This is a genomic window from Pseudomonas sp. zfem001 (assembly GCF_032621725.1).
Classification (GTDB): domain Bacteria; phylum Pseudomonadota; class Gammaproteobacteria; order Pseudomonadales; family Pseudomonadaceae; genus Aquipseudomonas; species Aquipseudomonas sediminis.
In genome coordinates this window covers 284,640-374,843 of record NZ_JAVYJI010000007.1, presented here as the reverse complement: position 1 = coordinate 374,843, position 90,204 = coordinate 284,640, and the positions used below count along the sequence as shown (strand labels likewise).

The following is a 90,204-nucleotide window of genomic DNA, read 5'->3' as shown; positions in this document are numbered from 1 at the left end:
GCTGGACATATCGATCTCACGCCATCCTGCCGTGTTCCCTCGCCCATTTATGGGAGAGGGCTGGGGAGAAGGTGGAGCGTTTCGCGGGGGAAGTGGGAGAGGGGAGACAAGCGCGCAATATGGCATTCAGGCCACCGCCACCACGTCGAGGATGCGCTGGATCACGCGATCCTGATCGACCCCCGAGGCTTCCGCCTCGAAAGACAGGATGATGCGGTGGCGCAGCACGTCGAACAGCACTGCCTGGATATCTTCCGGGCTGACGAAGTCGCGCCCGGCCAACCAGGCATGAGCGCGTGCGCAACGGTCGAGGGCGATGGAGCCGCGCGGGCTGGCGCCGTAAGCGATCCAGTCCGCCAGCTCGGCGTCGAACTTGGCCGGGGTGCGGCTGGCCATGACCAGTTGCACCAGGTATTCCTCCACGGCATCGGCCATGTACAGGCCAAGAATTTCCTTGCGTGCGGCGAACACGGCCTGCTGGCTGACCCGATGCTCGGGCTTGGCCTCACCGTTGAGCGCATCGCCACGGGCCTGGGCGAGGATCTTGCGCTCCACGGCCGCGTCGGGAAAACCGATCTTCACATGCATAAGGAAGCGGTCGAGTTGCGCTTCGGGCAGCGGGTAGGTGCCTTCCTGCTCAATGGGGTTCTGCGTGGCCATGACCAGAAACAGCGGCGACAGATCGTAGGTCGAGCGTCCGACCGAGACCTGGCGCTCGGCCATGGCTTCGAGCAGCGCCGACTGCACCTTGGCCGGGGCGCGGTTGATCTCGTCGGCCAGCACCAAGTTGTGGAAGATCGGCCCCTGCTGGAACACGAAGCTGCCAGTTTCCGGGCGGTAGATCTCGGTGCCGGTGATGTCTGCTGGCAGCAGGTCCGGGGTGAACTGGATGCGATGGAACTCGCCCTCGATACCCTCGGCCAGCTCCTTGATCGCTTTGGTCTTGGCCAGACCAGGGGCGCCTTCGACCAGCAGATGGCCATCAGCGAGCAGGGCGATCAGCAAACGCTCGATGAGCTTTTCCTGGCCGAGGATCTGAGTGGAGAGAAATTGGCGTAACGCGACCAGCGCTTCACGGTGTTCCATCGTAGGGCTCTTCTGGCGGATGGGCGGGGCTTTGATTGCCGCGCGTGCAGACCGCCGACTTTAATGCATTTGCGGCTTCAGCCGCTATCTGCGGCGCTGTTCATGAACAGTCTGGCAACAGAAATGAGAGGCTGATCGCCAGCGCCGCAATGACCCGCCATTGCCGCAGGTGGGCCATTGCTACGCAGCGCTATTGCCACTGCGCCAGGAGTTGACGCTGGGTTAGCAGGGCGCTGTCCTGCGTGGTGGGGACAAGGTGTACGGTCTGCCCTGGCAGGCATTGCGCCAGCCGAGCCACGGCCTGTGGCGTCAGCGCACCCAGGCGCGGGTAGCCACCGATGGTCTGACGATCGTTGAGCAGGATGATCGGCTGGCCGTCCGGCGGCACCTGTACGGCGCCCAGGGGGATGCCTTCGGAGATCATTGAGCCCCGCTGGCATTGCAGTTGCGGGCCATTCAGGCGAATGCCCATGCGGTCGGCGCGTTGGTCGATCAGCCATTCACTGTTGAAGGCGTCGAACAGGCTCTGCCCGCGAAAGTCGCCAATTTGCGCGCCCAGTACCAGTTGCAGGCGAGGCGCGGCCTGGTATTCGGGAATGAATTCGGCGGGCATCTGCCGCGTTGCGCCAGCGGCATTGGTCCAGCCCAGCGAGTCGCCGACAGCAATGGCACGGCCATCGCCGTGCAGTCCTCCTAGGCCTTCACGCAGCATGCTGGCGCAGCTGCCGAGCACCACTGGCGCCTGGAATCCACCCGGTGCTGCCAGGTAGGCACGCGCGCCTTGGCGCGGCTGGGCGAAGCTCAGGCGCTGGCCTTTGCGGACTGCGAAGTTGCGCCACGGTGTTAGCGGCTGGTCGTCCAGCCGTGCACCGAGGTCGGCACCGGTCAGCGCCAGGGTGGCGTCGCGGCTGCATTCGAACTCGGCGTTACCCAGAGTGATCTCCACCACGGCGGCAGTCAGCGGATTGCCCAGCAACCAGTTGGCCCAGCGATGGGCGATCCAGTCGAGGGCCCCGCACTGGGTCACACCAAGGTGGCGTACGCCGAAACGTCCACCATCTTGCAACTGAACGAAAGGGCTGCTGCGCAATGCACGCAAGCCGCCATCAAGGGCGCTCATTGGCTGGCCTCCAGCGGACTGTCGTCGCCGCCCAGACGGATGAACTCGGCGCGGTCGATGGCTGCGAAGCGCACGCGATCACCGGGTTGCAGCAGGCTATAGCCCTCGATATCGCTGTCGAACAGGCGACTGGGCGTGCGTCCGATCAGGTTCCAGCCTCCGGGCGAAACCACCGGATAGGCGGCTGTTTGCCGTTCGGCGATACCGACGCTACCGGCAGCGATGCGTTTGCGCGGTGTGCTCAGGCGCGGCGCGGCGAGGATTTCCTCGACCAGGCCCATAAAGGCGAAGCCGGGCGCGAAACCCAGGGCGAACACCTGATAGGCGTGGCCGCTGTGCCGGGTGATCACTTCGGCTTCGCTGAGCCCGCTACGGCGGGCCAGCAGTTGCAGCTCCGGACCGACGCTGCGGTCGTACCAGGTGGGCAACTGGTGTTCGCGGCCGCCTTGCAGGTCGGCAGGTTGCAAACCGTCGAATGCTTCAGCGACCTTTGCCCGCGCCTGGTTGCTGTCGAGTTGGCACAGGTCGTAGTGCAACAACAGGGTGGTGTAGGAGGGCACCAGGTCGATCAGTGCGCCGCCGAACACTTCCTGAAGGCGTGTGCGGGCTGCCAGCATCCAAGGCATGTTGGCTTCATCGATAAAGTCGAACAGGCGCAGGATCAGGCTGTCTATGCCGGCGACTTCCAGCCGGACGTTGGGCGCCTTCATGCCTGTCCCAGGCCGTCGAAGGCCTGCCGGATACGTTGCACGGCAGCCACCGAGCTGGCGTTGTCGCCATGCACGCACAGGGTCTGCGCGTTCAACTGCAGAGCGCTGCCGTCGCTGGCCTGCAGTGCCTCGCCACGCGCCAGGGTGATCGCCTGGCTGACGATCACTTCGCTGTCATGGTGCACGGCACCAGGCAGGCTGCGGCTGACCAGGAAACCGGCGGCATCGTAGGCGCGGTCGGCGAAGGCCTCGAACCACAGGGTAAGGCCGAACTCGTCGCCGAGGACCTGCGCCGCGCTGTTGTCACGGGTGCACATCAGCATCAGTGGCAGGTGGCGGTTGTACTTGGCCACGGCACTCATCACCGCACGCAGGGTGGCAGGCTTGCGCATCATGTCCTGATACAGCGCGCCGTGCGGTTTGACGTAGCTGACGTGGGTACCCTGGCTGCGGCAGATGCCTTCCAGCGCACCGATCTGATAGAGCATCAGGTCTTCGACTTCCTGCGGCGTGCAGTCCATCGAACGACGGCCGAAACCGACCAGATCCTGATAGGCGGTGTGCGCACCGATACGTACGTCGTGAGCCACGGCCAGGGCCACGGTCTTGCGCATCACGCTGGGGTCGGAGGCGTGGAAGCCGCAGGCGATGTTGGCGCAGTCGATGTAGGGCATGACCTCGGCGTCCAGGCCCATGGTCCAGGCGCCGAAGCTTTCGCCGATGTCGCAATTCAAAAGCAGGCTGTTCAAGTGAGCATCCTAATCATGGCGTGCATGGATGTGGTCCGACAGCTTTGAGCTGTTCTGGGCGTTGGCTTCATTTTTCCGGCGCCGCCGAGAAGCGTCCAACTAATTAAAACATCCGCCGGAGATAGGAAAAGCTGATGGTGCACGCATCGGATTTTCTGATCGCCAGGCGCCGGTTTTTCCGGTTGGACAGCATTGTCTCGGCCCTCGACAGTGACTGGGTGAGACGCTCCTTGGCGCCGTTCTGGCGCAACCCCCGGTGTCTCCCGTACCCGGGGGCTTTTGCGTTTCTTTCCAATCGACTCATGTACCTGGTCTACCAGTCTACGGGGGCAACCCAATGAAGACCGTACCTTGCATGTCCGTGTTTTGCGCATTACTTGTCGCTCTACCTCTGGCGTTACCCCTGTACGGCGCTGAACGTTGGTCCATGTCCGTGGAACAGCCTGCCGGCAACTTCATCAGCCGCGTGGCGGTGGACTTCGCCAAGAATGTTCGTCAGGCCACCAAAGGCCAGCTGGATATTCGCGTTCACCCGAACTCCACCCTGTATCGCCGTCCCGAGGTCAAGCCGGCGGTAAGCCGTGGCGATATTCAGATCGGCGATGTGTTCATGTCTGCGCTGGGCAATGAAGATCCGATCTACGAGCTGGACAGTCTGCCGTTTCTCGCCACCGACTACGAGCAGGCGCGCAAGCTCTGGGCGGTAAGCCGTGAGGCGGTGGAGCGCCGCCTGTTAGCCGATGGCGTGCGCCTGATTTACGCCGTGCCGTGGCCGGCGCAGAGCCTGTTCAGCAATCGCCCGCTGCAGACTGTGGAGGACGTTCGCGATCTGCGTTTTCGCAGTTACAACCCGACCATCTCGCGCCTGGCTCATTTGCTCCACGCTCAGCCGACGACCATCAATACCGAGGATGTACCGCAGGCCTTCCGTGCAGGGCAGGTGGACATCATGCTCACCTCCAGCGCCACCGGCATGGACCTGCGCGCCTGGGATTTCGCCTCGCACTTCTACGACGTGCGCGCCTTCATCCCGAAGAACATCGTCATCGTCAACGAGCGCGCTTTCCAGCGTCTGCCAGAGGCCCAGCGTCGCGCGTTACTGAATGCCGGTGAGCGCGCCGAGCGGGCAGGGTGGGAATTGTCCTGGGCCTTGACCGGTTATCAGACGCGGATGCTCGCCAGGCGCGGCATGACCGTGGTGCAGGACATCGACCCGCAACTGCACCGTGATCTGGCCGAGGTGGGTCAGCAGCTCACCGAAGAATGGTTGGCGCGTGCAGGTGAGGAGTACGCGCAGATCATCGAGGCGTATCTCGATGGGCTGCCACGCTAGTCCGTCGATGTGAACGCCCGGTCGTCATGGCGACCGGGCTCTGGCTGCATTCAGGCCAGTCGGAACTGGCTGGCGCTGCGTCCCAGTGCATCGACCTGGGACGACAGCCCCTCGGTATGGCCGCTCAGGGTATAGCGCAGATCCTTGCTTTGCCCGGTATGCACGTTGATGGTTTCCATCTTGTCGGCGATGTCTTCGGTGGTGGTGGACACTTCCTCGATGGCCACCACGACCTGGTTCATCTCGCCGGTCAGGCGCTCCATCGCCGAGGTGATGGAGCTGATGGCGTCGGCTACCTGAGCAGCATGTCGCTCGCTGTCGGCGGCCAGGTTCAGGCCGTTACTCATCAACTGGTGCATGTGACGGGTCTGCTGCTGGAACTCGCTGACGATGGCGCTGATGTCGGTGGTTGCCGAGACCGTCTTCTGCGCCAGGGAGCGCACCTCATCGGCCACCACCGAGAAGCCGCGGCCGGCGTCACCCGCTCTTGCCGCCTCGATGGCCGCATTGAGGGCGAGCAGGTTGGTCTGGTCGGCGAGGCTGTTGATCACATCGACGATGCCGTTGACCCGTGCGCTGCTTTGGCCGAGAGCATCGACCTGGCTGTGGGTGTCCTGAATCAACTGCGCCAGGCGACTCATGCTGTCGACGCTGGCAGCGATTACCTTGCCGCCATCGCGCGCGGCATCGTAAGCGCTGGTGGTGGCTGTGCCGACTTCGGCGGTGCGCTGCGCCATGTCGTTGAGGGTGGCGCTGATCTGATGCGAGGCCGATGCAGCCTGCTCGGTCTGCATTTCCACCTGGGTGCTGTTGTCACCCAATTGGCGCATGGCATCGCCCAGGTGATGGTGCAGACGGCTCAGCTCGCCGTTGGCGCGCACCACTTCGGCAACGATGCCGCCGATGCCCTGGATCATGCGGTTGGCGGATTCGGCCAACTGGTTGAATTCGTCACGCGGGTTGCTGCCTACCGGTAGCTTGCCGGTGAGATCGCCAGAAGCGACCTGAGTGAGCAACTGGGTAGCATTGCGCAGGCGGGTGACCAGCGTGCGCGACGCCTGCAGCAGGGTGAAGCAGAGCAGGGCAGCAACGGCAAGGAAGCTCAGCCCCATCATCCACAGTGCCGACAGGCGCGCCTGTTCGGCTTCCTGCGTGCGGCGCTGCAGCAGGCCGCTTTGCAGGGCTTGCGCCTGCTCTTCGATGCGCGTTTGCAACTGTTCGCCCAATTGGCGCAGGCGCTGATTGGTCGCGTTGATGCGCTCGATATTGCCATGGATATCGCCGAACGCCTGGGCATAACCCTGCACGTTCTTGCCGATCGGCGTGTCCTGCCATTCGAGCTCCGTGATCTGCTCCTGCAGTTTGCCGATCGCTGTCAGGGCAATCTGGGCGAAGGCTGGATCGAAGGTGGAAAGGTAGTCACGTTGGCTGCTCAGGGCGCCGCTGATGAACGGTTTGATCAGATCGAAGCTGATCGCCTCCAAGGCCTTGCCTCTCTCGGTCAGCGTTTTGCGCTGGCCCTCGAAGGGGGTCAGGCCCAGGGTCTGATTGAGGCTGAGCCATTGGCGTTGTTGGGCCAGTTCTTCCAGCAGCACGGTCTGAATCTGCTGGGCGTATTGCAAGGTGGCGTCGTCTTCCAGTGCCTGTGCCTGCGTCAACAGTTGTCCGATGAGTTCTTGCAGCTCATTGAGACCGCTGTCGAATTCTGCCTGCAGATCGGGAGTGATCTGTTGGCGCAGTGCGTTCTGTTGCCACCAGTTGTTCATCAGCTGGGTACTGGCGCTGGCATAGGCTGCCGCCTGTTCCCTCGCCTGTAATGCGCTACTGACGCGATGGTTGGCCCATAACGAAGCGGCCGCCATCAGGATCAGGCTGATCAGGGTGAGCGCGATAAGGGCTCGGAATTTTTGTTGCCAGGACAGTAAAAAGCTCACGATAACGCCTCGCCATCTTCTTCAGGATGATTCTCAGGAGTCGGCAAGTTGTCATACAACTTGATTAAAAGTCTATGACTATCCTGTTTCCCGAGAAACGCGAACGGGGCCGCAAGGGCCCCATCATGAGTTGAGTACTTACCAAAGTGGCAGGGTGTAGCTGAGAATCAGGCGGTTCTCGTCGAGATCGTTGCCGAAATTGGAGCGAACCGTGGCGTTACGCCATTTCAGCCCGAGATTCTTCAGCGGGCCGTTCTGCACCACGTAAGTGATATCGGTATTACGCTCCCATTCCTTGCCTTCACTGCTGCGACCGGCGACTTCGACGTTGTCACCGGAGATGTAGCGGGTCATGAAGGTCAGCCCGGGTATGCCGATGCTGGCGAAGTTGTAGTCGTAGCGCACCTGCCAGGAACGCTCCTCGACGTTGGCGAAGTCGTTGATCTGCACGAAGTTGACCAGAAACGGGTCGCTGCTGGCGATGTACGGGAACGGGTCGTCACCGCTCATGCGCTGGTAGCCGGCACCGAAGGCGTGGCCGCCCAGGCTGTAGGTGAACATGGCGCCGAAAGCCTTGTTGTCGAGGTCGCGAAAGTTGCCGTCCTCGCGGCTTTGCGAGTAGCGCAGGTCGGTCTTGAACGATTGGCCATCGCCCAGCGGCAGCACGTGCACCAGGGTGCCGTAGTACTGCTGGTAGATATCCTCGAGGGTGCCGTAGTGCAGGCCGGCGGTGAGCTGCGGGGTGATCTTGTACTCACCGCCACCGAACACGAAAGAGTCGCTGTTGCCGCCGATGCGGTTGCCGGTCATCTCGGTGTAGTCGGTGGAGCTGTTGGCCTTGATGCGGTTGATCTTGCCGCCCTGCAGGGTCAGGTTGTCGATTTCCTGCACATTCAGCAGTGCACCCTGGAAGGTCTGCGGCAGCAGGCGTGAGTCGTTGGCCGAGACGATCGGGCTGCGAAAGTGCAGGGCGCCGGCTTTCAGTGTGCTGTTGGAGACCTTCACCTTGGCGGTCAGGCCGAGCTTGGAATACTCATCCTGCGAGCCGCCGGAGCGGTCGGCCGGGAGCAGGCCGCTGCCGGCCGTGCCGTCACCGGAATCGAGCTTCAGACCGAGCATCCCCAATGCATCGATACCGAAACCGACGGTGCCCTCGGTGTAGCCCGACTCCATGCGCAGCAGAAAGCCCTGCGCCCATTCCTCCGCCTTTTCACGGGCGCCGCTCTGGCGGAAATCACGGTTGAAATAGAAGTTGCGCATCTCGACGCTGGCTTTGCTGTCAGCGATGAAATCGGCATGCGCGAGGGTTGGCAGGCCGCCGCCGAGCAGCAGCGCGGATGCCAATGGGTAATGAGGTTTCATGGTGCAGTGTCTCCTGTTGGGAGCGCGCAGCCGACGTGGGCGGCTGCTTGGCAGAGCGCGTTTTGAATGATGTTGTTTTGGTCTGCGCATAGCGCGGCGCCATTCTTCAAAGCGTTGTTCGGCGGCGTCCAACGAGAAAAAACAGGGGGCCAGCGATAGGAAAATTCATCGGCCGGGCGAAAAACCTCTGGCATACAACCTGCTACGCCTGAGGCAGCGTGGGCGCTGCCAATCAGCCCCTGAGAAGAACATTGCGAAGAGGCGTTGCGGCATGAACCTGAGATTTCTCGAGACCTTCGTTTGGGTGGCACGGCTCAAGAGTTTCCGCCTGACAGCCGAGAAGCTGTTCAGCACCCAGGCGTCCATTTCCAGCCGCATCGCCGCGCTCGAGGACGAGCTCGGCACGCGTCTTTTTCTGCGTGACTCCAAAGGCGTATCGCTGACTCCGGAAGGACAGAAGGTGCTCGAATACGCCGAGCGCATGATCGACACCATGCAGGCCTTGAAACAGTCGATCAGCGATACCGGAAAGATTCAGGGGCGTATTCGCGTCGGTGCCATGGATACCGTCATTCACACCTGGTTGAGTCCGTTCGTAACACGGGTGATGGAGCGCTACCCGGCAGTGGAGATCGAACTGACCGCCGACACTGCACGCAACCTCAACGAGCAACTGCTCAAGGGCTATCTGGATATCGTGTTCCAGACCGATATGGTCAACGGCGACAGTGTGCGCAACCTGGAACTGGCCGCATTTCCGGTGCGCTGGATCGTTCCGGCCGGTTCGCTGTACCACCGCTGCTATGCCTCGATGGAGGAATTGGCACGCGAGCGCATCATCACCTTCTCGAAGAATTCGCGACCGCATCAGGACATTCTCAACCTGCTGCATGCCGGCAGCGTCAGCGCGCCGCGCATCAACTGCGTCAACTCCATCGCCGCGATGACGCGCCTGGTGCGCGACGGTTTTGGTATCGGCGCGCTGCCGCCAGCGCTGGTGCATGACGAACTCAAGCAAGGCCTGCTGACCATTCTTGACGATGTACCCGAGCCGCCGCCTTTGCCGGTGGTCGCTACCTGGCGCACGGGCGTGGGGCTGGAACTCAGCGAAGACATCATCGCCCTGGCCTGTGAGGCGTTGGACGTTTACGCCGAGGAAATGGGCGAATCCTGCATGGCGCGAGTCGCGCCAGCGCCGGAACAGCAGAGCGCCTGATCGTCTTCATTTCACCCACTTGCGGGGCCTTCAAAGGCTGCCCGCTGCTGGTGCATTCGCTGCAGAAATGCCCCCTTTCATCCCATAACGATTTCCGATCATGCGCCTCCGGTTTTTCTAGTTGGACAGGGTAGGGCGATGCGCTGAGACTCGAAATCGTCTTCCAGCCGCGCCTTGCGGCGCACAAAAAACAATGAACAGGAGAGCACCATGAAAAGCATCGCATCGCGTTTCGCTATCACCGCTTTGGCTTGTGCACTGGGCTTCGGTGCCCAGGCCGCCGAGCGCTGGAACATGACCGCCGAGAACCCTGATGGCAACTTCATCACCACCGTGGCTAAAGAGTTTGCCCAGGATGTAGAGAAGGCCAGCGCTGGCGAACTGCAGATTCGTGTGCACGCCAACTCGGTGCTGTTCAAGCGTCCTGAGGTCAAGCGCGCCGTGCAGACCGGCCAGGTGCAGGTGGGGGACGTACTGATGTCGGTGCTGGGCAACGAAGATCCGATCTTCGAAATCGACAGCGTGCCCTTCCTGGTGCGCAACTACGAGCAGGCCCAGGCCCTGTGGGCGGCGAGCCGTCCGGCCGTGGAAGAGCGCTTGAACAAGCAGGGCATCAAGCTGTTGTACGCCATGCCCTGGTCGCCGCAGAGCATCTTCACCAAAACCCCGGTGACGAGCATGGATGACTTCAAGGGCATGAAATTCCGTGCCTATAACCCGGCCACTTCGCGCATGACCGAATTGATGGGCGCAGTGCCGACCGTGATCCAGACCGGCGAAATCCCGCAAGCCTTCAGTACCGGCATGATCAACGGCATGCTCACCTCGCCGACTACCGGTGTGGACTCCCAGGCCTGGGATTTCTCCTCCTACTACTATGACGTCAAGGCGTTCATTCCGAAGAACTTCGTCATCGTCAACGCGCGCGCCTTCGCCCGCCTGCCGGAAGCGACTCAGAATGCAGTGCTGGAGGCGGCCAAGCGTGCCGAAGAGCGCGGTTGGGCGATTGCTCAGGAGAAGACCGGCGAGTTGGTCAAGACCCTGGCCGACAACGGCATGCAGGTATCCGAGCAAGCCCCGGCAGCGGTGGAGAGCGGCTTCGAGCAGATCGGCCAGACCATGACCGAAGAGTGGCTCAAACGCGCCGGAGCCGATGGCAAGGCGATTCTCGATAGCTACCAGCGTTGATTCTGCTGCCCGCCGCGCTGATTGCGGCGGGCTTTTCTTGTGGCTTGCCCAGGGAGCCCGTAGTTCATGACCCCACTGCACAAGCTCTACACCCTGTCGGGATGGTTGTCCGGCGTGTTTCTCGTTCTGATCTGCCTGCTGGTCGTGGCGCAGATCGTCGCCCGCCAGCTGGGCACCATGGTGCCCGCCGCCGATGAGTTCGCCGCCTACGCGATGGCCGCATCGGGTTTTCTCGCCTTGCCCTACGCGCTGCAGCGTGGCGCACACATCCGTGTGGAACTGATGTTGCGGCTGCTGCCTGCTGGCGGCCGCCGTGTAGTCGATGTACTGGCCACGCTGGTCGGTTTGGGCATCGCTACCTATATGGCCTGGTATTGCGCGTTGTTCGTGCTGGAGTCCTACGAGTTCAAGGAAGTGTCGTCCGGCCTGTTGCCGATTCCCATGTGGCTGCCACAACTGCCGATGCTGCTGGGCACGCTGATTCTGGTGGTGGCGATGGCCGAGCGCCTGGTGCTGACCTGCCAGGGCAAGCGCTTCGAAGCTGTCGAAGCCGGCACGGCGATGAGCGAGTGAGCCTGCGGGCTCGACCTTTAATTGCGGCCATCACCGCACTGCATTCGTGAGTGAACCCGTGGACTACACAATCATTACAATCACCCTGCTGCTGGCGCTGTTCGTGCTGCTTGGCGGCGGCGTCTGGGTTGCCCTGTCGTTGCTCGGCGTCGGCATCATTGGCATGGAGCTGTTCGGCGGTGCGCCGGCTGGCTCGATTCTCGCCTCCACCAGTTGGGCTTCCAGCGCCAGCTGGACATTGACGGCACTGCCGCTGTTCATCTGGATGGGGGAGATTCTCTATCGCACCCGTCTTTCCGAAGACATGTTCAACGGCCTGGCGCCCTGGATGCGTGGCCTGCCGGGGCGGCTGTTGCACGTCAACGTGTTCGGCTGCGGCATGTTCGCGGCGGTCAGCGGCTCTTCTGCGGCCACCGCTGCCACCATCGGGCGTATCTCTCTGCCGGAGCTGAAGTCGCGTGGTTATCCGGAATCCATCGCCATGGGCTCGCTGGCCGGTGCCGGTACGCTCGGTCTGCTGATTCCGCCGTCGATCATGATGATCGTCTATGGCGTGGCGGCACAGGTATCGATCTCACGCCTGTTCATCGCCGGTATCCTGCCGGGCCTGTTGCTGCTGGCGATCTTCAGCGGCTACCTGATGCTCTGGGCCGCCTGCAATCGCAGCAAGCTGCCGGAGGAGGGTGAGCGCCTGCCGTTCATGGACAAACTGCGTCGGGCCAAGCTGCTGATTCCGGTGCTGGGCCTGATCGTCGCGGTGATCGGCTCGATCTACGGCGGCATCGCCACAGCCACCGAGGCAGCGGCTGTGGGTGTGGTCGGTGCGCTGCTGATCGCGTTGATCTCGGGAGCGCTGACCCGCGAAACCTTCATGGCCAGCCTGATGGGCGCGGTGTCCACCTCGTGCATGATCTTCTTCATTCTGCTCGGTGCGGCGTACCTGACCTCGGCCATGAGCTTCACGGGTTTGCCGGCGGCGCTGGCCGACTGGATCATCGCCAAACAGCTGTCGCCGTACTTGTTGCTGCTGGCGTTGACGTTGTTCTTCATCGCCCTGGGCTGCTTCCTCGACGGGATCTCGATCATCCTGCTGACCACTGCGGTGATTCTGCCGGCGGTGCAGGCTGCCGGGATTGATCTGCTGTGGTTCGGCATCTTCGTCATCCTGGTGGTGGAAATGGCGCAGATTACCCCGCCGGTGGGTTTCAACCTGTTCGTCATTCAGAACCTCACCGGGCGTAATCTCGGCGCGGTCGCACGCGCCAGTTTCCCGTTCTTCCTCCTGCTGGTGCTGGCGGCGATCCTCATCACCTTGTTCCCGCAGATCGTACTGGCGCTGCCCGAGGCGATGCGCGGCGCCTGACCTCCTGCCATGGCCCGTTCATTCTCCGGTGGCGGGCCGTGGCTTTTTCTCCCTTTGCACCGTGTCGGTGCAGCCTTGAAAGAAAATGTCGCAGCGCCGCAAGCGGTTGCAGGCCATCCCTCGTTAAGCTCGCTGGTTATGTGTGACCCGTCGGTCGCGCTCTTCACGCCGGTCCGCATGCGACTCGCAAGTGTCATTGTCGCTTCATGGACTAACGTTGAACTAACACCTCACGGCAGCGATCCAGACCTCCTGTCGAACCACTAGCCCAATGGAGCAAAACCATGGCGTTCTTTACGGCGGCCAGCAAAGCCGACTTCCAGCACCAACTGCAAGCGGCCCTGGCACAGCACGTGAGTGAGCAGGCGCTGCCACAAGTAGCCCTGTTCGCCGAACAGTTCTTCGGCATCATCGCCCTCGAGGAGTTGACCCAGCGGCGTCTGTCCGACCTGGTCGGCTGCACCCTGTCGGCCTGGCACATGCTGGAGCAGTTCGATCACGCCAAACCGCAGGTGCGTACCTTCAACCCCGATTACGAGAAACACGGCTGGCAGTCCACCCACACCGCGGTGGAAATTCTGCATGGCGACATCCCGTTCCTGGTCGACTCGGTGCGCATGGAACTGAACCGCCATGGCTACAGCATCCACACGCTGCAGAACAGCGTGTTCAGCGTGCGCCGCGACAATAATGGCCAGCTGCTGGAAATCCTGCCGCGCGGTACTCAGGGCGAAGGCGTGCTGCAGGAAGCGCTGATGTTCCTGGAGATCGACCGCTGCTCCAGTTCCGCCGAACTGAAAACCCTGGAGAGGGCCATTCACGAAGTCTTCAGTGACGTGCGCATGAGCGTCGCTGACTTCCAGCCAATGAAGGCCAAGGCACGCGAGCTGCTGGCCTGGCTCGATCGCGCCAAGCTCAAGGTGGACAAGGCCGAGCTGGATGAAATCAAGGTCTACCTGAACTGGTTGCTGGACAACCACTTCACCTTCCTCGGCTACGAGGAGTTCACCGTCGCCCCGACCGCCGATGGCGGCAGCATGGTCTACGACGAGAAATCCCTGCTCGGTCTATCCAAGCGCCTGCGCACCGGGCTGAGCGCCGAGGAGCTGCATATCGAGCCAGAGGCGGTGGCCTACCTGCGCGAGCCGCAGCTGCTGTCCTTCGCCAAGGCCGCGGTACCAAGCCGGGTGCACCGTCCGGCCTATCCGGATTTCGTCTCTATCCGCGAGCTCGATGCCAAGGGCAACGTGGTCAAGGAATGCCGCTTCATGGGCCTGTACACCTCGGCGGTGTACGCCGAGAGCGTGTGGAACATCCCCTACATCCGCCGCAAGGTGGACGTGATCAAGCAGCGTTCCGGCTTCGATAGCAGCGCCCACCTGGGCAAGGAACTGGCCCAGGTGCTAGAGGTGCTGCCGCGTGACGACCTGTTCCAGACCCCGGTGGACGATCTGTTCAGCACGGCGCTTTCCATCGTGCAGATTCAGGAGCGCAACAAGATTCGCGTGTTCCTGCGTCGCGATCCCTACGGCCGCTTCTGCTACTGCCTGGCCTACGTGCCGCGCGACGTGTACTCCACCGAAACCCGGATGAAGATCCAGCAGGTGCTGATGGAGCGCCTGCAGGCTACCGACTGCGAGTTCTGGACCTTCTTCTCCGAGTCGGTGCTGGCGCGTGTGCAATTCATCCTGCGCGTCGATCCGAAGAACAAGACCCAGATCGACCCCGTGCGTCTGGAGAAGGAAGTCATCCAGGCCTGCCGTTCGTGGAAGGACGACTACGCCAGCCTGATGGTGGAAAGCCTCGGTGAAGCCCAGGGCACCAGTGTGCTGGCCGAATTCCCCGGCGGCTTCCCGGCCGGTTACCGCGAGCGTTTCGCCCCGCACTCGGCGGTGGTGGACATGCAGCACCTGCTCAGCCTGAGCAACGACAAACCGTTGGTGATGAGCTTCTACCAGCCGCTGGCGCAGGGCGACCAGCAACTGCACTGCAAGCTGTATCACGCCGATACGCCGTTGCCGTTATCCGATGTCATGCCGATCCTGGAGAGTCTCGGGCTGCGTGTGCTCGGTGAGTTCCCCTACAAGCTGCGCCGTGCCGATGGCCGCGAGTTCTGGATTCACGACTTCGCCTTCACCTATGCCGAAGGTCTGGACGTCGACATCCAGCAGCTCAACGACACCCTGCAGGATGCCTTCATCAACATCGTCGGTGGCTCTGCTGAGAACGATGCCTTCAACCGCCTGGTGCTGACCGCCGCCATGCCCTGGCGCGACGTGGCGCTGCTGCGTGCCTATGCGCGTTACCTCAAACAGATCCGTCTGGGTTTCTCGCTGAGCTACATCGCCGCCACCCTGGTCAACCACGCCGATATCGCCAAGGAACTGGTGCGCCTGTTCCGCACCCGTTTCTACCTGGCGCGCAAGCTCACCGCCGATGATCTGGAAGACAAGCAGCAGAAGCTCGAGCAGGCCATCCTGGCTGCGCTGGACAACGTCGCCGTGCTCAACGAAGACCGCATCCTGCGTCGCTACCTGGACCTGATCAAAGCCACTCTGCGCACCAACTTCTTCCAGGCCGATGCCAGCGGCGCGGCCAAGTCCTATTTCAGCTTCAAACTCAGCCCGCGCCTGATTCCGGATATTCCGCGTCCGGTGCCGAAGTTCGAGATCTTCGTCTACAGTCCGCGCGTCGAGGGTGTGCACCTGCGCTTCGGCGACGTCGCCCGTGGCGGCCTGCGCTGGTCGGATCGCGAAGAGGACTTCCGTACCGAAGTGCTCGGCCTGGTTAAGGCGCAGCAGGTGAAGAACGCGGTGATCGTGCCGATGGGCGCCAAGGGCGGTTTCGTGCCGCGCAGGATGCCGGTCGGTGGTTCGCGTGACGAGGTGATGGCCGAGGGCATCGCCTGCTACCGTATCTTCATCAGCGGCCTGCTGGATATCACCGACAACCTCAAGGAAGGCGAGGTGGTGCCGCCGCAGAACGTGGTACGCCACGACGCCGACGACCCCTATCTGGTGGTGGCGGCGGACAAGGGCACCGCGACCTTCTCCGACATCGCCAACGGTATCGCCGCCGAATACGACTTCTGGCTCGGTGACGCCTTCGCCTCTGGCGGCTCGGCCGGCTACGACCATAAGGGCATGGGCATCACCGCCAAGGGCGGCTGGGTGTCGGTACAACGTCACTTCCGCGAGCGCGGTATCGACGTGCAGAAGGATGATGTCACCGTGATCGGTATCGGCGACATGGCCGGCGACGTGTTCGGCAACGGCCTGTTGTTGTCGGAAAGCCTGCAGCTGGTCGCGGCCTTCAACCACATGCACATCTTCATCGACCCGAACCCGAATGCGGCCAAGAGCTTCGTCGAGCGCAAACGCCTGTTCGAGCTGCCGCGTTCGAGCTGGGCTGATTACGACACCAAGCTGATTTCCGATGGCGGCGGCATCTTCCTGCGCAGCGCCAAGAGCATCGCCATCACCCCGCAGATGAAGGCGCGTTTTGATATCGCCGCCGACAAGCTGGCGCCCACCGAGCTGCTCAATGCGCTGCTCAAGGCCCCGGTCGATCTGCTGTGGAACGGCGGCATCGGCACCTACGTGAAATCCAGCAAGGAAAGCCACGGCGACGTCGGCGACAAGGCCAACGACGCCCTGCGCGTCGATGGTCGCGAACTGCGCGCCAAGGTGGTGGGCGAGGGCGGCAACCTGGGCATGACCCAACTCGGTCGCGTCGAGTTCGGCCTGCATGGCGGCGCCAGCAACACCGACTTCATCGACAACGCCGGTGGCGTGGACTGCTCCGACCACGAAGTGAACATCAAGATTCTGCTCGGCGAGATCGTCTCCGCTGGTGACATGACCGAGAAGCAGCGCAACAAGCTGTTGGCCGAGATGACCGATGATGTGTCCGAGCTGGTGCTGGGCAACAACTACAAGCAGACCCAGGCGCTGTCGCTGGCCGAGCGCCGCGCCCGCGAGCGTGTTGGCGAGTACAAGCGCCTGATGAATGCGCTGGAAGGCGCCGGCAAGCTCGACCGCGCCCTGGAGTTCCTGCCGTCGGACGAAGAACTGAACGAACGCGCCACCAATGGCCAGGGCCTGACCCGGCCGGAGCTGTCGGTGCTGATCTCCTACAGCAAGATCGACCTCAAGGAGTCGCTGCTCAAGTCCCTGGTGCCGGACGATGAGTACCTGGCGCGCGAGATGGAAACCGCCTTCCCGGCGATCCTCACCGAGAAGTTCGGCGACGCCATGCGCCGTCACCGCCTCAAGCGCGAAATCGTCAGCACGCAGATCGCCAACGACCTGGTCAACCACATGGGCATCACCTTCGTGCAGCGCCTGAAGGAGTCCACCGGCATGAGCGCGGCCAACGTCGCTGGCGCCTATGTCATCGTGCGTGATCTGTTCCGCCTGCCGCACTGGTGGGCGCAGATCGAGGCGCTGGACTACAAGGTATCGGCCGATCTGCAACTGCAGTTGATGGACGAGCTGATGCGCCTGGGCCGCCGCGCTACCCGCTGGTTCCTGCGTAGCCGCCGCAACGAGCTGGATGCCGCGCGCGACGTGGCGCATTTCGCGCCGCGCATCGAAGCGCTGGTTGGTCGTCTGGACGAACTGCTCGAAGGCCCGGCCCGCGAGCAGTGGCTGGCGCGTTACCAGAGCTTCGTCGAAGCCGGCACGCCAGAAGAGTTGGCGCGCGTGGTCGCTGGCACCAGCCATCTGTACACGCTGCTGCCGATCATTGAAGCGGCGGACGTCACCGGCAAGGACACCAGTGAGGTGGCGACGGCCTACTTCGCCGTCGGCGGTTCGCTGGAGCTGTCCTGGTACCTGCAACAGATCACCAACCTGCCGGTAGAGAACAACTGGCAAGCGTTGGCTCGCGAAGCCTTCCGTGACGACCTGGACTGGCAGCAGCGTGCGATCACCGTGTCGGTGCTGCAGATGGCCGATGGTCCGCAGGAGATCGAAGCGCGCGTGGCCTTGTGGCTCGACCAGCACCAACGCCTGGTTGACCGCTGGAAGGCGATGCTGGCAGAGCTGCGTTCGGCGACCGGCACCGACTACGCCATGTACGCGGTGGCCAACCGTGAGCTGATGGACCTGGCACAAAGCGCCTGAGCCGTCCGCTGAAATAAAAGAGCCCCGCCAAGTGCGGGGCTCTTTCTTTGCGTGGCGCTGTATTCACAGGCTGACGTAGCCCGGATGAAATCCGGGGAATTTTGCCGCTGTTGTCCCGGATTGTATCCGGGCTACCACGCTGCTTTCGGTGCGCGCAGCGCACCCTACGGTGCTGCCATGGGCGACGGGTAAGGTGCGCCGTGCGCACCACTATGCTCCGGATCAGCGCAGCATCTGCTCGACCAGGCGTTTTTCTTCGGAAAGCTCGCGTTGACGGGCATCGATGCGCGAAGCCAGCTGGAAGTTGTTGCTGGCGCGGCGCTTGGCGAAATCCAGCTGTTCGATGGCCTGGTTGTAATCGCCGACCAGGGCGAAGAACTCTGCGCGCGCCTGGTGCAGGCCGATGGTGTTGCCGCTCAGGCCACGCACCTCGGCGACCTGGTACCAGACGTCCGGGTCCTTGGCGCGAGTCTTGAGCAGATTGTCCAGCGCGCGCTCGGCATCGGGGATGCGTCGTTGCTTGAGCAGCAGGTCGACACGGGCCTGCTGCAACGGGTAATTGCTCGGGTAGAGGGCGAACATGCGCTCCTGACGAAGCTCGGCGGCGTCCAGCCGGTTGGCCGCCATATCCAGCTCGATCTGCGCCAGGTTGTAGGTGATGTCGTCCGGGCTCTTGCTCAGCAGCGGCGCCAGGGTTTCACCTGCTTCAGAGAGCTGACCGGTTTTCATCTGCGCCAGTACCAGGCCGTAGCGCGCGGCATCGATGCGCGGGTTCTCGTCGAGCATGGCGCGAAAGCGCTTGGCTGCAACGCCCGGCGTCTCTTCGTAGGTCAGCTGTACGCGGGCGCGCATCAACTGATAGCGCAGGCTGTCTTCGCGGCCTGTGGCCGGGTACTGCTCGGCACGGTTGCGGGTATCGGCGATACGCGATTCCGACACCGGGTGAGTCAGCAGGAATTCCGGTGGACGGGCGTCGTAACGGTACTGACGCATCAGACGTTCGAACATCAGCGGCATGGCGCGCGGGTCGTAGCCGGCCTTTTCCAGGTTGACCAGGCCGATACGGTCGGCCTCCTGTTCGTTCTGCCGGGAGAAACGGCGTTGTTCCTGAATGGCGGCGGCCTGGGTCGACATGATGGTGGCGATACCCGCATCACCGGCACCTGCAGCAGCGGCGACGATACCGGCAAGCATGGCGGCCATCAGTGGCAACTGCATGCGTTGCTGCGCTTCGACGCCACGAGCGAAGTGGCGCTGAGACAAGTGCGCCAATTCGTGGGCCATCACCGAGGCGTACTCGGCTTCGGTCTGAGCATAGAGGAACAGGCCACCGTTGACCCCGACGATCCCGCCGGGGGCGGCGAAGGCGTTGAGTTGCGGGCTGTTGAGCAACACGAATTCCAGACGGCGGTCCTGCAGCTGGCTGGTTTCCGAGAGACGATAGACGCTGGACTCGACGAAATCCTTGAGTTGCGGGTCGTCCAGTTGCGAAACCTGACCACGCAGCAGGCCGAGCCAGGCGCGGCCGAGCTGGTGTTCTTGCTGGGGCGAGACGATCGAGGAGCTGGCGTCGCCTAGCGACGGCAGATCACTGGCACCCGTATGGGCGGCGAACAGGCAGGCCAGCGTCAGCAGGGTGGGGCGCAGAAAAGTCATGCACTCAGGGCTCTCGGGAGGTAAAGGCGTTACTGTAGCCGGCCAGCTACCGCGCTGGCCAGGGTTGTGGCGGCTTGGGTATCCTAGCCGACCTATCAGGAGTAGATGATGACAGACGTACCGGCTTTCGATGCTGAACTCGATGCCTGCGGGCTGAACTGCCCGCTGCCTTTGCTCAAGGCCAAGCTCGAGCTCAATCGCCTGGCCAGTGGCGCGGTGCTCAAGGTCAGCGCCACTGACGCCGGCTCGCAGCGCGACTTTCGTGCCTTCGCCAGCCTGGCCGGGCACGCTCTGCTGCATGAAGAGCTCGAGGCAGGCGTTTACCGCTATTGGCTGCGCAAGGCCTGAACAGCTGTTGCAGCTTGAAACATATCCCAGTCGCCATTCATGCGCGGCGTGCGCCATTTTTCATATGGCGGGCGTAGTGAAAGAACCGGCATTTTTCTGCGTTAAGGAATTCTGATGGTCAAGGTTATTCGCGACTGGTTGCATCGCTATTTCTCCGATGAGCAGGCGGTGGTGCTTGCGGTACTGCTGGTGCTGGGTTTTGCACTGGTACTGACCCTGGGAGGGATGCTCGCGCCGGTGCTGACTGGCCTGGTGCTGGCCTTTCTCATGCAGGGGCTGGTCAACGGCCTGGAGCGTCTGAAGATGCCGCAGGTGCTGGCCGTCTGGCTGGTGTTCACCCTGTTCATGGGCGGCCTCACGGTGTTCCTGCTGGTGCTGATGCCGCTGCTCTGGCAACAGTTGAGCACGCTGTTCAATGAGTTGCCGCGTATGGCGGCCGAATGGCAATCGGTGTTCCTGCTGCTGCCGGAGCGTTATCCGAACCTGATTACTGACGCGCAGGTCGTGCAACTGATCGACAGCATGCGCGGCGAAGCTGGCAAGTTCGGCCAGTGGGCGCTGTCGTTCTCCCTGTCCAGCCTGCCGATGCTGGTCAGCGTGATGATCTACCTGGTGCTGGTGCCGATCCTGGTGTTCTTCTTCCTCAAGGACCGCGAGCAGATCGGCCAGTGGTTCCGCAGCTACCTGCCGCGTGAGCGCGCCCTGATCACGCAGGTGGCGCAGGAGATGAATCAGCAGATCGCCAACTACATCCGCGGCAAGTTCATCGAGATCATCATCTGCGGCGTGGCCACCTACATCGCCTTCGCTTACATGGGCCTCAACTACGCGGCGTTGCTGGCTTTGCTGGTTGGCCTGTCGGTGGTGGTGCCTTATATCGGCGCGGTGGTGGTGACCGTGCCGGTGGCGTTGATCGGCCTGTTCCAGTGGGGCTGGAGTGACCAGTTCCTCTACCTGATGGTGGTGTACGGCATCATCCAGGCGCTCGACGGCAACGTCTTGGTGCCGCTGCTGTTCTCCGAGGCGGTCAACCTGCATCCGGTGGCGATCATCTGTGCGGTGCTGCTGTTTGGCGGGCTGTGGGGCTTCTGGGGCGTGTTCTTCGCCATTCCGCTGGCCACCCTGTTCAAGGCTGTGATCAACGCCTGGCCGCGTACCGAGCCGGTATCTGCGTAAGCCTTACCAGGTTGTTAGGAGCGGCTTCGGCCGCGCAGCACAGCAAGCACGGATGCCCAGCCCAACGAAAAAGGCCGCCAATGCGGCCTTTTTCAGGTTTCAGGGCATCCAGCGATGCCGTAGGGTGCGCCGTTTAGCCCTTATGCAGCGCCTCGGCGGCTGCCAGCACCTTGTCGACATGGCCGGCGACCTTGAGGTTGCGCCACTCTTCACGCAGCACGCCGTCCTTGTCGATCAGGAAGGTGCTGCGCACGATGCCCATGTATTCCTTGCCATAGTTCTTCTTCAGTTGGTACACGCCGAACTGGTCGCACAGCTGATGTTCTTCGTCGCTGATCAGCTCGAAAGGGAACGCCTGCTTGCTCTTGAAGCTTTCGTGCTTCTTCAGGCTGTCCATCGACACGCCGAAGATCAGCGTGTTGGCCGCCTTGAACTGCTCGAAGCGAGCACTGAAGTCCATCCCCTCGGTGGTGCAGCCCGGGGTTGCGTCCTTCGGGTAAAAATACAACACGACCTGCTGGCCCTTGAGGGCGGACAGCTTTACCTGCTGGCCACTGGTGGCCTCGGCCTGGAAGTCGGCAACGGCTTTGTCGAGTTCTACGGGCATGGAAACTCCTTCATTCAGAGGTTGTCGGCGATCTCGCGAGCTAGAGCCATGCAATACCGATGGCGGCCCCGCAGAAACAGGTGAGGCCGGTCGGAATCACGCTCGACTCCACGAGTGGTAAATGAGCAGGCCGAACCTGTTTCTAACGCAGCAGGGCCGACGCGCAGCAGATCGTCATGGATTCTGTGGGCGCCAGGGTTCGATCAAGGCATCAAGATTCAGCGCATCGGCAAAATCCAGGAACTGATCGCGCAGCCAGCTGATCTGCGTGCCGGCCGGCAGCGTCACGGTCAGGGTGGCGTTGAGCATGGTGCCGCCGGTCTGCGGCGCCTGGTAGGTGTCGCAGGTCAGGGCTTCCAGCTCGACGCGGTGGTCGATGAAGAACTGGCACAGCTCGTTGAGAATGTCCGGGCGGTACACGGCGCTGACATAGGCCACATAAGGCAGCGCCTGAGGACGCACCTCGGCGGCGGCGCTGCGCGCCAGGTCCACGCTGAAATCATGCTTCTTGGCCAGCAGCGGCAGGCTCGACTCCAGGCGCGCCAGTGCATCCCAGCTACCGGACACCTGCAGCACCAGGGCGCTGAATTCACCGTGACGGCTCAGGCGAGTGCTGATCACCGCGCAACGGTTCTCATGGCTGGTGCGGCTGAGCAGATTGGTCAGGGCCATGGCATCGCGGCCGAGAGCGCTGATGACGAGGAATTGTTCGCGAACGGGGGGGGTGGACATGCAGCCTTCCTAAAGCGATGAACGGTCCGCGCGTGAGAAGCCGCAGACCAAAGACAGCAGGTTAGCGAAAAGCACCGCCGAGGGGAATGGCGAAGCCTTGTGCATCGGACGACGGCCTGCGCCGATAGCCGGTCGCGGAAAAACGCAGGTCATGTGCAAACGACCTGATAAGCCCGTGTCCGTTGCTTGTGCCGGATTGGTGGCACCAGTACCATTACGGCTCAAATTTTCCGGCAGGAGCGGTTGCATGATTGCGGGCAGTATGGTGGCACTGGTCACGCCCATGGATGCGCAGGGTGGTCTGGATTGGGAGGCCCTGAGCAAATTGGTGGATTTCCACCTGCAAGAGGGCACCAATGCCATCGTCGCGGTCGGTACCACCGGTGAGTCAGCCACGCTGGAAGTGCCCGAGCACATCGAAGTGATCAAACGTGTGGTCAAGCAGGTTGCCGGTCGTATCCCGGTGATCGCCGGCACCGGTGGCAACTCCACCCGTGAATCGGTCGAGCTGACCCGTGCCGCTCAGGAAGTCGGCGCCGACGCCGCCCTGCTGGTCACCCCGTACTACAACAAGCCGACCCAGGAAGGCCTGTACCTGCATTTCCGCCACATCGCCGAAGCCGTCTCGATCCCGCAGATCCTCTACAACGTGCCGGGCCGTACCGTGTGCGACATGCTGCCGGAGACCGTCGAGCGCCTGTCGAAGATCGACAACATCATCGGCATCAAGGAAGCCACCGGCGACCTGCAACGCGCCCAGGACGTACTGGATCGCGTCAGCAAGGATTTCCTCGTCTACTCCGGCGACGACGCCACCGCTGTCGAGCTGATGCTGCTGGGCGGCAAGGGCAACATCTCCGTCACCGCCAACGTTGCGCCGCGTGCCATGAGCGACTTGTGCGCCGCCGCCATGCGTGGCGAGGCTGCCATCGCCCGTGCCATCAACGACCGTCTGATGCCGCTGCACAAGGCACTGTTCCTCGAATCCAACCCGATTCCGGTGAAATGGGCGCTGCACGAAATGGGCCTGATGGGCGACGGTATTCGTCTGCCGCTGACCTGGCTCAGCCCGCGCTGTCACGAACCGCTGCGCCAGGCCATGCGCCAGTGCGGTGTATTGGCTTAACTCAAGGATTCTACGCATGAAGCGACTGGCCGGATTTTCCGCCCTTGCTCTGATCGTCTCCAGCACCAGCGGTTGTGGCTGGCTCTGGGGTGAAAATGGCTACTTCCGTGATCGCGGCAGCGACTACCTGGAAGCGCGCCAGACTGCACCGATGCAACTGCCGGCCGATGTCCAGGCCAAACGCCTCGACCCGCTGCTGCCGGTGCCCGCTCAGATTGCCAGCACCACCGCTACCCCCGCTGAATTCGAAGTGCCGCGCCCGCAAGGCCTGCAGGTACGTGCTGATGAACGTGAATTCACCCTGCAGCGCAGTGGTGATTCGCGTTGGGTCGTGGCCCAGCGCGTGCCGGCCGAAGTCTGGCCGCTGGCGCGTCAGTTCTTCGAAGACAACGGCTTCCGCATCGCCAGCGAGCGCCCGCAGGTCGGTGAGTTCACCACCGCCTGGCAGCGTTTCGATGATCTCTCCGCAGGCATGGCGCGCAGCCTCAGCAGCCGCGTAACCGGCGTTGCGGCGGATGCCGAAACCCGCGTGCGCGTGCGCATCGAGCCGGGCGTGCAGCGCAACACCAGCGAAGTCTTCGTCAGCAGCGCCGAGCGTCCTGCTGGCAGCACCGCCGATGTCGATTTCGCTGCCCGTAGCAGCAACGCCAGCAGCCTCGAAGCTGCACTGCTCGACGAAATGCTGGTGAGCATGGCTCGTGGCGTGGAGCAGGGCGGCTCGGTGTCGCTGCTTGCAGCACGCGACTACGACGCGCCCAGCCGCGTCAGCCTGAGTGAAGACGGCAACGGCAACCCGGTGCTCAACCTCGGCGCCGATTTCGATCGCGCCTGGTCCGGCGTCGGCCGTTCGCTGGAGCTCGGCAACGTGCGCGTCGACGACCTCAACCGCAGCCTTGGCCTGTACTACATCAACATGGCCGAAGGTGCTCAGATCAACGAAGAGAAGCCAGGCTTCTTCGGTCGCCTGTTCGGCAGCGCGCCGAGCAAGGAAGAGATCGAAGCCCGCGCCGAGCGCTATCAGGTGCGCCTGACCCCGGTTGGCGATGGCGTCCAGGTCACCGTGGAAAAAGACCTCAACACCATTGCCCCGGCCGACGTATCGCGCCGCGTGCTGAGCCTGATCCAGGATAATCTCGGCTGACCGGCGCCGGCAGGCCGTTGAAAAACGGCCTGCAGCGCGCTCCAGCCGTTAATCGATGGGCGAAACCCGCAAAGGTTTCGCCTGTTTTGTTTGCCAGAAACGGAAATGCCGACATGAGCACACCCACCACCCTGAGCCTGAAGAAGATCTACTCGGGCAAGGTCCGCGACCTCTACGAAATTGACGACAAGCGCATGCTGATGGTGGCCACCGATCGTCTGTCGGCATTCGACGTCATTCTCGAACAACCGATTCCGGAGAAGGGCAAGATCCTCACCGCCATCTCCAACTTCTGGTTCGACAAGCTGGCTGGCGTGGTGCCGAATCACTTCACTGGTGACAAGGTCGAAGACGTCGTCTCCGCCGCCGAGCTGCCACTGGTCGAAGGACGTGCGGTGGTCGCCAAGCGCCTCAAACCGGTCGCCGTGGAAGCCATCGTGCGTGGCTACATCGTCGGCTCCGGTTGGAAGGAATACCAGAAGAGCGGCACCGTCTGCGGCATCGCCCTGCCGGCAGGCCTGAAGGAAGCAGCCAAACTGCCGCAACCGATCTTCACCCCCTCGACCAAGGCCGCCGTGGGCGATCATGACGAGAACATCAGCTTCGCGCAGTGCGAAGCCATCATCGGTGCCGAACTGGCTGCCCAGGTGCGTGACACCGCGATCAAGCTGTACACCACGGCTGTCGAGTACGCCGCTACTCGCGGCATCATCATCGCTGACACCAAGTTCGAATTCGGCCTGGACGAAGACGGCACCCTGACCCTGATGGACGAAGTGCTGACCCCGGACTCCAGCCGCTTCTGGCCGGCCGACAGCTACGCCGAAGGCAGCAACCCGCCGAGCTTCGACAAGCAGTTCGTGCGCGACTGGCTGGAATCCACCGGCTGGAACAAGCAAGCCCCGGCCCCGGCCGTACCGGCAGACGTCGCGCAGAAAACCGCCGACAAGTACCGCGAGGCGCTGACCCGTTTGACCGCTTGAGCATTGCGAGAGAAGGCCGGGCAGCCCCCGGCTTTTTCACAAGCGCCTGATAGAACACGAAAATTTTTCAAAATAAGCTTCGCCAAAGCGCATTCAGCTGTTATGATTCGCGCCGCTTGGGAAGATGCCGGAGTGGTCGAACGGGACGGATTCGAAATCCGTTGTGTCAGCAATGGCACCTAGGGTTCAAATCCCTATCTTCCCGCCATATCCAAGCCAAAGCCCCTGAAGCTCCCAGAGCTTTGGGGGTTTTTGCTTTCTGCGGCATGCAAGGTGTCGAGAATCGAAGCGAAACGCGAGGGAGATAAGGATGTTCCTGAAAGCGCTGAAGCCAACCTGGCGAAAGCTGATTGTTGCGGTAGGTATCTACTTTATGGCCCTCATGAGCATGGTCGCCGATAAAGCTATCCGCGATGCCTCGCGTGAGCATCTAGCTGCATCTGCCGAAGTGCAGCTTTACCTCGCAGAAGTCAAACGCCTGTATGGCGACGCCGAAACAGACGAGAAGGTGAAGGGGTTAACCGTTCAACTTCTAGAAAACGCTTCGTATGCGGATGCAAAGGGAAACCTTGAGCTTAAGGTTTCGGTTATCAAATGGGCGCACGGCATCAGCATGGGAATTCTTTGCTATTTGCTGGCCTGTGTAGCTTGCACAGGTGCGCAAGCCCGTAAAAGTTGATGCTGCGAACTGCTGGCCCATCCCGCTGACATGCGCCAGGGCGAGAGTCCGGGCTGCGTCACGCTCAGTGTGATAGGGAAGGCGGTAATGCTCGTGAGGGGGCGGCTCACAAGGTGTCGGCAACCGTTCCGGGGAAGTCTGCGAGGGTTGTCATGAGATATCCAGTCGCCCCTCCAGAGTCTCGGCGGCCAGGTAACCTCCATTCCTAGCCCTTGGCACGGCGAGCGGCGAATTCGGCTTCGACGTCATCGTTAGATCGACCACGACCAGCCTCTACTGATGCTCTGGCAACAGCGACCTTTAGCTGCACGAACTCATCATGCTCTTTGGCCTGTTGCTGCTGGTGGATGAAATCGTACATAAGGTCAAGCATGATTTTAGAGACTGGCTGGTGTAAAGCTTTAGCGGCTGCCGTAAATTCTTCAAGCAGCTCGGGCTCCAGCTTCAAGTGGAAGATGGCTTCTTTGGCCATGTTGCGTCACCTCAGACAAGAAACGGGGCAGGTCTTTGCTGGAGCATAACTAACTTGAAAATAAATCTGTCCCCTTTTCGCAGTCCCCTTTTCGCATGTCCCCTTTTCGCAATGCGCACGGTAGTCCTATAACGCCTGTAGCTGCGGCAAATTTCGAGCGCAGCGAGTAATTTGTCCGGCAGCCTACATTTGTTAGGCCTCTTTTACATCTAAGATTACATTCGTCTGAATATTTGGATCCCACCATATACCGCCGCCGTACTTGTAGTGCTGAGTGATCTCCTTCAGCTGCTCCTCATGTGATTCAAACACCGTGAACCTGTAGTTCTTTAAAACATTTGCCTCATTTTTGTCCGTCGTCACATTGACTGCCAACTGGTATTCCCCAGCATGCCATATGAAGCGTTCAGCGAAGAATGTGTGGAATGGTTGAACGAGTTGTTCTTCGATCTCAAGTGGCGACTGGCGATCGTCAGCTACCGTATCCTTTTTCGCTCTAAAGTCAGCAAGCATATTTGCTTCGAGACGCCTATACGCATTCTCCTCGTCTCGATTGAAGAAGTTGAGCAGGTTGATGATATGCGCCCATTCTTCTCCAGGCTGTAAAGAAAAGGTAGTAAAAAGCAGAGTGTTCTTGTCATTCTGATTCTGTAAATAATTCTGTGCTGGCAGATCCACTAGCGGGCGACCGTCCCTAGTTATAGATACGGAAATATCCTTAATTCTTGCTTTGTAGTGGTCTACTGATCCCGGACACCCATTTAGGGCGAGAATGCTCGCCATAGAGAGGTGTCTGATGACCAAGCAACGTCGTTCCTTTACGCCCGAGTTCAAACGAGAGGCCGCTGGCCTGGTGCTCGATCAGGGCTACAGCCACGCTCGCTGGGGCTGGTTGAATCGGCGCTTCGTCGCTGGGTGAAACAGCTCCAAGAGGAGCGCCAGGGCGTTACCCCGAAGAGCAAAGCATTGACTCCCGAACAGCAGAAAATCCAAGAGCTGGAAGCCAGGATCGACCGACTGGAACGGGAGAAAGCGATCCTAAAAAAGGCTACCGCTCTCTTGATGTCGGACGAGTTCAATCGTACGCGCTGATAGACCAGTTGAGTGAGCGGGAGTCGGTGGAAGTGGTCTGTTCAGCCTTCGATGTGGTGCGGTCTTGCTACTACGCCCATCGTCTACGGCGCTGCCGTGTTGATGCACGCCGGGTTGCCCTGCGCAGTCAGGTCAATCAGCTGTTCAACCAGAGTCGAGGATCGGCTGGTAGCCGAAGCATTCTGGGCATGCTGCGTGAGGATGGCGTAAGCATTGGCCACTTTCGCGTGCGTCGGTTAATGCGCGAGTTGGGCCTGGTCAGCAAACAACCAGGCTCGCACGCGTACAAGCAGGCTACGGTTGAACGGCCAGATATCCCGAACCGGCTGAGCCGTGAGTTCACAACTGAGCGCCCCAATCAGGTGTGGTGCGGCGACATCACCTACATCTGGGCGCAAGGCCGCTGGAATTACTTAGCGGTGGTGCTGGATCTGCATGCACGACGAGTAATTGGCTGGGCATTCTCCGCCAAGCCGGATTGACAGCCCAGGAGGCACAACGGGACATCAGCCACTACCTGATGCATCGCTACAACTGGGTCAGGCCACATCAATTCAACGATGGGCTACCGCCTGCGGTGGCCGAGGAAAAACTTAACCCACTGTCCGGGATGGGTTGACCACTACACTTTACGTCCGCCGATGTTATTGATTATTAGGTGGAGCTGGAGATTTGGGTTTCCCACTTTATGAGTGATGATAATTTTTGAGTAGAGTTCGACATCCAACTTGGCTTTCTTGAACCAGATATGTACTGGGGGTAGCTGAGAGAGGACGACCGCCGCTAAGGCGACGATTACTGCCCAAAATGCCCAGTCGAGATAAAAAGGTGTAGCTACCTCTTCCAAAGTTCTCTCCTTTTCTGAATTTTTGGCCTAACAGTGATTAGATAGTCTTCTTCACTAACACATTAGTAGAGCCGGCGGTATAACTCCGCACTGCAGGGTGCAGCCATCCATAGCAAGCACTTAAAAATCAATAGCTTACACGGAAGGCTATACGACTGAGCGTATTCGCTTGACTTCCACATTTTGCGCTTTCATTACTACTGGACAGATATACACAAAAGCACTGCGACGGTGCAAGGACAGCGAGGGTGCGTGTCGAAATCAACGGGCGACAGAGTGCCGCAATGGGCAGGAGGGGAGGGCGAAAGCCCCAATTTTGCTAGCGTTGGGCAGGGAGGGGCAGCAACGGGCACCCGCCAGAACAGGTCCAAATTCCCCCTCATCTTCCCGCCATATCCAAGCCAAAGCCCCGAACCGCAATACGCTTCGGCGTGTTGTCATTTCCGGGTGTTTGCTTGTGCCAGTCGCGAATGCCTGAACGCCCTTGAAGCAACGCTCGCCGCGCTACAAAGCGCGAGCTGACGCACATTTCTGCAAAGTGCTTTTTGGCGCCAACTCCCTCAGTTCCGGTGCGCTGTTCGCCGTTTCGCTTGGGAAATTCCTTAGCGGTGAATGGGGGGATAGATTTTTCTGTTGGTCATGCTTTGTTTGGTCAAAAAAATAGCGCCAGCATGGTGACGGGTGGTCGTTAACGGCCGCTGAGTGTGCCGATATTCTCCGCCTCAACGCTCGAAGCGATGCCGGCACGGCCATGGATAGATCGGGCGTAGACCACCGTTTCACCCTCGGAGTACCGCCCCCATGATCGACCTGTCCACCTGGAACCTGACCATCCCTGTCGGCGTTCCCGCCGCCGTTATTTCCACCCCCGTTCTGGCTGGGGGGTATCAGGATCACTACTTTCAGTCCAAGGAGGGCAAGCTGTTTTTCTGGGCACCGGTCAACGGCACCACGACAGCCAACTCGACCTACCCGCGCAGCGAGTTGCGCGAGACTTTCGCTGACGGCGCTCTGCGCAACTGGCCCTATAGCGCTGCGGATAACGTGCTGACCGCCACGGCGAGAATCACCCAGGTGCCTTCGAACGGGCTGATCGCCTTTTCCCAGATCCATTCGAAGAACGGCACTTCGCCCCCCGTGATGCTGGGCTATCAATCCTTGTCGCCCACTGGCTATGGCAATGTGGTGATTTCGTTTCGCGGCAATCCGGCCAGCGCCAATGCAACCAAGATCGTGCTGTCGAGCAAGATCAAGCTGAATCAGGATTTCAGTTATGAGGTGTTTCTGGCGAAGAACGGCAGGCTGACGATTGGCCTGGTCGAGCCCGGTGGTGCGGTCAAGACCTGGAGCGGTGTACTCAACTCGTCCTGGGCCAGCCACAACCTGTATTTCAAGGCGGGTGTTTACACGCTCGACAACAACGGCAACGAAACCAGTGCCGGGGCTGCGGTGTTTTCAGCGTTGAAAGTCGAGCACCGTTAGGGTCTTGGCCTGCACTCGGATCAGAATGAGTGCAGGCTTTTTGACCACGTCTGGCGTAGGTCAGTTGGTGCAGGTGGGGGCGTCTGCGCTGCTGCTGGTGCCGGTCAGGGGCTGGGATATCTGCAGGTGGCAATTGCGCCGCACGGTGTTGTCGAGGATCTGGCTTTGCAGGGGCAGCAGGTCGCCGATCAGCAGGTTCTGCAACAGCGGGTTGGCGCGGTACTGGTTGCTGCCCAGCACGGTGTTCTGCATACCTTCCACGCGGATCATGGCTTTGCCGATGCTTTCCAGGGTGTTGCCGGTGATGACCAGTTGGCCGGCGGTGAGCTGCTCGTTGCGCAGGCTGATGGCGTATTCCGGGGTGGACTGGATGCGGTTGTCGATGATCAGGGCGCCGCTGAGCCCGCCGGCGTCGATGGCGCTGAGCCGGCTGTTGGCGATCAGGTTGTTCTCGATCAGCAGCCCGGCGCCGCCGTTGATCTGCCGCAGCATCAGGCCGTAGCCCTTGGACGCACCGAGGCGGTTGTTCTCGATCAGCAGGGCGCCGCTCTGCTCGCTGACCTCGATGGCGCTTTTGCCGGTGTGCAGGATCAGGTTGTTCTGAATGCGCCCGCTGCTGCTGCCGCCGATGCGGATGCCGCTGTTGTGCTTTACGTCGTCGATGCGGTTGTCTGCGATCAGGAAGCGGCTGTTGCCCAGGTCGATGCCGTACTGCTGCAGGTGGCTGAACTGGTTGTTGCGGATCAGGGCCTCGCTGTGGCGCAGCTCCAGGGCGCTGGCCATGCTGTCGAAGCGGCTGTTGTCGATCAGAATGCGCGCCGCCGGCCGGGTGGCCGATTGCTGCGCGCTGATGCCGCTGCTGATGCCGCGGGAGAAGTTGGCGTTGTAGCCGATCTTGACCAGGTGCGAGTCGGCAACCTTTAGACGGCTGCCGGCCCAGTTCATGATGAAGGGCCGGGTAGGGCGGTCGGTGGCCAGCGCGCGGCCGTCGCTCCAGCTTTCCAGGCGCGAGCCCTTTACCTGCAGCAAGCCCTGGTTGATCAGCGCGGTGCCTGACGGGCCGAAGAGGTAGAGCACCTGATCGTCGATGAGCAGGGCGGCGTCTTCGGCGATCATCAGCGGGTAGCTGAGCAGGTAACCGTCTTCATGCTTACGCAGCACCTGTGGGTCGTTCAGCTGTGCGTGCAGTTGCGCAAGGGTGACGCTGCCGCCGCGAATGACCACTGTACGTGGGTGTTGCGCCTGGTAGCCGGCGATGGCGCGGAACAGGCCGTTGTGCACGAACGGCTCGAAGGGCCAACTGCCTGCCTGTGCGGAGTACATCGGCTCCAGGCTGGCGTTGCCGCGCTGCGCCGGTGGCTGCAGGTCGAAGGCCGGTGGCTGGCTGTGCTGCATGATTTGCTGGCTGGTGCGCTGTTGCTGCTGCTGTTGCCATTGCGGGTCCAGCGTGTGCAACGCCGCGGGGCCGCCGAGGGCACTCAGGCTGCAGGCTGCGCAGGCCGTCAGCAGCAGCGCGCGGGAGAGGGTCAGTGCCTGGGACATGGTGGCATCCTGAGTCAGTTGAGCTGGGGGTACAGCGGTTTCAGATCGCCGCCCACCTGGCTGTAATGATTGATTGCTTTGCCGTGCGCCTGGTACAGGCGGGCGGCCCATTGATGCTGCGGATAGCGAGTAAGAAAGGGCAGCACCCAGACCATCTTGTGCGGGCCGACTTCCGTCTGGCGCTCGGTCAGTTCCGCCAGTGTCTTGGGCTCCAGCACGGCGCGCGCGGCAAAGTTGGCCAGGCCGGCGAGTTTCTCGCGCTCCTGCTCGGTGAGCGGGCGACCGTTATGCTCGGCGGCCTCCACCAGCAGCATCAGCGGTACCAGGGCGTAATGGCTGTAGTCGGCAGCCAGGCGGCCGCGGGCGATCTCCAGAGGCAGGTACTGGTAGTTGCCCTTGCCGGGTTCGAGCTGGGTGAAGGCGCGGCGCAGTGCGACATCGGCCCAGGCCAGGGCGCGGTCATCGTCGAGCAGCATGGCGGTGGCAGCCACGGCCCAGGCGGCCCAGTAGTCGTGGTTGTTGAAGTAGATACCACTGTCGTAGCGGCGTGGTTCGTACTCGGCGATCACCTTGGCCGACAGCTGGCCCAGCCAGCGCGTCTGAACCGCACTCAACTGATAACGCTGATCGCTCAAGGCCTGCACCTTGAGCAGTGTCGAGGCGATGGCGGCCAGTGCCCATTTGCGCGAGGCGACGCCGGTCTTGCTGGCGTCGTCGCTGAGCAGTGCCGACTTGCTGGCCCAGGCATCGAGCCACTGGTTCAGGCAGGCCAGGGCGGTGGTGGCTTCATTGGCCTTGCTGGTGCGCTGGAACACCTGAGTCGCTTTCACCAGGCCGCCGATGTACTGCTTGACCTGCTGGCGGATGCGTTCGGTGTCCTTGCTCTGGCGCGCTACCAGCCGTGATTTGCTGGCATCGCTCTGGTCGTACTTGCTGTCCAGTTGCAGGTGCCCGGTGTAGGCGGCAGGCGGTTTCTTTGGGCAGCTTTCGTTGCGGTAGTCGCCCGTCATCTGCGCCGCTATGTTCGGCGTGTGGTTGCTCCAGATCGACTGTGCGGCGCTGGCGCTCATGGGGCCGGCGAGCAGCACCAGCATGGCCGTCAGGCGGCCGGGCGAAATCCTCACAGACATAGCTTGGTCTCGATCTGGAAGGGCTGCTCCACGACCTGGGTCGGTTCGAGCAGCACGGACAGCAGGTTGGCGTCGCGAAATTCTGCGGCGCGGCTCAACTCCAGGTAGTACTGCCCGCCGGTGACGATGGCCTCGCGGCGGAACCACACCTTGTCGCGCGTGCCGTTGTCGTAGTAGGTGATGATGTAGAAATTCTTGATGTTGGGATCGCTGATGCGGATGTCGAGCACCGCGTCGCGACCCTTGAGGTCCTTGCGTTGCTCACCGGCGTTGCTGAGCAGCTCGAGACGGTCGTTGAGACCCATGGACGGGCGTTCGACGCGGTCTTCGAGCAGGCTGTCGCTGGCTTTGCAGCCGCCGTTGACGGCCGGGATCAGCTGGCGGTAGGTCAGGTCGCCATCGAGGCGGTAGTTGGCCGGCAGCTCCCAGATGATCAGCTTGGGCGCCTTGTCCGGGGCGTAGTTGGACGACAGCAGGTATTCCAGCAGCGAGCCGTCCTGGCCCGCACCGGGCATGGCGTAGTTGATCAGGTCGCTGCTCAGGTACTGCTTGAGAAAACCGTCGAAGTTGAACTGCTTGGTCTCGTCTTCACGGGCGGCGGAGTTACTGGTACCGACCAGAACGATTTCTGGGTCCGGCTGCTCTTCGAACAGCAGGGAGGCATCGTTGTCTTCCGGCACGGTCTGGTAGCCGGGCACGAACTGATAACCGAAGTGGTTGCCGCAGATCGCTGCCAGGCCCAGGTTGAGGGTGCCGTCCTTGTAAAGGGTCAGGGTTTGCTCGGTGGTGTAGCCCTTACGCGGCAATTGCGCGTAAACCGGGTGCTGGCGAATGGCGTCGGCCGTGACCCGGGCGGTGGCTTCTGCACCTACCGGGGTCCAGTGATGGTCGCGGCGGAAGAAGAAGTCCTTCGGTGGCTGTTCCACCAGGGTCATGATGTCCGGAACGATGGCGCCACCATCACGCATCTGCTGCAGAAACTTGCGCAGGTTAGCGCTGGCACGCGCGTAGTCGAAGCCATGCATCTGTCCTGGCTGCAACTGAGCGCGATGCATCAGGCCGCGAGTCGGCTGCACGGCCACTGCCACTTGAGTGCCATGGCTGGCGAACGCACGCATCAGGCGGGCGAATTCCGGCTGCATGGCTGGCGGAATGCCGAATTCGTTGGTCAGGTCGACCTCCGAACGGAACAGCCAGCGGTCGCTCCCCGGCACGATCTGCTTGAGCGACTTCATGTTGCCTTCGGCATATTCCTCGGGCGCACTGAGTTGCGGGCAGATCAGGCATTGCAAGTCTGTACATTCATCGGTCTTTTCGCTTTGCGACGCAGCGGAAGCGTTCTGTACGCCCGCTGCGATCAGGCTACCGATGGCCAGGAGAAAATAGTGCTTCATGCTCTTTGCGATCATCGTCCGCTCACTTGTTTGGCCAGCCGTTCAGGGTTCATTCGCTGGGGTCGATGCTGTTGGCCAGGGTTATCGCGCGGTAGCCATTGGCTGCGGGTAGCAGGGCGTAGGTGTAGGAGCGGCCCTTTTTCAGGAACAGCTCGTCGAAACCGATCAGCTGTTCGCTGTCGGCATAGGCGGCGAAGGCGATCTTCAGTTCGTTGACCATGCGGCTGCCGGTCTCGTCGCGCTTGATGGTGTCGACCACCACGTGCTGCCCGTCGACGGTCTTCAGCGCCGCCGGCTTATCGGTGAGGTTGTAGAAGGCGATCTGCGCCTTGCGCGGTTCGTTGAAGAATTGGTCGGCGATCAGCAGCAGTTGGCCGTCGCGGTAGATCACCGTGCTGGCGGTATTGGCCTTCAGCTCGTGCTCGATCGCCTGGTTGGCCACGGCGATACGCTGCTTGCCTGGCGTAACGAAGCGATAGCCCCCGAACTGGCCTCCGGTGACGACCTGAGGTTTGTTCTTGCCGCTGAGGGTGACCTCGATGTTGCGTTCACTGAGGTTGAGTACCCGTACGAAAGCCGAGTTGGCCGGGGCCACCGGGTCGTAAAGGTCGGCGTTGCCGTCCTGGGCCTGTGCGGCGGCGCTGGCGATCGTCAGCAGGATGATCAGGGCGCGGGAGATGAGGGCGGGCATATGACGTTACCTCGGTCAGTGTTGGGCAGTTTCTGGCATGGCCAGGGCGGAAGGAATCTGACGCTGGGCGAGCAGGGTGCGCAGGGGGAACTCCCAGATCACGGTCTGCAGGTCACCGCTTTTCGCGGCTGGGCCGGCGAGAAATTCGTTCATCGATTGGAACGGGCCGCGGGCTTCAAGTGCGACGCTTACCAGGTCACGCTGCAGGGCCTCTTTGAGAAAACCAACGAAATTCCAGTCATCGATGCGCGTGTAGCTGGTGCCTACCAGCGCCAGTGACACGGCCTCTTCGCCGAACAGGCTGTCGGCAAGGTCGTTATGGCTCTGCTGCAGGGTTTCGTAGAGCTGGATATGCACTGGCTCGAAATAGCTGGGCGCCAGCCTGGGGTCGAACTTGAGGTAGTTGAGCAGATCGCCGGTCACCTCTTTTTCACTGACGGCCTGGGTCAGGTAAGGGGTGTCGCCCAGTAGCTCGGGAAACTGCTTGGCCAGGGTTTGGGCTGCCAGTTCGGCGCCCCTTGGGCTCCAGTGGGTGTCGTTACGCAGGAACAGCTGCTCGGTGGCCGCCGCGCTCTGGTAGGCGCTGCGCAGGTCCACGGTGTCAATGCCGTGGTCGTGCAGGCGCTGGCTGAAGTGCTGGTACAGGCCGCTGATCTGCTGCGAGGGGGTATAAGTGGAGTGTTCGGCGTAGGTGTCCAGCTTCATCGGAATCGGCAGGACGATCAGTCGCGCGCCCTGTTGCGCCAGTTGCGCGCGCACCTTGTCGATCAGCACGATTTGCCGCTCCAGGTTGCCCTCGAGGTCACGGGGTTGCAGGTATTCCTGGTTGGTGAACAGCCAGCCGTCGCGGCCCAGTACCACGCCGCTGGCGCCTTCACGAAAGATCGCGTGCTGGATGTTGGCCCACAGCTCGACGGATGGGTCGCGCAGGAACAATTGCTTGTCGTAGAACTGCTCGAACTTGCGCACCAGTTTGCCATCGAGAAACAGCGACAGAGCCTGGGTCTGCGTGCCGGCGAAGGCGAACACCGTCGGCAGCGAGTACAGGAACATGGCGCACAGCATCACGCAGAAGAGAATCCCGTTGATCTTGCTGGCCGAGTTCATCACCGGAAACATGTGGGCATCCTCAGAACTGGAAATACAGGAAAGGTGAGAAGGAGTTCGCGGCCAGGCGGGTCAGCGTGAGCAGGAAACCGACCCACAGCAACAGGGCGCTGAAGCCGCTGACGTGCTGCATGAAGTACTGGTCCTTGTGCGTGCCGGCGTAGTAGCGAATGTTGATGCCGCCGGCAATGACGATCCACAGCAGGGCGATCAGGGTGAAGGTCATGCTCATGGCGGAGGTGCCGAACCAGTAAAGGTCCAGCGAGCCGATGCCGTTGAGGCCGATCAGCGCCTGGTAGACCTGCAGGGCGTGCGGCAGGTTGCCGGTGAAGAACAGTGGCATGCAGGAGGCCAGCACGAACATGCAGCGGGCATTGCGCCAGAAGTTGTAGGGCGTGTTGACCTTGGTGGCGATGCCCAGCTTGCGTTCGACCACCATGGCGATGCCGAAGAACAGCCCCCAGAAGATGAAGGCGAAGCTTGGCCCGTGCCAGAGCCCGGACAGCACCATGGTGATGACCAGCCCGACGAGCATGCCGGCCAGGCGTTTGCGTACCAGCGGCATGTACACGTAGTCACGCAGGAAGTCGGCCAGGGTCATGTGCCAGCGCTGCCAAAACTCGGTGATGCTCTGCGCGATATAGGGCTGGTTGAAGTTCTCGGCGAAGCGAAAGCCCATCATCATGCCCAGGCCGATGGCCATGTCGCTGTAGCCGGAGAAGTCGAAGTACAGCTGCAGGGCGGAGATCAGCAGGCCAAACCAGGCGTCAGCCATCTGCAGCTCATCACCGCCGCCAATGAACAGGGTATTCATCGGTGCCAGGGAGTCGGCGATCAGCACTTTCTTGATGAAGCCGAGCATGAAGCGGCAGGCACCGAGGGAAAACAGCTCCAGCGAGTGGGTGCGGTTCTTCAACTGCTTGTCGATCAGGCTGTAGCGCAGGATCGGCCCGGCGATCAGTTGCGGGAAGAGGGCGATATAGGCAGCGAAATCGACGAAGCGATTGGTGGGTTCGGCATTGCGTCGATAGATGTCGACGATGTAGCTCAGCGCCTGGAACACATAGAAGGAGATGCCCAGCGGCAGGATGATGTGTTCCAGGGTGAAGGTGTTGATGCCCAATGGCTCCAGCACCGCCACCAGCACATCGGCACCGAAGTTGGCGTACTTGAAGTAGCCGAGGGTGGCCAGGTTTCCGATCACGCCGACGGTCAGCAGGCGAAAGGCGATCTTCTTCTCGCCGGCATCGATCCGCGCCTTGATGCGCAGGCCGAACCAGTAGTTCCAGTACGAAATGGCAACGAACAGCAGCAGGAAGTCCGGACGCCACCAGGCGTAGAACAGGTAGCTGCCGAGCACGATCACGTACGAGCGCCAGTGGTCCTTGGCTATGTAGTAACAAAGCAGGAACACCGGCAGGAACAGGAACAGAAAGACGTTGGAGGCGAAGATCATGCTAGCGCTGCTCTCGGTCAGTAAGTCAGGGTTATGCCCAGCGTCAGTTGATAGTCATCACCGATTTCCAGCGCGCTACCGGCCTTGAAGTAGCTCAGGCTGGTAAGGGTGTTGAGCTGTACCCGTTTACCGTCGTAGGCCAGCGGGAACATGCGCCAGTAGTGGTTGATGTCGAGCACCTGGCCCAGGTGGGATGAGCTGGTATCGCGCACCACGCCTTCGTTGGTGGTACGCAGGGGCATCTGCGCCGAGCTGTTACGCAGGTGCAGGTCGCTGATGCGCAGATCCAGCGCGCTGCGGTCAGTGGGCTGGGTTTCCAGCACGATGCCGTAGAAGGCGAGGTTGCTCAGGTTGACGCTGACCAGGTTGCTGACCAGGCGATTGCTGTAGCTCAGCGGATCGTTGCGTCGGTCGGACTGAATGCGGTTGAGGGTGAACCCGTCGCTGCCGCTGTCGTCCGGGCGGTCGGTGATACCGCCGCTGATGCCTACGCGCGGTGTCCATGGCAGTGTCTCGAAGCGTTTGCCGACATCCGCCACGACTGCCCAGCCGGTCTTGTCGCCGCTGTCGCGCTGGCCATTGCTCTGCGTGGTCTCCAGCCTGCCGTCGAGTGCAGCGACTTCCAGATGGTAGTCGCTGACCAGCGACGTCAGGTGGCGGGTATCACCGTGCAAAAATAAGCCGTAGCGCAGGCCATCGAAGTCCTGGCGATCATCCGGCGAGCTGCCCGAGTAGTCGTCTTCGTGGAGCAAGCGCGCGCCGATCCAGTGATCGGCATGCCAGCGCCAAGCGTACTCGGCCATCAGGTAGCGGATCTTCTTGTCGCGCGGGTCGAGGCGGTTGTCGTCAGAGTTGTAGTAGTAGAATTTTTCGGCGATGGCGACGAAGCCTTTGGCGAAGCTGTCGTTGTAGTCCAGGCGCATTGCTTCGATGCTGTCGTCCCACCAGATGCCGAAACGATCACTGAAACGTTGGCGGCCGAAGGTCGCGGAGAAACGCGGGTCGTCGCCCAGCAGGTTGCGGCGTACATAGAACTCGCGGGCTTCGCTGTAGGCATGGCGCCGACTCGATACGTTCTCGTCATTGCCCTCATCGCTTTGCAGGGCATTCGGATCGGTGTCGTAGTTGAGCCACAGGCGGCCGAAGGCTTCCCACTTCGCCCAGCGTTGCTCGGGCGAATACCAGCGGTAGGACGGCTCGTAGCGCAAGCTGAAGAAGCTGCGACGGTCTTCGCCCAGGCGCGTTTCGTCCGGCCCATAGCCGGTACGCAGGAACAGCTTGTGCGTCAGCAGCGAGGTGACCGGCTCCAGCTCGGGCGAGGTGAGGCTGGGTTCTTCTGCGTGCAGCAGGCCGAGCGGCAGGCAGGCGAGCAGCAGGGCTGCGCGGCTAAGGGCGTTAGGAGCGCTCACAGTGTGGATTCCTCGATAAGACGGTTGCCTTCGGCGGTGGCTGTATCGCGCTGTTCAGGCGTGAGCCGGGTGCTGAGCGAGTGCATCAGATCGCTGGCGCGCAGGTCGCCCAGCTCATGGGCGGCATAGGCAAAGGCATAGGCCTTGCCGTTATCGCGGCAGATGGCGCGGCCGTAGGTATAGAGGCGGGCGATGCGCAGCAGGGCATTCACCGAGCCTTGGCGGGCCTCTTCCATGTACAGCGCCAGGGCGCGATCCTGATCGGGCTCGTCCAGCCCGCCCTGGCTGTACAGGTCGCCTTCGAGCAGCAATGCCTCGGGGTATTGCTCGGCCTGCAGTTCGGCGATCAGGCGTTGGCTCAAGCGTGGATCGAGGGTGCGCCACAGCACCATGTGCAGGCTGGCGCGCAGTGCCTTGATGCGCTGCGGAGTGATCGGGTTTTCGCGTTCGACCATGCTCAGGGTCGGGCTATTGTTCTGGCGTTGTTCCAGGCGTTGAATCAGGGCCAGCACCGGCTCCGGGCTGTAACGGTCCGGTGCGGTCATGAGAAAGCTGGCCTTGCTCAGCATGGCTGGGCCGAAATCACGCTCGATGGCGTTGTCCAGCCACTGCAGTACTTCGCGGTCGAGCTGTTCGACCAGGCTGGCATGGGCCTTTGCCTTGAGTTCGCGGGCTGCTTTTTCTTCGTCGTTCTGCGCGCGGGTTGTCGGGCGGTTGTTGTTGAAGGTGCTGATCTCGATGTTGCGAATGTTCGCCACCTGCTGGGCGATGCGGTGCACCAGGTCGATCGGCAGCGCGTTCATGCGCGGTGCCAGGCGTTCGGCGAAGGCGCGAAACAGCACGTTGCGCTGCTCGCCAAGAAAGTCGTAATAGCGCTGTACGGCGCGCGGGTCGCTCTCCACGGCCAGCTGGAACCACTTCTCGGCTTCGTTTCTGTCGCCATAGCGGGCTGCCGCCACCGCTCGGTACAGCGGCGCGTGGCAGTAGATCAGGCAGGCGCGATCATAGAGTTCGATCAGGCGGGTGACTTCGTCCTGCGTGAACAGCTCGGGGTAGACCAGAAACACTTCGAGGCGCGTGTCGACTGCGATGAAATCGCGTCCCGGTGTAAAGCGGCTGAGGGCCTGACGCATGTATGTGCGGTTGGCCTCGCGCCAGCGCGGCTTGTTGTCCAGCAATCTGGCCAGGGGAATCAGCGCACCGATGTCACCGCGGCCATCGGCGAAGGCCTGCTTGAACAGGTCGATGGCCTGTGTGGTGTTCGCCGGGCTGCGGCTGGCCAGCACCTCGCCAAGCAGGCGCGTGGCGGCCAGGTCGCCACGCGCGGCCAGATGGCGCAGGTCTTCCTCGACCTCCGCCTGGCCGTCCTGAAACAGCGCATAGCGGACCTGCTCGAGGCTGCGCGCCGCATGAGCCGAGCTGGCGAGAGCCAGCATCAGAGCGGTTGTGCAAAGAAGATATCTGACCGGCATGGCGACCTCAGAACGTCCAGCGCAGTGGCAGGCCGAGTTTGAAGTCGACGGCAGTGGGCAATTGATAGGCGCTGCGCGGCAACTCCTGATCCGGCTTGATGGTCAGCTCGACCATTTGTCGTTGATCGTCGACGCGGCTGGCGACGATCTCGCCGGTGTAGAGGGTGTCACTGCCCAGGACGCGCATCTCGACCGCTCGCACGCGCTCGATCTTGTCCATGCGCTCGAACGGCACGCTGGCCTTGACGTTCAGCGGCTGATCCTGCGGCAGCAGGTGCACCAGTTGTTCCTGCTTGTAGGCGAAGCCGTCCATACGCGGGCGGGGGAAGTACAGGCTGCAGTCGCAAGGGCTGGCGATCACCGTCTCGACGGTCACGCGGCCGAGCAGGGCGGCTGCATCCTGTTCGGAGAGGCTGGCCAGAGCGGCGATGTCGGTCGGGCTGGTCAGGCTGCTGGCCAGTTGCGTGGACACGCTGGCCAGCGGCTGGCCGGTGCTCACGCTGGTCTGCTCGGGGCCGATCAGGTACTTGAGGTTACCGTTCTCCGGCATGCTCAGCACATAGGCGTTGGCGCTGACCACTGCCTGTGCGGCCGGCATCTGGAAGAACAGCAGGTAGCTCTTGTAGACGATCAGGCTGACTGCCGCGAGGCCGGCGCCGAGAAACAGCATCGAACCCAATGCCGCCTTCAGGCGTTCCGTGGGCGTACGCGAGCTGGCCTGCTTGGTCTTGCGCTCCTTGATGTAGTTCTCGCGCTGCATCACGTTGAACAAGCCGTTGATGTCGGCGATGTCGCCGGACATGTAGGCCGAGATGATGTAGCGCAGGATGTCGCGCTTCTGCCGATCCAGCTCGACGAACTCGGCGCCGACTTCGTGACCGCGCTGGGAGACGATCTTCAGCTTGGTGTCGATGTTCAGATCGACCTTGTTCAGCTTCAGCTTTATCGAGCCCTGGAACAGGCTACCGAGCTTCAGTGGCTGCTCGTAGGACAGGCCGATGCCGCCCAGGGAGATGTCCAGGATCTCGCATTCCACGCCGTTCAGGCCGTGACCTTGCAGGCTGATGCGGGCGGGGATCTTGGCGCGCACGAACTGGCGCTCATCGATCGCTTCGTGAACAACGTTTACAGGTAAGACAGTGGTGCTACTCATAGCATTCGCGCCTTTACTTAAGATTGCGTGAGTTCTAGCAGGACCGAAATGACCCCGAAGAAGATGGCAATGGAGGACAACAACATCGTCTTCGACGTCCATCGATTAAGGGCTGCATCGAAACTGACGCTGCCGTTGCTGAGCGTGGTCTTTTGCCGGGTCCAGCTCTGCTGATCCATGTGGAACATGGTGTAAACCTTCATCACCGAGCCGACGATCTGGTTGTAATACAGAACGAAGGGGTACATCGGATGCACCGGGTGCTTGGCAAAGAAGAACAACAGCGTTACCAGGGTGCGCGACAACAGAACCCAGAACAGGTACAGCAGCAGGTACTGGATGCCGAACAGCAGGCCGGCCACCACCGAGGCGCTCAAACCCATCAGGCAGGTCCACATGGACACGCGCTGGTCGTACAGCACGTACATGGTGAACAGGCCCAGGCGATCGAGGCCCAGCAGTCGAGTGGCGCGGAAGTTCTGGCGCAGCGAGTTGCCATACCAGCGGTACATCAGTTGCCGGGTCGCGCGCAGGAAGCTGTTGTCTGGTGGATGCTCCACCGTCAGGGTGTGGCTGTCGGGCACGTAGAAGGTGTCCCAACCGGCGCGCATAAGGCTGAACCAGGAGGATTTGTCGTCGCCGGTGAGGAACTGGAAGCGCCCCAGCCGCCAGTGATCGAGGAAGTCGGCTTCCACGTCCTTGATGAATTCCGGGTTGGTCATCACGCTGGCGCGGAAGAACGACAGGCGCCCGGTCATGGTCAGCACGCGTTTGCTCAGTGCCATCGAGCACATGTTGATGTGCCGCTGGACGAAGCGCATGGTGTGCCATTCCTGCATCAGCTTGCTGCCTTCCACCTCGCAGAACTCGTTGGTGGTGATGCCGCCGACACTGGGCAGATAGGCGAACATGCTGACAGCGCGCTCGACGCAGCCGGGCAGCATCATGGTGTCGCCATCGACCACGCCGACCACGGCGTTCTCCAAGGGCATCTGCCGGGACAGTGCGCGGAAGGCATGCGCCAGGCCGTCGCGTTTACCGGTGCCACGGGCGCGCACGATGATCAGCTTGATATCGTCGCGGTCACGGACCTCCTGACGCATGATGTCCTTGATGAAGTTCTCGTCGCCTTTCTCCACGATCGAGGCGATGACGGTGCAGGGCACCGGCATCCGCTGCACTTCCTGAAACACCGACTGGTAGACCTTGAAGGTGGTGTGGGTCGGGATACGGAAACTGGTCACCACCATGAACATGTGCTCGGGCAGTGCCGCAGCCCCCATGCGCTCGACGGCCTTGCGCATGCGTGGGAAACGCCAGTGCAGGAAGTACATGCCGCGCAGGTAGTGAGTGGCCGCATTGCCATAACGCCACATGCCCAGCGCACCGATCAGAAAAATGAATTTCTGATGCGACGGGTCGAGGTAGCTTGGGTCGACCATTTCCGAGGCAAGCGCGAGCAGGGCGATCAGGCACGCCCAACCGCACAGCTTGCCGAAGCCGGATGAGGTATCGACCCCGTTGAATAACCTAGGCATGTGACGTGCTTCCTCCAGTGAAGCCGTGTACGAGCGTCAGCCGCTGTGACGCTGAAAGTCGCTAGTTGACCGTGGTGTCGGTGCGGCCGTAGACATCCTCGAAGCGCTCGATGTCGTCCTCACCCAGATAGCTGCCGGACTGGACCTCGATGATCTCCAGAGGAATCTTGCCGGGGTTGGCCAGACGGTGAACCGCGGCGATGGGGATGTAGGTCGACTGGTTTTCCCAGAGCAGGAAGGTCTTGTCGTCACAGGTCACCCGTGCGGTGCCGGAGACCACGATCCAGTGCTCGGCACGGTGGTGGTGCTTTTGCAGTGACAGGCTGGCGCCTGGCTTGACCACGATGCGCTTGACCTGAAAGCGGTTGCCGCTGTCGATCGAGTCGTAGCTGCCCCACGGGCGATAGACCTGGCAATGGTTCTGCGCCTCGGCGCGCCCATCGCAGGTGAGGGTGTTGACCAGTTGCTTGACGTCCTGCACGTGATCCTTGTGGGCGACCATCACGGCGTCCTTGGTCTCTACCACCACCACGTCCTTCAGTCCGACCAAGGTCACCAGCTTGCTCTGGCTATGGGCCAGGCAGTCCTGGCTGTTATGAATCACCACGTCGCCAGAGCGACTGTTGCCGTTGTCGTCCTTATCCTGAACGTCCCACAGCGCGGACCAGGAACCGACGTCGTTCCAGCCTGCTGCGAGCGGCACCACGCAGGCGCGCTCGGTCTTTTCCATCACCGCGTAGTCGATGGAGTTATCCGGGCAGCACTCGAAGGAACTGGGGTCGATGCGGATGAATTGCAGGTCGCTCTTGCTACGGCTGAGTGCCAGCTGGCAAGTGTCGTAGATGTCCGGGTCGTGACGCTGCAGTTCTTCCAGATAGCGGCTGCAGCGGAACAGGAACATGCCGCTGTTCCAGACGTAATCGCCTTGCGCCACGAACTCGCTGGCGGTGGCCAGGTCGGGCTTCTCGACGAACTGCTCGACTGACAGAACGCCACCCGGCAGCCCGGCTCGCTCGCCGGTCCTGATATAGCCGTAACCGGTCTCGGGTCGTTCGGCGGGGATGCCGAACAGCACCATTTCGCCCTGTTCTGCAGCCTTGCGAGCTACACCGAGGGCGCCGTGGAATACCTGCAGGTCTTCGATCACGTGATCGGCCGGCAGCACCAGAAGCAGTTCGTCACGCCCGGCCGCGAGCAGGTGCATGGCGGCGATGGCCACGGCCGGCGCGGTGTTGCGGCCGAACGGTTCCAGCAGAATGGTCTGCGCCTCGCTACCGATGGCGGCAAGTTGTTCGCTGACGATAAAGCGATGTTCTTCGTTGCATACCACGATGGGGCGGCTGATGCCTTCGATTGCCAGGCGGCCGAGCGTCTGCTGAAACAGGGTCTCGCTGCCGGTTAGGGCCAGGAACTGCTTGGGATAAAGCTTGCGTGAGAGCGGCCAGAGTCTGGAGCCACTGCCGCCGGACAAAATCAGAGGAATCATGCTGTCACTCCTGTAAACATCGATTCGGATCGTATGGGCAGTGAACTGGCGACACGCCATAACCAACCAAGCGGCACCTGACTGGTGCCGCCTCTGTTCTTGTTAGCTGTCTGCTACCAGCAGATGCCTTCCTTGTTGGCCTGGGTGGCATGCGCCATGAACCCCACGAGATCGACGATCTGTTTGTCGTCGCCGACGCTGTTCATGACCTCGGCGAAGCGCTGTTCGCCATTGCCGATGATCAGTACATCGGATTGCGAGACCACCTCATCGAGCTCCTTGCACAGCAGCGAGGAAACGTGGGGGATCTTCGATTCGATGTATTCCTTGTTCGCGCCGAAAACCCGGGCGTACTCGACGTTGCTGTCGAAAATACGCAGCTCATAGCCTTTACCGATCAGCATCTCAGCCAGTTCGACCAGAGGGCTTTCGCGCAGGTCGTCGGTGCCGGCCTTGAAGCTCAGACCCAGCAGACCGATGCGGCGCTTGTCGTAGTGGGTGACGATGTCGAAGGCTTTTTTCACCTGGGCGGCGTTACTGCGCATCAGCGAGCTGATCAGCGGTGTTTCCACGTCCAGGCTGCCGGCGCGGTAGGAGAGGGCGCGCACATCCTTGGGCAAGCACGAGCCGCCGAAGGCGAAGCCGGGCTTCATGTAGTACTTGGAGAGATTGAGCTTGTGATCCTGGCAGACCACATCCATCACTTCGCGGCCGTCGACGCCGGCTGCCTTGGCGATGTTGCCGATCTCGTTGGCGAAGGTGACCTTGGCCGCATGCCAGACGTTGCAGGTGTACTTGATCATCTCCGCCACTTCGATGGACTTGCGGATGATCGGCGCGTCCAGCTCGCTGTACAGCTCTTGCAGGAGATCACCGGACTGTTCGTCCAGCTCGCCGATCACGGTCATGGCCGGGAAGTCATAATCCTTGATCGCGGTGCTTTCACGCAGGAATTCCGGGTTGGTGGCCACGCCGAAATCGACACCGGCTTTCTTGCCGGACGCCTCTTCGATCAGGGGAATCACCACATTCTTTACTGTGCCGGGCAGAACCGTGCTGCGCACGACCACGGTGTGGCGCTCCTGCTTGTCGCGCAGGGCGATACCGATCTGCTTGCACACCGATTCCATATAACCGAGATCAAGGTCGCCGTTGCGCTTGCTCGGCGTGCCCACGGCAATGAAGGACAGTTCGCTGGCCAGGACTGCTGCCGCCACATCGGTGGTGCCACGCAGCAAGCCGGAGTTGACGCCGGCTTCGAGCAGTTCGGCGAGGCCGGGTTCGACGATGGGGGACTTGCCTTGATTGATCAGGTCGATCTTGGTTTGCGATACGTCGACGCCGATGACCTCATGGCCGCGAGCCGACAAGCAACCGGCGCATACGGCGCCCACATAACCCAGTCCAAAGATGCTGATTCGCATAGATCCCTCTCTCATATAAGTGAGCTAGCCGATTTGAAATGGCCAACATCCGTGTTCACTAAGTACGTCATTAAGATTGCGTAATGGTTACTGCAATCGAATGGCGCACTCGAATTGGCGCGGATACTAAGTTGGCTGTTTTGGCATTTCAAGCAAAACGTGAACCAAAAGTTAGGAAATGTGTACCGCCCATTTCATTTAATATTTTTTCCAATAAAAACAATTACTTATAATTGCTGTTTTTTAGGCGCCAAAAAATAGTTTTGGCTTTTTAGTGCGTTATTTTTATGGCGTCATAAAAACATTATCTTTTGTGCTTGGTTCTATTGCACTGAAGTAAGACTCTGCTCGGAAGTTGTGCGTGAGTGTCCTGCGTAGTTTTCAGCGCCACGAACGGAGGTAGTGATCTGCCATCATGCGAACGTGCTGGGGAGTTTCGAAGTGTCAGAGCTGCCAGGGGAGTTTCTTCGCTCTGTGAGTCGTGCCGCGTAATTGAGGCTTGGCACGATGCCAGTGCCTGGACTACTCTCCGGTCACCGGGCTAACGAAGTGATCAACAGGCAGGATGCCGACCCCATACACTTCGTTAGCTCGGTGTTCATTGCTTGCGCTGACCTATGCGAGGCGAGCGGAAACGACAAAGCCCTCCGAGAGAGGGCTTTGTCGTTTATGCAAGACGCCTTGCGCGTCTGCTGTCTGTTAAAAGCATCCCTGCTGCATTTCCATTCCCGCCCTAAGCACCGTTGCTGGTTAGCCTAGGCGATATCTGGCGTTTTGCCATGTTGCCCCTGCCAGGTGGACTCCAGTATCAGTCGCTGCGCTGTAGGTGCGTTCTGTCGGGTTTGGCGGTTATCAGGTGCTCGGGCAGGTCGAGCAGGTCGGTGTCGTAGGTCTCCAGCGGTGGTGGGCGCCGCTCGAAGCGGGCGCCGAGCACCAGCATGCAGGGCGTGAGCAGCAGGGTCAGCACCGTGGCGAAGGCCAGGCCGCCAGCGATGGCGCTGGATAGCTGCGTCCACCACTGTGTCGAGGGGGCGCCGAAGCCGAGGCTAGGGGTCACCAGGTCGACGTTGATGCTGAGCACCATAGGCATCAGGCCGAGGATGGTGGTCACGGCAGTCAGCAACACTGGGCGCAGGCGCAGGCTGCCGGTTTCCAGCGCCGCTTCACGCGGTTCCAGGCCCTGGCGACGCAACTGGTTGTAGGTGTCGATCAGGATGATGTTGTTGTTCACCACGATGCCGGCCAGGGCGATCAGGCCCATGCCGACCATGACGATGCCGAACGATTGACCATTGACCAGCAGACCCATCAGCACACCGGCGGTGGACAGGACGATGGCCGACAGCACCAGCGCTGCCTGGTAGAGGCTGTTGAACTGGGTCACCAGGATGATCGCCATGAGGAAGATGGCGACGACGAAGGCGGTCATCAGGAAGGTGGCCGCCTCGCGCTGGTCGGCATCCTCGCCGGCGAACTTCACCTTGATCTCGGCCGGTACATCGCCGAGCGCTTCGCGCAACGCCTTGAGGCGTTCGTCCAGGCGCGCACCTTCGGCCAGGTCGGCCTGCAGGGTGATGGTACGGTCGCCATCGACGCGACGCAGGGTGCCGACCTTGGGCGCAGGCTGCAGGTCGACGAAGTTGCTCAGCGGTACCTGGCCGGCCTGCGTGTTGAGGGTCAGGCGGCCGAGTTGGTCGAGCGAGCGCCAGTTGCCGGGCAGGCGCACACGGATGTCCACTTCGTCGGTCGCATCTTCTGGTCGGTAGGTCGCCAGTTTCAGGCCGTTGGTGATCATCTGCACCGCGTTGCCGACGCTGAGCACATCGGCGCCGAAGCGTGCGGCGGCCTCGCGGTCGACCTTTATTCGCCACTCGATGCCGGGCAGGGCGCGGTCATCCTCGATATCGGCGAAGCCGCCGAGATTCTGCATCTCGCCGCGAATGCGCTCGACCCACTGCTCGCCCAGGGCTGGGTCCAGCGAGCTGATTTGCAGCTTCACCGGCTTGCCGTCAGTGGGGCCCTGTTCCTGTTTGCGGAACTCCAGGACCACGCCAGGAATGCCCGCGGTACGCTGGCTCATTTCGGCGAGGATGTCCTTGGCCGGGCGGCGCTGGTGCCAGTCGACGAACTGAAATTGCAGGGTGCCGATCACGTCGGCGCCGAGTTGGCCTTGCTGGCCTTCCGGCTGGGCCAGGGAGCGCGCGTACAGCGCCTTGACCTCACGCATGCCGATCACCTGCTTTTCCACCTGCTGGAGCAGGGCGTCCTTCTCCTGCACAGATAGATCGCCGCGTGCGCGCAGCCAGATCTGCGCACTTTCCGGCTCGACGTCGGGGAAGAATTCCACGCCATGGTTGAAACGCCCGTAACCGACGTAGATCAGGGCGATCAGCGCCAGCATGCCGAGCAGGGTCAGGCCCGGGCGCTTGAGCAGTGTCGCCAGCAGATTGCGGTAGGCGTTGCCGGCACGATTGGCGCTGGGGGCTTGCGGGCGTGCCTGGCCACCAGTGACGGCGCCGAGCACCGGCAGAAATATTAGGGCCATGGCCAGCGAGGCCAGCAGGCAGAGAATCACGGTTGCCGGCAGGTACTTCATGAACTGACCGACCACCCCCGGCCAGAATAGCAGCGGCAGGAACACCACCAGAGTCGTGGCAGTGGAGGCGATCACCGGCCAGGCCATCCGTGTCGCGGCATTGGCCCAGGCCTGGCGAGGCGTCTGGCCCTGTTGCAGGTAGCGGTCGGCGAGTTCGGAGACGACGATGGCGCCGTCGACCAGCATGCCGGCCACCAGAATCAGGCTGAACAGCACGACGATATTGAGGGTGAAGCCGAGCATCCAGATCAGCAGGATGCCGCTGAGGAAGGCGCCGGGAATGGTCAGGCCAACCAGCAGCGCCGACCGCATGCCCATGCTCGCCACCACCAGGATCAGCACCAGGACGATGGCGGTGAGCACGTTGTTGAGGAGGTCGCCGAGCATGTTCTGCACTTCCTGCGACTGATCCATGATGTAGCTGACTTCCACCCCCGGCGGCAGCAGGGGCTTGGCCTGCTCCATCAGTGCCTTGACCTGGTCGATGGTCTCGATGATGTTGGCGCCGCTGCGCTTGGCCACTTCCAGCACGATGGCCGGCTGGCCGTTGATGCGGGCGAAGCCGGTCGGGTCCTTGAAGGTGCGGCGGATGGTGGCGACGTCGGCGAAGGTGACCACGCTGTCGCCGACTACCTTGATCGGCATGCTCATCACGTCTTCAAGGTCTTCGATGACGCCGGGCACTTTCATGCTCATGCGGCCGGCGCCGGTGTCCAGGCTGCCGGCTGCGACCAAGCGGTTGTTGCGGCTGACCAAGTTGAACAGCTCGTTGTAGTCGATGCCGTAGCTGTCCAGCACTTGCGGGTCGACGACGATTTCCAGCAGGTCTTCACGGTCGCCGCCAATGGTTACCGAGAGCACCTCGGCGATGCCTTCCACGTTCTCCTTCAGGCGCCGGGCGATATACACCAGCTCGGTTTCGGCGATGGGGCCGGACAGAGCCACCGACAACACCGGGAACAGCGCCACATTGACTTCGGTTACGGTCGGCTCGTCGGCCTCTTCAGGGAGCTTGCTGCGCGCTGTATCGACTTTCTCGCGCACGTCGGCCAGCGCTACCTTGGCATCGAAGCCAGCGTCGAACTCCAGGGTCACCGAAGCGTGGCCTTCGCTGGATACCGAGCGCATTTCCTTGACGCCCTCAAGGCTGCGCAGCTCCTGCTCCAGTGGGCGAACCAACAGGCGTTCGCCGTCTTCCGGGCTTATGCCTTCGAGGGTCACCGACACGTAGATGATGGGAATGACCACGTCCGGGTTGGATTCCTTGGGCATGGCGATGTAGGCCACCAGCCCGCCGCAAAGCAGGAACAGCAGGATCAGGATGGTGGTGCGACTACGGTCGAGTGCGGCTGCGATCAGTGCGTGCATCTCAACTGCCCTCGGCCGCGAGTTGCGTGCGTACCTGCTGGCCGGGTTGGACGAAGCCCTGGCCGAGGGTGATCAGTGCCACCTTTGGCGGCAGACCGCTGACCCAGGCGCCCTGGTTGTCGACGCTGATCAGTTGCACCGGGGTGAACTCGACGCGCTGCGCGTCGTTGACCCACTTGACGCCATGGCGGCCGCTTTCATCCAGGCTGAGCAGGGCAGGGGACAGGCGATGAGCCATGGCCTCGCCAGTCTGGATGTGCAGGGTGGCGCTGGCGCCGGCCAGGCGCAGGCCTTCCGGGTTGTCCACCTTGACCTCGATGCGGAAGCTGCGCGAGCCGGGATCGGCAGCCGCGGCGATAAAGTGCAGCTCGCCTTGCAGTGTGCGGCCGTCGAGCAGTTCAACCTTTACCGGCTGGCCCAGTTCGAGCTGGGTGACCTGCTGCTGGGCGATCTGCGCGCTGACCTTGAGGCGGTCGATATCCACCAGGGTCAGCAGGCTCTGGCCGGGCTGGACGAAATCGCCTAGTTCGACCATGCGCTGGTCATAGATGCCGGCAAACGGCGCCTTGATCTTGGTGTTGCGCTGCTGCAGGCGGGCGCTGTCGAGTTCGGCGCGGGCCTTGGCCAGCTCGCTCTCCAGGCGCATCAGCTCGTTGGCCGACACCAGGCTGCGTTCGCGCAGGCGCTTGGCCGCGCTCACGTCGCTCTCGCGCTGGCGCACATCGGCCTCGCTGCGCGCGACCTGGGCCGGGCGGTCGTCAGGCGAAATGCTCAGCAGCAATTGATCGGCCGCGACGCGGCTGCCCTTGTCCTGATCCAGGTTCTGCACGCTGCCACTGACCTGGGCGCGCAGTTCCACGCGGCGCCAGGCTTCGATCTGCCCCTGCACCACATGCTGGCGCTGCATGGGTTGCGCTTCCAGCCATTGAATTTCGACGCGCGCCAGATCATTGGTGGTGGCGGGTTGGTCGGGCTCGACATCGTCACGAGCGACGAAACGATCACCGCTGAACAGCCAGGCCAACAGCAGGACTGCAATGACGACGGCGATGATCCAGGGACGCTTGCTGAGTTGGGCGAACATGTGGGTTTACTCGCTGAGGGCAGGCGCTGTGTGCAGCGCGGCGGCCTGGCCTTGCAGGCCGGCAATGATGAAGTCGGTGACGCGATCGAAATACGCATCCAGTTCGATGTATTCGGCCCAGTGCGCGAAACCACCGGAGGCGATGCGCGCCATGACACCATTGACGCAGGCCTCCACGCCCCAGAGCAGATGCTGGCAGTGTGCGGGGGAGAGTTGCAGGCCGAAGCTGTTCTGCAGCAGACCGCTGAACAGCGTCATGTACTTGTGTTCAAGTTCGATGAACTGGTCGCGGTAGAGCGCTTCCAGGCGTTCCTGAAAAGCTGGGCGGTCGCACAGCAGGCAAAGCTGCGCTTGCAGCGGATCGGCGTGGAGCAATTCGAAGGCGCGGCGAATTACCAGGCGCATGGCTTTGTCCGCGGGCGCAGTGCGGGAAATTTCCTGCATCTCGGCCAGGTGCTGGCGCGAGCAATCCAGCACCAGGCGCGCATAGAGCGCTTCCTTGCTGGAAAAGTGCTTGTACACCGTGCCCTTGCCAATGCCGGCGTGACGGGCCACCTCGGCGATGGTGACGCGATCCCAGGATTGTTCCTGAAATAGCTGGCGAGCGGATTGCAGCAGGGAGTTTTCCCGCTGCTGGAAGAGCTGATCCTGATAGCGCATGACGGTTCCGGGCTTCGTGACCGGTGGTCATACTATGACTGTTGGTCACGATGCGGCAATACGGGAGTTGTAACAAGGCAATTGGCGGGTAGCCGTTCACTGCCTCATTCGAAGCGAGGTGCGGCTCCTACGGGGGAGACGTGTAGGAGCCCCGTCCGGGGCGAAGCTTCTAACCCATCAGGCGATGAGATGCGTTGCGCCGATGGCGGGTTACGCCGCAACAGACATTGTGGGGGATTGCGGAAGGTGGCACGCGGCTAACCCGCCCTACGACATTCGCTCGATCCTTGTCCCATCAAGCCACGCTCAACGCGCCACGCTGACGCCTTCGAGGCTGGCGAAGGAGGTGTCCTTGGCGGTAAGCAGGAAGTCGCGCATGAATGGCGCATCGAGCATGTCGGTGCGGATTGCCGCGTAAAGCGTGGCGAACAGGCCCTTTTCCCCCAGGCGCTTGGCGCTGACGTAGCCGCGCGAGCTGTACTCGTGCAGCGCCCAGTTGGGCAGGCCGCATACGCCACGACCGCTGGCCACCAGTTGCATCATCATCACCGTCAGTTCGGAGGTGCGCACCTGCGCCGGCTCGATATCGTTGGGTTCGAGGAAACGGGTGAAGATGTCCAGGCGGTCGCGTTCCACCGGGTAGGTGATCAGGGTTTCCGTGGCCAGGTCCTGAGGCTGGATGAAGGCCTTGTGTGCCAGGCGATGCTGGTTGGCCACGGCGAGCATCGCCTCGTAGGTGAACAGTGGCACGTAGGTGATGCCAGCCAGCTCGATGGGGTCGGAGGTCACCACCAGGTCCAGGTCGCCACGGGCCAGGGCCGGCAGCGGGGCGAAGGAGAAGCCCGAGGCCAGGTCCAGCTCCACTTCCGGCCAGGCGTCGCGGAACTGGTCGATGGTTGGCATCAGCCACTGGAAGCAGCTGTGGCACTCGATGGCCATGTGCAAGCGGCCGGCGGTGCCGCCGGCCAGGCGTGCCAGGTCACGCTCGGCGCCACGCAGCAGGGGCAGGGTGGCATCGGCCAGTTGCAGCAGACGCAGGCCGGCGCTGGTGAAGCGCACGGGCTTGGTCTTGCGCACGAACAGCTGCAAGCCGAGGCGCTCTTCCAGTTCCTTGAACTGGTGCGACAACGCCGACTGGGTCAGGTGCAGGCGCTCGGCGGCTTCCACCAGGCTGTCGGTCTCGCGCAGGGCGTGCAGGGTTTTCAGGTGGCGTAGCTCGAGCATGGCGGTTCTCTAAAAGGTTTCACTCATCCAGTGGCGTATCTGGATGAAAATGGTTCATACAGCCTACATGAGTAAATCTTTAGATCAAGACGAAAATCTTGAGTTTGTCTCACTCGGCGTCGGTGCCGAGAATGGCGCCATCTCGATTGATTCTGGAGTTTTACGACATGGCCCTGTCCCATTCCCTCGGTTTCCCGCGCATCGGCCGCGACCGCGAACTGAAGAAAGCCCTCGAAGCCCACTGGAAAGGTGAGCTGGACGAAGCCGGCTTGCGCGCCGTCGGCCAGCGTCTGCGCGCCGAGCACTGGCAATTGCAGAAGGATGCCGGCATCGATCTGCTGCCGGTGGGTGACTTCGCCTGGTACGACCAGGTGCTCAGTCATTCGCTGGCCTTTGGCGTCATCCCCGAGCGTTTCCGTCCGGCTACCGGCAAGCCGACGCTGGACACCCTGTTCGCCATGGCGCGTGGGGCCGTTGCAAACAAGAGCAGCGGTACTTGCTGCGGCGGTGCTCATGCCCAAGAGATGACCAAGTGGTTCGATACCAACTACCACTACCTGGTGCCGGAATTCAGCGCGGGTCAGCAGTTCGCCCTGAGCTGGGAGCAACTGTTCGAGGAAGTGGCTGACGCGCATGCCCTCGGGCACAAGGTCAAACCGGTGCTGATCGGCCCGCTCACCTACTTGTGGCTGGGCAAGGTCAAGGGCGGCGACTTCGACAAGCTGGAACTGCTCGAAAGCCTGCTGCCGGTCTATGGCGAGATTTTCCAGCGCTTGGCCGCGCAGGGCGTGGAGTGGGTGCAGATCGATGAGCCGATCCTGGTGCTGGATTTGCCGCAAGAGTGGAAGAACGCTTTCGAGCGCGCCTACAACCTGATCCAGCGCGAGCCGTGCAAGAAGTTGATCGCCACTTACTTTGGCGGCCTGGAAGATAATCTTGGCCTGGCCGCCAACCTGCCTGTAGATGGCCTGCATATCGACCTGGTACGTGCGCCGGAGCAGTACCCGACCATTCTCGACCGTCTGCCGGCTTATAAAGTGTTGTCGCTGGGCGTGGTCAACGGGCGCAACGTCTGGCGCTGCGATCTGGAGAAAGCCCTTGAGGTGCTGCGCCACGCTCACGAACGACTGGGCGAACGGCTGTGGGTCGCGCCGTCCTGCTCGCTGCTGCACAGCCCGGTGGACCTGACGCGCGAAGACCAGCTCGATGCCGAGCTGAAAGGCTGGCTGGCTTTTGCCGTGCAGAAATGTCAGGAGGTCGCATTGCTCGGTAAGGCCTTTGAGGCGCCGGAAGACGCTTCTGTGCAAGCCGCCTTGCAAGCGAGTCGCTCAGTACAGGCAGCTCGTGCAGCTTCAAAACGTATTCACAAGCCTGAGGTACAGGCGCGTTTGGCGGCGATTCGTCCGCGCCACGCCCAGCGCCAGTCGCCGTTCGCCGAGCGCATCGAGCAGCAGCGTGAGTGCCTGCAGCTGCCAGTGCTGCCGACCACGACTATCGGTTCCTTCCCGCAGACCTCGGCCATCCGCCTGGCGCGGCAGTCGTTCAAGCAGGGCAAGCTCAGTGCAGCCGAGTACACCGAGGCCATGCACAGCGAAATTCGCCATGCGGTGCAGGTGCAGGAGCGCCTGGGGCTGGACGTGCTGGTGCATGGTGAGGCCGAGCGCAACGATATGGTCGAGTACTTTGCCGAACAACTCGATGGCTATGCCTTCACCCGCTTCGGCTGGGTGCAGAGTTACGGCTCACGCTGCGTCAAACCGGCGGTAATAGTCGGTGATCTGAGCCGGCCCGAGGCCATGACCGTGGAGTGGATCAAATACGCCCAGAGCCTGACCGACAAGGTGATGAAGGGCATGCTGACCGGCCCGGTGACCATGCTGATGTGGTCGTTCCCGCGCGAGGACGTTTCCCGTAAAGTGCAGGCCCGGCAACTGGCGCTGGCGATTCGTGACGAGGTGGTGGACCTGGAGGCAGCCGGCATCAAGATCATCCAGATCGACGAGGCGGCGTTCCGTGAAGGGCTTCCACTGCGTAAATCCGCTTGGCAGCACTACCTGGACTGGGCCAGCGAAGCTTTCCGTCTGACTGCCAGCGGCGTGCGTGACGAAACCCAGATCCACACCCACATGTGCTACAGCGAATTCAACGATGTGATCGAGTCCATCGCGGCGATGGATGCCGACGTGATCACCATCGAGACCTCGCGTTCGGACATGGAGCTGTTGGCAGCGTTCGAGAAGTTCGCTTACCCGAACGACATCGGCCCCGGCGTGTATGACATCCACTCGCCACGGGTGCCGGACAGTGCCGAGATGGCCGGGCTGTTGCGCAAGGCGGCGCGGCGTATCCCGCTCGAGCGCCTGTGGGTCAACCCCGATTGTGGCCTGAAAACCCGCGCCTGGCCGGAAACCGAGGCGGCGTTGGTGAACATGGTGGCCGCTGCCAGGCAGTTGCGTGTCGAGCTGGCCTGATTCCCTGGCAGTGGTCGCGGCTAAAGCCCCTCCTACAGGTAGGTAGGAGGGGCGTTCGCGACGCTCTGGATCGCACTTCTGGTCACCGTCTGGGCAACCGTTCGTCCCCCTTCATCAAACTGTCACGCTTGTGTGGCAGCGCCGTCGAACGACTTTCATCAGACTCGCGCTTCAGTGGGGTTCTGCGTTTCTGGTGTTTTCATGCGTGCATTCATTTTCCTGGCCGCGTTGCTTTGCGGCTTGCCGTCTTTTGCGGCCAATCGTTGCGACCTGTCTGAGCCGACCCGTTATGCGGATGTCGGTGAGGTGCGTCTGGCTTATCAAAGTATCGGCAACGAACGCGATCCGGCGCTGCTGCTGGTGATGGGGCTGGGTGGGCAGTTGATCCACTGGCCTGACGAGGTGGTCGAGCGTCTCTGTCAGCAGGGCTTTCGCGTCGTGCGCTTCGATAACCGCGATGTCGGGCTGAGCACCTGGCGGCGGCCGGCGCCGAGCATCAACCTGCCTTACGAGGTACTGCGCTATCGCCTGGGTCTGTCGCTTGGTGCGCCTTATCACCTGCGTGACATGGCCGGTGATGCTATGGGGCTGATGGACCAGCTCGGTGTCGAGCGCTTCCATGTTCTGGGCGCAAGCATGGGTGGCATGATCGCGCAGCATCTGGCAGACCTGGCGCCGCAGCGCGTTCTAAGCCTGACGCTGGTGATGACCAGTTCGGGCGCGCAAGGATTGCCCGCGCCCAGCGATGCGTTGGTGGCGTTGCTGGCAAGGCGTGAGGCCGGTAGTCGCGAGGCTGCACTGCAGCAGCAGGCGGACTTGCTGGCGGCCCTCGGTAGCCCGACGGTGCATGATGATCGTGCCTTGCTCTTGCATCAGGCTGAACAGGCCTATGACCGCGCCTTCAATCCCGAAGGCGTGCAGCGTCAGCTGCTGGCGATTCTTGCCGAGTCGAGCCGCGTCGAGTTGCTCAATCGCCTGAACGTGCCGACGCTGGTGGTGCACGGCACGGCCGACCCGCTATTGCCGGTAATGCATGGGGTACACGTGGCTGCGCATATCAAAGGCTCCGAACTCAAGTTGATTCCGGGCCTGGCGCATCGCTTTCAGGATGCCTTCAAGGAGCCTTTGCTGGCCGCAGTGCTGCCGCATCTCGCGGCGCATCGGGGCGACTTGGGCTTGGCGCGTCTTTAGGTGGGAGCGCTCAAAGCTCCTGATTGTGCTTGATCGCTTCGCGGCGCTGCAGGTTGTCGATGTGCTCGCTGCTATGACGTAGCAGCTTGTCAGCCATGACCATGCGTTCGATGTAACGCGCGATGCTCTGCTCGGCGTCGTGGCGGGAGAGATAGGGGCCCTCCAGCGTGCCTTCGCGAGTGGCGAAGAAATATTGGCCGTTGACGGCACTGACGCGTGAGCTGCGGTAATGCGTGCCCGGTTGGGGGTCGACGGTGCGTTGGCCGAACATGGCGGGGACTCCATCTGCAGGTGCTGGATAACCTGAGTCTACTGTGGCCAATGCGGCCTGCTTGGCAAAACGACAGATGGTAGATTTTGGCGGCTTGTTACAGGCTTTTAGCCGATTTTATGGATTATTGGCGTCGGTCGGCTGGCGTTTCTGGGTTGCCGATGAGTACAGTTTCACTCGGCAACTGTGCTGAACTGTTGCTGTGTCGGTGTGGTGGCCTCTCCTAGAATGCTCTGCTGCGGTCGACATGCTCTGTTGGCTGCCTGCCAGAGGTTGCCATGCACATTTCTTCCGGCCGTTGGATGTACGGCCTGCTGCTGGCCCTGATCACTTCGGTGCTTTGGGGCATCCTGCCAATCAAACTGAAAGAAGTTCTCCAGGTCATGGACCCGGTAACGGTCACCTGGTACCGCCTGGCCGTGGCCGGCTCCCTGCTGTTTGCCTACCTCGCTGCGAGCCGTCGGTTGCCGCGTTTTCGTCCGCTCGGGCGCAAGGGCGGTTGGCTGCTGGCGCTGGCCATCGGCGGGCTGACGGCCAACTACGTGTTGTATCTGGTCGGGCTCAATCTACTCAGTCCCGGGACCACGCAACTGGTGATCCAGGTCGCGCCGATCCTGCTGCTGATCAGCAGCCTGTTCGTCTTTCGCGAACGTTTCAGTCTAGGCCAGGCCATTGGCCTGATGGTGATGCTGCTGGGCTTCGGCCTGTTCTTCAATCAGCGCCTGGGTGAACTGCTGACCTCGCTGACCACCTATACCACCGGCGTGCTGACCGTGCTGGCCGCGGCCTTCGTCTGGACCTTCTACGGCCTGGCGCAGAAGCAACTGCTGACCCTGTGGAGTTCGGTGCAGGTGATGATGGTCATCTACCTGGCCTGCGCGCTGTTGCTGACGCCCTGGGCGCAGCCGCTACAAGCGCTGCAACTGAGCCCGCTGCAAGGCTGGCTGCTGCTGGCTTGCTGCCTGAATACCCTGGTGGCCTATGGCGCCTTCGCCGAGGCTCTGGCGCATTGGGAGGCTTCGCGGGTCAGCGCGACCCTGGCGCTGACACCGCTGGTGACCTTCGTTTCCGTGGCGCTGGCCTCGAGCTGGTGGCCGGACCACGTGCTGCCCGAGCAGGTAAACTGGATCGCCTACGCTGGCGCTGTGGTAGTGGTGCTTGGCTCGGCACTCACCGCGCTTGGCCCGTCGCTGCTGGCCGCTTGGCGGACGCGCAGGCCAGGGCGTTAATCCAGCGGCAGCTCGGTAGTGCGTTTGACCTCGCTCATGGCGATATGCGAGTGCGCCTCGTGCACGTGCGGGCGCTGCAGCAGGTGGTCACGCAGGAAGCGCTCGTAATCGGCGATGTCCTTGGCCACCACCTTGAGCAGGTAGTCCGAACCGCCGGCCATGCTGTAGCACTCCAGCACCTGCGGGTAGCCGACCACCGCTCGCTCGAACTCATCCAGATTGCCGCGGCCGTGTGCCGACAGCTTGATGTCGACGAACACCGTGATGCCGAAGCCCAGGCGCTTATGGTTGAGCAGGGCGACCTTGCGTTCGATCAATCCCTCTTCCTGCATGCGGTTGATCCGCCGCCAGCAGGGCGACTGCGACAGCTCGACCTTTTCCGCCACCTCGGCGGCCGAGAGGTCAGCATTGTGTTGCAGCAGGCGAAGAATCCGGCGGTCGATAGGGCTGAGCTTGTCTTGCATGACTGTTTCCATTTTCTTGTGATTGTTGGAAGGATCATGCGCAGTATTGCTGCGGCTACCCGAAAATAGAAAGAAAAAAGCGGAACCCTCCGGTCATGATTTAGGCAAATCCGTCGCAGTGATCCTGCGGCAGGACTCAACGGAGCGTGTCTACCGTCGCGCTCCTCGTGCTCGCCATAAGAATAAAAGGAGCGCTCCATGTCACTGGCCGAAATCCGCCTGGATGACAAATATCGCCTCGCGACTGGTCACCTCTACCTGACCGGCACTCAGGCGCTCACCCGCCTGCCCATGCTGCAGAAGCAGCGTGACGCCGCCTACGGACTCAATACCGCCTGTTTCATCTCCGGCTATCGCGGCTCGCCTCTGGGCGGCCTGGACAAGAGTCTGTGGGACGCGCGCGAGTACCTGAAGGAAAACCACATTCACTTCCAGCCCGGCGTAAACGAAGAGCTGGGCGCGACGGCGGTGTGGGGCAGCCAGCAGGCCAACCTGTTCCCCGGTGCGCGCTACGACGGCGTGTTCGCCATGTGGTACGGCAAGGGGCCAGGCGTCGACCGCAGCGGTGACGTGTTCAAGCACGGTAACTCGGCCGGCGTTTCCAAACATGGTGGCGTGCTGGTGCTGGCCGGTGATGATCACGGCTGCAAGTCCTCGACCATTGCCCACCAGAGCGAGCACGCCTTCATCGCCGCGTCGATTCCGGTGCTCAATCCGGCCAACGTTCAGGAGGTGCTGGACTACGGCATCATCGGCTGGGAGCTGTCGCGCTACAGCGGCTGCTGGGTGGCGCTGAAGACCATTGCCGAGAACGTCGACTCTTCGGCTGTGGTGGACGTCGACCCGCTGCGCATCCAGATCAAGATCCCCGAGGATTTCCAGCTGCCGGAAGACGGCGTGCATATCCGCTGGCCCGATCCGCCCCTGGCCCAGGAAAAACGCCTCAACGTCTACAAGATCTACGCCGCGCGCGCCTTCGCTCTGGCCAACAACCTCAACCAGGTCAAGCTCGATTCGCCCAACCCGCGCCTCGGCATCATCACCACCGGCAAGTCCTACCTCGACGTGCGTCAGGCATTGGATGACCTCGGTCTGGACGAGGCGCTGTGCGCCCAGGTTGGCCTGCGCGTGCTCAAGGTCGGCATGAGCTGGCCGCTGGAGCCGGTTTCGGTGCACCAGTTCGCCGAGGGCCTGGATGAAATCCTGGTGGTGGAAGAAAAGCGCAGCATCATCGAAGACCAGTTGACCGGCCAGCTCTACAACTGGCCGGTAGGCAAGCGTCCGCGCGTGGTCGGCGAGTTCGACGAGCAGGGCGTGTCCTTGCTGCCGAACCTGGCCGAGCTGACGCCGGCAATGATCGCTCGGGTGATTGCCAAGCGCCTGGCGCCGATCTACAGCAGCCCGACCATCGAGGAGCGCCTGGCCTTTCTCGATGCCAAGGAGAAGGCCCTGGCTGCGCCCAAGCACAAGACTGCGCGCACCCCGCATTTCTGCTCCGGTTGCCCGCACAACAGCTCGACCAAGGTGCCCGAAGGCAGCCGCGCTCTCGGTGGTATCGGTTGCCACTACATGACCCAGTGGATGGACCGCAGCACCGACACCTTCACCCAGATGGGCGGCGAGGGCGCCACCTGGATCGGCCAGGCGCCGTTCACCGATACGCCGCACGTGTTCCAGAACCTCGGTGATGGCACCTACTTCCACTCCGGCCATCTGGCCCTGCGTGCGGCCGTGGCCGCCGGGGTCAACATCACCTACAAGATTCTCTACAACGACGCGGTAGCCATGACTGGTGGCCAGCCCATCGACGGCGAACTGCGTATCGACCAGCTCAGCCAGCAGGTGCATGCCGAAGGCGTCAAGCGCATCGCCCTGGTCAGCGACGAGCCGGACAAGTACCCGACCCGCGCCACCTTCGCGCCGGGCGTGACCTTCCATCACCGTCGCGAGCTGGACGCCGTGCAGCGCGAGTTGCGTGAAGTCAAAGGCTGCTCGGTGATCCTCTACGACCAGACCTGCGCCACAGAGAAACGCCGTCGGCGCAAACGCGGCAAGCTGGTCGACCCGGCCAAGCGCGCTTTCATCAACCCGGCCGTGTGCGAGGGTTGTGGTGATTGCAGCGTGAAATCCAATTGCCTGTCGGTATTGCCGCTGGAAACCGAACTGGGGCGCAAGCGCGAGATCGACCAGAGTGCCTGCAACAAGGACTTCAGTTGCCTGGAAGGTTTTTGCCCGAGCTTCGTCACCGTACACGGCGGTGGCCTGCGCAAGCCTGAGGCCGTTGGCTTGAGCGCGCTGTTTATCGCCTTGCCGGAGCCCAAGCAACCGGCCCTGAGCCGGCCCTGGAACATTCTCCTGCCTGGCGTTGGCGGTAGCGGTGTGACCACCGTCGGTGCGCTGCTGGGCATGGCTGCGCATATCGAAGGCAAGGGCTGCACCGTGCTCGACCAGGCTGGCCTGGCGCAGAAGTTCGGCCCGGTGATCACCCACATTCGTATCGCCGCGCAGCAGAGTGACATCTACGCCGTACGTATCGCCGCCGGGGAGACCGATCTGCTGCTGGGCTGCGACCTGGTGGTGTCGTCCAGTGAAGAGGCGCTGGCCAAGCTCAACGACAAGATCGCCCATGCGGTGATCAACAGCCATGAGGCGGCCACTGCCGAATTCACCCGCAACCCGGACGCCCAGGTGCCCGGCGCTGCCATGCGCGAGGCGATCAGCGAGGCGGTGGGCGAGGGCAAGACCCGCTTCGTCGACGCCACCCGCCTGGCCACTCGCCTGCTCGGTGACAGCATCGCCACCAACCTGTTCATGCTCGGCTATGCATACCAAAAGGGACTGGTGCCGGTATCGGCCGAAGCGATCAACAAGGCCATCGAACTCAACGGCGTGGCTATCGAGCTAAACCAGCAGGCCTTCCTCTGGGGCCGTCGTGCTGCGCATGACCTGGCTGCGGTGGAAAAACTCGCCGCGCCCAAAGTGGTCGAAGCGCCGCATTGCAGCACCCTGGAGGAGATCATATCCGACCGTGTGCAGCGTCTGACCGCCTACCAGAACGCGGCCTATGCCGAACGCTACCGTGAGCTGGTCGAGCGTGTGCGCAAGGTCGACACCGATGCGCAGCAGCGCCTGAGCAAGGCCGTGGCCCGCTACTACTTCAAACTCCTGGCCTACAAGGACGAGTACGAAGTGGCGCGGCTGTACAGCGATTCGACCTTCCGCAAGCAACTCGAAGCCCAGTTCGAAGGTGACTACCGGCTGCAGTTCCACCTGGCGCCGAGCTGGCTGAGCAAGCCGGATGCGGTGACAGGTGAGCCGCGCAAGCGCAGCTTCGGTCCCTGGATGCTCAAGGCCTTCGGCGTACTGGCGCGCTTCAAGTTCCTGCGTGGCAGCGCCCTCGATCCGTTTGGCCACAGTGCCGAACGTCGCCTGGAGCGCGAGCTGATCGAGGAGTACGAAGCCAACGTGGCCTACCTGCTGGGCGAGCTCAATGGTGGCAACTACCGCACGGCGGTGGCACTGGCCGAGATTCCCGAGCAGATCCGCGGTTATGGCCACGTCAAGGAAGCGGCACTGGCCAAGGCGCGCGAGCAGGCGACGCAGCTCAAGGCACGCCTGACCGTCAGCGAGATCGCCGCTGTGCAGCTGTTCGAACCGGCTGCCTGAACCTCAAACCCATCCCCTTTGCCACCCTCTCCCGTGCGGGAGAGGGGCGGCTTTTTACATCCGAGGTAACCCGATGTCCGTCTTCAATCACGTCGACTTCGATCAGCACGAACAGGTGGTCTACGGCCACGACAAGGCCAGCGGCCTGAAAGCCATCATCGCCATTCACGACAGCACCCTCGGCCCGGCACTGGGTGGTTGCCGCATGTGGAACTACGCCAGTGACGAGCAAGCGCTGCGTGATGTACTGCGCCTGTCGCGCGGCATGACCTACAAATCGGCACTGGCCCGTTTGCCGCTCGGCGGTGGCAAGGCGGTGATCATCGGCGACCCGCATACCGGCAAGAGCGAGGCGCTGTTCCAGGCCATGGGCGATTTCGTCGACAGCCTGGGTGGACGCTATGTCACGGCGGCGGATTCAGGCACTGGCGTGGCCGAGATGCGCATCATGGCCGAACGCACCCGTCATGTCGCAGGCGCCGGGCAGCGTGAAGCTTTCGGTGGTGGCAGCCGTGACGGCGATCCATCGCCCTCGACCGCCTATGGGGTGTTCATCGGTATTCAGGCGGCCGTGGCGCATCGCCTTGGCCGCCAGGATCTCAAGGGCGTGCGCGTGGCCATCCAGGGTGTCGGCCAGGTCGGCTTCGGCCTGGCCAAACTGCTCAAGGAGGCCGGTGCGCAGTTGTGGGTGACGGATATCTTCGAAGCCAATGTGCAGCGCGTGGTGAGCCAGCTTGGCGCCACTGCGGTCGGTCAGCACGATATCTATGGGCTCGATGTGGATGTGTTCGCACCGTGCGCATTGGGCGCCATCATCAACCTGCAAACGCTGGAAGCCCTGCGCGCGCCAATCATCGCCGGTGCTGCCAACAACCAACTGGCCGACGCTAGCCTGGCCGAGCTGCTGCGTCGCCGCGAATGCCTGTACGCGCCGGACTACGCGATCAATGCCGGCGGCATCATCGACGTCTGCTACGAGCGCACCGGTGGCAGCGCCGCGCAGCTCAAGACGCATATCGAAGGCATCGGCCCGACCCTGACGGAAATCTTCCAGCGCGCCGAGCGTGAAGGTGAGACCACCACCGCGATTGCCGATCGCATGGCATTTGAGCGTATACGCGGTGGCCTGCAACCGGCGCGCGCTGCAACGGCTAGCAAGGTCGTCTCTCAAGGTTGGCAGCGCTAGGAAGTGAGCGGTGGCGGCATGACAAATGCGCGAGTCGCCGCTAAGATGCGGCCCGGTCGTTGCCAATACGGCCGTGTCCCCTTAGTTCAACGGATAGAATAAGCCCCTCCTAAGGGCTAGATGCTGGTTCGATTCCAGCAGGGGACGCCATCGACTCAGTAACGAAAAAGCCGGCTCTTGCAGCCGGCTTTTTCGTTTTTGGCGGTTTGGAAAGATGGTAGGAGGCTTGGATAGAAGCCTCCCAGTCTCATCAGTTTCCTGGGTGTGGACACATCACCAGTTGAAGTTCACCGAGGTCAGCAGGGTGCGCTCGTCACCGTAGTGACAGGTGGAGAAACTGCACTGCGTGTAGCTCTTGTTAGTCAGGTTGCTGGCATTGACGGTCACGGCCCAGTGTTCGTCGATCTGGTAGCGGGCCATGGCGTCGAACAGGGTATAGGCTGGCATGGCCGAATCCATGAGTGAGGCCTGCGTTGTACCCATGTAGCGAGCGCCGGCCCCTACGGTCAGTTGCGGAATGCCCCAGTTGATGAAGTCGTAGCTGGTCCACAAGGCTGCCTGGTGGTAGGGCGTATCATCGCTACGCTGACCCACTTCGGCGGCAATGGCGCTCTTGGTGGTGCGTGCATCGGTATAGGCGTAGGTGGCGATCACGCTGAGTGCTGGGGTGACATCCGCCTTGGCTTCCAGCTCCAGACCGCGGGAACGTACCTCGCCGGTTTGCTTCGGATCACCATTGCTATCAAAAGTCAGCACGTTGGTTTGGGTCAGCTCATAGACGGCTGCACTGAGTAGCAGATTGCTGCCCTTGGGCTGATAGCGCACGCCGACTTCATACTGCTTGCCTTCGGTGGGATCGAAGGTTTGGCCAGTGACCTCTGCGACAGATACAGGGAAGAACGACTCGCTGTAGCTGATATAAGGCGCCAGGCCATTGTCCGCCAGGTAGACGAGCCCTGCGCGGTAGGTGGTGGCTTCATTGTCCTGGCTGGCCTTGGTGCCTGTACTGTGGGCTTCCTGTTGCTGGTCCGCCCAGTCATGACGGCCACCCAAAAGTAGAATCCACTTGTCGTCGAACTTGATCTGATCCTGCAGATAGATGCCTTTTTGCAGCGTATCTATTTGCGAGCCGCGATCTGCTGCTCGGCTTCTGTTTACGACGACAGGCTGGCCGTAGTTGTAACGGGTCAGATCCAGGCTTGGGGCGTTGCCACGGAAGTTATGTGAGTCGTAGGAGGTGTCATAGCCATCGAAACCTACCAGAACGGTGTGCTCGACACTGCCGAGCTGCCACTTCGATTCGATGTTGGTGTCACTTGCCCAGGTGCGGGCGCGTTCACGGCGATCACTGTAACGGCGCAGCAGCGTACCGGTACTTGCGGAGAAATCAATGGCTGCGGGAGCCGGTTGAATTTGCAGGTAATTGAACTTCACATCCGACTCGTAATACCGCAGCTTGTGATTGAGCGTGAAGTTCTCGTTGAAGTGGTGTTGAAATTCGTAGCCCAGCGTCGACATCTCGCCGTTCATGTCGTCGTAGTCCGGCTCGCCGATGAAATCGTTACGACCGATCTTGAAAGCGCCGTCCCCCACACCTTTGACCATCTGATAGGGCAGCGGCGCGGGGAAGCGCGTATCGGTCTTCTGGTAGAAGGACAGCAGGGTCAGCGAAGTGTCTTCGTTGGGGCGCCAGGTCAGCGCCGGGGCGATGTAGAATTTGTCGTCGTTGATGTGATCCAGCTGGGTGTCGCTGTCACGGCTGAGCAGGGTCAGGCGATAGCTCAGGGTATCGCTACCAGCTAGCGGGCCGCTGAAATCGGCAGAGAGTTGCTTGCGGTCGTGGGAACCCACTTGCATGTTCAGTTCATGGAAGGGCGTTTCGGTCGGGCGCTTGCTGACGCCATTAATCATGCCGCCGGGCGAGAGCTGGCCGTAGAGCACCGAGGCAGCGCCGCGGATGACCTCGACGCGCTCCAGGCCGTAAGGTTCTTGAATGCCGTCGTAGGAGTTGTTCTGCAGGCGCAGGCCGTCGCGCAGCGAGCCGCCAGTGCCGGATTCGACCTCGAAGCCGCGGATGCGGAATCGGTCCGCGTTGCGGTTGAAAGCGGTCGAGCTGCTGGTGAGCCCTGGCGTGTAGCTCAACGCCTGACCCAGCGTTTCCGACTGTCGGTCGCGGATTTCATCGCTCGTCACCACCGACAGCGACTGCGGCGTCTCGGTGATTGGCGTGTCGGTTTTGGTCGCGCTCATGTTGCGTTTGGCAACGTAGCCCGGAACATGTGCGCTGGGTTTTTCTAGGGCCTGTCCAGTCACAGTCGTAGCGCCTAGTTCTACTGGTTCGGCGGCGTTTTTCGTAACTTGCTCGGCTGCAGACAACACACCTGAGCTCAGGCTGGCGAGAGCCAAGGCCATGGCTGTAAGACTGAATACTGGGCGTCGGGAGGCGTGTTCCGGGCGTTTCTGCAATGCTACGTGGCGCATGGCGGGGACGAGTCCTGTTGTCTTGAGATATATGTCTGCGCGAGGCCGAGGATATCTGGCGATCCTTCATGCCGAAGCGCTGTTGGCAGTCTCTGTGGCGGACGAACTCTACATCTAAATGAGAAGGATTTGTACTACTTCACAATTTATTGTCTTCACTAGGCTATTGCTGCAAGCTACGTGCAATAGCCTGTGGCTCGGATGCTGGTTCGAAGAATTTCAACAGCGCCGACGGCCCGGGTACGTTTCTCGTGGTGAACCCGCAAGCCCATGAACCTCCCGCTATTCGAGCAGGATGGAAGCGGTTGCCGTGGTTCGAATGTGAGTGTGTGCATGTTGAAAGCGACGCGACTTCAGCTCCAGTTCGATGAGCTGAAGGTGCTGGATGACATCAGCCTGACGATTCCCGAGGGCTGTTTTACGGCGCTGATTGGCGCCAATGGCTGTGGCAAGACCACCTTGCTCAACGTGTTGGCGCGTATGCAGCGACCTGCCAGCGGTGACGTGCTGCTCGAGGGCAGGCCCCACACGCAGTTCTCGCGCCGCGAGCTGGCCAGGCGCGTGGCGTTGTTGCCGCAGCGCACCACATCGCCGACGGGGCTGACCGTGCGCGAACTGGTCATGCAGGGGCGCTATCCGTGGCAGGGCTGGTGGCAGCAGTGGAGCGAGAAAGACCAGCAGGCGGTGGACCGGGCGGTATCGCTGGCGGACATCGAAATGCTGCTGGATCGAACCTTGTCCACGCTCTCGGGTGGGCAACTGCAGCGTTGCTGGATCGCCATGACGCTGGCGCAGGACACACCGGTGATCCTGCTCGATGAGCCCACCACCTTCCTCGATATCGCCCATCAGATCGCTCTGCTAGAGCTGCTGGCGGAGCTGCGTGATCAGGGCCGTACCGTGGTCGCCGTGTTGCACGACCTGAATCAGGCCGCGCGTTACGCCGACAACCTGGTGATGCTGCGCCTGGGCAAGGTGCATGCACAGGGGGCTCCTGCCAAGGTATTCACGCCGGACAACCTCAAGGCCGTATTCGATCTGGATGCTCACATCATCACCGACCCGCACTCGGGCGACCCTCTGTGCGTACCGGTTTCATCTGGGCGGTCGCGTGCCGTTGATTGCCAGGTAAGCCTGTGATGCGTGTGTGGGGCTGGCCGGTCTGGCTGTCGATCATGGTGGGTATCGGTCTGGCGTCGATGCTGCATCTGACAGTGGGTGCCAAGTCGATCCCGTGGAGCGATGTCTGGCAGGCGCTGGTGGCCTACGACCCGAGCAACTCCGATCACAGCGTGATCCAGGGTTCTCGTCTACCGCGGCTGTGGGTGGCGATGGCGGTGGGTGCCTGCCTGGGCCTGGCGGGCACGATTATGCAGGCCGTGGGGGATAACCCCTTGGCCGATCCGGGCATTCTCGGCATCAATAGCGGGGCGGCCCTGTTCGTGGTGGTGGGGCTTCTGGTGCTGCCTGGCAACGATATGAGCATGATTCCGCTGTTCGCCTTCAGTGGTGCTCTGGTCGCGGCAGTGGGGGTGATGCTGCTGGCGGGGCGTACGCCTAACCCCGTGCGGCTAACGCTTTCCGGGGCGATGATGGCCGCGCTGTTCGGCGCCATCACGGCGATCCTGCTGTTACTCGACCAGCAAGGGCTCGACAGTCTGCGCCGTTGGCTGACGGGCTCTCTCGGTATCGCTGGGGCGAATTTGCCGACCTGGCTCTGGCCATACCTGGCCGCAGGTGTTGTGTTGTGCCTGATCAATGTGCGGGCACTCAATGCCTACCGCCTCGGGGCGCAGGTGGCATCGAGTATGGGTGTCAATCTGTTGCGCATGCGCTTGCTGAGCCTGGCGGCCGTGGTGTTGCTGTCTGGCTGCGCGGTGGCGCTGGCCGGGCCTATCGGCTTCGTCGGGTTAGTGGTGCCGCATGCGGCACGGCTACTGGTGGGGCATGATTTGCGTCGTCTGTTGCTGGCGACGCCCTTGCTGGGTGGCTTGTTGCTGATTCTTGCAGATGTCGTTGCGCGTACTCTGGTCAGCCCCTATGAGCTCAACACGGGCATCGTCACGGCCCTGATCGGTGGTCCGGTGTTCGTCGTCCTGGTCTTGAGGAAGATGAAATGAGCCGCTGGTTGACGACGCCCAGGCGCCTCGCCGGGCTGCCTTGGATTGGTCGGCCGATCGATGCACTGTCGGCTTTGTTGTTGGTCTTGCTGCTGCTTGGGCTGACGATCTACGCCGCCACGGTGGGCAGCTATTCGCTGGGGATGGCTCAGCTCTGGCAGAGCCTGTTTGCCGGCGACCTGTCCGCTATACAGGACAACGTGCTGTGGGAGTTGCGTCTGCCGCGCATCCTGCTGGCGATTCTCGGTGGCGCGGCGATGGCATTGGCGGGCGTATTGATGCAGTCGCTGACGCGTAATCCGTTAGCTGCACCCGGCCTGGTCGGGGTGGAGGCGGGCGCCAGCGTCACGATGTTGCTGATCCTGGTGCTGTGGCCGGAGGCCTTGGCGCTGCAGCTTTATCCGCTTGCGGCGCTGCTGGGCGGTCTGGCGGTAGCGCTATTCATCGTTGGCCTGTCCTGGCGCGGCGGCATCGCACCACTGCGCCTGATTCTGGTGGGCGTGGGGCTGACGGCGATGCTCGGCGCCGTCGCCGACCTGCTGATCACCTACGGCAATATTGATCGCGTCGAGTCGGCGCTGATGTGGCTAGGCGGCAGCTTGCATCGCGGTGGTTGGCCGCAGGTACAAAGTCTGGCGCTCTGGTTGCTGATTGCCGGTCTGCCGGTGCTGTTCTGCCATCGTCAACTCAACCTGATGCAGCTTGGCGAGGGTGTGGCTCTAAGCCGTGGCCTGAATCTGGCCTGGCTGATGGGCCTGCTGTTGCTCAGCAGTGTCATGCTGACCGCCGCGACCGTGGCCAATATCGGTGTGATGACCTTCGTCGGACTGGTCGCGCCGCACCTGGCCCGCCAACTCTGTGGTGATCGACATGGTGCGTTGTTGCCACTGTCGGCGCTGTTCGGCGCTGTACTGGTGCTGCTTGGTGACACCCTTGGTCGTGCCTTGTTGCCGCCGTTGCAGCTACCAGCTGGGCTGGTGGTGGCACTCATTGGTGCGCCCTATCTATTGGTTTTACTGGCGCGGCAACGCAATCGTTGACCCGCCATTACTCAAGGACATGACGACGATGATGTTAAAGCTGAGAGCATTTTCCCTGGCGAGCTGTGCACTGCTCGGCCTGATCTCGCTTCAGGTCGCCGCCGCTGAAACTCGGGTCTTCGAAAATCGTTTCGGCCGTGTCGAGGTGCCGGTGGCGCCACGTTGCGTGGTTTCCCTGCATGACCTTAGTCTGACCACCCAACTGCTCGAGCTGGGGGTCAAGCCTTGCGGTTCAGCAGGGCGCAAGAAGCTGTTTTCGGACGCATTGTTCCGCGGGGCTCAGCAACGCTTCGATGTTTCTGGCATCGGTTATGTCGGTTCGCACCATTCGCCCGACCTCGAAGCCATTGCGGCACTCAAGCCAGACTTGATCGTTGGGCTATCCTATCACGAGGATCTGAAAGAGCGGCTTGGCAAGATCGCCCCCGTGGTACTGCTGCCAGCGCGCGAGACCGACATCAAGACCTATGCCAAGGAACTTGCCGATCTGGTGGGTAAGCAGCAGCGCTATCAGGAGATGCTCAAGGAGTATCAGTGGGTCGTAGGTGAGTTCGCCAAGCGGGTGAAGGAGCCGGGGCGCATTACCGTGACCACTCTGGAGGTTTACCCGGATGGTTTCCAGTTGATCGGCCGTTCCGGAATGGATGACGTGATTGCCGACTTCGGTCTGGGGCGTGTGGCGGCCTTCAAGGAAGCGCGGCAGAACGTGCCTTACAGCCTGGAGCGCATTGGCGACTTCGACAGTGACTTCATCATCGACACCTATGAGGAAATGCTCGATTCGGAGGTCAGCACTGAGGCATTTCGCCGGTCGCCGCAATGGCAGAATCTGTTCGCGGTGAAGAACCATCAGTTCCTTTATTTAAATCGCAGTCGTTTTGCCGACACCATGCAGGGAATGATTGGCTCGGCTTATCTGCTGCTGTCGCACATCGGTGAGCGTGCGTACAACCTGCAGCAGAAGTGATATTGCGTGGCGTTGTCATGGCTAGATAGTGGCTCAGAACCTTCTGTTCCGGGCTTTCCATCACGCTGTGAGCGGATCGTGCTTATTCTCAAATAATATTAATTCACGTTTGATAGTGAGTGGCTTTTGCGATAATTTGGTGCGCCTAACTCGTAGCACCAAGGAATCCAGATGCTCACCGACTCGCTCTCCCGCGCAGGTCATTCACAGGTTCAGGTAGACATCGACGGGGCTCTGCCATTCGTCTTGCGTGCCCCCGTGTCGGGAGGCTCCTGGCGCGATCACGCTGATCTGATAGCGCGAACCGTTGACTGTGAGTTGCAGGCCACCGGTGGGGTTCTCTTTCGTGATTTCGCTTTTCGTGACGCCAACGACTTCGAGGATTTCGCTCGTAGTTTCGGCCATGAGCTGCTGACCTACGACTACGCCTCCACGCCGCGTACCAAACTCAACAGCCGTGTCTACACCTCGACCGAATACCCGGCTCATCAGATCATTCCGCTGCACAACGAGCAGTCCTACTCGTTGAACTGGCCGATGAAGATCTGGTTTCACTGCATCCAGGCCGCGCCGGTCGGCGGCGAAACGCCCATCGCCGACAGCCGTCTGGTCTACCAGCGCATCGATCCCGCCATCCGCCAGCGTTTCGCCGAGAAGCGTCTGATGTACGTGCGCAATTACGGCAATGGTCTGGATCTCACCTGGCAACAGGCTTTCAGCACCGAGGATCGCAGCGAGGTCGAGCGCTTCTGTCGGCTCAGCCATATCGACTTCGAGTGGAAGGACGACGGCGAACTGCGCACGCGCCAGGTCTGCCAGGCCGTGGCGCAGCATCCGGTCACCGGGGAGTGGGTCTGGTTCAACCAGGCGCACCTGTTCCACATCTCCAATCTGCCAGCCGCGCTGCGCGAGACGCTGGTGTCCATCGTCGGCGAAGAGGGTGTGCCGCGTAACGTCTTCTACGGCGATGGCTCACCCATCGAGCTGGAGGCGCTGGAGCATGTGCGCGACGTGCTGCAACGCACTCAGATCAGCTTCCCCTGGCAGGCGGGCGATGCGCTGATGCTCGACAACATGCTGGTCGCCCATGGTCGCTCCACTTTCCAGGGAGCACGCAAGGTGGTGGTTGCCATGGCCGAGCCCGCTTCGGCCGTCTGACGCCGAATGATCCTCGCAGCCACCGCCAGGGGCACCTCTAAAAACGTAGGCGAGGCAGTCAGCGCAAGGCAAAAACAGGCGAGAAAGCGGAGTTTGCGAGCTGTAAATGAGCATTTCGAGCCTGTTTTTAACGCAGCGATGACAACGCAGGTAGTTTTTAGAGGTGCCCCAGGGTGGCTGACCTCGAATCCGTACGATAAAGGACGACACATGCTCGACTGCCTGATGCATGACTGCTGGCTGCGCGGTATCCGCCTGTCTGTGAGTGAAGGCTGCCTGATGATTTTCGCTGCCTTGCCGGAGGCCCTGAGCGCCGAGCTGGAGCGCGAGCTGCAGGCGCGCAGCACCGAGATTCTGCTTTGGTTGCAGCGTCATCCGGACTACTTCCAGGCGCGCCCGCTCAGCGATAACGAGCAGGCGCTGTGGTTCCTGCAGCGTATGGAACCGAACAGTTGTGCATACAACATCGCGCTCGCTGGGCGGGTCAGGCCGCAGTACCTCTGGGCTGATCTGCCACAGCGTCTGCAGCGGGCCTGGCAGACGGTACAGCAGCGTTATCCGCAGCTGTGCAGTGCCTATGTCGAGCGTGATGGCGAGTTGCTGCAGTGGGACAGCCGCCCGCAGCTCACCTCGCTGCAATGCGAAATCTGGCAGAACGCGGATGCGGCCAGTGTGCAGCAACGCGTGGTCGAACTGGCCGACAAGCCCTTCGACCTCGCTGCCGGCGAGGTCAGCCGGTTGGTGCTGCTGAGCAATCAGTTGGGCGACCGCGTCGAGCACACGGTGTTGCTGGGCATTCACCATATCGCTTCCGACCTGACGACCTTCGATGTGGTGTTCAGTGAGCTGTTCGCCCTGGTCGATGGCGAAGCGCTTGCCGATGCCGACCCTGAGGCCTATCGCAACTGGTGCAGCGCGTTGTACCTGCGCAGCGAGACGATCGAGGCAGAAGAACTGACCTGGTGGCGGGCGCAACTGGCCGATGCGCCGACGCTGGAACTGCCCGCCGACTTCGCCCATGGCAGCACTCAGGGCTTCGAGGGCGGGGAGCTGTCGTTCCATTTTGGCGCGGACAACAGCGAACGGCTGCGTGCTGTCGCCAAAAGCCTGGGCGTGACGCCCTACGTTTATTGGTTCTCACTGTTCCAGCAATTTCTCGGTGTGCTGTCCGGGCAGGATGATTTTGTGCTCGGCACGCCCAGTGGCTGGCGCCTGAAGCGCGAGCAGGCCGAACTGCCGGGCTATCTGGTCAACCCCTTGCCGGTGCGCTGCCGCGTGCGTCGTGACCTGTCCAGCGCGCAGTGGGCCAAGCAGGTGGCGGCCAATGTCAAACAGGCTCTGCGCCACCGTCACTATCCCTTCGCGCGCCTGGCCAAGCACCTGGATCTGCCACGGCAAATGGGCCGGGCGCCGGTGTTCCAGCACATGTTCACGCTGAACAAGGAGCGTGACGTGCCGTTCGAGCGCTACATCGAACGCATGCTCGGCGAGCAGCGGGGCGCGGCCCACGAGCTGAACCTGGTGATCGTCGATGATCTGCCCGAGTTCATCGGGCGCTGGCGCTACAGCAAGGCGCTGTATCGGCGTGAAAGTGTCGAGCGCTTCCAGGCGCAGTTCCTTGCTCTGGTCATGGCGGCCATGGAGCAGCCGGACGTGCCTTTCGCCGAACTGGACTGGCTGGCTCCAGAACAACGTTCGCAGTTGTCTGGCGAGGTTCTGCCGGTGCTCGAGGAGAGTGCCTGGCAGGCTTTCGCCAAACACTGCACGGAGAAACCCCAGGCCATCGCCCTGGAGGATCGGCTGGGGCACCTGACCTATGCCGAGCTGGCCAGCGCCGTGGCCGCCCGTGGCGAACGCCTGCAAGGCTCGCTGAGCGCCCTGGGCGATCGGGTTGCCCTGTGCCTGCCGCGCAGCCGTGAACTGGTGATGCATATGCTCGCCGCCTGGCAGTGCGGCGCCACCTATCTGGCCCTCGACCCGCAGTGGCCCGAGTCGCGTCTGCAGGACATCTGCCTGGATGCCACACCCAGGGTCTGCGTGGGTGAGGGCGAGCGGCCAGGCTGGCTGCCAGAGCCGGTGCAGTGGCTGGCCGTGCCGGGCGCTGCGGCGTTCAGCGATGCGCCATTGCGCGCGAGCGTGCCGGCGGATTTGCCGGCCTATGTGGTCTACACCTCGGGCTCCAGCGGGCGACCCAAGGGCGTGGAGGTGACCCAGGGCAACCTCATCCACTACGTCAGCGCCTGCCTGGCGCGCCTGCAACTGAGCAGTGATGCCAGCCTGACGAGCCTGGCCAGTTGCGCCACGGACCTGGGCCACACCGCCTTGTTCGGCGCGCTGCTCAGCGGCCGACGCTTGCGCCTGCTGGACGAGGCGTTGGCTTTCGACGCCGAGGAGCTGGCGGCGCTGCTCGGGCGGGAACCCGTGGACATGCTGAAGATCGTGCCCTCGCACCTCAACGCCCTGCTGGTGGCCAGCGAGCCGCAGCGCCTGTTGCCGCGCCAGTGCCTGGTGCTCGGCGGCGAAGCCCTGGGCGCCGAGTTGCTGGCACGGGTGCGCGCCCTGAGCCCGCACCTGCGTATCGTCAACCACTACGGGCCCAGCGAAACCACCGTGGGCGTGCTGACCCACGAGGTCGACGGCGAGGACGATGCGCCACTCGGGCGGCCCCTGGGCAACGTGCGTATCAGCGTGCGTGGGCCGGATGGCGCGGTGTTGCCGGCTGGCGTCAGTGGCGAGCTGTATATCGAAGGCGCCACCGTGGCGCGTGGTTACCTGAGCGCCAGCGAGGCCGATCAGGCGCGCTTCGGTAAGCAGGGGTACCGCACGGGTGACCGGGTGCGCCTCGATCATCTGGGGCGGGTACTGTTCCTCGGGCGCCTGGACGAGCAAGTGAAGATTCGCGGCTACCGCGTCGAGCCTTCGGAAGTGGCGGCGCAATTGCGTGCGCTGCCCCAGGTGGCGGACGTGCGCGTGCTCAACGCACCGACGCCGTTGACCGGCAACCGCCTGGTGGCCTTCCTGGTCGCCGCGCCGAGTGCACTGGCGGATATCCAGGCCGCGTTGCAGGCACGCCTGCCGGACTATATGCAACCGGCGCAGTGGCACTGTCTGGAGGCCATGCCACTGCTGGCCAATGGCAAGGTCGACCGTCAGGCATTGCTGAACCTGGCCGAGCAAGCGCCGCGCAGCATTGAGGCGCGTGCCGAGCAGCCGCTGAATGCCGTGGAAAGCATACTGCTGGCGATCTGGCGCGAGCTGTTGGGTAACCCGGACATCGGCCCGGACGACAACTTCTTCGCCCATGGTGGCGACTCGATTCTCGGCCTGCAGATCATCGCCCGCGCGCGCCAGCAGCAGATCACCCTCACCCCCAAGCAACTGTTCGCCGAGCCCAGCGTGCGGGCGCTGGCGCGAGTGGCGCAAACGCCGCAACGCGCCAGGGTCGAGCACCTGCTGGTGATTGCTCGGGAAATTCTGGAAAAGCCCGACCTGCAAGCCGACGACAACTTCTTCGCGGTCGGTGGCGACTCGATCCTCAGCCTGCAGATCATCGCCCGCGCCAAGCAGCAGGGCTTGCAGCTCAAGTCCAAGCAGATCTTCGAGTTCCCTTCGGTCAATGGTTGGGCCGAGCATGCCGTGGACCTCGCCAGTGTGGCCGAGCAAGCCAAGGCCGATAGCGCCGAGCCGAGCACCGCTTTCGCCCTGACGCCGATCCAGGCCTGGTTCTTCGGCCAGCAGCAGAACACCCTGCAGTACTGGAACCAGTCCTTGCTATTGGCCGTTCCGCAGCCGCTGGAGCCGGCGCGCCTGGCCCAGGCACTGGCGAACTTGCTGCAGCGTCACAGCAGCTTGCGGCTGATCTTCGAGCAAGACGCGCAGGGTTGGCGGCAACGCTATCAGCCGCTGTCGGCGGACATGGCCGGCAAGCTGCTGCAGGTGGTCGAACAACCGCTGGACGACGCGCTGCTGGAGCAGTGGCAACAAGGCTGGCAACTGGATCGCGCGCCGTTGATCCGCTGGGTGTATTTCACCGGCAGCGGGCATCTGCTGTGCACGGCGCACCACCTGCTGGTCGATGCGGTGTCCTGGCAGGTGCTGCTGGAAGAACTGGAAAGTCTGTACCTCGACCCGCAGGCCACGTTGACGGCAGTGTCGGCGAGCTTCCATCGCTGGAGCGAGGCGCTGCAGCGGCATCGCCAGGCCCCCGAGGTGCTGGCCCAGCGCGACTACTGGCAGGCGCAGTTGGCCGAGGAGGGCGAGGTCGCCCGTGAGGTCAGCCTGTATGGCGAAAGCCTTACGCTGGAAACCAGGCTGTCCGTCGAGAAAACCGAGCTGCTGCTGGGCGATTGCCATGGCGCTTACGGCACCCAGGTGCAGGATCTATTGGTCGCGGCGCTGGCGGGTGTGATCGGCCAATGGCTGGGGCGCGAGCAGGTCACTCTGGAGATGGAAAGCCACGGCCGCAGTGGCTGGGAACAGGGCCCGGATCTGTCGCGCTCGGTGGGCTGGCACACCAGCCGTTACCCGCTGGCCGTGCCTGCCGCCGAACAGCCGGAGGAGGCGATCATCGCCGCCAAGGAAGCGTTGCGCCGCGTGCCGGAGCAGGGCATCGGCTACGGTCTGCTGCGCCTCGACCCGCTGCACGGGCTCGGCGCCGCTTCGCTGCTGACCTTCAACTACCTGGGGCGGGTCGACCAGTGGCTGGGCGGTTCGCGCCTGTGGCACCTGGCGCAGCCGCTGTGCCCGGCCATGCGTGCCCCCGACACCCGCCGCACCCATCTGCTGGATGTGACGGCATTGGTCGACCAGGGCCAGTTGCATATCGAATGGCGTTACGCCCCGCAGGTGCATGAACAGGCGCTGATCCGCGAGTTGGCGCAGCAATTTCAGCAGCGCCTCGAAGCGTTGCTCGAACATTGCCTGGATCCGCAAGCCGGTCGCGCCACCGCTGCCGACTTCGCCGATTCGGGACTTTCCGACGACGAATTCCTTGGCCTGCTGGAGCAATTGCAATGACCACCCCAGGCGCCCCCACATCCCCAGCCCACGGCAAGGAGACCCTCGGCATGAACGACAAGGTCAAGGCACTTTCCCGCAATATCGAGGCCATCTACCCACTGGCGCCCATGCAGCAGGGGTTGCTGTTCCACAGCCTGATGCACCCGGGCAAGGGCATGTACCTGCTGCAGTACCGCCACGTGATGGTGCTGCCGCAACTCGATCTGGATGCCTTCCGCCAGGCCTGGGCACAGGTGGTGGAGCGCCACGAGCTACTGCGCACCTCCTTCGTCTGGAAGCAGCAGAAGCGGCCGATGCAGGTGGTGCACAAACAGGTCGAATTGCCGATCACCTACGAGGACTGGTCTGCTATCGACGAGGCCGAGCAACAGGCGCGCCTGGAGCATCTGCTGGCCGAGGAGCGGCGCGAGGGGCTGGATTTCACCCAGGCGCCGCTGATGCGCGTGCGCCTGTTCAAGCTGGCGCCGGACACCTACCAGTTCGTGCGCAGCTACCACCATATCCTCATGGATGCCTGGTGCTTCTCCATCATCATGATGGACTTCCTCGACGGCTACCGCGCCGCGCGTGAAGGGCGACGCCTGGAGTTGCCAAAGCCACGTCCGTATCGCGACTTCATTCGCTGGTTGGAACAGCAGAAACCCGAAGAACATCAGGCTTTCTGGCAGCAACGCCTGGCCGGTTTCGACACGCCCAATCAATTTGGCTTCGGCCACCTAGGGCGTGTGACCGATGCGCCGGAGCCGGTGGAGGATTGCGTCGAGCACCTCAGCGTCGAGCAGACCCAGGGTCTGCAACAGGCCTCCAGCCGTCTGGGCATCACCCTCAACACCCTGGTGCAGGGTGCCTGGGCCTTGCTGCTGGGGCGTTACAGCGGCAATCGCGACCTGCTGTTCGGCGTCACCGTGGCCGGGCGCCCGGTGCACATGCAGGGCATGGAGAGCATCGTCGGGCTGTTCATCAACAGCCTGCCGCTGCGCTGGAACTGGCAGCCGCAACAGTCCCTCGGTGCCTGGCTCAAGGCCCTGCAGGCGGAGAACCTGAGCCTGCGCGAGCACGAAAGCGTGTCGCTGGCGCAGATCCAGAGCTGGAGCGAGGTGCAACGCCAGGATCTGTTCCAGAGCCTGTTCGTCTTCGAGAACGCGCCGATTTCCGCCAGCCTGCGTCAGGGCCAGTTGGACTACCTGATCAGCGACATGGCCAACCGTACCCACACCAACTACCCGATCACCGTGGTGATCGTGCCCGGCGAGCGCCTGCACCTGCAGTTGACCTACCAGACCGACTGGTTCCTGCGTGATGAAATCGAGCAGATGCTGCGCCACTTCCGCACGCTGCTGCTGAATATGGGCGAAGCCCTGGCCAGCGACGTGGACACCCCGCTGCAACGCCTGACCATGCTCGATGCCACGGAGATTGCCCAGCAGCACGCTTGGGCCACTGGCGACGTGGCGGCGGACGAGGCACCGTTGCAGCCGCTGTATATCGAGCGCCTGCAACGGCAAGTGCGCCTAACGCCTGAGCGAATTGCCGTGGTGCATGGCGAGCGCAGCCTGACCTTCGATCAGTTGAATCGCACGGCCAACCGTCTGGCCCGTCATCTGCGTGCCAATGGCGTGCAGGACGGCGACCTGCTGGCGCTGCTCGACGAGCGTGGCCTCGATCTGGTGGTGATGATCCTCGCCGTGCTCAAGGCGGGTGCCGGCTGGCTGCCGCTGGACCCGCGCAACCCGCCGCAGCGCCTGGCCCAGGTGCTCACCCAGAGCCGTTCGCCGCTGTTGATCCATGGCGTTGAGCAGAGCGAGCTGGCCCAGCAGGCGTTGCAGCAGATGGCCCAGCCACCGGCGGCGATCCGCTACGAGTCGGCGGCCCTGAGCGGCTATAGCGATGCCGACCTGGACATCCCCGTGCATGGCTTGTCGCTGGCCTATTGCATCTTCACCTCGGGCTCCACCGGCACGCCCAAGGGGGCGATGGTGGCTCACGCCGGCATGCTCAACAACATCCTTGGCAAGCTGCCGGGCCTGGGCCTCAATGAGCAGGATGTGATCGCTCAGAGTGCGCCGCAGTGCTTCGATATCTCCGTCTGGCAGACCCTGGCCGGTCTGGTGCTGGGGGCGCGCACGGTGATTCTCGGCGACTGCGTGATGCAGAACCCCGGGGCCCTGGACGAGGCCATTGCCCGGCATGGCGTGAGTATTTTCGAAGCGGTGCCGTCGCTGATGCAGAGCCTGCTCGATGCGGGCCTGGAGCACACCGCGCTGCGCTGGGTGTTGGCCACTGGCGAGGCGCTGCCACCAGCGCTGGCGCGGCGCTGGTTTGAGCGTTACCCGAGCATCCCGCTGATGAACGCCTATGGCCCTGCTGAATGCTCCGATGACGTGGCTTTCCACCCGCTCACCGAGCGCCTGCCCCAGGCGCGCAGCAGCGTGCCGATTGGCCGTGCCACCCTGAACAACCGCCTGTATCTGCTGGATGCCGAATTGCAACCAGTGCCGCGCGGTGCGGTGGGTGAGATCTTCGTCGCTGGCGTGGGAGTCGGCCGTGGCTATATGGCCGATCCGGCGCGTACGGCGGCGGTGTTCCTGCCCGACCCCATCGCCAGCGACGGCAGCCGCCTGTATCGCACTGGCGATCTGGCGCGCTTTTTAGCCAATGGCGAACTGGAGTATGTGGGGCGTACCGACCACCAGGTGAAGATTCGCGGCCACCGTATCGAGCTGGACGAGATCGAAGCCTGCATGACCCGTTACCCCGGCGTGCGTGAAGCGGTGCTGCTGGCCCGTGACGACCAGCAACGCGCCAAAGTGCTGGTGGCTTACGTGGTGGCCGAGCCGCAGCCCTCCATCGAAGCGCTGCGCGAGTTCGTCGCCGCCAACCTGCCACCCTACATGCTGCCCAGCGCCTTCATGCTGCTCGAACGCATGCCGCTCAACGCCAACGGCAAGATCGACCGCAAGGCGCTGCCGGCGCCCGACTTCGCCGCGCAGAGCGAGGCGCGCTACGTGGCGCCGCGCAGCGAGCTGGAAGTGCAATTGGCCGAAGCCTGGCAAGGCGTGCTGGGGCTGGCGCGGGTCGGCATCCAGGATCATTTCTTCGAGCTGGGCGGGCATTCGCTGCTGGCCACGCAACTGATCGGCCAGATCGGCAAGCTCAGCGGCAAGGAACTGCCGCTGCGCATAGTCTTCGAGCGCCCGACCATCGCCGCCATGGCCGAGTGGCTGGAGCAGCAGGAGACAGGCGAGGGCAATATGCCGAAGCGCCTGCTGCGTCCGCAGAGCCTGCCGCTGTCGTTCGCCCAGCAGCGGCTGTGGTTCCTTCAGCAACTGCAGCCGCAAAGCCCGGCCTACAACCTGGCCGGCGCGGTGCGCCTGAGTGGCGACCTGTATATGGCTGACCTTCAGGCAGCATTACAGGCCCTGGTCGATCAACACGAAGTTTTGCGTACTCGTTTCGTCAGCGACGGCGGCGAGCCGACGCAGGTCATCCTCGCCAAGGCCGAGCTGGCCCTGCCGCTGATCGAGGTAGTCAGCGAGGCGCAGTTGCACGAGCTGCTGCGTCAGGACGCGATGACCCCGTTCGCTCTGAACAGCGCGCCGCTGCTGCGCGCCTGTCTGTACCGTCTGGGGCCACAGGCGCACGTGCTGGCGCTCAATTGCCACCATATCGTCGCCGACGGCTGGTCGCTGCAACTGATCATCGACGGCCTCTGTGCCCATTACCGCGAGTTGCGCCAGGGGCGTGAACCGGTGGTGGCCGAGACGCCGATGCAATACGCCGACTATGCCCTGTGGCAACGCCAGTGGATGGACAGCGCCGCCTGCCAGAGCGAGCTTGGCTACTGGCGCGAGCAGTTGTCTGGCGAGTTGCCGGTGCTCGAACTAGCAGCGGACTTCCCCCGTCCGGCCCACGCCAGCCAGGCCGGCGGGCGCGTCGAACAGCGCCTGCCGGATGAGCTGGCGGCGCGCCTGCGGGCCTTCAGCGCGAGCCACGGCTGGAGCAATTTCATTCCCATGCTCTGCGCCTTCCAGTTGCTGCTGCGCAGTCGCAGCGGCGAGCACGACATCCTCGTCGGGGTGCCGGCCGCCAACCGTCATCACGCGGCCTTGCAGCCGCTGGTGGGCTGTTTCGTCAACACCTTGGTGTATCGCCAGAAGGTTTCCGGCACGACCAGCCTGTTGCAGCACATGAATGCCTTGCAGGCGCTGTCGGTGGCGGTGCAGTCGCACCAGGATCTGCCCTTCGACTACCTGATCGAACAGCTCGGCGTGGCCCGCCAGGTCAGCTACAACCCGCTGTTCCAGGCCATGTTCAACTACTTCCCGGGCCATGCCCTGGAACGTTTCGAGCTGACCGACCTGATCGCCGAGCCCCTCGACAATCGCCCGGACAGCGCCCTGTGCGACCTGCACCTGGACGTGCGCGACAGCGAGCACGGCATTGCGCTGAGCCTGCAGTACAGCAGCGAGCTGTTCCGCGAGCAGACCGCCCAGGCGATGCTCGAGCAATACCTGGCGCTGCTCGATGCCGTGCTCGAACAATCGCAGCAGGTACTCGGTGAACTCGCCTGGCAGCCCGAGCAGCGCGCGCTGGCCCGCTTGCACGGCGAGCCTGTGCAGGGCCGGGAAGACATCCTGCAGGCTTTCGCCCGGCAGGTCGCCGAGCAGCCCGAAGCTATCGCCGTGCAGGCCGGTGAACGGCGCCTGAGCTACGGCGAACTGAATCAGGCGGCCGAACGCCTGGCCGCCGCCTTGCAGGCCCGTGGTGTCGGCGTCGAGGATCGTGTGGCCCTGCGTCTGCCGCGCGATGCGCGCCTGCCTATGGCCATGCTGGCCATTCTCAAGACGGGCGCCGCCTACGTGCCGCTGGCCGAGGATACCCCGGCCGAGCGCGGCCGCTATATCCTCGCCCACGCGCAGCCACGTCTGTGCCTGAGCAATGCCGAGGCCCTGGCGGAACTGGCCGAGTGGGGCAGTGCTGTCGAACTGCTGGATATCGATGCGCTGAGCAGCAGCGAGCCATACCGTGCGCCGAGCGTGCATCCCGGCCAGCTCGCCTACGTGCTCTACACCTCGGGTTCCACCGGCCAGCCCAAGGGCGTGGCCATCGCCCGTGGCAACCTGATGAACCTCATGCTCGGCGTGCAGCAGGTGCTGCCGTTGACGGCGCAGGACAGGGTGCTGGCGCTGACCACCGCGACCTTCGATATCGCCATCGTCGAGCTGCTGCTGCCGCTCGCTCGCGGGGCCAGCATCCTGCTCGCCGACCGTGAGCAGGCCCGTGATCCGCAAGCCCTCGACCGCCTGATCGAGGCCGGCCAGCCGACGGTGATGCAGGCCACGCCGGCCACCTGGCGCATGCTGGTGGCGCATACCCAGCGCAGTTGGCAGGGCGTGCGCGCCATTTCCGGTGGCGAGGCGCTGCCAACCGCGCTGGCCGAAGCCATGGAGCAGCGTGGCGCGCGGGTGATCAATGGCTACGGGCCGACCGAGGCCAGCGTCTACAGTACCTTCGAGGCGCGTCAAGACGAGAGCGGCGGGGTGGAGGTGCCGATTGGTCGGCCTGTGGTGAACACAGCCGCCTATGTGTTGGACGCCGATCTGCAACCCGTAGCGCCGGGCGTTTCCGGCGAGCTGTACCTGGCCGGTGCCAACCTGGGCCGTGGCTATTTCGCCGCGCCTGCGCTGAGCGCGGCGAGTTTCCTGCCCGATCCCTTCGTGCCAGGCGCGCGTATGTACCGCACCGGCGACCGCGTGCGGCGCAATGCCAATGGCAGCCTCGACTACCAGGGGCGCCTGGACTTCCAGGTCAAGCTGCGCGGCTTCCGTATCGAGCTGGGCGAGATCGAGGCGCTGCTGGCGCGCGTCGCCGGGGTGCGTGAAGCAGCCGTGGTGCTGCTTGGCAGCGGCGACAGTGCACGCCTGGTGGCCTACTACTCGGTCACCCAGGCGGCAGAGGAACTGACTGATGCCGCGCTGCGCGCGCAACTGGCGCAGCACCTGCCGGATTACATGCTGCCGAGCCAGTTCGTGCGCCTCGACACGCTGCCGCTGAGCCCCAGCGGCAAGGTCGAGCGCAAGGCGCTGCCGGCACCCACGCAGCATGAAGGTCAGCGCGACGGCGAACTGAGCCAGCCCTGGGAGGCGCAACTGGCCGAACTCTGGTGCGAACTGCTCGGTTGCAACGCGGTGGGCGCAGACGACAACTTCTTCGCCCTCGGTGGCCATTCGCTGCTGGCGGCACGGCTGGTGGCGCGCATCGCCGAGCGCCATGGGCGGCAACTGCCGCTGCGCAGCGTGTTCGAGTGCCCGACCCTGGGCGAGCTGGCGGCCAGCCTGGCCACTGCCGAGGGCGCAGACGAAAGCATCCTGCGGCCATTTGGCGAGGCGCCGGCGCCGCTGCATTTCACCCAGCAGCGGCTGTGGTTCCTCGACCGCTTGCAGGGCGATACCCAGGCCTACCACCTGTCCCTGGCCATGCACCTGCACGGCAACCTGCAAGCCGACGCACTGGAACGCGCCCTGGCGCAACTGGTGCAGCGCCAGCACAGCCTGCGCACTGTGTTCAGCGAGACGGAAGCCGGCGCACGGCAGCAGGTCGTGCCGTTGCTCGGCCCGCTGCTCAGCGTCGCATCCTTGCCGCAGGATGTGCATGCGCCGGCCTTCGCCCGCACCCTGAGCGAGGAGGCGCAGCGCGCCTTCGACCTGAGCGCGACGCCGCTATGGCGCGTGCGCCTGTACCAGGGCGAAGGGCAGAGCGTGCTGCAGGCCACCTTGCACCACATCATCGCCGACGCCCGTTCGCTGGAGATCTTCTTCGACGAGCTGCAATGCCTCTACCAGGCTGAGCTGAACGGCACTCAGGCGGACTTGACGCCGCTGCCACTGCAATTCAGCGATGTCGCCGCCAGTTGGCAGAGCCCTGCCGGGCAGGCACGCATCGACGCGCAACTGGACTACTGGCGGCAGACCCTGGCCGGCGAGCCGCCGGTGCTGGATCTGCCCACCGACCTGCCGCGTCCTGCCGAGCAGGGCTACCACGGGCGGCGCTTGCGTTTCGAGCTGCCGGTCGAGTTGGTCGAGCGCCTGCGCAGCACCGCGCAGCGCCATGGCCTGACCGCCTTCGCGCCGCTGCTGGCGGCGTGGAAGGTGCTGCTGGCCAGGCATTCCGGGCAGCGCGAACTGTGGATCGGCCTGCCGGTGGCGCAGCGTCAGCAGGCGCACACCGACAACCTTATCGGCTACTTCGCCAGCACCCAGGTGCTGCGCAGCCAGATCGACCCGCTGCAATCGGTGGCGTCGTTCTGGCAGGCCTTGCAAGCCACCCATCTGGCCGCGCAGCAGCACGGCGACGTGCCCTTCGAGCGGCTGGTGGAGGCCTTGCAGGTACGTCGCGATCTGAGCCATACGCCGCTGTTCCAGGCGCTGTTCAACCTGATCCAGCGCGACGACGTGGCTGCGGTCGGCCAGGGCTTCGCCGGCCTGCCAGCGCAGCGCCTGGATGTCGAGAGCGACAGCGCCCTGGTGGACATCGGCCTGCATATCGAGCAGCACGGCAGCGCCTGGCACTGCGTGCTGGAGTACAACACCGAGCTGTTCGTCGCCAGCACCATGCAGCGTTATGCCGACGAGTACCGTCATCTGCTCGACGGCATGCTGGCGCGACCCGAGGCGCGGCTATGGGACATCGACCTGGCCAATGCCGATCACGCCCTGACCCGCCGCCCGTGGAACCTGCCGGCGCACTCCCTGAGCGAAACCGAGGATCTGATCGCCCGCTTCGAGCGCCAGGTCGCGCTGACCCCGGACGCACTGGCGGTGGATTGTCAGGAACAACGCTACAGCTATGCCCAGCTCAATGCCCTGAGCAACCGCCTGGCCCACTGGCTGCGCGCCCAGGGGGTCGGTTGCGACGATCTGGTCGCGCTGTGCCTGAGCCGTGGCCCCTGGCTGCTGCCCTGCTTGCTGGCGATTCACAAGGCGGGCGCGGCCTATCTGCCGCTGGATCCGCAGCAACCGGGCGAACGCCTGCGCTTCACCATCGAGCATGCGCGGCCAGCCCTGGTGCTCAGCGAGCAGGCTTGCGCCGAGGTGCTCGTCGCTGTCGACAGCACGCTCGTCGAGCGCCTGCCTCTGGAGCTGCAGCCGATACACGACCTGGCACTGCCAGTGGCACCGCAGCAGCGCGCCTACGTGATCTACACCTCGGGCTCCACCGGCACGCCCAAGGGTGTGCAGGTCACCCGTGGCAACCTGAGCAACCTGCTCGCCGGCCTTGACCGCCAGTTGCCGCTGAGCGCCGAGGACGTCTGGCTGGCCAGCACCACCTACGCCTTCGATATGTGCAAGCCGGAGCTGTTCCTGCCGCTGCTCAAGGGTGCGGCCATCCTCCTGGCACGCCGCGAGCAGGTGATCGATGGCCACCGCCTGTTCGAGCTGCTGCGCCGCGCCACGGTGTTCCAGGCCACCCCGGCCGGTTGGCAGATCCTGCTGGAAACCGGGCGTGACGACTGGCCGGCCCTGCGCGGCCTGATCGGCGGTGAAGCGGTGCCGGCCGAGCTGGTCAAGGTGCTGCAGGCCAAGGGGGTAAGGCTGATCAACGCCTACGGCCCGACGGAAACCACCGTCTGGTCGACCACCCAGGCACTGCGCGAGGTGCCGGCCGGTGTCGCCGATATCGGCCTGCCACTGCTCAACACTCGTTGCTACGTGCTCGACGAATGCCTGCGGCCGGTGCCGCTGGGCAGCACCGGCGAGCTGTATATCTCCGGCAGCGGGGTGACCCGTGGCTACCAGCGTGCGCCGACTATTACCGCCGCAGCCTACTTGCCCGATCCGTTCGCGCGCGAGCCCGGCAGCCGCATGTACCGCACCGGTGATCTGGTGCGCCGGCGTAGCGATGGGCGCCTGGCCTATGTCGGCCGCGCCGATTTCCAGGTCAAGGTGCGCGGTTTCCGCATTGAACCGGGGGAGATCGAATCGCTGCTGCGCCGTTACCCCGGTGTGGAAGAGGCAGTGGTCATGCTTGATGCACGCAGCCACAGCCTGTTTGCCTGGCTGCAGGCCGAGAGCCCGGTGGACGAGGCGGCGCTGCGCCGTCATCTGGAAAGCCTGCTGCCGGCTTACATGGTGCCGACCGGCTTTATCCAGCTAGCGCGTTTCGCTCTCAATGCCAACGGCAAGATCGACCGCAAGGCTCTGCCGGCGCCGCAAGCGCAGGCCGAGCAAGGCGTGGCGCCACGCACGGCGCTGGAGCGCGAGCTGGCCGAGCTGTGGCAGGAGTTGCTCGAGCTGCCGCAGGTCGGCGTGCTCAGCAGCTTCTTCGAGCTGGGGGGGCATTCGCTGCTGGCGATGCGCCTGATGACCCGGGTGGAGAGCCGCTTCGGCGTCAAGGTCGAGCTGCGCAGCCTGTTCCATAACCCGACCATTGCCGGCCTGGCCGAACAGATCGAAAACCCGCAGCGGCCTTCGACCGACCAGGCACTGGATGAGATGCAGCGTTTGCTGGCAGAGATGGAAGACTGAAGATGAATGCGACCAACCAACAGGCCTTCGTTGAGATCGCCCAGCGCCTGGCCTCGCTGCCGGCGGACAAGAAGCAGCTATTCCGTCAGCGTCTGGCCGAGAAGGGCATCGATAGCTGGCGCCTGCCCATCGTCCCGGCTGCTGGCGCGGAGGGGGCAGAGCTGCCGCTGGCCCATGCGCAACTGCGCTTTCTCTCGGCTGAGGCCCTGAGCAGCCGTGCGTTGTACAACCTCTGCTCGGTGCTGCGCTTCGATGGCCGTCTGGATCTGGCCTGCCTGCAGCAGGCCATGCAGCAACTGGTGGAGCGCCACGCCATCCTGCGGACCCGCTACCTGGCCGATGCCCAGGGCCGCTTGCAGGCGCACTGCGAACCCTGGACGGCGGGCATGCCGGCGGTCGAGCCGCTGCCCCACGAAGCGCTTGCCGACCCGCAGCAATGGTGCGCCGACGAGTACGCCCGGCAACTGGCCGAGCCCTTCGACCTGAGCCGCGAGGTGCCCTGGCGCTGGCGCGTGTTCAGCGATGCCGAGCAGGGCAGCACCTTGCTGTTCTTCACCATCCATCACGTCGCCTACGACGCCTGGTCGGCCCAGCAACTGACCCGCGAACTGGCCGAGGGCTACCGCGCCCTGAGCCTGGGTGAGCCGCCCCAGTTGCCGCCGCTCGACATCCAGTACGCCGACTACGCGGCCTGGGAGCACGAGTGGCTGGCCAGCGACGCCTGCCGCCAGCAGCTCGATTACTGGCGTAGCCAGTTGGCCGATGCGCCCGGCCCGTTGGCCTTGCCCTATGATCATCCGCGCCCGCCGGCCAACCAGCGCCGCCATAGCGGCGCGGTAATGGTGCGCGAACTGCCGGCTGCGTTGTCGGCGCAGGTGGATGCGGCCATCCGCGAGCAGGGCGTGACCCTGTACATCTTCGGCCTGACGGCCTTCGCCTGCCTGCTGGCGCGCTACAGCGGCGAACGCGACCTGTGTCTGGGCACCTCGGTGGCACAGCGCGATCGCCCCGAGCTGGCGCCGTTGATCGGGCCGCTGCTCAACACTCTGGTGCTGCGTCAACGTCTGGAGGATGACCCGGACTTTCGCAGTGCTTTGCTGCGCACCCGCGACAGCGTGGCAGCCGCGTTCGACCAGCAGACCCTGCCTTTCGAGAAGGTGCTCGAAGCGCTCGACCGACCGCGCTCCAGCCCGTTGTTCCAGGCCATGTTCGTTCAGGTCGAATTGCCGGAAAGCCGCACCCTGAGCCTGCCGGGCGTGAGCGTCGAAGTGCTCGACCCGCCGCAGCGCCATGCCCGTTTCGACCTTACCCTGCGGCTGGTGCGTTGCGCCGACCAGCGCCTGCGCTGCGAGCTGGAATACAGCGACGAGCTGTTCGAGGCGGCCACCATCGAGCAACTGCTCGACGATCTGCAGGTCATCCTGCAGGACGCTTCAAACAATCCCGAGCAGCGCCTGTCGGCACTGCGCCTGACCTCGCCGCGCAGCGAACTGCAGGGCCCTGCGCTGGACGCCAGCCCCGAGCCGCTGGATCGCCAGGTGCAGCAGTGGGCCGCGTGCACGCCGCAGGCGCCCGCCCTGTGCGATGCCCAGCAGTCGCTGGCCTATGGCGAGCTGGCCAATGCCGTGCAGGCCCTGGCGCTGCGTCTCGCCGAACAGGGCGTCGGTCCGGGTCAGGTGGTGGCCCTGTGCATGCCGCGCAGCGCCGAGCAGGTACTGGCCATGCTGGCCTGCTGGCAACGTGGCGCTACCTGCCTGTTTCTCGACCCGGCGCAGCCCGTGCAGCGTTTGCAGCAACTGCTGGAGAGCAGCGCGGCGAGCCTGCTGCTGACCCTGGCCGAGGTGCCGGCGCTGAACAGTGCGGTCGCACGTCTGCAACTGAGCGCCGCCGATCTTGCCGCGCCCGCCCCGCAGCAGCCGGTGGCCAGCCTTAGCCAGTGCGAGCAGGCTGCCTACCTGATCTACACCTCGGGCTCCACCGGCCAGCCCAAGGGCGTGCTGGTCAGCCATGCCAACCTGGCGCACTACGCCGCCGCCGTCAGCCAGCGTTTGCAAGCCAGCGCCGGTAGCCGTTGGGCGACCTTGGCCACGGTGGCTGCCGACCTGGGCCTGACCTGCGTATTCGCCGCGCTGCACAGCGGTGATCCGCTGATCCTGCCGGATGCCGCGCTGGCCTTCGATCCACCGGGTTGGGCCGATTTCCTGGCGCAGCATCCCGTCGACTGCCTGAAGATCGCCCGCTCGCACCTGCGCGGCCTGCTGGCGTTGGACGATGCCCGGCGGGTACTGCCGCGTCGGCTGTTGATCCTCGGCGGTGAAGGCTTCGATGCGGCGCTGTTCGCCCGTATCCGCGAACTGGCGCCAGAGCTGCGTGTGTTCAACCACTATGGCCCGTCGGAAACCACGGTCGGCGTAGTCTGTGGCGAGGTGACGGAGGCCGGGCAGGGCGTTTACCTGCCGCTGGGCCAGCCATTGGCCGGTGCCGAGCTGCGTATCGTCGATGCGGCGGGCCAGTCAGTGCCGCGCGGCGTGGCGGGCGAGTTGCTGATCGGCGGCCCGCAGGTGGCGCTGGGCTATCTCGGCCAGCCCGAGGCCACGGCCGCTGCCTTTATCGAGGAGGCAGGGCGGCGTTTCTACCGCAGCGGTGATCGGGTGCGCCTGGATCACCATGGGCGTCTGGCGTTCCTCGGGCGCCAGGACGATCAGGTGAAGATTCGCGGTTTCCGCGTCGAACCCGGCGAGGTCAGCGCCTGGCTGAGCCGACAGTCGCTGGTGCGCGAAGCCGCCGTGCTGGCACGCGAGATCCAGGGCCGTCTGCAACTGGTGGCCTATGTTGCGCCGCGCCTGACCCCGGACGAGCTGAGCGCCCTCCAGGCACAGGTCAGGGCGCAACTGCCCGAACCGCTGCAACCGGCGTACTGGTCGAGCCTGGAGGCCTTGCCGTTGACCGCCAACGGCAAGCTGGATCGCCGCGCCTTGCCCGAGCCTGAAACGACTGTGGCGGTAGGCGAGGGCGGGCAGGCGCCGCAGAGCGCCAGCGAGCAATTGCTGGCCCGCTTGTGGTGCCAGGTGCTTGGCTGCGCCTCGGTCACCCGCCAGGACGATTTCTTCGCCCTCGGCGGCGACTCGATCCTCAGCCTGCAACTGATCGGCCTGGCCGCGCGCGAAGGGCTGCGGCTGCAACCGCGCGACGTGCTTACCCAATCAACTTTAGCGGCCATGGCGGCGAGCGCCGATTGCCGCGCGCAGCCGCGCCTGGCCAGCATCCTGGCGGCCTTCCGCGAACTGCTCGGCCAGCCGCAACTGGGGCTGGACGACGACTTCTTCGCTGCGGGCGGTGATTCGTTCCTCAGCCTGCAACTGATCGCTCGGCTGCGTCAGGCCGACCTGCGCCTGATGCCGCGCCAGTTGCTGGAAAACCCCACGCCACGACAACTGGCGGCTGCGCTGGAACCAGCACCTGAACCGGCAGCGGCGCCGCCCGCGCCGGTCAGCAGCGTGGCGCGTCTGTCCCATGCCCAGGAGCGGCTGTGGTTCATGCAGCAGCTCGAACCTGAGGCGACCGCCTACAACGTCACGCAACTGCTGGCCTTGCACGGCGAGCTGGACGTGCCACGCCTGCGCAGCGCCTACCTGGGCCTGATCGAACGTCACGAAGCCCTGCGTTGCCGTTTCTTTGAGGACAACGGGCAGGTGCGTCAACGCCTGGTCGATGCGCCCGAGGCCAGCTTTGCCCTGCACGATCTGCGCGCATCGTCGGCCGAGGTGCGCGAGGCGATGATCGCCCAGGCTGCGCAGCGGGTCTTCGACCTGGCCCAGGGGCCGCTGGTGGCCATCGATCTGTTCCAGTTTGCGGAAGACGACTACCGTCTGCTGTTCAACGCCCACCATATCGCCGTGGACGGCTGGTCCATGGGCCTGCTGGTGCAGGATCTGGCCGCGCTCTACGAGGGCCGTCAGTCCGCTCCCAAAAGCGGCCTGCTGCAGGTGATCGAAGCGCAGCGCCAGGCGCTGGAGGGCGATGCCGGCCAGGCACTGCTGAATTACTGGCAGCAGCGCCTGCAGGGCTTGAGCGATGAGCCTCTGGTTCTCAGCGAAAGCTCGCGTCCAGCCCTGCAAGCCTATGCCGGTGCCCGTGAGCAGTTCCCGTTGCCGGGTGCGCTGACCTCGGCACTCGCGGCTCGCGCCAGGCAGCTTGGGGTGACCCCGTTCGTGCTGTATTTCGCCGCGCAGCAACTGCTGTTGTGGAAACACTCCGGGCGCCGCGATTTCGCGATCGGCCTGCCGGTGTCCGGGCGCGAGGCGGCGGACAGCCAGGCGCTCGTCGGTCTGTTCGTCAACACCCTGGCCTACCGCGTGCAGCTCGACGAGCTGCAAAGCCTGGAGCATTTCCTGCAGCGCCTGGGCCAGCGCCTGGCCGATGACCGCACCCACGAGCAACTGCCGTTCGAGCGCCTGCTCGAGGTGCTCCAGGTGGAGCGCAGCCTCGACCGCACGCCCTTGTTCCAGACCCTGTTCAATTACCAGGTCGATCACCTGGGGGAGCGCAATCTGCAACTGCCGGGCGTCAGCGTGGCGCCGCT

At 63.0% G+C, this 90,204-nt stretch carries 55 protein-coding genes, 2 tRNA genes and 2 pseudogenes (1 of these 59 cut by a window edge); 29 read left to right on the top strand and 30 right to left on the bottom strand.

Annotation, left to right across the window (positions count from 1 at the left end; translation table 11 throughout):
- Nucleotides 1-126: 126 nt before the first annotated feature.
- The 4 genes from RTH74_RS22070 to RTH74_RS22055 all read right to left on the bottom strand — a co-directional run bounded on the left by RTH74_RS22070 (nucleotide 127) and on the right by RTH74_RS22055 (nucleotide 3,665).
- Nucleotides 127-1,086 carry an AAA family ATPase gene (locus tag RTH74_RS22070; protein WP_003460622.1) on the bottom strand — a complete coding sequence of 320 codons (960 nt, stop codon included), beginning with the start codon at nucleotides 1,084-1,086 and terminating at the stop codon, nucleotides 127-129.
- A 190-nt stretch (nucleotides 1,087-1,276) separates the two neighbouring features.
- The gene (locus RTH74_RS22065; RefSeq protein WP_316916066.1) at nucleotides 1,277-2,206 is read right to left on the bottom strand and encodes a biotin-dependent carboxyltransferase family protein; all 930 of its coding nucleotides are present in this window, start codon (nucleotides 2,204-2,206) and stop codon (nucleotides 1,277-1,279) included.
- Entirely contained in the window at nucleotides 2,203-2,916 is a 714-nt protein-coding gene (locus tag RTH74_RS22060; RefSeq protein ID WP_316916065.1) for an allophanate hydrolase subunit 1, read from the bottom strand. Before RTH74_RS22060 ends, RTH74_RS22065 begins: the two co-directional genes overlap by 4 nt.
- Nucleotides 2,913-3,665, bottom strand: coding sequence for a 5-oxoprolinase subunit PxpA (locus RTH74_RS22055; protein WP_316916064.1), 753 nt, complete (start codon nucleotides 3,663-3,665; stop codon nucleotides 2,913-2,915). Before RTH74_RS22055 ends, RTH74_RS22060 begins: the two co-directional genes overlap by 4 nt.
- 427 nt (nucleotides 3,666-4,092) lie before the next feature.
- Between RTH74_RS22055 and RTH74_RS22050 the strand changes: the two genes are divergently transcribed.
- Nucleotides 4,093-4,998, top strand: coding sequence for a TRAP transporter substrate-binding protein (locus RTH74_RS22050; protein ID WP_316916063.1), 906 nt, complete (start codon nucleotides 4,093-4,095; stop codon nucleotides 4,996-4,998).
- Between the two features lie 50 nt (nucleotides 4,999-5,048).
- Here the strand turns inward: RTH74_RS22050 and RTH74_RS22045 are convergent, their stop codons facing one another.
- Entirely contained in the window at nucleotides 5,049-6,932 is a 1,884-nt protein-coding gene (locus RTH74_RS22045; protein WP_316916062.1) for a methyl-accepting chemotaxis protein, read from the bottom strand.
- Between the two features lie 138 nt (nucleotides 6,933-7,070).
- Nucleotides 7,071-8,294, bottom strand: coding sequence for an OprD family porin (locus RTH74_RS22040; RefSeq protein WP_316916061.1), 1,224 nt, complete (start codon nucleotides 8,292-8,294; stop codon nucleotides 7,071-7,073).
- Between the two features lie 271 nt (nucleotides 8,295-8,565).
- Between RTH74_RS22040 and RTH74_RS22035 the strand changes: the two genes are divergently transcribed.
- The 5 genes from RTH74_RS22035 to RTH74_RS22015 all read left to right on the top strand — a co-directional run bounded on the left by RTH74_RS22035 (nucleotide 8,566) and on the right by RTH74_RS22015 (nucleotide 17,760).
- Nucleotides 8,566-9,510 (top strand): LysR family transcriptional regulator, encoded by a 945-nt coding sequence (locus RTH74_RS22035; protein ID WP_316916060.1) that lies wholly within the window; start codon nucleotides 8,566-8,568, stop codon nucleotides 9,508-9,510.
- A gap of 210 nt (nucleotides 9,511-9,720) precedes the next feature.
- On the top strand, nucleotides 9,721-10,698 hold the full coding sequence (locus RTH74_RS22030; RefSeq protein WP_316916059.1) for a TRAP transporter substrate-binding protein: 978 nt from the start codon (nucleotides 9,721-9,723) through the stop codon (nucleotides 10,696-10,698).
- Nucleotides 10,699-10,764: 66 nt separating this feature from the next.
- The gene (locus tag RTH74_RS22025) at nucleotides 10,765-11,271 is read left to right on the top strand and encodes a TRAP transporter small permease (protein ID WP_316916058.1); all 507 of its coding nucleotides are present in this window, start codon (nucleotides 10,765-10,767) and stop codon (nucleotides 11,269-11,271) included.
- A 58-nt stretch (nucleotides 11,272-11,329) separates the two neighbouring features.
- Complete coding sequence (locus tag RTH74_RS22020; RefSeq protein WP_179544519.1) at nucleotides 11,330-12,634, top strand: TRAP transporter large permease; 1,305 nt, start codon at nucleotides 11,330-11,332, stop codon at nucleotides 12,632-12,634.
- A gap of 284 nt (nucleotides 12,635-12,918) precedes the next feature.
- Nucleotides 12,919-17,760, top strand: a complete 4,842-nt coding sequence (locus tag RTH74_RS22015; protein WP_316916057.1) for an NAD-glutamate dehydrogenase — start codon at nucleotides 12,919-12,921, stop codon at nucleotides 17,758-17,760.
- Between the two features lie 222 nt (nucleotides 17,761-17,982).
- On the opposite strand, the gene RTH74_RS22010 is transcribed toward RTH74_RS22015, so the two are convergent.
- Complete coding sequence (locus RTH74_RS22010; RefSeq protein WP_316916056.1) at nucleotides 17,983-19,416, bottom strand: M48 family metalloprotease; 1,434 nt, start codon at nucleotides 19,414-19,416, stop codon at nucleotides 17,983-17,985.
- 108 nt (nucleotides 19,417-19,524) lie between these two features.
- Here RTH74_RS22010 and RTH74_RS22005 point away from each other — a divergent pair, with 108 nt between their 5' ends.
- Entirely contained in the window at nucleotides 19,525-19,764 is a 240-nt protein-coding gene (locus RTH74_RS22005; protein ID WP_017679080.1) for a sulfurtransferase TusA family protein, read from the top strand.
- Nucleotides 19,765-19,878: 114 nt separating this feature from the next.
- Nucleotides 19,879-20,940 carry an AI-2E family transporter gene (locus RTH74_RS22000; RefSeq protein WP_099523232.1) on the top strand — a complete coding sequence of 354 codons (1,062 nt, stop codon included), beginning with the start codon at nucleotides 19,879-19,881 and terminating at the stop codon, nucleotides 20,938-20,940.
- 133 nt (nucleotides 20,941-21,073) lie between these two features.
- Here RTH74_RS22000 and RTH74_RS21995 read toward each other — a convergent pair whose 3' ends face one another.
- Both RTH74_RS21995 and RTH74_RS21990 read right to left on the bottom strand, forming a co-directional pair.
- Nucleotides 21,074-21,547: a peroxiredoxin gene (locus tag RTH74_RS21995; protein ID WP_316916055.1), complete on the bottom strand. Its 474-nt coding sequence runs from the start codon at nucleotides 21,545-21,547 to the stop codon at nucleotides 21,074-21,076.
- A 174-nt stretch (nucleotides 21,548-21,721) separates the two neighbouring features.
- Nucleotides 21,722-22,279 (bottom strand): glycine cleavage system protein R, encoded by a 558-nt coding sequence (locus RTH74_RS21990; RefSeq protein WP_072425349.1) that lies wholly within the window; start codon nucleotides 22,277-22,279, stop codon nucleotides 21,722-21,724.
- A 247-nt stretch (nucleotides 22,280-22,526) separates the two neighbouring features.
- Between RTH74_RS21990 and dapA the strand changes: the two genes are divergently transcribed.
- The 5 genes from dapA to RTH74_RS21965 all read left to right on the top strand — a co-directional run bounded on the left by dapA (nucleotide 22,527) and on the right by RTH74_RS21965 (nucleotide 26,208).
- Nucleotides 22,527-23,405 (top strand): 4-hydroxy-tetrahydrodipicolinate synthase, encoded by an 879-nt coding sequence (gene dapA, locus RTH74_RS21985; RefSeq protein ID WP_003460631.1) that lies wholly within the window; start codon nucleotides 22,527-22,529, stop codon nucleotides 23,403-23,405.
- Nucleotides 23,406-23,421: 16 nt separating this feature from the next.
- The gene (gene bamC / locus RTH74_RS21980; protein WP_125836919.1) at nucleotides 23,422-24,546 is read left to right on the top strand and encodes an outer membrane protein assembly factor BamC; all 1,125 of its coding nucleotides are present in this window, start codon (nucleotides 23,422-23,424) and stop codon (nucleotides 24,544-24,546) included.
- A 113-nt stretch (nucleotides 24,547-24,659) separates the two neighbouring features.
- The gene (locus RTH74_RS21975) at nucleotides 24,660-25,529 is read left to right on the top strand and encodes a phosphoribosylaminoimidazolesuccinocarboxamide synthase (RefSeq protein WP_045735233.1); all 870 of its coding nucleotides are present in this window, start codon (nucleotides 24,660-24,662) and stop codon (nucleotides 25,527-25,529) included.
- 118 nt (nucleotides 25,530-25,647) lie between these two features.
- A tRNA-Ser gene (locus RTH74_RS21970) sits at nucleotides 25,648-25,737 on the top strand.
- A 102-nt stretch (nucleotides 25,738-25,839) separates the two neighbouring features.
- Nucleotides 25,840-26,208, top strand: a complete 369-nt coding sequence (locus RTH74_RS21965) for a hypothetical protein (protein ID WP_316916054.1) — start codon at nucleotides 25,840-25,842, stop codon at nucleotides 26,206-26,208.
- Between the two features lie 205 nt (nucleotides 26,209-26,413).
- On the opposite strand, the gene RTH74_RS21960 is transcribed toward RTH74_RS21965, so the two are convergent.
- Together RTH74_RS21960 and RTH74_RS21955 are read right to left on the bottom strand one after the other, a co-directional pair.
- Complete coding sequence (locus RTH74_RS21960; RefSeq protein ID WP_316916053.1) at nucleotides 26,414-26,680, bottom strand: antitoxin of toxin-antitoxin stability system; 267 nt, start codon at nucleotides 26,678-26,680, stop codon at nucleotides 26,414-26,416.
- Nucleotides 26,681-26,872: 192 nt separating this feature from the next.
- Complete coding sequence (locus tag RTH74_RS21955) at nucleotides 26,873-27,484, bottom strand: hypothetical protein (protein WP_316916052.1); 612 nt, start codon at nucleotides 27,482-27,484, stop codon at nucleotides 26,873-26,875.
- On the opposite strand from RTH74_RS21955, the pseudogene RTH74_RS21950 reads away from it, so the two are divergent.
- Together RTH74_RS21950 and RTH74_RS21945 are read left to right on the top strand one after the other, a co-directional pair.
- Nucleotides 27,477-28,391, top strand: a pseudogene (locus tag RTH74_RS21950) (IS3 family transposase). The gene RTH74_RS21955 and the pseudogene RTH74_RS21950 overlap by 8 nt on opposite strands.
- Nucleotides 28,392-29,420: 1,029 nt before the next feature.
- Entirely contained in the window at nucleotides 29,421-30,101 is a 681-nt protein-coding gene (locus tag RTH74_RS21945) for a polysaccharide lyase family 7 protein (RefSeq protein WP_079783354.1), read from the top strand.
- Between the two features lie 60 nt (nucleotides 30,102-30,161).
- Here the strand turns inward: RTH74_RS21945 and RTH74_RS21940 are convergent, their stop codons facing one another.
- The 16 genes from RTH74_RS21940 to metR form a co-directional block, all read right to left on the bottom strand.
- Complete coding sequence (locus RTH74_RS21940) at nucleotides 30,162-31,643, bottom strand: right-handed parallel beta-helix repeat-containing protein (protein WP_316916051.1); 1,482 nt, start codon at nucleotides 31,641-31,643, stop codon at nucleotides 30,162-30,164.
- 14 nt (nucleotides 31,644-31,657) lie between these two features.
- Entirely contained in the window at nucleotides 31,658-32,773 is a 1,116-nt protein-coding gene (locus RTH74_RS21935; RefSeq protein ID WP_316916050.1) for a polysaccharide lyase, read from the bottom strand.
- A complete protein-coding gene (locus RTH74_RS21930; RefSeq protein ID WP_316916049.1) occupies nucleotides 32,764-34,182 on the bottom strand; it encodes an alginate O-acetyltransferase AlgX-related protein in 1,419 nt (472 codons plus the stop codon). The genes RTH74_RS21935 and RTH74_RS21930 overlap by 10 nt, the downstream gene beginning before the upstream one ends.
- Before the next feature lie 34 nt (nucleotides 34,183-34,216).
- Nucleotides 34,217-34,858, bottom strand: a complete 642-nt coding sequence (locus RTH74_RS21925; protein WP_316916048.1) for an alginate O-acetyltransferase AlgF — start codon at nucleotides 34,856-34,858, stop codon at nucleotides 34,217-34,219.
- 15 nt (nucleotides 34,859-34,873) lie between these two features.
- Nucleotides 34,874-35,977 carry an alginate O-acetyltransferase gene (locus RTH74_RS21920; RefSeq protein ID WP_316916047.1) on the bottom strand — a complete coding sequence of 368 codons (1,104 nt, stop codon included), beginning with the start codon at nucleotides 35,975-35,977 and terminating at the stop codon, nucleotides 34,874-34,876.
- Nucleotides 35,978-35,987: 10 nt separating this feature from the next.
- Entirely contained in the window at nucleotides 35,988-37,421 is a 1,434-nt protein-coding gene (locus tag RTH74_RS21915) for an MBOAT family O-acyltransferase (protein WP_099523198.1), read from the bottom strand.
- A 17-nt stretch (nucleotides 37,422-37,438) separates the two neighbouring features.
- Entirely contained in the window at nucleotides 37,439-38,830 is a 1,392-nt protein-coding gene (locus RTH74_RS21910; RefSeq protein WP_316916046.1) for an alginate export family protein, read from the bottom strand.
- Entirely contained in the window at nucleotides 38,827-40,266 is a 1,440-nt protein-coding gene (locus RTH74_RS21905; RefSeq protein ID WP_177431991.1) for a sel1 repeat family protein, read from the bottom strand. Before RTH74_RS21905 ends, RTH74_RS21910 begins: the two co-directional genes overlap by 4 nt.
- 43 nt (nucleotides 40,267-40,309) lie before the next feature.
- Nucleotides 40,310-41,455, bottom strand: coding sequence for a PilZ domain-containing protein (locus RTH74_RS21900; RefSeq protein ID WP_316916045.1), 1,146 nt, complete (start codon nucleotides 41,453-41,455; stop codon nucleotides 40,310-40,312).
- Nucleotides 41,456-41,472: 17 nt separating this feature from the next.
- Complete coding sequence (locus tag RTH74_RS21895; protein ID WP_099523194.1) at nucleotides 41,473-42,993, bottom strand: glycosyltransferase; 1,521 nt, start codon at nucleotides 42,991-42,993, stop codon at nucleotides 41,473-41,475.
- Between the two features lie 61 nt (nucleotides 42,994-43,054).
- Nucleotides 43,055-44,479: a mannose-1-phosphate guanylyltransferase/mannose-6-phosphate isomerase gene (locus tag RTH74_RS21890; RefSeq protein ID WP_316916044.1), complete on the bottom strand. Its 1,425-nt coding sequence runs from the start codon at nucleotides 44,477-44,479 to the stop codon at nucleotides 43,055-43,057.
- A 113-nt stretch (nucleotides 44,480-44,592) separates the two neighbouring features.
- Nucleotides 44,593-45,903, bottom strand: coding sequence for a GDP-mannose 6-dehydrogenase (algD, locus tag RTH74_RS21885; RefSeq protein ID WP_316916043.1), 1,311 nt, complete (start codon nucleotides 45,901-45,903; stop codon nucleotides 44,593-44,595).
- Nucleotides 45,904-46,711: 808 nt separating this feature from the next.
- The gene (locus RTH74_RS21880) at nucleotides 46,712-49,867 is read right to left on the bottom strand and encodes an efflux RND transporter permease subunit (RefSeq protein WP_316916042.1); all 3,156 of its coding nucleotides are present in this window, start codon (nucleotides 49,865-49,867) and stop codon (nucleotides 46,712-46,714) included.
- 1 nt (nucleotide 49,868) lies between these two features.
- Nucleotides 49,869-50,951 (bottom strand): efflux RND transporter periplasmic adaptor subunit, encoded by a 1,083-nt coding sequence (locus RTH74_RS21875; RefSeq protein WP_316916041.1) that lies wholly within the window; start codon nucleotides 50,949-50,951, stop codon nucleotides 49,869-49,871.
- A 6-nt stretch (nucleotides 50,952-50,957) separates the two neighbouring features.
- On the bottom strand, nucleotides 50,958-51,611 hold the full coding sequence (locus tag RTH74_RS21870) for a helix-turn-helix domain-containing protein (RefSeq protein ID WP_316916040.1): 654 nt from the start codon (nucleotides 51,609-51,611) through the stop codon (nucleotides 50,958-50,960).
- Nucleotides 51,612-51,917: 306 nt separating this feature from the next.
- Nucleotides 51,918-52,835, bottom strand: coding sequence for a transcriptional regulator MetR (gene metR / locus RTH74_RS21865; RefSeq protein ID WP_045735252.1), 918 nt, complete (start codon nucleotides 52,833-52,835; stop codon nucleotides 51,918-51,920).
- Between the two features lie 167 nt (nucleotides 52,836-53,002).
- Here metR and metE point away from each other — a divergent pair, with 167 nt between their 5' ends.
- Both metE and RTH74_RS21855 read left to right on the top strand, forming a co-directional pair.
- Nucleotides 53,003-55,306 carry a 5-methyltetrahydropteroyltriglutamate--homocysteine S-methyltransferase gene (gene metE, locus RTH74_RS21860; RefSeq protein WP_316916039.1) on the top strand — a complete coding sequence of 768 codons (2,304 nt, stop codon included), beginning with the start codon at nucleotides 53,003-53,005 and terminating at the stop codon, nucleotides 55,304-55,306.
- Between the two features lie 201 nt (nucleotides 55,307-55,507).
- Entirely contained in the window at nucleotides 55,508-56,497 is a 990-nt protein-coding gene (locus RTH74_RS21855) for an alpha/beta hydrolase (protein ID WP_316916038.1), read from the top strand.
- Between the two features lie 100 nt (nucleotides 56,498-56,597).
- Here RTH74_RS21855 and RTH74_RS21850 read toward each other — a convergent pair.
- Nucleotides 56,598-56,768: pseudogene (locus tag RTH74_RS21850) on the bottom strand (DUF6316 family protein); the annotation flags it as partial.
- A gap of 278 nt (nucleotides 56,769-57,046) precedes the next feature.
- Here RTH74_RS21850 and RTH74_RS21845 point away from each other — a divergent pair.
- Complete coding sequence (locus tag RTH74_RS21845) at nucleotides 57,047-57,997, top strand: DMT family transporter (RefSeq protein WP_316916037.1); 951 nt, start codon at nucleotides 57,047-57,049, stop codon at nucleotides 57,995-57,997.
- Here RTH74_RS21845 and RTH74_RS21840 read toward each other — a convergent pair.
- The gene (locus tag RTH74_RS21840; RefSeq protein WP_099523185.1) at nucleotides 57,994-58,461 is read right to left on the bottom strand and encodes an Lrp/AsnC family transcriptional regulator; all 468 of its coding nucleotides are present in this window, start codon (nucleotides 58,459-58,461) and stop codon (nucleotides 57,994-57,996) included. The genes RTH74_RS21845 and RTH74_RS21840 overlap by 4 nt on opposite strands.
- Before the next feature lie 198 nt (nucleotides 58,462-58,659).
- Between RTH74_RS21840 and RTH74_RS21835 the strand changes: the two genes are divergently transcribed.
- The 3 genes from RTH74_RS21835 to RTH74_RS21825 all read left to right on the top strand — a co-directional run bounded on the left by RTH74_RS21835 (nucleotide 58,660) and on the right by RTH74_RS21825 (nucleotide 63,463).
- Nucleotides 58,660-62,127 carry an indolepyruvate ferredoxin oxidoreductase family protein gene (locus tag RTH74_RS21835; RefSeq protein WP_316916036.1) on the top strand — a complete coding sequence of 1,156 codons (3,468 nt, stop codon included), beginning with the start codon at nucleotides 58,660-58,662 and terminating at the stop codon, nucleotides 62,125-62,127.
- A gap of 73 nt (nucleotides 62,128-62,200) precedes the next feature.
- Entirely contained in the window at nucleotides 62,201-63,313 is a 1,113-nt protein-coding gene (locus tag RTH74_RS21830) for a Glu/Leu/Phe/Val dehydrogenase dimerization domain-containing protein (RefSeq protein WP_316916035.1), read from the top strand.
- Nucleotides 63,314-63,388: 75 nt separating this feature from the next.
- Nucleotides 63,389-63,463, top strand: a tRNA-Arg gene (locus RTH74_RS21825).
- Between the two features lie 123 nt (nucleotides 63,464-63,586).
- On the opposite strand, the gene RTH74_RS21820 is transcribed toward RTH74_RS21825, so the two are convergent.
- On the bottom strand, nucleotides 63,587-65,725 hold the full coding sequence (locus RTH74_RS21820; RefSeq protein WP_420713175.1) for a TonB-dependent siderophore receptor: 2,139 nt from the start codon (nucleotides 65,723-65,725) through the stop codon (nucleotides 63,587-63,589).
- A gap of 402 nt (nucleotides 65,726-66,127) precedes the next feature.
- Here RTH74_RS21820 and RTH74_RS21815 point away from each other — a divergent pair, with 402 nt between their 5' ends.
- The 8 genes from RTH74_RS21815 to RTH74_RS21780 all read left to right on the top strand — a co-directional run.
- Nucleotides 66,128-66,934, top strand: coding sequence for an ABC transporter ATP-binding protein (locus RTH74_RS21815; protein ID WP_316916033.1), 807 nt, complete (start codon nucleotides 66,128-66,130; stop codon nucleotides 66,932-66,934).
- Entirely contained in the window at nucleotides 66,934-67,914 is a 981-nt protein-coding gene (locus RTH74_RS21810; RefSeq protein WP_296232070.1) for a FecCD family ABC transporter permease, read from the top strand. Before RTH74_RS21815 ends, RTH74_RS21810 begins: the two co-directional genes overlap by 1 nt.
- Nucleotides 67,911-68,954, top strand: a complete 1,044-nt coding sequence (locus tag RTH74_RS21805; RefSeq protein WP_316916032.1) for an iron ABC transporter permease — start codon at nucleotides 67,911-67,913, stop codon at nucleotides 68,952-68,954. Before RTH74_RS21810 ends, RTH74_RS21805 begins: the two co-directional genes overlap by 4 nt.
- Nucleotides 68,955-68,982: 28 nt before the next feature.
- On the top strand, nucleotides 68,983-69,921 hold the full coding sequence (locus tag RTH74_RS21800) for an ABC transporter substrate-binding protein (protein WP_316916031.1): 939 nt from the start codon (nucleotides 68,983-68,985) through the stop codon (nucleotides 69,919-69,921).
- A gap of 171 nt (nucleotides 69,922-70,092) precedes the next feature.
- Nucleotides 70,093-71,079 carry a TauD/TfdA family dioxygenase gene (locus RTH74_RS21795; RefSeq protein ID WP_179544542.1) on the top strand — a complete coding sequence of 329 codons (987 nt, stop codon included), beginning with the start codon at nucleotides 70,093-70,095 and terminating at the stop codon, nucleotides 71,077-71,079.
- Between the two features lie 210 nt (nucleotides 71,080-71,289).
- Nucleotides 71,290-76,095, top strand: a complete 4,806-nt coding sequence (locus RTH74_RS21790; RefSeq protein ID WP_316916030.1) for a condensation domain-containing protein — start codon at nucleotides 71,290-71,292, stop codon at nucleotides 76,093-76,095.
- A gap of 50 nt (nucleotides 76,096-76,145) precedes the next feature.
- On the top strand, nucleotides 76,146-85,622 hold the full coding sequence (locus tag RTH74_RS21785; protein ID WP_316916029.1) for a non-ribosomal peptide synthetase: 9,477 nt from the start codon (nucleotides 76,146-76,148) through the stop codon (nucleotides 85,620-85,622).
- Nucleotides 85,623-85,624: 2 nt separating this feature from the next.
- Nucleotides 85,625-90,204: the 5' portion of a non-ribosomal peptide synthetase gene (locus tag RTH74_RS21780; protein ID WP_316916028.1), read on the top strand. Its footprint extends 4,432 nt past the window's final position; 4,580 of the gene's 9,012 nt are visible here — the first part of the coding sequence; its start codon is at nucleotides 85,625-85,627; its stop codon lies beyond the right edge, outside the window.

What these genes read in the sequence shown, in the direction of transcription:
- metR (WP_045735252.1), bottom strand. Translation starts at nt 52,835, where the DNA reads ATGCTCGAGCTACGCCACCTGAAAACCCTGCACGCCCTGCGCGAGACC.
- RTH74_RS21900 (WP_316916045.1), bottom strand. Translation starts at nt 41,455, where the DNA reads ATGAGTAGCACCACTGTCTTACCTGTAAACGTTGTTCACGAAGCGATC.
- RTH74_RS21800 (WP_316916031.1), top strand. Translation starts at nt 68,983, where the DNA reads ATGATGTTAAAGCTGAGAGCATTTTCCCTGGCGAGCTGTGCACTGCTC.
- RTH74_RS21965 (WP_316916054.1), top strand. Translation starts at nt 25,840, where the DNA reads ATGTTCCTGAAAGCGCTGAAGCCAACCTGGCGAAAGCTGATTGTTGCG.
- RTH74_RS21830 (WP_316916035.1), top strand. Translation starts at nt 62,201, where the DNA reads ATGTCCGTCTTCAATCACGTCGACTTCGATCAGCACGAACAGGTGGTC.
- RTH74_RS21915 (WP_099523198.1), bottom strand. Translation starts at nt 37,421, where the DNA reads ATGATCTTCGCCTCCAACGTCTTTCTGTTCCTGTTCCTGCCGGTGTTC.
- RTH74_RS21945 (WP_079783354.1), top strand. Translation starts at nt 29,421, where the DNA reads ATGATCGACCTGTCCACCTGGAACCTGACCATCCCTGTCGGCGTTCCC.
- RTH74_RS21975 (WP_045735233.1), top strand. Translation starts at nt 24,660, where the DNA reads ATGAGCACACCCACCACCCTGAGCCTGAAGAAGATCTACTCGGGCAAG.
- RTH74_RS21995 (WP_316916055.1), bottom strand. Translation starts at nt 21,547, where the DNA reads ATGCCCGTAGAACTCGACAAAGCCGTTGCCGACTTCCAGGCCGAGGCC.
- RTH74_RS22070 (WP_003460622.1), bottom strand. Translation starts at nt 1,086, where the DNA reads ATGGAACACCGTGAAGCGCTGGTCGCGTTACGCCAATTTCTCTCCACT.
- RTH74_RS21820 (WP_420713175.1), bottom strand. Translation starts at nt 65,725, where the DNA reads ATGGCCTTGGCTCTCGCCAGCCTGAGCTCAGGTGTGTTGTCTGCAGCC.
- RTH74_RS22040 (WP_316916061.1), bottom strand. Translation starts at nt 8,294, where the DNA reads ATGAAACCTCATTACCCATTGGCATCCGCGCTGCTGCTCGGCGGCGGC.
- RTH74_RS21960 (WP_316916053.1), bottom strand. Translation starts at nt 26,680, where the DNA reads ATGGCCAAAGAAGCCATCTTCCACTTGAAGCTGGAGCCCGAGCTGCTT.
- RTH74_RS22025 (WP_316916058.1), top strand. Translation starts at nt 10,765, where the DNA reads ATGACCCCACTGCACAAGCTCTACACCCTGTCGGGATGGTTGTCCGGC.
- RTH74_RS22005 (WP_017679080.1), top strand. Translation starts at nt 19,525, where the DNA reads ATGACAGACGTACCGGCTTTCGATGCTGAACTCGATGCCTGCGGGCTG.
- RTH74_RS21880 (WP_316916042.1), bottom strand. Translation starts at nt 49,867, where the DNA reads ATGCACGCACTGATCGCAGCCGCACTCGACCGTAGTCGCACCACCATC.
- RTH74_RS21855 (WP_316916038.1), top strand. Translation starts at nt 55,508, where the DNA reads ATGCGTGCATTCATTTTCCTGGCCGCGTTGCTTTGCGGCTTGCCGTCT.
- dapA (WP_003460631.1), top strand. Translation starts at nt 22,527, where the DNA reads ATGATTGCGGGCAGTATGGTGGCACTGGTCACGCCCATGGATGCGCAG.
- RTH74_RS21835 (WP_316916036.1), top strand. Translation starts at nt 58,660, where the DNA reads ATGTCACTGGCCGAAATCCGCCTGGATGACAAATATCGCCTCGCGACT.
- RTH74_RS21935 (WP_316916050.1), bottom strand. Translation starts at nt 32,773, where the DNA reads ATGTCTGTGAGGATTTCGCCCGGCCGCCTGACGGCCATGCTGGTGCTG.
- RTH74_RS21920 (WP_316916047.1), bottom strand. Translation starts at nt 35,977, where the DNA reads ATGTTTCCGGTGATGAACTCGGCCAGCAAGATCAACGGGATTCTCTTC.
- algD (WP_316916043.1), bottom strand. Translation starts at nt 45,903, where the DNA reads ATGCGAATCAGCATCTTTGGACTGGGTTATGTGGGCGCCGTATGCGCC.
- RTH74_RS22015 (WP_316916057.1), top strand. Translation starts at nt 12,919, where the DNA reads ATGGCGTTCTTTACGGCGGCCAGCAAAGCCGACTTCCAGCACCAACTG.
- RTH74_RS21875 (WP_316916041.1), bottom strand. Translation starts at nt 50,951, where the DNA reads ATGTTCGCCCAACTCAGCAAGCGTCCCTGGATCATCGCCGTCGTCATT.
- RTH74_RS21990 (WP_072425349.1), bottom strand. Translation starts at nt 22,279, where the DNA reads ATGTCCACCCCCCCCGTTCGCGAACAATTCCTCGTCATCAGCGCTCTC.
- RTH74_RS21805 (WP_316916032.1), top strand. Translation starts at nt 67,911, where the DNA reads ATGAGCCGCTGGTTGACGACGCCCAGGCGCCTCGCCGGGCTGCCTTGG.
- RTH74_RS21930 (WP_316916049.1), bottom strand. Translation starts at nt 34,182, where the DNA reads ATGATCGCAAAGAGCATGAAGCACTATTTTCTCCTGGCCATCGGTAGC.
- RTH74_RS21810 (WP_296232070.1), top strand. Translation starts at nt 66,934, where the DNA reads ATGCGTGTGTGGGGCTGGCCGGTCTGGCTGTCGATCATGGTGGGTATC.
- RTH74_RS21790 (WP_316916030.1), top strand. Translation starts at nt 71,290, where the DNA reads ATGCTCGACTGCCTGATGCATGACTGCTGGCTGCGCGGTATCCGCCTG.
- RTH74_RS22030 (WP_316916059.1), top strand. Translation starts at nt 9,721, where the DNA reads ATGAAAAGCATCGCATCGCGTTTCGCTATCACCGCTTTGGCTTGTGCA.
- RTH74_RS21845 (WP_316916037.1), top strand. Translation starts at nt 57,047, where the DNA reads ATGCACATTTCTTCCGGCCGTTGGATGTACGGCCTGCTGCTGGCCCTG.
- bamC (WP_125836919.1), top strand. Translation starts at nt 23,422, where the DNA reads ATGAAGCGACTGGCCGGATTTTCCGCCCTTGCTCTGATCGTCTCCAGC.
- RTH74_RS21890 (WP_316916044.1), bottom strand. Translation starts at nt 44,479, where the DNA reads ATGATTCCTCTGATTTTGTCCGGCGGCAGTGGCTCCAGACTCTGGCCG.
- RTH74_RS21895 (WP_099523194.1), bottom strand. Translation starts at nt 42,993, where the DNA reads ATGCCTAGGTTATTCAACGGGGTCGATACCTCATCCGGCTTCGGCAAG.
- RTH74_RS21785 (WP_316916029.1), top strand. Translation starts at nt 76,146, where the DNA reads ATGAACGACAAGGTCAAGGCACTTTCCCGCAATATCGAGGCCATCTAC.
- RTH74_RS21925 (WP_316916048.1), bottom strand. Translation starts at nt 34,858, where the DNA reads ATGCCCGCCCTCATCTCCCGCGCCCTGATCATCCTGCTGACGATCGCC.
- RTH74_RS21840 (WP_099523185.1), bottom strand. Translation starts at nt 58,461, where the DNA reads ATGCAAGACAAGCTCAGCCCTATCGACCGCCGGATTCTTCGCCTGCTG.
- RTH74_RS22065 (WP_316916066.1), bottom strand. Translation starts at nt 2,206, where the DNA reads ATGAGCGCCCTTGATGGCGGCTTGCGTGCATTGCGCAGCAGCCCTTTC.
- metE (WP_316916039.1), top strand. Translation starts at nt 53,003, where the DNA reads ATGGCCCTGTCCCATTCCCTCGGTTTCCCGCGCATCGGCCGCGACCGC.
- RTH74_RS21870 (WP_316916040.1), bottom strand. Translation starts at nt 51,611, where the DNA reads ATGCGCTATCAGGATCAGCTCTTCCAGCAGCGGGAAAACTCCCTGCTG.
- RTH74_RS21905 (WP_177431991.1), bottom strand. Translation starts at nt 40,266, where the DNA reads ATGCTGGCTCTCGCCAGCTCGGCTCATGCGGCGCGCAGCCTCGAGCAG.
- RTH74_RS21940 (WP_316916051.1), bottom strand. Translation starts at nt 31,643, where the DNA reads ATGTCCCAGGCACTGACCCTCTCCCGCGCGCTGCTGCTGACGGCCTGC.
- RTH74_RS22060 (WP_316916065.1), bottom strand. Translation starts at nt 2,916, where the DNA reads ATGAAGGCGCCCAACGTCCGGCTGGAAGTCGCCGGCATAGACAGCCTG.
- RTH74_RS22050 (WP_316916063.1), top strand. Translation starts at nt 4,093, where the DNA reads ATGTCCGTGGAACAGCCTGCCGGCAACTTCATCAGCCGCGTGGCGGTG.
- RTH74_RS22010 (WP_316916056.1), bottom strand. Translation starts at nt 19,416, where the DNA reads ATGACTTTTCTGCGCCCCACCCTGCTGACGCTGGCCTGCCTGTTCGCC.
- RTH74_RS21795 (WP_179544542.1), top strand. Translation starts at nt 70,093, where the DNA reads ATGCTCACCGACTCGCTCTCCCGCGCAGGTCATTCACAGGTTCAGGTA.
- RTH74_RS21815 (WP_316916033.1), top strand. Translation starts at nt 66,128, where the DNA reads ATGTTGAAAGCGACGCGACTTCAGCTCCAGTTCGATGAGCTGAAGGTG.
- RTH74_RS22035 (WP_316916060.1), top strand. Translation starts at nt 8,566, where the DNA reads ATGAACCTGAGATTTCTCGAGACCTTCGTTTGGGTGGCACGGCTCAAG.
- RTH74_RS22000 (WP_099523232.1), top strand. Translation starts at nt 19,879, where the DNA reads ATGGTCAAGGTTATTCGCGACTGGTTGCATCGCTATTTCTCCGATGAG.